Origin of the sequence: Actinomyces wuliandei, from assembly GCF_004010955.1 — a bacterium.
Taxonomy (GTDB): Bacteria; Actinomycetota; Actinomycetes; order Actinomycetales; family Actinomycetaceae; genus Actinomyces; species Actinomyces wuliandei.
In genome coordinates this window covers 1,153,008-1,266,957 of the sequence record NZ_CP025227.1, presented here as the reverse complement: position 1 = coordinate 1,266,957, position 113,950 = coordinate 1,153,008, and the positions used below count along the sequence as shown (strand labels likewise).

At 68.4% G+C, this 113,950-nt stretch carries 106 protein-coding genes; 35 read left to right on the top strand and 71 right to left on the bottom strand.

Annotation, left to right across the window (positions count from 1 at the left end):
- Nucleotides 1–41 precede the first annotated feature (41 nt).
- A complete protein-coding gene (locus CWS50_RS05250; RefSeq protein ID WP_243118473.1) occupies nt 42–971 on the bottom strand; it encodes a lysophospholipid acyltransferase family protein in 930 nt (309 codons plus the stop codon).
- A gap of 181 nt (nt 972–1,152) precedes the next feature.
- Between CWS50_RS05250 and CWS50_RS05245 the strand changes: the two genes are divergently transcribed.
- The gene (locus CWS50_RS05245) at nt 1,153–2,880 is read left to right on the top strand and encodes a DEDD exonuclease domain-containing protein (RefSeq protein ID WP_127843268.1); all 1,728 of its coding nucleotides are present in this window, start codon (nt 1,153–1,155) and stop codon (nt 2,878–2,880) included.
- A gap of 18 nt (nt 2,881–2,898) precedes the next feature.
- Here the strand turns inward: CWS50_RS05245 and CWS50_RS05240 are convergent, their stop codons facing one another.
- Complete coding sequence (locus tag CWS50_RS05240; protein ID WP_127841936.1) at nt 2,899–3,339, bottom strand: hypothetical protein; 441 nt, start codon at nt 3,337–3,339, stop codon at nt 2,899–2,901.
- A gap of 357 nt (nt 3,340–3,696) precedes the next feature.
- On the opposite strand from CWS50_RS05240, the gene CWS50_RS05235 reads away from it, so the two are divergent.
- The gene (locus CWS50_RS05235) at nt 3,697–4,320 is read left to right on the top strand and encodes a superoxide dismutase (RefSeq protein WP_127841935.1); all 624 of its coding nucleotides are present in this window, start codon (nt 3,697–3,699) and stop codon (nt 4,318–4,320) included.
- Nucleotides 4,321–4,452: 132 nt separating this feature from the next.
- On the opposite strand, the gene CWS50_RS05230 is transcribed toward CWS50_RS05235, so the two are convergent.
- The 4 genes from CWS50_RS05230 to CWS50_RS05215 form a co-directional block, all read right to left on the bottom strand.
- Nucleotides 4,453–5,604, bottom strand: coding sequence for an FKBP-type peptidyl-prolyl cis-trans isomerase (locus CWS50_RS05230; RefSeq protein WP_127841934.1), 1,152 nt, complete (start codon nt 5,602–5,604; stop codon nt 4,453–4,455).
- Nucleotides 5,605–5,689: 85 nt separating this feature from the next.
- Nucleotides 5,690–6,088, bottom strand: a complete 399-nt coding sequence (locus tag CWS50_RS05225) for a HesB/IscA family protein (RefSeq protein ID WP_127841933.1) — start codon at nt 6,086–6,088, stop codon at nt 5,690–5,692.
- 238 nt (nt 6,089–6,326) lie between these two features.
- On the bottom strand, nt 6,327–7,994 hold the full coding sequence (locus tag CWS50_RS05220) for an ABC-F family ATP-binding cassette domain-containing protein (RefSeq protein ID WP_127841932.1): 1,668 nt from the start codon (nt 7,992–7,994) through the stop codon (nt 6,327–6,329).
- A 16-nt stretch (nt 7,995–8,010) separates the two neighbouring features.
- The gene (locus CWS50_RS05215; protein WP_127841931.1) at nt 8,011–8,427 is read right to left on the bottom strand and encodes a hypothetical protein; all 417 of its coding nucleotides are present in this window, start codon (nt 8,425–8,427) and stop codon (nt 8,011–8,013) included.
- A gap of 783 nt (nt 8,428–9,210) precedes the next feature.
- Between CWS50_RS05215 and CWS50_RS05210 the strand changes: the two genes are divergently transcribed.
- The gene (locus CWS50_RS05210) at nt 9,211–11,313 is read left to right on the top strand and encodes a glucose PTS transporter subunit IIA (protein ID WP_127841930.1); all 2,103 of its coding nucleotides are present in this window, start codon (nt 9,211–9,213) and stop codon (nt 11,311–11,313) included.
- Nucleotides 11,314–11,555: 242 nt separating this feature from the next.
- Here the strand turns inward: CWS50_RS05210 and CWS50_RS05205 are convergent, their stop codons facing one another.
- The 4 genes from CWS50_RS05205 to CWS50_RS05190 all read right to left on the bottom strand — a co-directional run bounded on the left by CWS50_RS05205 (nt 11,556) and on the right by CWS50_RS05190 (nt 15,135).
- Nucleotides 11,556–12,413, bottom strand: coding sequence for a TrmH family RNA methyltransferase (locus tag CWS50_RS05205; protein ID WP_127841929.1), 858 nt, complete (start codon nt 12,411–12,413; stop codon nt 11,556–11,558).
- Entirely contained in the window at nt 12,410–13,543 is a 1,134-nt protein-coding gene (locus CWS50_RS05200) for an SPFH domain-containing protein (protein WP_127841928.1), read from the bottom strand. Before CWS50_RS05200 ends, CWS50_RS05205 begins: the two co-directional genes overlap by 4 nt.
- A 54-nt stretch (nt 13,544–13,597) precedes the next feature.
- A complete protein-coding gene (locus tag CWS50_RS05195; protein WP_127841927.1) occupies nt 13,598–14,080 on the bottom strand; it encodes an NfeD family protein in 483 nt (160 codons plus the stop codon).
- 236 nt (nt 14,081–14,316) lie between these two features.
- Nucleotides 14,317–15,135 (bottom strand): ABC transporter ATP-binding protein, encoded by an 819-nt coding sequence (locus CWS50_RS05190; RefSeq protein WP_127841926.1) that lies wholly within the window; start codon nt 15,133–15,135, stop codon nt 14,317–14,319.
- 88 nt (nt 15,136–15,223) lie between these two features.
- Between CWS50_RS05190 and CWS50_RS05185 the strand changes: the two genes are divergently transcribed.
- Complete coding sequence (locus CWS50_RS05185) at nt 15,224–16,009, top strand: hypothetical protein (protein WP_127841925.1); 786 nt, start codon at nt 15,224–15,226, stop codon at nt 16,007–16,009.
- On the opposite strand, the gene glgA is transcribed toward CWS50_RS05185, so the two are convergent.
- Nucleotides 15,997–17,226 carry a glycogen synthase gene (gene glgA, locus CWS50_RS05180; RefSeq protein WP_127841924.1) on the bottom strand — a complete coding sequence of 410 codons (1,230 nt, stop codon included), beginning with the start codon at nt 17,224–17,226 and terminating at the stop codon, nt 15,997–15,999. The two genes, CWS50_RS05185 and glgA, sit on opposite strands and share 13 nt — an antisense overlap.
- Before the next feature lie 297 nt (nt 17,227–17,523).
- Between glgA and CWS50_RS05175 the strand changes: the two genes are divergently transcribed.
- The gene (locus tag CWS50_RS05175; RefSeq protein WP_127841923.1) at nt 17,524–18,768 is read left to right on the top strand and encodes a glucose-1-phosphate adenylyltransferase; all 1,245 of its coding nucleotides are present in this window, start codon (nt 17,524–17,526) and stop codon (nt 18,766–18,768) included.
- Nucleotides 18,769–18,843: 75 nt separating this feature from the next.
- Nucleotides 18,844–19,545, top strand: a complete 702-nt coding sequence (serB, locus tag CWS50_RS05170) for a phosphoserine phosphatase SerB (RefSeq protein ID WP_127841922.1) — start codon at nt 18,844–18,846, stop codon at nt 19,543–19,545.
- Nucleotides 19,546–19,614: 69 nt separating this feature from the next.
- Here serB and sixA read toward each other — a convergent pair whose 3' ends face one another.
- Both sixA and CWS50_RS05160 read right to left on the bottom strand, forming a co-directional pair.
- Nucleotides 19,615–20,127, bottom strand: coding sequence for a phosphohistidine phosphatase SixA (gene sixA, locus CWS50_RS05165; protein ID WP_127841921.1), 513 nt, complete (start codon nt 20,125–20,127; stop codon nt 19,615–19,617).
- Nucleotides 20,128–20,236: 109 nt separating this feature from the next.
- The gene (locus tag CWS50_RS05160; RefSeq protein WP_243118472.1) at nt 20,237–21,211 is read right to left on the bottom strand and encodes an SDR family oxidoreductase; all 975 of its coding nucleotides are present in this window, start codon (nt 21,209–21,211) and stop codon (nt 20,237–20,239) included.
- Between the two features lie 96 nt (nt 21,212–21,307).
- Between CWS50_RS05160 and dusB the strand changes: the two genes are divergently transcribed.
- Complete coding sequence (gene dusB / locus CWS50_RS05155) at nt 21,308–22,615, top strand: tRNA dihydrouridine synthase DusB (protein WP_127841920.1); 1,308 nt, start codon at nt 21,308–21,310, stop codon at nt 22,613–22,615.
- A gap of 58 nt (nt 22,616–22,673) precedes the next feature.
- Here dusB and CWS50_RS05150 read toward each other — a convergent pair whose 3' ends face one another.
- Complete coding sequence (locus CWS50_RS05150; RefSeq protein WP_164860159.1) at nt 22,674–23,987, bottom strand: YibE/F family protein; 1,314 nt, start codon at nt 23,985–23,987, stop codon at nt 22,674–22,676.
- A gap of 402 nt (nt 23,988–24,389) precedes the next feature.
- Here CWS50_RS05150 and CWS50_RS13785 point away from each other — a divergent pair, with 402 nt between their 5' ends.
- The gene (locus tag CWS50_RS13785; protein ID WP_257493300.1) at nt 24,390–24,512 is read left to right on the top strand and encodes a hypothetical protein; all 123 of its coding nucleotides are present in this window, start codon (nt 24,390–24,392) and stop codon (nt 24,510–24,512) included.
- Between the two features lie 350 nt (nt 24,513–24,862).
- Here the strand turns inward: CWS50_RS13785 and CWS50_RS05145 are convergent, their stop codons facing one another.
- On the bottom strand, nt 24,863–26,257 hold the full coding sequence (locus CWS50_RS05145) for a glycine--tRNA ligase (protein WP_127841919.1): 1,395 nt from the start codon (nt 26,255–26,257) through the stop codon (nt 24,863–24,865).
- Between the two features lie 174 nt (nt 26,258–26,431).
- On the opposite strand from CWS50_RS05145, the gene CWS50_RS05140 reads away from it, so the two are divergent.
- The 4 genes from CWS50_RS05140 to CWS50_RS05125 all read left to right on the top strand — a co-directional run bounded on the left by CWS50_RS05140 (nt 26,432) and on the right by CWS50_RS05125 (nt 29,954).
- Nucleotides 26,432–27,613, top strand: coding sequence for a metal ABC transporter substrate-binding protein (locus CWS50_RS05140; RefSeq protein ID WP_243118471.1), 1,182 nt, complete (start codon nt 26,432–26,434; stop codon nt 27,611–27,613).
- A gap of 15 nt (nt 27,614–27,628) precedes the next feature.
- Entirely contained in the window at nt 27,629–28,570 is a 942-nt protein-coding gene (locus tag CWS50_RS05135) for a metal ABC transporter ATP-binding protein (RefSeq protein WP_127841918.1), read from the top strand.
- Between the two features lie 80 nt (nt 28,571–28,650).
- Nucleotides 28,651–29,517, top strand: coding sequence for a metal ABC transporter permease (locus CWS50_RS05130; protein ID WP_243118519.1), 867 nt, complete (start codon nt 28,651–28,653; stop codon nt 29,515–29,517).
- Nucleotides 29,517–29,954 carry a Fur family transcriptional regulator gene (locus CWS50_RS05125; protein WP_127841917.1) on the top strand — a complete coding sequence of 146 codons (438 nt, stop codon included), beginning with the start codon at nt 29,517–29,519 and terminating at the stop codon, nt 29,952–29,954. Before CWS50_RS05130 ends, CWS50_RS05125 begins: the two co-directional genes overlap by 1 nt.
- Here the strand turns inward: CWS50_RS05125 and CWS50_RS05120 are convergent.
- The 3 genes from CWS50_RS05120 to leuA form a co-directional block, all read right to left on the bottom strand.
- Entirely contained in the window at nt 29,951–30,802 is an 852-nt protein-coding gene (locus tag CWS50_RS05120; RefSeq protein ID WP_127843263.1) for an isoprenyl transferase, read from the bottom strand. The genes CWS50_RS05125 and CWS50_RS05120 overlap by 4 nt on opposite strands.
- A 182-nt stretch (nt 30,803–30,984) precedes the next feature.
- Nucleotides 30,985–31,734, bottom strand: coding sequence for a DNA repair protein RecO (gene recO / locus CWS50_RS05115; protein ID WP_127841916.1), 750 nt, complete (start codon nt 31,732–31,734; stop codon nt 30,985–30,987).
- Nucleotides 31,735–31,819: 85 nt separating this feature from the next.
- A complete protein-coding gene (gene leuA, locus CWS50_RS05110; RefSeq protein WP_127841915.1) occupies nt 31,820–33,613 on the bottom strand; it encodes a 2-isopropylmalate synthase in 1,794 nt (597 codons plus the stop codon).
- Between the two features lie 218 nt (nt 33,614–33,831).
- Here leuA and CWS50_RS12920 point away from each other — a divergent pair, with 218 nt between their 5' ends.
- From CWS50_RS12920 to CWS50_RS05085, 6 genes are all read left to right on the top strand, one after another.
- Nucleotides 33,832–33,996, top strand: coding sequence for a hypothetical protein (locus CWS50_RS12920; protein WP_164860025.1), 165 nt, complete (start codon nt 33,832–33,834; stop codon nt 33,994–33,996).
- A gap of 86 nt (nt 33,997–34,082) precedes the next feature.
- Nucleotides 34,083–34,769 (top strand): DUF8175 domain-containg protein, encoded by a 687-nt coding sequence (locus CWS50_RS05105; protein WP_206610477.1) that lies wholly within the window; start codon nt 34,083–34,085, stop codon nt 34,767–34,769.
- Nucleotides 34,770–35,001: 232 nt separating this feature from the next.
- Nucleotides 35,002–35,400, top strand: coding sequence for a GAD-like domain-containing protein (locus tag CWS50_RS05100; RefSeq protein WP_164860083.1), 399 nt, complete (start codon nt 35,002–35,004; stop codon nt 35,398–35,400).
- Entirely contained in the window at nt 35,397–35,861 is a 465-nt protein-coding gene (locus tag CWS50_RS05095) for a hypothetical protein (RefSeq protein WP_127841913.1), read from the top strand. The genes CWS50_RS05100 and CWS50_RS05095 overlap by 4 nt, the downstream gene beginning before the upstream one ends.
- Before the next feature lie 77 nt (nt 35,862–35,938).
- A complete protein-coding gene (locus CWS50_RS05090) occupies nt 35,939–36,214 on the top strand; it encodes a hypothetical protein (RefSeq protein WP_206610476.1) in 276 nt (91 codons plus the stop codon).
- On the top strand, nt 36,211–36,666 hold the full coding sequence (locus tag CWS50_RS05085) for a DUF4913 domain-containing protein (protein WP_127841912.1): 456 nt from the start codon (nt 36,211–36,213) through the stop codon (nt 36,664–36,666). The genes CWS50_RS05090 and CWS50_RS05085 overlap by 4 nt, the downstream gene beginning before the upstream one ends.
- 63 nt (nt 36,667–36,729) lie before the next feature.
- Here CWS50_RS05085 and CWS50_RS05080 read toward each other — a convergent pair whose 3' ends face one another.
- The 15 genes from CWS50_RS05080 to CWS50_RS05010 form a co-directional block, all read right to left on the bottom strand.
- Nucleotides 36,730–37,806, bottom strand: coding sequence for a zeta toxin family protein (locus tag CWS50_RS05080; RefSeq protein WP_127841911.1), 1,077 nt, complete (start codon nt 37,804–37,806; stop codon nt 36,730–36,732).
- A complete protein-coding gene (locus CWS50_RS05075; RefSeq protein WP_127841910.1) occupies nt 37,799–38,764 on the bottom strand; it encodes a Fic/DOC family protein in 966 nt (321 codons plus the stop codon). The genes CWS50_RS05080 and CWS50_RS05075 overlap by 8 nt, the downstream gene beginning before the upstream one ends.
- Complete coding sequence (locus CWS50_RS05070) at nt 38,761–38,955, bottom strand: hypothetical protein (protein WP_127841909.1); 195 nt, start codon at nt 38,953–38,955, stop codon at nt 38,761–38,763. The genes CWS50_RS05075 and CWS50_RS05070 overlap by 4 nt, the downstream gene beginning before the upstream one ends.
- Before the next feature lie 253 nt (nt 38,956–39,208).
- Nucleotides 39,209–39,715, bottom strand: coding sequence for a recombinase family protein (locus CWS50_RS05065; protein WP_243118470.1), 507 nt, complete (start codon nt 39,713–39,715; stop codon nt 39,209–39,211).
- Between the two features lie 97 nt (nt 39,716–39,812).
- Nucleotides 39,813–40,721: a zeta toxin family protein gene (locus tag CWS50_RS05060; protein ID WP_243118518.1), complete on the bottom strand. Its 909-nt coding sequence runs from the start codon at nt 40,719–40,721 to the stop codon at nt 39,813–39,815.
- Nucleotides 40,722–40,834: 113 nt separating this feature from the next.
- Nucleotides 40,835–41,095: a hypothetical protein gene (locus CWS50_RS05055; RefSeq protein WP_127841907.1), complete on the bottom strand. Its 261-nt coding sequence runs from the start codon at nt 41,093–41,095 to the stop codon at nt 40,835–40,837.
- Nucleotides 41,096–41,512: 417 nt separating this feature from the next.
- On the bottom strand, nt 41,513–42,349 hold the full coding sequence (locus tag CWS50_RS05050; protein ID WP_206610475.1) for a Fic/DOC family protein: 837 nt from the start codon (nt 42,347–42,349) through the stop codon (nt 41,513–41,515).
- The gene (locus tag CWS50_RS05045; RefSeq protein WP_127841906.1) at nt 42,297–42,494 is read right to left on the bottom strand and encodes an antitoxin VbhA family protein; all 198 of its coding nucleotides are present in this window, start codon (nt 42,492–42,494) and stop codon (nt 42,297–42,299) included. The genes CWS50_RS05050 and CWS50_RS05045 overlap by 53 nt, the downstream gene beginning before the upstream one ends.
- 212 nt (nt 42,495–42,706) lie before the next feature.
- Nucleotides 42,707–43,291 (bottom strand): hypothetical protein, encoded by a 585-nt coding sequence (locus CWS50_RS12915; protein ID WP_164860082.1) that lies wholly within the window; start codon nt 43,289–43,291, stop codon nt 42,707–42,709.
- Nucleotides 43,292–43,479: 188 nt separating this feature from the next.
- A complete protein-coding gene (locus CWS50_RS05035; protein ID WP_127843260.1) occupies nt 43,480–47,103 on the bottom strand; it encodes a proline dehydrogenase family protein in 3,624 nt (1,207 codons plus the stop codon).
- 103 nt (nt 47,104–47,206) lie between these two features.
- A complete protein-coding gene (locus CWS50_RS05030; RefSeq protein WP_243118516.1) occupies nt 47,207–49,027 on the bottom strand; it encodes an alpha/beta hydrolase family protein in 1,821 nt (606 codons plus the stop codon).
- A gap of 17 nt (nt 49,028–49,044) precedes the next feature.
- Nucleotides 49,045–50,151 carry a GTPase Era gene (gene era, locus CWS50_RS05025; RefSeq protein ID WP_127841904.1) on the bottom strand — a complete coding sequence of 369 codons (1,107 nt, stop codon included), beginning with the start codon at nt 50,149–50,151 and terminating at the stop codon, nt 49,045–49,047.
- On the bottom strand, nt 50,135–51,445 hold the full coding sequence (locus tag CWS50_RS05020; protein ID WP_127841903.1) for a hemolysin family protein: 1,311 nt from the start codon (nt 51,443–51,445) through the stop codon (nt 50,135–50,137). Before CWS50_RS05020 ends, era begins: the two co-directional genes overlap by 17 nt.
- Entirely contained in the window at nt 51,442–51,900 is a 459-nt protein-coding gene (gene ybeY / locus CWS50_RS05015; RefSeq protein WP_127841902.1) for an rRNA maturation RNase YbeY, read from the bottom strand. Before ybeY ends, CWS50_RS05020 begins: the two co-directional genes overlap by 4 nt.
- Complete coding sequence (locus CWS50_RS05010; protein ID WP_127841901.1) at nt 51,897–53,123, bottom strand: PhoH family protein; 1,227 nt, start codon at nt 53,121–53,123, stop codon at nt 51,897–51,899. Before CWS50_RS05010 ends, ybeY begins: the two co-directional genes overlap by 4 nt.
- Before the next feature lie 81 nt (nt 53,124–53,204).
- Between CWS50_RS05010 and CWS50_RS05005 the strand changes: the two genes are divergently transcribed.
- On the top strand, nt 53,205–54,047 hold the full coding sequence (locus tag CWS50_RS05005) for a methyltransferase domain-containing protein (RefSeq protein ID WP_127841900.1): 843 nt from the start codon (nt 53,205–53,207) through the stop codon (nt 54,045–54,047).
- 65 nt (nt 54,048–54,112) lie between these two features.
- Here the strand turns inward: CWS50_RS05005 and CWS50_RS05000 are convergent, their stop codons facing one another.
- From CWS50_RS05000 to CWS50_RS04985, 4 genes are all read right to left on the bottom strand, one after another.
- Nucleotides 54,113–54,859 carry an ABC transporter permease gene (locus CWS50_RS05000; protein WP_127841899.1) on the bottom strand — a complete coding sequence of 249 codons (747 nt, stop codon included), beginning with the start codon at nt 54,857–54,859 and terminating at the stop codon, nt 54,113–54,115.
- A complete protein-coding gene (locus tag CWS50_RS04995; RefSeq protein ID WP_127841898.1) occupies nt 54,856–55,779 on the bottom strand; it encodes an ABC transporter ATP-binding protein in 924 nt (307 codons plus the stop codon). The genes CWS50_RS05000 and CWS50_RS04995 overlap by 4 nt, the downstream gene beginning before the upstream one ends.
- Nucleotides 55,780–56,137: 358 nt before the next feature.
- Nucleotides 56,138–56,755 carry a TetR/AcrR family transcriptional regulator gene (locus tag CWS50_RS04990; protein ID WP_127841897.1) on the bottom strand — a complete coding sequence of 206 codons (618 nt, stop codon included), beginning with the start codon at nt 56,753–56,755 and terminating at the stop codon, nt 56,138–56,140.
- On the bottom strand, nt 56,752–57,651 hold the full coding sequence (locus CWS50_RS04985; protein WP_127841896.1) for a 16S rRNA (uracil(1498)-N(3))-methyltransferase: 900 nt from the start codon (nt 57,649–57,651) through the stop codon (nt 56,752–56,754). Before CWS50_RS04985 ends, CWS50_RS04990 begins: the two co-directional genes overlap by 4 nt.
- A gap of 87 nt (nt 57,652–57,738) precedes the next feature.
- Between CWS50_RS04985 and CWS50_RS04980 the strand changes: the two genes are divergently transcribed.
- Nucleotides 57,739–58,602, top strand: coding sequence for a YggS family pyridoxal phosphate-dependent enzyme (locus CWS50_RS04980; RefSeq protein ID WP_127841895.1), 864 nt, complete (start codon nt 57,739–57,741; stop codon nt 58,600–58,602).
- A 68-nt stretch (nt 58,603–58,670) separates the two neighbouring features.
- On the opposite strand, the gene dnaJ is transcribed toward CWS50_RS04980, so the two are convergent.
- On the bottom strand, nt 58,671–59,795 hold the full coding sequence (dnaJ, locus tag CWS50_RS04975) for a molecular chaperone DnaJ (RefSeq protein WP_127841894.1): 1,125 nt from the start codon (nt 59,793–59,795) through the stop codon (nt 58,671–58,673).
- Between the two features lie 65 nt (nt 59,796–59,860).
- A complete protein-coding gene (gene hrcA, locus CWS50_RS04970) occupies nt 59,861–60,973 on the bottom strand; it encodes a heat-inducible transcriptional repressor HrcA (protein ID WP_127841893.1) in 1,113 nt (370 codons plus the stop codon).
- Between the two features lie 241 nt (nt 60,974–61,214).
- On the opposite strand from hrcA, the gene CWS50_RS04965 reads away from it, so the two are divergent.
- A complete protein-coding gene (locus tag CWS50_RS04965; protein WP_206610474.1) occupies nt 61,215–62,360 on the top strand; it encodes a DUF3097 domain-containing protein in 1,146 nt (381 codons plus the stop codon).
- Between the two features lie 72 nt (nt 62,361–62,432).
- On the opposite strand, the gene CWS50_RS04960 is transcribed toward CWS50_RS04965, so the two are convergent.
- The gene (locus CWS50_RS04960; RefSeq protein ID WP_127841892.1) at nt 62,433–63,887 is read right to left on the bottom strand and encodes a sodium:proton antiporter; all 1,455 of its coding nucleotides are present in this window, start codon (nt 63,885–63,887) and stop codon (nt 62,433–62,435) included.
- Between the two features lie 526 nt (nt 63,888–64,413).
- On the bottom strand, nt 64,414–65,241 hold the full coding sequence (locus CWS50_RS04955; protein WP_243118469.1) for a hypothetical protein: 828 nt from the start codon (nt 65,239–65,241) through the stop codon (nt 64,414–64,416).
- Nucleotides 65,242–65,416: 175 nt separating this feature from the next.
- On the opposite strand from CWS50_RS04955, the gene CWS50_RS04950 reads away from it, so the two are divergent.
- The 5 genes from CWS50_RS04950 to CWS50_RS04930 all read left to right on the top strand — a co-directional run bounded on the left by CWS50_RS04950 (nt 65,417) and on the right by CWS50_RS04930 (nt 70,546).
- A complete protein-coding gene (locus CWS50_RS04950) occupies nt 65,417–66,445 on the top strand; it encodes a sugar-binding transcriptional regulator (RefSeq protein WP_127841891.1) in 1,029 nt (342 codons plus the stop codon).
- Nucleotides 66,446–67,410: 965 nt separating this feature from the next.
- Complete coding sequence (locus tag CWS50_RS04945; RefSeq protein WP_164860081.1) at nt 67,411–68,241, top strand: GHMP family kinase ATP-binding protein; 831 nt, start codon at nt 67,411–67,413, stop codon at nt 68,239–68,241.
- Nucleotides 68,242–68,549: 308 nt separating this feature from the next.
- Nucleotides 68,550–69,197: a DMT family transporter gene (locus CWS50_RS13450; RefSeq protein WP_341472738.1), complete on the top strand. Its 648-nt coding sequence runs from the start codon at nt 68,550–68,552 to the stop codon at nt 69,195–69,197.
- A 5-nt stretch (nt 69,198–69,202) separates the two neighbouring features.
- Nucleotides 69,203–70,048 carry a pyridoxal-phosphate dependent enzyme gene (locus tag CWS50_RS14055; RefSeq protein ID WP_218973402.1) on the top strand — a complete coding sequence of 282 codons (846 nt, stop codon included), beginning with the start codon at nt 69,203–69,205 and terminating at the stop codon, nt 70,046–70,048.
- 96 nt (nt 70,049–70,144) lie between these two features.
- Nucleotides 70,145–70,546 carry an alanine--tRNA ligase-related protein gene (locus CWS50_RS04930; RefSeq protein ID WP_127841889.1) on the top strand — a complete coding sequence of 134 codons (402 nt, stop codon included), beginning with the start codon at nt 70,145–70,147 and terminating at the stop codon, nt 70,544–70,546.
- Between the two features lie 37 nt (nt 70,547–70,583).
- On the opposite strand, the gene CWS50_RS04925 is transcribed toward CWS50_RS04930, so the two are convergent.
- The 6 genes from CWS50_RS04925 to CWS50_RS04900 form a co-directional block, all read right to left on the bottom strand.
- Nucleotides 70,584–71,303 carry a dihydroxyacetone kinase subunit L gene (locus CWS50_RS04925; protein ID WP_206610472.1) on the bottom strand — a complete coding sequence of 240 codons (720 nt, stop codon included), beginning with the start codon at nt 71,301–71,303 and terminating at the stop codon, nt 70,584–70,586.
- Between the two features lie 11 nt (nt 71,304–71,314).
- Entirely contained in the window at nt 71,315–72,331 is a 1,017-nt protein-coding gene (locus CWS50_RS04920) for a dihydroxyacetone kinase subunit DhaK (RefSeq protein ID WP_127841888.1), read from the bottom strand.
- Nucleotides 72,332–72,391: 60 nt separating this feature from the next.
- Nucleotides 72,392–73,072 carry a class II aldolase/adducin family protein gene (locus tag CWS50_RS04915; RefSeq protein WP_127841887.1) on the bottom strand — a complete coding sequence of 227 codons (681 nt, stop codon included), beginning with the start codon at nt 73,070–73,072 and terminating at the stop codon, nt 72,392–72,394.
- A 146-nt stretch (nt 73,073–73,218) separates the two neighbouring features.
- A complete protein-coding gene (locus CWS50_RS04910; protein WP_127841886.1) occupies nt 73,219–74,604 on the bottom strand; it encodes a PTS galactitol transporter subunit IIC in 1,386 nt (461 codons plus the stop codon).
- A gap of 37 nt (nt 74,605–74,641) precedes the next feature.
- Entirely contained in the window at nt 74,642–74,944 is a 303-nt protein-coding gene (locus CWS50_RS04905; protein WP_127841885.1) for a PTS sugar transporter subunit IIB, read from the bottom strand.
- A 33-nt stretch (nt 74,945–74,977) separates the two neighbouring features.
- Nucleotides 74,978–75,457: a PTS sugar transporter subunit IIA gene (locus tag CWS50_RS04900; RefSeq protein WP_164860080.1), complete on the bottom strand. Its 480-nt coding sequence runs from the start codon at nt 75,455–75,457 to the stop codon at nt 74,978–74,980.
- Nucleotides 75,458–75,999: 542 nt separating this feature from the next.
- Between CWS50_RS04900 and CWS50_RS04895 the strand changes: the two genes are divergently transcribed.
- Nucleotides 76,000–77,268, top strand: coding sequence for an ATP-binding protein (locus CWS50_RS04895; RefSeq protein WP_127841883.1), 1,269 nt, complete (start codon nt 76,000–76,002; stop codon nt 77,266–77,268).
- Between the two features lie 135 nt (nt 77,269–77,403).
- On the opposite strand, the gene hemW is transcribed toward CWS50_RS04895, so the two are convergent.
- The 7 genes from hemW to glf form a co-directional block, all read right to left on the bottom strand.
- Nucleotides 77,404–78,681, bottom strand: coding sequence for a radical SAM family heme chaperone HemW (hemW, locus tag CWS50_RS04890; protein ID WP_127841882.1), 1,278 nt, complete (start codon nt 78,679–78,681; stop codon nt 77,404–77,406).
- Nucleotides 78,678–79,703: a tRNA (guanosine(46)-N7)-methyltransferase TrmB gene (gene trmB / locus CWS50_RS04885; protein ID WP_127841881.1), complete on the bottom strand. Its 1,026-nt coding sequence runs from the start codon at nt 79,701–79,703 to the stop codon at nt 78,678–78,680. The genes hemW and trmB overlap by 4 nt, the downstream gene beginning before the upstream one ends.
- Before the next feature lie 5 nt (nt 79,704–79,708).
- Nucleotides 79,709–81,586, bottom strand: a complete 1,878-nt coding sequence (lepA, locus tag CWS50_RS04880; RefSeq protein ID WP_127841880.1) for a translation elongation factor 4 — start codon at nt 81,584–81,586, stop codon at nt 79,709–79,711.
- Nucleotides 81,587–81,779: 193 nt separating this feature from the next.
- The gene (locus tag CWS50_RS04875) at nt 81,780–82,337 is read right to left on the bottom strand and encodes a hypothetical protein (RefSeq protein WP_243118468.1); all 558 of its coding nucleotides are present in this window, start codon (nt 82,335–82,337) and stop codon (nt 81,780–81,782) included.
- Nucleotides 82,334–83,713 carry a hypothetical protein gene (locus tag CWS50_RS04870; RefSeq protein WP_127841879.1) on the bottom strand — a complete coding sequence of 460 codons (1,380 nt, stop codon included), beginning with the start codon at nt 83,711–83,713 and terminating at the stop codon, nt 82,334–82,336. The genes CWS50_RS04875 and CWS50_RS04870 overlap by 4 nt, the downstream gene beginning before the upstream one ends.
- A complete protein-coding gene (locus CWS50_RS04865) occupies nt 83,647–84,063 on the bottom strand; it encodes a hypothetical protein (protein ID WP_127841878.1) in 417 nt (138 codons plus the stop codon). The genes CWS50_RS04870 and CWS50_RS04865 overlap by 67 nt, the downstream gene beginning before the upstream one ends.
- A gap of 185 nt (nt 84,064–84,248) precedes the next feature.
- A complete protein-coding gene (gene glf / locus CWS50_RS04860; RefSeq protein WP_127841877.1) occupies nt 84,249–85,418 on the bottom strand; it encodes a UDP-galactopyranose mutase in 1,170 nt (389 codons plus the stop codon).
- Nucleotides 85,419–85,612: 194 nt separating this feature from the next.
- Between glf and CWS50_RS04855 the strand changes: the two genes are divergently transcribed.
- Both CWS50_RS04855 and CWS50_RS04850 read left to right on the top strand, forming a co-directional pair.
- Nucleotides 85,613–86,398 carry a LytR/AlgR family response regulator transcription factor gene (locus tag CWS50_RS04855; protein WP_127841876.1) on the top strand — a complete coding sequence of 262 codons (786 nt, stop codon included), beginning with the start codon at nt 85,613–85,615 and terminating at the stop codon, nt 86,396–86,398.
- Complete coding sequence (locus tag CWS50_RS04850; protein WP_127841875.1) at nt 86,395–87,819, top strand: ATP-binding protein; 1,425 nt, start codon at nt 86,395–86,397, stop codon at nt 87,817–87,819. The genes CWS50_RS04855 and CWS50_RS04850 overlap by 4 nt, the downstream gene beginning before the upstream one ends.
- 6 nt (nt 87,820–87,825) lie before the next feature.
- Here the strand turns inward: CWS50_RS04850 and CWS50_RS04845 are convergent, their stop codons facing one another.
- The 4 genes from CWS50_RS04845 to CWS50_RS04830 all read right to left on the bottom strand — a co-directional run bounded on the left by CWS50_RS04845 (nt 87,826) and on the right by CWS50_RS04830 (nt 95,341).
- The gene (locus CWS50_RS04845; RefSeq protein WP_127841874.1) at nt 87,826–88,860 is read right to left on the bottom strand and encodes a glycosyltransferase family 2 protein; all 1,035 of its coding nucleotides are present in this window, start codon (nt 88,858–88,860) and stop codon (nt 87,826–87,828) included.
- A 163-nt stretch (nt 88,861–89,023) separates the two neighbouring features.
- Nucleotides 89,024–89,725 carry a GtrA family protein gene (locus CWS50_RS04840; protein ID WP_243118467.1) on the bottom strand — a complete coding sequence of 234 codons (702 nt, stop codon included), beginning with the start codon at nt 89,723–89,725 and terminating at the stop codon, nt 89,024–89,026.
- A 111-nt stretch (nt 89,726–89,836) separates the two neighbouring features.
- The gene (locus tag CWS50_RS04835) at nt 89,837–92,239 is read right to left on the bottom strand and encodes a glycoside hydrolase family 3 protein (RefSeq protein WP_127841873.1); all 2,403 of its coding nucleotides are present in this window, start codon (nt 92,237–92,239) and stop codon (nt 89,837–89,839) included.
- 156 nt (nt 92,240–92,395) lie between these two features.
- The gene (locus CWS50_RS04830; protein WP_127841872.1) at nt 92,396–95,341 is read right to left on the bottom strand and encodes a glycoside hydrolase family 3 protein; all 2,946 of its coding nucleotides are present in this window, start codon (nt 95,339–95,341) and stop codon (nt 92,396–92,398) included.
- A gap of 376 nt (nt 95,342–95,717) precedes the next feature.
- On the opposite strand from CWS50_RS04830, the gene CWS50_RS04825 reads away from it, so the two are divergent.
- Nucleotides 95,718–96,248, top strand: a complete 531-nt coding sequence (locus tag CWS50_RS04825; protein ID WP_127841871.1) for a DedA family protein — start codon at nt 95,718–95,720, stop codon at nt 96,246–96,248.
- Nucleotides 96,249–96,290: 42 nt separating this feature from the next.
- Here CWS50_RS04825 and CWS50_RS14050 read toward each other — a convergent pair whose 3' ends face one another.
- The 8 genes from CWS50_RS14050 to CWS50_RS04785 all read right to left on the bottom strand — a co-directional run bounded on the left by CWS50_RS14050 (nt 96,291) and on the right by CWS50_RS04785 (nt 103,236).
- Entirely contained in the window at nt 96,291–96,515 is a 225-nt protein-coding gene (locus tag CWS50_RS14050; protein ID WP_423243490.1) for a DUF2000 family protein, read from the bottom strand.
- 192 nt (nt 96,516–96,707) lie between these two features.
- A complete protein-coding gene (locus CWS50_RS04815) occupies nt 96,708–98,273 on the bottom strand; it encodes a hypothetical protein (RefSeq protein WP_127841869.1) in 1,566 nt (521 codons plus the stop codon).
- Nucleotides 98,270–99,007, bottom strand: coding sequence for an ABC transporter ATP-binding protein (locus tag CWS50_RS04810; RefSeq protein ID WP_243118514.1), 738 nt, complete (start codon nt 99,005–99,007; stop codon nt 98,270–98,272). Before CWS50_RS04810 ends, CWS50_RS04815 begins: the two co-directional genes overlap by 4 nt.
- A gap of 76 nt (nt 99,008–99,083) precedes the next feature.
- Nucleotides 99,084–99,683, bottom strand: coding sequence for a flavoprotein (locus CWS50_RS04805; protein WP_257493438.1), 600 nt, complete (start codon nt 99,681–99,683; stop codon nt 99,084–99,086).
- Between the two features lie 47 nt (nt 99,684–99,730).
- Entirely contained in the window at nt 99,731–100,204 is a 474-nt protein-coding gene (locus CWS50_RS04800) for a hypothetical protein (protein ID WP_127841866.1), read from the bottom strand.
- 94 nt (nt 100,205–100,298) lie between these two features.
- Nucleotides 100,299–101,195, bottom strand: coding sequence for an alpha/beta hydrolase (locus tag CWS50_RS04795; RefSeq protein ID WP_127841865.1), 897 nt, complete (start codon nt 101,193–101,195; stop codon nt 100,299–100,301).
- Between the two features lie 876 nt (nt 101,196–102,071).
- Nucleotides 102,072–102,260 (bottom strand): cypemycin family RiPP, encoded by a 189-nt coding sequence (locus CWS50_RS14045; protein WP_139738604.1) that lies wholly within the window; start codon nt 102,258–102,260, stop codon nt 102,072–102,074.
- Nucleotides 102,261–102,855: 595 nt separating this feature from the next.
- Nucleotides 102,856–103,236 carry a DUF2000 domain-containing protein gene (locus tag CWS50_RS04785; protein WP_127841864.1) on the bottom strand — a complete coding sequence of 127 codons (381 nt, stop codon included), beginning with the start codon at nt 103,234–103,236 and terminating at the stop codon, nt 102,856–102,858.
- Nucleotides 103,237–103,795: 559 nt separating this feature from the next.
- Between CWS50_RS04785 and CWS50_RS04780 the strand changes: the two genes are divergently transcribed.
- The 5 genes from CWS50_RS04780 (at nt 103,796) to CWS50_RS12905 (ending at nt 107,637) form a co-directional block, all read left to right on the top strand.
- On the top strand, nt 103,796–104,641 hold the full coding sequence (locus CWS50_RS04780) for a hypothetical protein (RefSeq protein ID WP_127841863.1): 846 nt from the start codon (nt 103,796–103,798) through the stop codon (nt 104,639–104,641).
- Nucleotides 104,638–105,621 (top strand): alpha/beta hydrolase, encoded by a 984-nt coding sequence (locus CWS50_RS04775; RefSeq protein ID WP_127841862.1) that lies wholly within the window; start codon nt 104,638–104,640, stop codon nt 105,619–105,621. The genes CWS50_RS04780 and CWS50_RS04775 overlap by 4 nt, the downstream gene beginning before the upstream one ends.
- Nucleotides 105,618–106,157 carry a DUF5819 family protein gene (locus CWS50_RS04770; protein WP_127841861.1) on the top strand — a complete coding sequence of 180 codons (540 nt, stop codon included), beginning with the start codon at nt 105,618–105,620 and terminating at the stop codon, nt 106,155–106,157. The genes CWS50_RS04775 and CWS50_RS04770 overlap by 4 nt, the downstream gene beginning before the upstream one ends.
- Nucleotides 106,154–106,876 carry a class I SAM-dependent DNA methyltransferase gene (locus CWS50_RS04765; RefSeq protein ID WP_127841860.1) on the top strand — a complete coding sequence of 241 codons (723 nt, stop codon included), beginning with the start codon at nt 106,154–106,156 and terminating at the stop codon, nt 106,874–106,876. The genes CWS50_RS04770 and CWS50_RS04765 overlap by 4 nt, the downstream gene beginning before the upstream one ends.
- Before the next feature lie 581 nt (nt 106,877–107,457).
- Entirely contained in the window at nt 107,458–107,637 is a 180-nt protein-coding gene (locus CWS50_RS12905; RefSeq protein ID WP_164860076.1) for a hypothetical protein, read from the top strand.
- 242 nt (nt 107,638–107,879) lie between these two features.
- Here the strand turns inward: CWS50_RS12905 and CWS50_RS04755 are convergent, their stop codons facing one another.
- From CWS50_RS04755 to CWS50_RS04735, 5 genes are all read right to left on the bottom strand, one after another.
- A complete protein-coding gene (locus CWS50_RS04755) occupies nt 107,880–109,187 on the bottom strand; it encodes an ABC transporter permease (protein WP_127841859.1) in 1,308 nt (435 codons plus the stop codon).
- Nucleotides 109,162–110,064, bottom strand: coding sequence for an ABC transporter ATP-binding protein (locus tag CWS50_RS04750; RefSeq protein ID WP_127841858.1), 903 nt, complete (start codon nt 110,062–110,064; stop codon nt 109,162–109,164). The genes CWS50_RS04755 and CWS50_RS04750 overlap by 26 nt, the downstream gene beginning before the upstream one ends.
- Before the next feature lie 266 nt (nt 110,065–110,330).
- Nucleotides 110,331–111,002, bottom strand: coding sequence for a response regulator (locus CWS50_RS04745; RefSeq protein ID WP_127841857.1), 672 nt, complete (start codon nt 111,000–111,002; stop codon nt 110,331–110,333).
- Complete coding sequence (locus CWS50_RS04740; RefSeq protein ID WP_127841856.1) at nt 110,999–112,414, bottom strand: sensor histidine kinase; 1,416 nt, start codon at nt 112,412–112,414, stop codon at nt 110,999–111,001. The genes CWS50_RS04745 and CWS50_RS04740 overlap by 4 nt, the downstream gene beginning before the upstream one ends.
- A complete protein-coding gene (locus tag CWS50_RS04735; protein ID WP_127841855.1) occupies nt 112,411–113,838 on the bottom strand; it encodes a phytoene desaturase family protein in 1,428 nt (475 codons plus the stop codon). The genes CWS50_RS04740 and CWS50_RS04735 overlap by 4 nt, the downstream gene beginning before the upstream one ends.
- Nucleotides 113,839–113,950: the final 112 nt, after the last annotated feature.

Genomic DNA, 113,950 nt, shown 5'->3' with positions numbered 1-113,950 from the left:
CTCGCAGCAGCACGGGGCGGCCGGGCAGGGAGCCAGAGGCCTCACTCCGGCGCAGGAGGTTCCTCTGCGGAAGAGGAGCCTCCCCCAGGAGCAGAAGAGGCGTCCTGCTGCCCTGAGCGGCCGACCTCGTCCTGGCTCTCCTCGGTCTCCCCCTGGTCCTCTTGCGGGGGCAGGGGCACCTCGACGTCGGGGGCGGGACGCCCACCGGGAGCCGCCACCGGGGCGGCCGAGGGGCGGGCCTGCGCCTGAGCAGCCAGCATCTGGGTGACCACCTCCTCGGCGGTCTTCTTCTCCGCGTCCATGGCGTTCTTGACGTCCGCCGCGTAGAGGTCCACGTACTCCTGGCCTGACAGTGCCATGAGGGCGTACATGATCTCGTCAGTGATCGAGCGCAGGACGAACCGGTCGTTCTCCAGGCCCTGGTAGCGGGAGAAGTCCAGGGGCTCGCCGATGACGATGCCCACCCGGTGGCGGGTGGAGGGGATGGCCTGGCCGATGGGCTGGGCCAGGTTGGAGCCGATCATAGCCACAGGCACCACCGGCGCACCGGTGGCCAGGGCGACGCGCGCCACCCCCGTCTTGCCCCGGTAGAGCCGACCGTCAGGGCTGCGCGTGCCCTCGGGGTAGATGCCGAACAGCTCCCCGGAGCGCAGCCGGTCGATGCCCGCCTGGAGCGCAGCCTGTGAGGCCTTGCCACCGCTGCGGTCCACCGGGATCGTCCCCACCGTCGTCATGAAGCGCCTCACGGCCCAGCCCCTGAGCCCTTTCCCGGTGAAGTAGTCAGCCTTGCCGATGAAGGCGACCTCACGGTCCACCAGCAGCGGCAGGAAGAAGGAGTCGATGACCGCCAGGTGGTTGGAGGCCAGGATGGCGGCACCCTCGGCAGGGATGTTCTCCTCCCCCCGGATCCACGGCTGGTAGAGCATCTCCAGGGCAGGGCCGACTGCAACCTTGATGGGTCCGTATCCCACGGGGCCTCCTGAGATCTGCTGACGGGCGTACCCGTGGTGGACGTCGGGACGATGCCAACGGATGGCGAAGATCGTAACGGAAGTCTAACCTCGCCGCGTGAGCACAGCCGTCCCCGAAGAGCCTGACCACGGGGCAGGCCCGCCCTGGCGGGGGCGCGGTGAGCAGGCAAGCCTCACGGACATGGGCACACCCCTGCGGGAGGTGACCTTCGTCGTCGTCGACCTTGAGACTACCGGCGCGCCCCCGGGCGCGCACGCCCTGACGGAGATCGGCGCCCTCAAGGTGCGCGGCGGCAAGGTGCTGTCCCGCTTCTCCACGCTGGTCAACCCCGGAGCCGCCGTGCCGCCGCAGATCACCGCGCTCACCGGCATCACCAACGCCATGCTTGTCGACGCCCCAGGGGTGGGTCCCTGCCTGGAGGGCTTCCTGTCGTGGGCCGGGCTGGGCCCCGACGACGCAGGCCGCACCTGTCCCGACGCCCCCCGCAGCGTCGGCACGGGACGCAGCACAGGCACAGTACTGGTCGCCCACAACGCCCGCTTCGACATCGGCCACCTACGCGGTGCCGCCAGGGCGCTGGGTATCGGGTGGACCGAGCCCCGTGTCCTGGACACCCTTGCCCTGGCACGCAAGGCGTGGCCGCGCGGCGAGGTTGCCAACCACAGGCTGTCCACCCTGGCCGCCCTCGTCGGCTCCCCGACCCGCCCCACCCACAGGGCGTTGGACGACGCGAGCGCTACTGCTGACGTCCTCCACGCCGCCCTGGAGGTCCTGGCTCCCCTCGGGGTGACGCACCTGGAGGACCTCGCCACCGCTACCGACCCGGTGCCCGCCCGCCGACGGGCCAGGTCGCGGCTCGCCAAGGGCCTGCCCACCACCCCCGGGGTCTACCAGCTCTGCTCTGCCACCGGAGAGGTGCTCTACGTGGGCAGTACCGTCAACCTGCACCGGCGGGTCCGCTCCTACTTCACAGCGGCAGAGAGGCGCCCCCGGGTCACCCGGGTCCTGGACACGACCGCTGAGGTGCGTCACGTCCCCACACCGACTCTCCTGGAGGCGCGGGCACGTGAGCTGAGGCTCATCGCCGAGCTCGACCCTGTGGCCAACCGTCGCTCACGAGCACCACGCAGGCAGCCCTGGCTGCACCTGGTGTCAGGCCCTGAGCCCCACCTGGCGCTGACAACCGTGCTGCCCCTCCACGAGGTCGGCTACGCCGTCGGCCCCTTCTGGTCACGCAGAAGCGCGCAGGAGGCCCTGCGGGCCGCAGAGTCGGTGCTGCGGCTGCGACACTGGGACGACCGTGCCCAGGGAAACGGCGCAGGGCGGTCCACGGCGAGTGAGCCCCTGACGGGCCAGGCATCGGACAGAGCCGTCAGGGCCGCCTCCTTCCTGTCCGGCCAGGCCGACCTGGTCGCCACCGAGGTGCTGGAGCGCGTGAGGCACCTGGCACAGGCTCAGCGGTACGAGGAGGCGGGAACCTGGACACGCCGCCTGCGCAGCCTGCTGCAGGCTGCGCTGCGGGCTGAACGTGCCCGCCCGCTGCTGACCTGCCCCCACCTCGTTGCCGCCCGGCCCCGCGAGCACGGCGGCTGGGAGCTGGTAGCGGTGCGGTGGGGCATGCTCGCGGGCTCCCTGGTCACGCCCCGGGGCGCTGACCCTCGTCCGGGCGTGGCCGCGCTGCGCAGCAGCGCCAGGGTCGTCAGCCAGCCCACCCTGGTGGGGCAGCAGGCCAGCGTGGAGGAGACCCTGCTGCTGGCCGACTGGGTGCTGGAGGCCGGGGCACGACTGGTCGAGGTTGACGGGGATCCGCAGGCCCTGTCCTGGCCAGCCGCCTCCGCCGCCCGCTACAGCAAGGTCCTCCACGCCGACCTCCACCCCGCCGACGACAGGCCCCGCCACCGCAGGTAGTAGCGGGCCGACAAGACCCTACCCGGCAGGAACCACGGTGCCACGGCGCGCCGTCAGCGCCCTGGCCACCCCCTCCTGCAGGCTCAGCGGGTCCAGGGGGCGGGGGACCACGACCTCGGCCTTGGCCCAGGCAGCCAGCCAGCTGTCCTGCGGCCTGGCCGTCAGCAGCACCACCGGGGGACGCTGGTCGCTCTCGATGAACAGCTCGTGAGCCAGCCCCATGCCGCCCAGCTTCCTGGCCTCCGCGTCAAGGACCAGGGCGTCAAAGGGTGCGAGCCCCTCCTCCTCCCGGTCACGGAGCGCCAGCCTGACCCCCTCGGCGGTGGCGGCCTCCTTCCAGGTCACCAGGGGCAGCCCCCGGGCGGGGCGGCGCCCGACACCTTCAATAACCTCGCGGCGCACCGTGGCGTCGTCGGAGAACACGAGGAGCTCGAGGCGGGCGTCTGCCTGGTCAGTCATGAGGTCCTCCCTCTCAGTTGCTTCTCTGCGGCTGCCTGGCACCAGGGTCAGTCAAGTCACCCTGGTCAGTGATCAACAGGTTGATCAGCGGCACGACCAGCGACCTGACTTTCCGCGCTGAGTGTAATCCTACTGGGTCCTCCTGTCCGCCCACGGCACGGACGCCTACCATGGCCACTGTCCGGGACCTCAGTCCTAAGGCTGTTCCGAGGCAGTCCTAGAACCAGGCCGATCCGGTCCAGAGCCCCTGCTGCGGGCCTGCGCACCAGCCGCCTCCAGCCCTGTCGCGGACTCGGGGGCCTGAGGCGGACCCTGGCAGGCCCGTAAGCCGCACCGTCCCACGAAAGGCACTCCACGATGACCGTCTACACCCTCCCTGAGCTCCCCTACGACTACGCCGCCCTGGAGCCCCACATCTCCGGCAGGATCATGGAGCTCCACCACGACAGGCACCACGCCGCCTATGTCGCTGGCGCCAACGCTGCCCTGGAGGCCCTGGCTGCTGCCCGGGAGGCCGGTGACCTGGGCGCAGTCAACCTGTGGGAGAAGAACCTGGCCTTCAACCTCGGCGGCCACGTCAACCACTCGGTGTTCTGGCAGAACCTCTCCCCCCACGGCGGAGGCGAGCCCGAGGGCGAGCTGGCAGCAGCCATCAACGACTCCTTCGGCTCCTTTGCCGCCTTCCAGGCCCACTTCACCGCGACCGCGCTGGGCATCCAGGGCAGCGGCTGGGCAGTCCTGGCCTACGACTCCGTCTCCGGCGGCCTGGTAGTCTTCCAGCTCTTCGATCAGCAGGGCAACATCCCCGTCGGCACCATCCCCCTGTTCATGGTCGACATGTGGGAGCACGCCTTCTACCTGGACTACCTCAACGTCAAGGCCGACTACGTCAAGGCCATCTGGAGCATCGCCAGCTGGGAGGACGTCTCGCAGCGCCTGTCTGACGCGGTCGCCAGGTCCCAGGGCCTCATCGTGCGCTGACAGCATGCCTGTAACACCTGTGACAGTGGTCCCCGGGCAGCCAGCCCGGGGACCACGTGCTTTTTTGTGCTACTTCGTGCAGCAGTCAGCCCGCACCGCCACCTGTCCCTGCGGCCGCACCCCGCAGGCTGGTCAGAGGACCGCCTCAATGTCCATGACGAAGGCGACCGCCTCCCGCCCCAGAGACTCGTCCCCTGGCCTGAGGACCACAACCCGGGAGCCCTGGGGAATCCCGACCAGCCCGCCCAGGTCGGAGGTAGCGATCGAGACAGGCCTCGGTGCCCCGTCCTCCCAGGTGGAGCTCCCCGTGTCCTCCCCACCGGACCAGGCGGCCGCAGCAATATTGACGACGATCGTCGAGGTCCCGGCCACAGGCTGCCCGGCTCCCCTGGCCAGGACGAGGTATTCCGGCTCCGTCGGCTCAGGCGCGTCCGGACTGACCGACACGGTCACCGGGGAACCCAGGTCACCCTCGACGGCGACGCCCCGCTGGGCCAGCTCGTCCTCACCTTCCATGACGGCGTCCTCGGTCGAGCCCACGACGGACTGAGGGTCCAGCGTGTCCACGACCTCCACCACGAACACGAGCGGGCCCGTGGGGCCTCCGCCGGAGGACGCCTCCTCCTCGCCGTAGGCAAGGTCTGCGGGGACCGACATCAGGACGCGGTCACCCACGTGGTGGCCCGCCAGGCCGCAGCGCCACCCGACGATCACCTGCTGGAGGGACAGGACCAAGGGCTGCCCCTGCCCCGGAACCTCCGAGGCCTCTGCGGTCTCCTGACCAGCAGCCTCGCCAGGGGCAGTGTCCTCCCCGCCGTCCTCAGTGCCGCCGGAGGCAGAGTCCTGGGTGTCCTGGGCGTCCTGCGTCCCGGTCCCGTAGGAGGAGTCAAAGGTGGCGTCGGAGTCCCACTGCCACCCTGCGTAGCCGACCGTCACCAGGTCCGTCTCAGTGACCTCGGCCCCGTCGCCCTCCTCCAGAGTCGCCACCGTGAGGTTCTCCGGAGCCGCCTCCCCGCTCCACGTCACCGTGGGAAGCGTGCCTACCTCGCCCTCCACGGTGGGCAGGGCCGGGGAGTCGGAGTCGATCGTCAGGGCGGAGCAGTCAGCCGGCTCCCCCTGGCCTCCGGTCGCCGAGGCGGTACCAGGGTCGGTACTGGTGGCGCTGGCGCTGTTGAGAACAGGGTCGGCACTGTCCGCCGAGCCCTGGCACCCGGCCAGGGCCAGCCAGCCCACCAGGACCAGGGCGGCCAGCGCCCGTGGGAGGGTCAGGGATGTGCGGCGCACACAGGCTCCTTGGTTGTGAGGACAGCGGCAGCCCCGACGGCCGCTCCGCTACCGGGAGCACCCGGGGACGAGCCCGCCAGACGGGTCAGTGGAAGGACTCCCCGCAGGCGCAGGTACCAGCGGCGTTAGGGTTGTCGATGGTGAAGCCCTGCTTCTCGATGGAGTCAGCGAAGTCTATCGTGGCCCCGGACAGGTAGGGCGCGCTCATACGGTCCACGACAACGTCAACCGAAGCCAAGGACGCGCTACCGGTGTCAAAGGAGCGCACGGCGTCGCCGTCAAGAAGACGCTCGTCAAAGTAGAGCTGGTACACCAGACCGGAGCAGCCGCCGGGCTGGACCGCCACACGCAGCCGCAGGTCATCGCGCCCCTCCTGGGTCAGGAGGCTGGCAACCTTGGCAGCAGCACCCTCAGTCAGGAGGACCTCGTGCTGCGCAGCCTCAGCACCCTCGGTCGGCGCCTCAGCCACCGTGGTCTCAGCCATGTCATTCCCCTTCCTCGCTGTATGGCACATCAGCCCGGCCCCTCCAGGACCGTGCTTGACAGGCCTGCCAGGGCGAACACCACGCGCGCCCGCGTTGTTCCCCATCCAGCCTACGCGACCGCAGGAGACCTCTTTGTGTGAGTGACCTCACCACTGGCTTGCCACGTGTGGCTGCGACGGCCTGTGCCCCGCCCTGGAAGGCCCACAGGGCCCTGGTCGCCTGAGTCCCTGAGTCACGTCAGGCCAGGGCCACAAGCTCCATGTACTCTTCGCCCCACAGGTCCTCGTCCCCCTCTGGCAGCAGGAGGACCCGCTGCGGCTCCAGGGCATGGACAGCCCCCTCGTCGTGCGTCACCAGGACCACGGCGCCCTCGAAGCCCCGCAGGGCGCGCAGCACCTCCTCACGGCTGGCCGGGTCCAGGTTGTTGGTGGGCTCGTCCAGCAGCAGCACGTTGGCGGAGGAGACCACGAGCATGGCCAGGGCGAGGCGGGTCTTCTCCCCTCCGGAGAGCACGCGGGAGGGCTTGTCGGCGTCAGCCCCGGAGAACAGGAAGGAGCCCAGGACGCTGCGCACCTGGGTGTCGTCCATTCCTGGTGCCGCACGCCTGAGGTTGCCCACCACGGTGTCCTGGGTGTCGATGGTCTCGTGCTCCTGGGCGTAGTAGCCGATCCTGAGCCCGTGGCCAGCCACCACCTGGCCTGCGTCGGCCTGCTCGACCCCGGCCAGGACACGCAGCAGGGTGGTCTTGCCGGCGCCGTTGAGCCCCAGGACCACCACCCGGCTGCTGCGGTCCACAGCCAGATCGACTCCGGCGAAGACCTCCAGGGAGCCGTAGGCCTTGGACAGCCCTGACGCGCGCAACGGCGTCCTGCCGCAGGGTGCTGGGTCCGGGAACCGCAGGTGGGCCACCTTCTCCACCTGGTGCTCCTCCTCCAGCCCGGCCAGGAGACGGTCAGCCCGCCTGAGCATCTGCTGGGCAGCAACGGCCTTGGTGGCCTTGGCCCGCATCTTCTCCCCCTGCGCCCGCAGGGCCGCAGCCTTCTTCTCCACGTTGGCACGCTCCCGACGGCGCCGGTGCTCGTCGTCAGAGCGCTGAGTGAGGTAGGCGTCCCATCCCAGGTTGTAGACGTCGAGCACACCACGCCCCGCGTCCAGGTGCATCACCTGGTTGACGGTGTCCCGCAAAAGCGCGACGTCGTGGCTGATGACCACGAAGCCTCCGGAGTAGGAGCGCAGGTGGTCACGCAGCCACAGCACGGAGTCGTGGTCGAGGTGGTTGGTGGGCTCGTCCAGCAGGAGGGTGTCCGGGCGCTGGAACAGGACGCGCGCCAACTCGACACGTCGACGCTGACCACCGGAGAGCACACCCACCGGCTGGTCCAGGACCCGGTCGGGCAGGCCCAGTGCCGCAGCAATACGAGCCGCCTCCGAGGCGGCGGCATACCCCCCGGCCACGGTGAACTCGTGGTCCAGCCTGGAGTAGCGCTCCAGTGCCCGGGCCTGAGCCTGGCCCTCGGTGGAGGCGATGCGCTCCTCGGCCCTGCGGATACGCCTCAGCAACGCGTCGATACCTCGGGCGGAGAGGATGCGCTCACGCGCCTTCTGGTCCAGGTCCCCGACCTTGGTGTCCTGAGGCAGGTAGCCCACAGAGCCGTGGCAGGTGATCGTCCCCTCGTGCTCGACAGCCTCCAGCCCGTGGCGCTCGTCGGCGTCGGCCGCTGCCTGGCCAGCCCCTTGGGCGACGGCGGCGGCGGCCAGCAGCTTGGTCATGGTGGTCTTGCCTGCCCCGTTACGCCCCACCAGGCCCGCGCGCGTCCCCGCACCGACCCGGAAGCTGGCTGAGCCGACGAGCTGTCTGGCACCGATACGCATGGTGAGGTCCTGGACGTTGATCACGGCCGTCATGCTACGGCCCACCGCGTCAGTCCCACCACAGCCACCACCCCTGCGCCCCGCCTGCCCACTCTGGACGCGTGGGCAGGACCTCGTCCGGCCCGCACCGCGCGTCGAGTCGGCAGCGCCGGGCGACAGCCCGCCACAGGGACTCACACTGGCAGCCCGGGCCGTGACGCTCGTCCACCTCGTAGCCCGCAAGATCGGTGTCCCCGACCCACACAGCCTCCACGGAGAGCCGCTCGTCCTGGCGCTGGGGACCGATACCGTAGCCGCTGAGGCGCACGGTGCCGTCGGCGCGGGCACAGGCTGCCAGCAGGGCTCCCAGGCACGGAGCCCGGTTCTGACGGTCCGACAGCGCTCTGCCTGGCAGGACCGACAGCAGCTCGCGCGCCGTGGCGGCATCCAGGCCCCTGAAAGGGACGTAGTCCTCAGCAGGGACCACAGCAGCGACGCCGCACCTATTGCCCCGCCCTGGCACTCTTCGGGCTCCATCCCCAGCCTGCCAGGCCCCTCCCACAGTCCCAGGCCCGCACCAGCCAGGCCCGGCAGACGCAAAGTGCTCCACCGTTCCCGCAGGCGCGCGGAGCAGGGCAGGCGGGACCCACGGGGACAGCAGCGCCCACACCCCGGTCTCGACGCTCCAGCCCCGCGGGCCGTAGAGGCCCTGGGCACCGCCGGGCGGTGCCGGAGCGGGGGACACCGAACCCGGCGGCGTCGAACCAGGCGACGTCAGGCCGGGCGGCACTTGTCTGCGGGTCATTGGTTCTCCTCGTCACGTCCTCATCTTGTCTCGCCGATGTGGCCCGCCGCCCCAGACCCGTCCACGCAGCAGGAGCCGGGCACGCACGGCACCGGGGTACCACCGGGGCGCCACGCAGACACGGCAGTACCACCACAGCGGCTGCAGGCACCGGCCTCACGATGTGGCAGACGTCCCCTCCTCCGCCACCGGTGCCGCCACGACATGTGGATACAGCGGAGCGAGCCGGGAACGAGAAGCGCCGGTGGACAGCTGTTGAAACGTGCACAATCCAGCTGCTCCAGCTGCTCCAGCCCCTGCAACCTCATTAAGAAACAACATGGGAAGTGGCATCCGTGCCACCAGCGGCGTTAACCTCGTGCCACCGTCACTGTCGGCGGTCCCAGCAGATCGGCGGGCACCGTCGGCCTCGTGGACCCCTGTCCCGGGCGTCAGGTTGTACCCGTTCACTTCGAAAGGCCACGCATGGCAACTACCACGTCCACACCGGAGATGATTCTTGACGCCGTGGGCGGCGCCGAGAACATCACCCACCTCACCCACTGCGCCACGCGCCTGCGCTTCGAGCTCGTCGACGCCTCAGTGGTCGACAAGGCCGCCGTGGAGGCTATCCCCGGCGTCATGGGCGCTGTTCCGCAGTCCGGCGACCGCTACCAGATCGTCATTGGCGGGGCCGTCCAGGGCGTCTACGACGAGATCATGAACCTGCCCGCCATGACGTCGGGCGGCGCCTCCTCCGGGAAGTCGGACGCTGACGTCAAGGCAGCGGCCCGCGCCAAGGCCCGCGGCAAGAACGCCCTCGTGGACGCGTTCTTCGAGTACCTCTCCGACTCCTTCCGCCCCCTGCTGCCAGTGCTACTGGGCACCTCCCTCATCATCGCGGGCGAGGCAGTGCTGGAGGCCCTCGGCTACATCGACACCCGGGCTGAGGTCAAGCCCGCCTCGCTCGCCTTCGTGGACGCGATGTTCCGGTCGGTGTTCTACTTCCTGCCGATCATGGTGGCCTACAACGCCTCCAAGAAGCTCAATATCGACCCCTGGGTGGGAACCGCAGTCATGGCGGCTCTGCTCACGCCCAACTTCATCGCCATGGGCGACCCGGAGCTGACGCGCAACGTCACCTGCACTGTCAACCAGACGCTGAACACCAAGATGTGCACCGCCAACGTCTTCGGGCTGCCCATGCAGCTCCAGGACTACGGCGGGCAGGTCTTCGTCCCGCTCATGATGGTGGCGGTCCTGGCCGTTGTCTACAAGCAGCTGGTCAAGATCGTCCCGAGCAACGTCCAGATGGTCTTTGTCCCCTTCCTCTCCTTCATCATCATGATGCCGGTGACGGCCTTCCTCATCGGCCCGCTGGGCGTGTGGGTCGGCACGGCCCTGGGGACGGGGCTGGCGTGGCTCAACGGCACCGCCCCTATTGTCTTCGCCATCGTCATCCCGCTGCTCTACCCGTTCCTGGTCCCGCTGGGCCTGCACTGGCCGCTCAACGCGATCATGATCGCCAACATCAACACCCTGGGCTACGACTTCATCCAGGGCCCCATGGGTACCTGGAACTTCGCCTGCTTCGGCGCCACGGCCGCCGTGCTCCTGTGGGCTGTGCGTGACAAGGACAAGGAGATGCGCCAGACTGCCACCGGCGCACTGGCGGCCGGACTGTTCGGCGGTATCTCCGAGCCCAGCCTCTACGGTATCCACCTGCGCTTCAAGCGCATCTACCCGCTCATGCTCGTGGGCTGTGCTGTAGGCGGCCTCATCGTGGGTCTGGGCGGCGGCGTGGACGCCAGCACCTTCGCCTTCACCTCGCTGCTGACCATCCCGATCTTCAGCCCCATGGCCCTGTACGCCATTGCCATCGCCGCGGCCTTCGGGACGTCCTTCGCCCTCATCGCCGTCTTCGGCTACCGCACCAAGGAGGAGCGCGCCGAGGCCCTGGCCGCCGCTGGCGTGGTCGAGGCCGACCCTGCGGAGACCGCCGCCGACCTGGCCCTGGAGAAGCAGGCCGCTGCCGCCTCCGCCCAGCCCGGCGACCCGCAGGAGAAGACTGATCAGGGCCAGCCCAAGTCGGCACTGGTACCTGGCACGGTCACCGAGATCGTCTCCCCGCTGAGCGGCACCGTCATCCCCCTGGACCAGGTGGCTGACCCTGTGTTCTCCACCGGCGCCGTGGGTCCGGGCGCGGGCATCGAGCCGGGAGGGGACCCGGGCGAGCAGATTGTGGTGACCGCTCCCGCCGCAGGCACGATCCTCGTGGCACCAGAGTCCGGCCACGCCTACGGCATCGCCCTGGACAGCGGCGTGGAGATCCTCATCCACGTGGGCCTGGACACGGTGAACCTGGAGGGCAAGGGCTTTGACGTCAAGGTCTCCCAGGGAGACCGGGTCGAGGCCGGCACCGAGCTGGTACGGGTGGACCGCGCCGTCGTGGAAGAGGCGGGCTATCCGCTCACGACCCCGGTGCTGGTCACCAACGCTGCCTCCTTCGCCTCCGTCGAGGTCGCGGCCACGGGCGAGGTGGCCACAGGCGCGGTACTGCTGCGGGTCACTGCCCCTGACGAGGGCTGACACCTCCCAGCCCTGACCTGGCACTGCCCAGAGACCCCGGACCTCGTGCTCCCCTACCACGGCAACACCGCTGGTCGGGGAGCACGAGGTCATGCGGCGGTCCTACGAGACCCTGTGAGGCCTTAGGAGACCTGGTGCCGGGCGGAGCCGCTGCGCTGCTGACGCCCCGGATGACAACTCTGCGGGATGACACCTCCTGCGGGCTGCGATCCTCCCGGGGCCTCGATCGAGAGGGCACCCTCTCACACCCGCAGCGCCCAGAAAGCCACGGCGGCAGCGGCAGCGACGTTGAGGGAGTCCACTCCCCCAGCCATGGGGATCCGCACCACCACGTCAGCAGCCTGGGTGGAGCGCCGTGACAGCCCGTCCCCCTCCGTCCCCAGGACCAGCGCTACCTTCCCCTCCGGACTGGTGCACACCGGCGAGGCGGCAAACTTCTCCAGGGACACCGAGTCCTCGGTCAGGGCCAAGGCGGCTACAGTAAAGCCCGCCTCGTGGAGCTCGTCCACCACGGGCCAGCGCTGCACCCGGGTCCACGGAACCTGGAAGACCGTCCCCATTGAGACACGGACGCTGCGCCGGTAGAGGGGGTCCGCGCAGCGTGGCGTCGCCAGGACCGCATCCACCCCCAGGGCGGCGGCCGACCGAAAGGCAGCACCCACGTTGGTGTGGTCCACCAGGTCCTCCAGGACGGCCACCCGGCGCGCACCGCTGCCTGCACGAGCCGCGGCCAGGAGCTCCCCGACGCCACGCAGCACCGGGCGGTTCATGGCAGCCAGCGCCCCCCGGTGCAGGTGGAAGCCGGTGACCGACTCCAGCAGCCCCTCGTCGGCCAGGAACACCGGCACCGGACCGCCGTCCTCACGGCCCTGGCAGCCGACCGCCGCCGCGATCGTCGGGCGCATCTGGTCATAGTGGTGCGCGGCCATGAGGAAGGAGCGCGGCCGGTGGCCTGCCGCCACGGCTCGCCCGATCACCTTGGTGGACTCGGCCATGTACAGGCCGCGCTCCGTCTCCAGGCGGCGTCGCAGCGCGCTGTCGGTCAGGCGCGTGTAGTCGGCCAGGCGGTCATCGTCACGGCTGGTCAGCCGGACAATCATCCCTCGCCCGCGCCGGGCGCCCGGGAGGGGGACCCCGGTGCCCCGGCTCCAGGCACCCGGTCCTCCGAGGCCTCCTGGAGGGCCGTCTGCGCCTCACCCCGGGCCTGTGCCAGGGCCTCCTCAGGGGTGGGCAGGCTCGTCGCCGCCAGGTCCGAGGCGATCCCCAGGTCCACCTCCGTGTCGGACAGGTCAACCCCGGCTCCCTGGTCGCCATCCTGCCCACCAGGCTGGTCTGAGGACGGCCCGGAGGTGTCCCTGCCCAGCGCCCCGGCGATACCGTCCAGGGCCGCAGTGAACTCGGTGGGAACGATCCACATCTTGGAGGAGGAGCCGTTGGCGATCTTCGGCAGGGTCTGCAGGTACTGGTAGGCAAGCAGCTTGGGGTCGGCGTTGCCACGGTGGATGGCGTCAAAGACCTGAAGGATGGCACGCGACTCACCCTGTGCCCTGAGGATTGCTGACTGCGCCTGCCCCTCGGCGCGCAGGATAGCCGACTGCTTGTCACCCTCCGCAGTGAGGATCTGGGACTGCTTGACGCCCTCAGCCGTGAGGATCGCGGCACGCCGGTCACGCTCGGCACGCATCTGCTGCTCCATCGCGCCCTGGATGGAGGCAGGAGGGTCGATGGACTTCAGCTCGACGTTGCTGACCCGGATGCCCCAGCGCCCCGTGGCCTGGTCGAGCACGCCGCGCAGCTGTCCGTTGATCTGGTCACGGCTGGTCAGGGTCTGCTCCAGGTCCATGGCACCAATGACGTTACGCAGCGTGGTGATCGTCAGCTGCTCGATCGCCTGGAGAAAGCTGGCGATCTCATAGGTGGCGCGCTTGGGGTCCGTCACCTGGTAGTAGATGACCGAGTCGATGCTCACCACCAGGTTGTCCGAGGTGATAACCGGCTGGGGCGGGAAGGAGACCACCTGCTCACGCAGGTCCACCGTGTTACGCACGCTGTCGACAAAAGGGATCAGGAAGTGGAGGCCAGCCCCGTACTCCGCCTGGAACTTCCCCAGCCGCTCCACGATGATCGCATAGCTCTGCGGCACCCTGCGCACGGCGCGGAAGATCGCGACAATGACCAGTAGCGCCAGAAGCAGCAGGACAATAAGAGGGACAACGGCCAGTTCGTTCATGTCAGGAGACTCCTGTGTACGTGTCGTGCTTGTTCTGGGTAGTGCCGCAGGTGGTCAGCGCCCGTGGGGCACCGGCTCCTGGGAGGACTGCTCAGGGAGGGCGGGGACGACGATGGCGACAGCCCCGTCGATCTGGGTCACCGTCACTGCGGCACCGGGGTCGACAGGACCATCCTGCCCCGCAGCAGCCGGTGCCAGCCGGGCGCTCCACTCGCCGCCGCTGAGCCGCACCCGGCCCCCCTGGTCGTCCACCACGGTGATCGCCGTGGCCGGGCTTCCCACCAGGGCCTCAGCATTGGTCCGCATCTGCGGGGCCGTCGAGGCCATACGCCTTCTGGCCCAGGGGCGCACCGCCAGCAGAAGCAGTGTCGAGACAACCGCGAAGACGATGACCTGGACCGGCAGCGAGGCCCCCAGCGCCGCCGCGACGCCCCCGCCCAGGGCTCCTCCGGCAATCATGAGGAAGGTCAGGTCGGCCGTCAAGGTCTCGATGACGGCGAAGACCAGGGACCCGCCGATCCAGAACAGCCAGGCCATAAGTAGGAACCTCCTCAGTAACGTCTCAGTGCTGTCTCTGACGTCTCGGTGACGTTGGCCGTGTGGGCGGCCAGCACGGGACAGTATTTCAGAGTTCCGGCTCGACGGCATGGCCAGGTACCCGAGTCAGGGGCGGCGGGCCGCCGGAGAGGAGCGGACCACCCAGGTAGCGGTGGCACCCACCTGCGGCAGTGCGGCTCAGGCACGATCCCAGCGGCGTCGGAGGCTACCAGCTCTCAGGCGCTGCCGACGGCTGGCGCGGTCCCGCGCCCGGCTCCTCCCCGTGCCCAGTAGCGGTCCCGGTCCTGAACCACCTCCAGGGGGAGGCCGAAGGTGGCAGTCATGACCTCGTCGTTGAGGACCTCCTCCGCAGGTCCCGCCTGCTGGACACGTCCCTGCCGCAGGGCCACTGCGTGGGTGATACCAGGGGGAATCTCCTCCAGGTGGTGGGTCACCATGAGGAGCGAGGGCGAGCCGGGAGCCTGGACGATGTCGGCCAGGGCGGCCAGAAGCTGCTCGCGGCCGGCTACGTCCAGCCCAGCAGTCGGCTCGTCAAGGACAAGCAGCTCGGGGTCGGGCATGAGGGCACGGGCGATCTCGACGCGCTTGCGCTCCCCCGAGGACAGCGTGGCCCACCTCCGGTCGCTCAGGTACCCCGCTCCCAGCGCCTGGAGCAGCCCCTCGGCGCGCTTGGTGTCCAGGTCGTCGTACCTCTCCCGCCAGCGGCCGGTGTACCCGTAGGCGGCTGACAGCACCACGTCAACGACTCTCTCGCCGCCCAGCACGCTGGAGGACAGCGCCGAGGAGCACAGGCCGATCCTGGGACGCAGCTCGGAGACGTCGACACGTCCCATGCGCTCGGACAGGATGTCCACCGTCCCGGAGGAGGGGAAGAGTCGGGCCGCAGCCACGCGGGCGAGCGTGGTCTTGCCCGCGCCGTTGGGTCCCAGGACCACCCAGTGCTCCGCCTCGTCCACAGTCAGGCTGACGTGGTCAAGGATCACAGAGGCCCCACGAGTGAGCGTGACGTCGTCAAGGTGGAGGACGCTGGTCATGCACCCAACCTTACCGTCCCCACCCTGAGCGGCCCAGGACCTGTCTCAGCACCGAGGAAGCACTGGGGAGCGGCGGTACGGTGGGGGCATGCCTCTTGTTCCACCGCTCAGTGTCCTCCTCGCCCTGTGGGCCCCGGTGCCCTCCTCCCACGGCCTGTCACTGGTCCAGGGAGCCGACGGCGTGCACAGCGTCACCGGGGTCACGGAGAGTGTCGTCGAGGTGGGCATTGAGGAGAGCACCGGGGACGCGCCGCAGGAGGCGGGCTACGACCTGGGCCTGGAGGAGTGGTTGGCGGCCGCCCGCCCCCTGAGCCGGGTCGCCGCCCTGCTCCCCTCCCCGGCCGATGGCCTGTCGGCGCAGCCCGAGGCCCTGGAGGCAGGCCAGGCCGTCATCGTGGAGACCGGCGGGACCGAGCAGCGCCACACCGGAGCCAGCCTGCTGGTCCCACAGGACGCAGGCACGAGCGTGGTGTGGCACCGCCTGCCGGTAACGACGCCCGTGCCCGCGCTGGACCCGGGGCAGGCACGACGCGACGTGCACACCGCCACGCAGGCGGCCATCGACGCCCTGACGGACCTGGACCTGGCCCGAGGGCGCCCCGACCTGGCTGACACCCTCAACGACCTTGTCCTCGCCGGGCTGGACCCCCGCCTTCTCCCTCCGTCCCTGGACTCCCGCAGGGTCCAGCTCCTGGAGCGCTCCCTGCGCCTGGCCGCTATCTGCGAGCTGGCCCTGGAGGACGACGGCGGCTCGGCGACGGCACGTCAGGCCCGGCAGCGCTCAGAGGTCCTGCGGCCGCTGCTGGCGGTGGCTCGTCGAGGGGCGGCCGCAGCCACCGACTGGTGGGCCTGCCACAGCCGTCAGCCCTGCTGAAGCACCCAGTGGTAGACCTCCATGGTGCGCTGGGCGACAGCCTCCCAGGAGAAGTGCTTCTCCACCCGCCTGCGCGAGGCGGCCCCCATCTGGGCGGCCCGCTCGGTGTCGGTAACTACCTCTGTCAGGCGCTCCGCCAGGTCCGCCTCGAAGCGGGCGGGGTCGGTGGGGGTGCCGGTACCGTCCTGGACCTGGTCAATCGGCACCAGGAGCCCTGTCTCGCCGTCGACGATGACGTCGGGGATGCCACCGGTGGCGGAGCCAACGACAGGAAGCCCCACGGCCATGGCCTCGAGGTTGACGATGCCCAGCGGCTCGTAGACGGAGGGGCACACGAACACGTCCGAAGAGGACAGCACGGTGATCAGCTCGGGGCGCGGCAGCATCTCCTCGACCCACACCACGCCGGTACGGGTCTGGCGCAGCCGGTCCACCAGGGCGTCAACCTCTGCCTTGATCTCAGGGGTGTCAGGGGCCCCGGCGCACAGGACGACCTGGACGTCACCAGGCAGCTGCTCGCAGGCTCTCAGCAGGTGCGGCAGGCCCTTCTGACGGGTAATACGGCCGACGAACACCACGGTGGGACGGTCCGGGTCGATACCCAGGCGCTCCAAGGTCGCCGAGGCCGCGGCGTCGGCCTCCTCACCCTCAGGCCGCTGCCAGGCCTGCAGGTCGATCCCGTTGTGGACCACCTTGACCCGGTCGGGGTCCACTGCGGGGTAGGCGCGCAGGATGTCGTCCCGCATGCCGTTGGACACCGCGATAATGCCTGCGGCAGCCTCGTAGGCGGTCCTCTCCGCCCAGGAGGACAGGGCGTAGCCACCGCCGAGCTGCTCGGCCTTCCACGGGCGCAGCGGCTCCAGGGAGTGCGCGGAGACCACGTGGGGCACGCCGTGCAGAAGAGATGCCAGGTGGCCGGCGAGGTTGGCGTACCAGGTGTGGGAGTGCACCAGGTCGGTGCCCTGGGTCCCCTGGGCGATCTCCAGGTCCACCCCGAAGGTGCGCAGCGCGGCGTTGGCCTCCTCCAGCTCGGCGACCTCAGGGTAGCCGGTGACCCCCGGGTCGGCTCCCGGGGTCCCTGGCTGGCGCACCCCCCCGAAGGCGTGCACCCTCACGTCAGCCAGCGGCCGCAGCACCTTGGCCAGCTCGTCGACGTGGACGCCTGCGCCGCCGTAGATGAAGGGTGGGTACTCCTTGGTCAGCAGGTCAACCCTCATAGGTGCTTCTCCTCGTGTGTGTTCCGTCGGTGGGCTGCCTGGGCAGACCACTCAGACGTGTCAGACGTGCTCACGCGGGCACGGAGACGCCCGGGACGGCTCCGGCCCACAGGGACGACGGTAGCCGGTCCCGGCGCCCTGCGGGTCGTTTCCGGCCCTCGTCCCCACAGAGCACGCGCGAGCCGCACCAGGAGCGGGCCGGGACACGTGCTGTCGGCGCCACTGCGTAGGACACCGGTCCGTATTGCCCCTCACAACTACTCCCCACAACGGGCTCGGAGCAGTAAGGTAGGCCACATGGCTCAACCCCGTGTTCTCGCAATCATCCTTGCAGGTGGTGAGGGCAAGCGCCTCATGCCCCTGACTGTCGACCGTGCCAAGCCCGCCGTGCCCTTCGGCGGGATCTACCGGCTCATTGACTTCTCACTGTCCAACATGATCAACTCCGGCTTCCTCAAGGTCGTGGTGCTCACCCAGTACAAGTCCCACTCCCTGGACCGCCACATCTCAATGACCTGGCGCATGTCGGACATGCTGGGCAACTACATCGCCCCCGTCCCTGCCCAGCAGCGCGTGGGCAAGCACTGGTTCCTGGGATCGGCGGACGCGATCTTCCAGTCCCTCAACCTGCTGGACGACGAGCGTCCCGACTACGTGGTCATCACCGGCGCGGACAATATCTACCGCATGGACTTCTCCCAGATGCTGGACCACCACATCGCCTCCGGGCTTCCCTGCACGGTGGCGGGCATCCGCCAGCCCCGCTCGCTGGCCGACCAGTTCGGCGTCATCGAGACCGACCCGCACGACCGCCACAAGATCCAGGCCTTTGTGGAGAAGCCGTCGCAGACCCCGGGCCTGCCTGACTCCCCCGACGAGGTCCTGGCCTCAATGGGCAACTACATCATGACCGCCGACGCCCTGTCGGAGGCCGTGACGGTCGACGCCGAGGACGAGGGCTCCAAGCACGACATGGGCGGCAACATCGTCCCCTGGTTCGTGAGCCAGGGCGCTGCGGGCGTCTACGACTTCAAGGACAACGACGTCCCAGGGTCCTCGGAGAGGGACCGTGACTACTGGCGCGACGTGGGTACCGTCGACGCCTTCTACGACGCCCACCAGGACCTCATCTCCGTGACTCCTGTGTTCAACCTCTACAACGACCGCTGGCCGCTGTTCGCCGGCTACCAGGCAGCCATGCCCCCGGCAAAGTTCGTCTACGGCCACCACGAGCGCCTGGGCCACGCCGTGGACTCCATCGTCTCCCCCGGCGTCATCGTCTCCGGTGGGGAGGTCATCTCCTCGGTCCTGTCCCCCGGGGTCCGGGTCAACTCCTGGTCCTCGGTACGCGAGTCGGTCCTCATGGACGGCGCGGAGGTGGGACGCAACACCGTGGTCAACCGTGCCATCCTGGACAAGCACGTCCACGTCGAGGAGGGGGCCATGGTGGGCATCGACCCCGAGCACGACCGCGAGCGAGGCTTCACCGTCACCGAGTCTGGGATCACCGTGGTGGCCAAGGGGCAGACCGTCACCCGCTGACACCGGCCGCTGACCGGGCGGTACCGGCTGTCACTGCCGGTGCCGCCCGGTGCCCAGGCACTAGCATGGGTCCCCATGAGCAGCACCCCACGCACGACGGGCTCCCCTGCTGACGGCCCCCTTGCTGACCACGGCCCGGGCCTGCTGGTCATGGACGTCGACTCCACGCTTATCGAGCAGGAGGTCATCGACCTGCTGGCCGCCCACGCCGGCACCCAGCAGCATGTCGCTTGGATCACGGCCCGGGCGATGAGGGGCGAGCTGGACTTTACCGAGTCGTTGCGGGAACGTGTCACCACCCTGGCCGGGCTGCCACTGAGGGTGGTTGACGAGGTGCTGGCGGAGGTCACCCTGACCACGGGCGCCGAAGAGCTTGTCACCCGGCTCCACGCTCTGGGGTGCCGGGTGGGAGTCGTGTCCGGAGGCTTCGAGGAGGTGGCCGCGCCGCTGGCCCGTCGCCTGGGGATCGACCACGTGGCGGCAAACAGCCTTGAGGCCAGCGACGGGGTGCTCACGGGCCGCCTGCGCGGCCGCGTCATCGACCCGCAGGAGAAGATACGGTGCCTGCGTGCCTGGGCCGAGGCTGACGGCGTGCCGATGGAGCGCACGGTCGCCGTCGGCGACGGAGCCAACGACCTGGGCATGCTTGCTGCGGCAGGCCTGGGTGTGGCCTTCTGTGCCAAGCCCGTCGTGGCCCAGCAGGCACGGGCCGCAGTCCACGTCCGCGACCTGCGCGCGGTCCTGGAGCTTCTCCCCGGGGCAGGAGCCCGCCGCTGACAGGCTGGCCTGCCAGCATCCCGGTCATCCCGGTCCGTGTCGGCGGACTGCCGACGGACAGCCAGCGGGTCAGTGTCGGCGGACGGTGAGGATCTCGCGGATACGTCCCCCACCGGGAGCCAGGTCCTCCCACCGGGACGGCACGTCGATGAGGACAGCCGTCGCCGTGGGCACCCCGAAGGACACCTGGGTGCCCAGGTCGTCGTCAGTGTCGTGCAGGGTGTGGGCCAGGACCGAGACGGTGGGCTCGTGGCCCACGACGACCACGCTTCGGGCACTGCGGGCGTGCTCGGCAACCAGGTCAAGGACGCCGCTGGCCCCGTGGCTGTAGATCTCCTCGTGGACCTGGACCTCGGTGGGATCCAGACGCTGGCGCAGCGGCTGCGCCGTCTGACGGGCACGCGCCGCAGGGGAGACCAGGAGCAGGTCGGTACGGTCCAGGCGCTGCCGCAGCTGGCGGGCGAGCTGGTCCGCCAGAGTGACTCCCTTGGGCGTCAGGGGTCGTTCCAGGTCAGTGTCGGCGTCATGGGAAGCCTTGGAGTGGCGTACAAGCACGAGCCGTCGTACAAGGTCTGTGGTCACACACCTACCTTAGGGCACCTTGCCTCCCACCGGGGCAGGTACAGGCCTGACCGCACCTGATCACGCCAGGTCGCATCTAACCGCCTCCCGCGCGCTCTCCGCACGGCCCTCAGGCTCCCACGAGCCACGCTCCCCCGTCCGCGTAGACGACCTGGCCGGTGGTGGCAGGCAGCCACCCGGACAGGAGGGCGACGGCTGTGCGAGCCACCGGGTCGGCGTCGTCGGGGTCCCAGCCCAGCGGGGCCATCCGCACCCAGCGGGAGGCGAGCCCCTCAAAACCGGGCACGGCCGAGGCCGCCGGGGTGTGCAGGGGGCCAGCGCTCAGGGCGTTGACACGCACACCAGCGTCCCCGAGCTCGGCGGCCAGCGTGCGCACGCTGGCCTCCAGCGCCGCCTTGAGCGGCCCCATCCAGCCGTAGCCCGGGTGGACCCGGCCCGAGTCGAAGGTCAGGGCGACAACGGCGCTGCCCACGCCCAGCAGCGGGCTGAGCGCCTCCACCAGCGCGGGCAGGGAGGCGGTGGTGACTGTAAACGCAGCCTCCAGCGCAGCCGCCCGCCACCCGGGCAGGTCGGCACCTGGCGCTGCCGAGGCATGCCCCGGTACCTCCACCCCGGTTGGCTGCCCCGGACCCTCGCCCCCGGAAGCAGAGTCGTCTCGCGCTCCTCGCCCCAGGAGGGTGCCCAGCAGGGTTGCCTCGGCGTGGGCGAGGCAGTGGACCAGACCGTCCAGGCGGCCCACCCCCAGCTCCCCCAGCAGGGAGCCCAGCCGTGTCACGGAACCTGTCTCGGCCACGTCCAGAGGCAGCACGGGGTCGGACAGCCCCAGCCTCCGGGCGAGGGCCTGCGTAGCCCCCATGGTGCGCGGCACCCCGGTGAGGAGGACCCGCGCCCCCTGGTCGGCCGCCACCGCCGCGACCGCCGTCGCGATAGAGGAGGGACGCAGGACCCCGGTAACCAGGACCGTGCGCTCCCTGAGCAGCCCCACGGTCTTCTGGGACCGGGGGGCAGGGCCACACTGCCGGGGCGGCTCGGCTTCCGTGTCCCCCCGGGGCGGGTTCCCCTGGGGCTCGGGAGTCTCAGGCACACAGTGATGCTAGCGTACCGGGCGTCTTGCCCGGTGCGCAGCCTGTCGTGCCGACCGTGCCCCGTCCCTGCGCCAGCCGTGTGCCAGCATGGTGTCATGAGTGTTGTCGAGCGTGCTGAGGCTGAGCGCTCCGCCGTGCCACCGGGGTCGCCTCGTAGGGTTGCCCCCCTGACCATCGGGCCGCTGACTGTGACCACGCCGGTGGAGCTGGCTCCGATGGCAGGAGTCACGAACACCTCCTTCCGGAGGCTGTGCCGCCAGTGGGCGGAGAGCGCCCTGCCGACCAGCCTGAGGCCGCTCGGCCCGGGACCCCTGCCCGACGGCAGCGGACTGAGCGCCCCCGCAGGCCTCTACGTCACCGAGATGGTGACCTCACGGGCGCTGGTGGAGCGCAGTGAGCGGACCCTGGCGATGCTGCGCACCGACCCTGCCGAGCGGGTCCGTTCCGTCCAGCTCTACGGTGTCGACCCGGCGACGGTCGGGGCCGCGATGCGCATCCTGGTCGAGGAGGACCTGGCCGACCACATCGACTTGAACTTCGGCTGCCCGGTACCGAAGGTGACACGCAAGGGCGGAGGAGCGGCCCTGCCGTGGAAGCGCGACCTCCTGGCCGCGATCCTCACCGAGGCGGTCCGCTCCTGCGAGGCAGCCGTGGCGGCGTCGCGGCGGCAGCGGGAGGTGCCGGTGACGATCAAGATACGCCTGGGGATCGACGACTCCCACGAGACGTTCCTGGACGCGGCCCGCCTGGCGCGTGACGCGGGCGTAGCCGCGATCGCGCTGCACGCCCGCACCGCTCGCCAGCACTACTCCGGGCAGGCGCGCTGGGAGCAGGTTGCCCGGCTCAAGGACAGCACCACCCTGCCTGTCCTGGGCAACGGTGACGTCTGGAGCGGGGACGACGCCCTGCGCATGATGGATGAGACGGGGTGCGACGGCGTCGTCGTGGGGCGGGGGTGCCAGGGGCGCCCGTGGCTCCTGGCCGACATCGTGGCAGCCATGCACGGTCTCCAGGAGCGGACCCGCCCCGACCTGGACGAGGTCGTGGCAGTCATCCGCCAGCACGCCCGCCTGCTCGCCCAGGAGATGGGCGAGAACCGCGGAGTGCGCGACCTGCGCAAGCACCTGGGCTGGTACCTCCGGGGCTACCCCGTGGGCGGGGCGGCGCGCGCCGACCTCACTCAGGTACGAAGCCTGGAGGGGCTTGACTCGGCGCTGGAGGGCATGCGCTCCCGCCTTCCGGCCTCGGTCCCCTACCCCGGTGCCGCCGCAGAGGGCCCCCGGGGCCGGGCCGGCAGCCCCAGGACTCCGCACCTGCCCCAGGGGTGGCTGGACTCCCCTACCCTGGACAAGGCCCAGCAGCGCGTGCTCGCCGAGGCCGAGTCCGACGCCTCCGGCGGCTGAGGCAGCGGCTGGCCCCGAGGACCTGGGACCGGCCCCGGGCAGGAGGTCAGGAAGGAGCTCAGGCCAGCCCCTGGGAAGAGCCTGAGGAAGGCTGACGCACCGGAGTAGTACGGCACAAGAAGGCGGCGATCGCCGTGGTCGCCGGGATGGCTAGGACCAGGCCGATGGAGGACACCAGGGTGCGCACCACCTCCTCGGCAATCTCCCCAGACAGGACAGTGCTAGCGACGGACCGGTCGATGAGCGCGGCGGTCAGGATGAGGGGCAGGGCGGTGCCGGCGTAGGCGAAGGCCAGGGTGTAGACCGTCGAGGCGATGTGGTCCCTCCCGATGCTCATCCCGCCCGTGAACAGGCGGGTCCGGGACAGGGACGGGTTGGCGGCGTGAAGCTCCCAGACCGCTGAGGCCTGAGTGATGGTGACGTCGTTGAGGACTCCCAGGGCAGCCACCACCATGCCGCAGGTCAGCAGCGCCTGCAGGTTGACGCCCTCCACCAGGGAGGTCAGCACTGCGGCAGTCTCGTCCACGCTCCCGGTGAGGTTGGCCGCCCGGGTCCCCCACAGGGACAGCAGCACCGTCAGGAGCACTCCCGCCACGGTGCCCAGCAGAGCCGTCGTGGTGCGCACGCTCACCCCGTGAGCCACGTACACCGCAGCGAGCATCATCGCCATAGAGCCCACCAGCGTGACCGCCAGGGGGGAGGACCCCGCCAGGAGGGCGGGGATCATGAAGAAGACGAGCACCACCGTGGCGACAACCAGGCCCAGAACGCTCAACGCGCCCTTGCGCCCCGCCACCGCCACCACCAGCACCAGGTAGACGACGGCCAGGGCCGCCACCGGGACCCCGCGCCCATAGTCCACGAACACGTAGGGCGTCCCCATGGACACCGCCTCAGGCGCGTACATGACCTGGAGCTCGTCGCCGACATCGGCCACACCAAGGGACTCGGCGGGGATGTGGACCGGCATCGTCAGCCCCTCACCGTCGCCGGAGGTGATCTCCGCGCAGACGGCGTTGTCCAGGAAGGAGCCGTCGCTGACGCCCTCCAGGGCCTCCGTGGCGTCCTGGCAGTCCTCGACGTCCAGAGAGGTGACGGTGGCGGTCTCCATCGAGCTCCCCTCCACCGCGAAGGGCTGGGAGCCGACCAGGGAGCTGTCACCCGGCCACAGCACCACCAGCCCGACGAGGGTCGCCACGACCAGCGGGACCACGAGTGCGGCCAGGATGGCACGCACCGTCCTGGCCTCGGAGCCGCTCAGGGCCAGGGCTGCCGCGTGCGTGTGGGTGTGCCCCTTTTCTCCCGGGTGGCCTGGGAGAGGCGTGTCGGGAGCGCGTGAGGGGGAGGCAGGACTGGGAGCATCAGGTGCCAGGCAGTCCGGGAGCGGGCTCGCGCCGACGTGGTGACCGGGGTCCGGACTGTCAGGGGCGTGGGAAGGGGTCTCGGTACTCACTGGCCCATCATGCACACGGGCACCATCCGCTGTGCGAGTGCGGGGCACGTCTTACGACCGCCCCGTACTCTGAGGGCGTACCCCCCACTCGCACATCGACGACGTGACGGACGGCTCCGGCACGACGGCGCCCCCGACCACGACGACCCCGCCGCCCCTCTCCCGGAAAGGACCAGGTCGTGCTGTCCGCCTGGCCAGGCGAGTCCCGCACGCCCTCGACGTGAGGCGACGACCTTTGGCGGGAAGGCGGCGAGAAGCCGTCCCGCCAGCGGGAACGGGGCGCAGAGCTCCTTGTAGGTCACCCGCAGGAACCTCCAGCCCATGGCCTGGATCGTGTCCTGGCGACGCTTCTCCCGCCAGACGTCGTCACGACTGGCATACTTCACCCGCCCATCGACCTCGACAACGACTCCCACCTCCGGCCAGCACAAGCCCACCCAGTAGCTACCAGCAGGAGTATCGATCCGGTACTGCGCCTGTGGTGTCGGCAGGCCCAGGGACAGAGCCATCCACCGCGCGACGCTCTCTCCCGCCGACTCAGCCAGCGGTGTGGCGGCAGCCAGGACAGCACTCGCCTGAGCAACCCCACACCGGTTCGGGGTGCGGTCGAGGAGGTCCTGCTATGTCCGGCGGGCCGCCTGCTCTGCCGCGCTGCAGGCGGCTGGTCGGCCACGCTGCGGAGAGCACAGCAGGCGCAGGGCGGCGTCCGCAATCGCCAGAGCGTTGTGAGCGGACTCGTCACAGGCACAGTCAAAGGCTGTGCGCAGGGCGTGGGTGTCAAAGGCCCGGTCGGCCTAGCAGCCCACGAGCCGCTCAGCGAGGTAGCGCTCAACACCTTCCACCGGGACGCGCTCCTGGACCATGGTGTCGCGCTGACGCACGGTGACAGCACCGTCCTGGGGGGAGTCGAAGTCGTAGGTGAGGCAGAAGGGTGTGCCCACCTCGTCCTGGCGCCGGTAGCGGCGGCCGACCGCCCCGGCCTCGTCGTACTCGACGTTCCAGGAGCCGCGCAGGCGCGCGGCCAGCTCGCGCGCGGGCCCGGTGAGCTCCTCCTTGCGCGACAGCGGCAGCACAGCAGCCTTGACCGGCGCGATACGGGGGTCGAGCCGCAGCACGACCCGCCTGTCCACACCTCCCTTGGTGTTGGGTGCCTCGTCCTCGGTGTAGGCCTCGACCAGGAAGGCCATGAGAGAGCGGGTCAGCCCGGCGGCGGGCTCAATGACGTAGGGGGTCCAGCGCTCGCCCCGGGTCTGGTCGTAGTAGGACAGGTCCTTGCCGGAGTGCTCGGCGTGGGTGGACAGGTCGAAGTCGGTACGGTTGGCCACCCCCTCCAGCTCACCCCACTCGCTCCCGGCGAAGCCGAAGCGGTACTCCAGGTCCACGGTGCGCTTGGAGTAGTGGGACAGCTTCTCCTGAGGGTGCTCGTAGAGCCGGATGTTGTCCGGGTCGATCCCCAGGTCCACGTACCAGGCCTTGCGGTGGTCGATCCAGTACTGGTGCCACTCCTCGTCGGTTCCCGGCTCGCAGAAGAACTCCATCTCCATCTGCTCGAACTCCCGGGTGCGGAAGATGAAGTTGCCGGGAGTGATCTCGTTGCGGAAGGACTTGCCGACCTGGGCGATGCCGAAGGGAGGCTTCCTGCGCGCCGCCCCCATGACGTTGGTGAAGTTGACGAAGATGCCCTGAGCCGTCTCCGGACGCAGGTAGTGCAGGCCTGACTCGTCGTCCACAGGTCCCAGGTAGGTCTTGAGCAGCCCGGAGAAGGCCTTGGGCTCGGTGAACCGGCCCCGTGTCCCGCAGCTGGGGCAGGTCAGCCGCTCCATCGCGACGTCGGCGGCGTCCTCCACGCCGTGCCTGGAGGCGTAGGCCTCCTGGAGCTCGTCCTGGCGCAGGCGCTTGTGGCAGCTGGTACACTCGATGAGCGGGTCGGTGAAGGCCTGGACGTGTCCGGAGGCGACCCACACCTCGCGCGGCAGGATGACGGAGGAGTCCAGGCCCACGACGTCGTCGCGGGAGCGGACCATGTACTGCCACCACTGGCGCTTGATGTTCTCCTTGAGCTCCACGCCCAGCGGCCCGTAGTCCCAGGCAGAGCGGGTACCGCCGTAGATCTCGCCGCAGGGGAAGACGAAGCCGCGACGCTTGGCGAGGTTGATGACGGCGTCAAGCCGTGAGGGGGTCTGTGCCACCGGTACTCTCCTAGGGAGTTGTCATCTGTCGTGGTCCCACCTGGTTGGCGGGAGCGAGTGGGGACAGTCTAGAGGCCCCGGTCCCATGGGCCGACTACCTGCCTCACTAACCGGTTCACCGATCAGCTCACCGACCGGCTGCCTGGTTTGACGCACCTACCTAGCATGATGAAAATGATTCCCATGACCCTAAGGACCAGTCCCGTCGTCGCCGACCCACGTCCCCCGCGTGAGGGCACGCCCACGTCTAGCGGCGCACAGACCTCGCGCCCGCTCGCAGCACGCCACTCACGCTCTGCCGCCCACCGCCTGGGTGCCGGCACCGCCGCGCTCGCCCTGGCCGCGAGCCTGACGTCCTGCTCCGCCCTCAGCGGCGAGGACACCAGCACCTCCCAGGCCTCCGGAGGCGGCGGAGGCACCGACGCCGCCCTGGCCGTGTCCACCTCCTTCTACCCCGTCGCCTACCTGGTGGGGGCTGTGGGCGGGGAGCGCGTGACAGTCACGTCGGTGACTCCCACCAGTGTCGAGCCGCACGACTACGAGATCTCCCCCAAGGACGTCACCGCTCTGGAGGCCGCCGACGTCATCGCCTACGTCCCCGGCTTCCAGCCCTCACTGGACGAGGCTGTCTCCCAGGTCTCCGGCCCGACCGTCCTGGACCTGGGCGAGGCCGCGAACCTGGTTCATCACGAGGGGGCCGGGCACGACCACGAGGCCGAGGACTCAGAGGGAGACTCCGAGGAGGACTCGCAGGAGGCCAGCCCTGGCGACCACGATCATGAGTCCGGCGAGCGCAGCGACCACGGCACCGACGAGCACGACCACAGCACTGGTGAGGACGGGCAGACCGACCCCCACTTCTGGCTCGACCCGCAGCGCATGGTCGCCACCGCAGGAGCCATCCAGGAGGCGCTGGCAGCCGCCGACCCGGACCACGCCAGCGACTACGAGAACAACCTGGAGACCCTCACGACCACGCTGACGGACCTGGACACCAGCTACACCGAGGGCCTCGCCCAGTGCGAACGCACCACCTTCGTGACCTCCCACGCCGCCTTCGGCTACCTGGCTGACCGCTACGGCCTCACCCAGGCCTCCGTGGCCGGCCTGGACCCCGAGGCGGAGCCCAGTCCCGCCGAGCTGGCGGAGATCAAGGAGGTCGTCGAGGAGACCGGGACCACGACCATCTTCACCGAGGAGCTGGTCTCCACCAGGACAGCCGAGGCACTGGCCGAGGAGACCGGGACCACGACCGCCGTCCTCAGTCCTGTTGAGTCCGCTCCCGCCGACGGCGACTATGTTGACGCCATGAGCACCAACCTGGAGGCGCTGCGCTCCGGACTGTCCTGTCAGTAGGCACGTGGTACCAGCATGAGAACCGCCATACCGGCCAGGACTGATGCGGGCAGCGGGGCCGACGCCAGGACCAGCGCCAGGACCGCCGACGGCTCTGGCGCCAGCACCGGTCAGGAAGCCCGAACGGCATCGCGCCGACGACATGCGCGTCCCGCCCTGCCAGAGGCGTCATCGGACCCGGTGCGCCTCACCCGGGTCACCGTGGTGCTGGGCTCGGCTGTCGTCCTGGACGACGTCAGTCTTACCGTGTCTCCCGGGGAGTCGGTGGCCCTGCTGGGGTCCAACGGCTCGGGCAAGTCGACCCTGGTCAGGACGGTCCTGGGCCTGGTGCCCGTGGCCAGCGGGACCGTGCACCTCATGGGGGCCGACGTCTCCCGGCGCAGCCGGGTGCCGTGGGACCGCGTGGGCTACGTTCCCCAGCGGGTCACGGCCTCCGCCGGGGTGCCCGCCACCGCGCTGGAGGTGGTGGGCTCGGGCCTGCTGGGACCACGCCACCTCTGGCGCGACCGGGGCAGACGCGCACGGCGACGTGCCATGGACGCCCTGGAGGCCGTCGGCCTGGCCGACCGCGCCAGGGACCCTGTCCAGGTCCTCTCCGGAGGCCAGGCCCAGCGAGTCCTCATCGCCCGCGCCCTGGTGCGCGACCCCGACCTGCTCCTCCTCGACGAGCCCCTGGCTGGGATCGACCGGGCCAGCCGTGAGTCCCTGGCGCGCGCCCTTACCTCCCTGCACCAAGACGGCCTGACCCTGGTCACCGTCCTGCACGAGACGGGGGAGCTCACCGACGTCATCGGGCGCAGGGTGCACCTGTCCGACGGCCGGGTCATCCCCGGCGACGACCCGGACGGCTCCTCCGGCCCTCCTGCGGGCAGCACCCCTGCAGACCGTCCTGGGCGCAGGCTCCCCGAGAACGACTCGGACGCCCCCGGAGCACGTCGGTACGAGGAGAGACCGTGATGCCCTTGATGACCTCCGCAGGGCTCTCCGCAGAGGTCCTGCCCTCACTGCCCCAGGCACTACTCCAGTCACTGAGCCAGATGCTGGCCAGCCCGCTCATGCAGAGGGCGCTTGTCGTCGCGGTGCTGGTGGGCCTGGCCGCTCCGGTGGTGGGAACCTACCTGGTCCAGCGGGGCCTGGCCCTCCTGGGTGACGGCATCGGCCACATCGCCCTGACCGGGATCGCCCTGGGCTGGCTGGCTGGTACCGCAGCCAACGTCTCCCCCCACGACGCCCTGGCCGTGCCCGGGGCGATCCTGGCCAGCGTAGCGGGAGCCGTCCTCATCGAGGTCATACGGGCACGGGGCCGCACCCGGGGCGACGTCGCCCTGGCCATCCTCTTCTACGGCGGTATCGCTGGCGGCGTCGTCCTCATCGCGCTCGCCGGAGGGACCACGACCAACCTCAGCTCCTACCTGTTCGGTTCCATCTCCACGGTCTCAGTGACGGACGCCTGGTTCACCATCGTGCTAGCCGTCGGAGTCCTGCTCGTGGGCCTGGGGCTGCGCGGCCCGCTGTTCGCCCTGTGCCACGACGAGGAGCTGGCCAGGGCGTGCGGGCTGCCCACTGGCGCGCTCAGCATCGTCATCGCCGTGGTCGCCGCCCTGACGGTGTCGGTGTCGATGCGGGTCGTCGGCGCCCTCATGGTCTCTGCCGTCATGATCGTGCCCGTCGCTGTCGCCCAGCTGGTGTGCACCTCCTTCACCCGCACGATGCACCTGGCCATGGCGCTGGGAGTCGCAGCCTGCGTCAGCGGCCTGACCATCACCTACCTCCTCCCCCTGTCCCCCGGGGCCGTGATCGTCGTCCTTCTCGTGGGTGCCTACGGCGCCGTCGCGCTCCTGGCAGGAGCAGTACGGTTCACTCGTCGGGTGCACCGCGCCCGACGCCGCCAGGAGGTCCTGTGATGAGCCAGAAGAGCGCTTCCCGCCCCCGTGCCACCCGCCAGCGCGCGGCAGTGGCGGACATCTTGGAGCGCACCAGCGAGTTCCGCTCCGCCCAGCAGATCCACTCCGCCCTGGAGGCTGAGGGCACCAAGGTGGGGCTGGCGACCGTCTACCGCAACCTTCAGGCCCTGGCCGACTCCGGCCAGGTGGACCAGCTGCGCGGCACAGAGGGCGAGGTGCTCTACCGCGCCTGCGAGAGGGTCGAGCACCACCACCACATCGTGTGCCGAGGATGCGGCTTTACCGTGGAGGTGGCCGGTGGCGAGCTGGAGACCTGGATCAGGCGGGTCTCAGCCCAGCATGGCTTCACCGCTATGGAGCACACTGCGGAGTTCTTCGGCCTGTGCGCGGACTGCTCTGCCGCCGACGGCGGGGGCGAGGCCCGGGAGAAGGCCTAGGCGTCAGCCCCTCCTGCCTCTGCTGGCGCTGCCGCCTCCTCCACCGTGCCCTCCTTGTCCCCGGCCGTGTCTCCCGCTGTGTCCCCCACCTTGTCAACGGCGCCGCCATAGCGTCGCTCACGGCTGCCGTAGGACTCGCAGGCCCGCCACAGCTCGCGCCGGTCGAAGTCCGGCCAGGCCAGGTCCGTGAAGTACAGCTCGGCGTAGGCTGAGGACCACATGAGGAAATTGGAGGTCCGCTGCTCCCCGCTGGTGCGGATGAACAGGTCCACGTCCCGCATGGTGGGGGCGTACAGGTGACGCTGAATTGTCTTCTCGGTGATCGCGGAGGCCTTGAGGCGGCCCGCCGCCACCTCCTGGCTGATGGCGCGGGCCGCGTCGGCGATCTCGGCCCGCCCTCCGTAGTTGATGCACAGGTTGAGGGTCAGTGTCGTGTTGCCTGCGGTCAGCCGCTCAGCGGCCCGCAGCTCGGAGAGCACCGACTTCCACAGGCGTGGGGTCCGCCCCACCCAGCGCACGCGCACTCCCCAGGAGTTGAGCAGGTCGCGCTGGCCACGCAGCACGGTCCGGGCGAACCCCATGAGGAAGCGTACCTCGGCCGGGGAGCGCCTCCAGTTCTCGGTGGAGAAGGCGTAGGCGCTGAGCTCGTTGACCCCCAGTTCGACGGCGCCGGCGACAACCTCCAGGAGGTTGGCCTCCCCCACCTTGTGGCCCTCAATACGGGGCAGGCCACGGGCGTTGGCCCAGCGCCCGTTGCCGTCCATGACGATCGCCACGTGCCCGGGCAGCCTGTCAGGAGCCAGGGAGGGGGGCTCCAGACCGGGTCGGTGCAGCGGAGCCGCCTGCATGATGTCTGATGTCAGCAGCGGCTCACCGCGCGACGCAGCGGCCTTGAGCCGGTCAAGACCTGACTGGGACACGGTACCGCCCTCAGGGCCGACGCCGCCGCCCGGTCTGGTCTCTGTACCTCCGGTCCCTGCGTAGCCTGCCCCCGCGTCAGCAGTGTGCCCAGGTGCCTCAGGTGCCATGGTCATCCTCTTTCTACCAGTGCCAAGGAACGCAGGCGACGTTCCAGGTGCCATGTGGTGTAGGCCGAGACCAGGCCGGAGGCCTGGGAGCGCTGCCTGGGTGCCGAGGCGTCCGCGACTGGCCAGTCCCCCGACAGCAGTGCGCCCAGCAGCACCATCGTACCCGGCTCGACCTCCGCTGCTCCCGCGCTGCGGCAGGACTCGCACACGGCGCCCCCTGTCTGGACGTGGAAGAACCGGTGGGGGCCGGGCGCCGCGCACACGGCGCAGTCGTAGCAGGACGGCGCCCAGCCCCCCAGGGCCAGGCAGCGCAGCAGGTAGGAGTCCAGGACCAGGCCGGGAGCGTGCCTGCGCCGGGACATGGCCGCCAGGGCACCAGCCAGCAGCAGGTACTGCTGGGGGCTGGCCTCCGTCCCCAGGTCGCCGTCGTCGGTGCTGAGACGCTCAGCAGCCTCCACCATGGTGGTGGCGCAGGTGAACATCATGTAGTCAGCGGCGATGGCACGGCTGAAGGGGTCGATAGTCTCCACCTGGGTGACGACGTCGAGGCTGCGCCCGGGGTGGAGCTGGACGTCAACCATGGAGAAGGGCTCCAGGCGCGCCCCGAAGCGCGAGGAGGAGCGGCGCACCCCCTTGGCCACAGCGCGGACCTGCCCGTGGTGGCGGGTGAGCAGGACGACGATGCGGTCGGCCTCCCCCAGCTTGTGGGTGCGCAGCACCACGGCCTCGTCCCGGTAGAGCCTGCGTGTCACCGCCCTAGTGTGCCACGGCGCTCCGCACCGCCACGCACCCCGGCTCCGGGTCCCGGCGCAGCACCTCCGGGACCCGGGGCACACCTCAGCGCAGCGCCCGGTTGAGGGCGGAGATGACGGCCTTGAAGGAGGAGGTCGTGATGGAGGGGTCGATCCCCACCCCCCACAGGACCTGGCCCTCCACCTCGCACTCCACGTAGGAGGCTGCCTGGGCGTCGCGACCTCCTGACAGGGCGTGCTCGACGTAGTCGAGGATACGCACCTGGATGCCCGTACTCTCCAGGGCTGCCACGAACGCGTCCAGGGGGCCGTTGCCCTCGGCCGACAGCAGCCGGCGCTGGCCGTTGTCGGTGACTGTCACGGTCAGCACCGAGCGCTCCCCCTCCCCGGCGGAGGTCAGGGTGGCACCGTCCAGGGCGTAGCGCCCCCAGGGCTCCAGGTCCTCCAGGCCGTCCCTGCTGGGCACGGTCGCGGCGGGCAGGTACTCGTCAGCGAAGATCCGCCACAGGCTGGTGGCGTCGACCTCCCCGCCGTAGGTGTCCGTGTGGCGCTGGACGATACGGGAGAACTCGATCTGGAGACGGCGGGGCAGGTCCAGCCTCTGGGTCGCCCCCAGCAGGTAGGCCACCCCGCCCTTGCCGGACTGGGAGTTGACCCGCACCACCGCCTCGTAGGAGCGACCCACGTCGTGGGGGTCGATCGGGAGGTAGGGCATCTGCCAGGGCACAGCCGCCTCGGCCTCGTCCTGGCCTATACCCTCCTCAACCCTGGCCTGGACCTGGGCGGCCCTCGCGGCGAAGCCCTTCTTGATAGCGTCCTGGTGGGAGCCAGAGAAGGAGGTGTAGACCAGCTCGCCGACATAGGGGGTGCGCGGAGGCACGTTCATCTGCGTCGCCTTCTCCACGGTGCGGCGGATCTCATCAATGCGCGAGACGTCGAGCATAGGGTCCACGCCCTGGCTGAACAGGTTGAGGGCCAGGGTCACCAGGTCCACGTTACCGGTGCGCTCACCGTGGCCGAACAGGCAGCCCTCCACCCGGTCCGCCCCGGCCAGCACCCCGAGTTCGGCTGCGGCCACGCCCGAGCCCCGGTCGTTGTGGTTGTGGACGGACAGGCACACGTGCTCACGGTGGCTGAGGTTCCTGCTGACCCACTCGATCTGGTCGGCGTAGACGTTGGGCGTGGCCCGCTCCACGGTGGCGGGCAGGTTGAGGATGATCTCTCGGTCCTCGGCGGGCTCCCACACGCCCATGACGGCCTCACAGACCTCCAGGGCGAACTCCCGCTCGGCGTCCATGAAGATCTCCGGGGAGTACTCGTAGCCGAATATGGTGTCCTCACCGAGGACCTTCTCCGCCCGGGCCATGACCTGGCGGGTGCCGTCCACGGCCAGGTCACGGACCTCCTCGCGCCCCATGCGGAAGACCACGTCGCGGAACAGCGGGGAGATCGCGTTGTAGAGGTGGACAGTGGCCCGGGGCATGCCCACGCAGGCGTCCAGGGTCCGGTCGATGAGGTCGCCGCGGGACTGGGTGAGCACGGAGATGGTGACGTCGTCGGGGATGGCGTCGTCGGCCACCAGAGAGCGCACGAAGTCGTAGTCGGTCTGGGAGGCGGCGGGGAAGCCCACCTCGATCTCCTTGAAGCCCATCCGGACCAGCAGGTCGAAGACAGCCCGCTTGGCCTCGGGACCCATGGGCTCGATGAGGGACTGGTTGCCGTCGCGCAGGTCGGTGGACAGCCAGCGGGGGGCAGAGGTGATACGCCGGGAGGGCCAGGTGCGGTCCGGCAGGTCGGTGGCGACCGTGTCGAGGAAGGGGCGGTACTTGAGGTAGGGCATGCCGGAGGGCTGCTGGGGTGCGGGACGCGCGGTGCGCATAGTCATCTCCTGGAGTGGTCCTGGGGTCCTGAGGGCTGACGACGCCGGTTCGTGGTGACCGTGGCGGTCGCGGCCGGGCGCACGGTGTCAGCCGCGGTCGGGGTGCCGGCCTGGTCAGGCCCCGCCGCGGCGACTAAGCAGCAGGCTCACTCGGAGCCACGAGGTCGCACGCACGGGAGACAACCTACCGCGAATCGGACTGCGTGTCAGGCAGGGACGTGACGGGCAGGTGGGCCGGGCCGCGCAGTCAGCCAGGTAGTGCTGCTGCGGGAGAGCAGTGTGCGGCACCATCGACCTTGTTGGCGCTCCGCGTCGGCATGGCCCTGGGCGGGGTCATCGTCATCTCTGCCGGCGCTTCCCTGGTCGGCTTCCTCGTCTCCTAGGAGAGGGTCATGAGCACCTCAGACAGCACTGGCGCCGAGGGGCGCGCCCGTTCACGCGGCCGGGGTTCATCGCCGCCACCGCGCTCGTGGTCGTGATCGCCGTGGTGGCCGCCGCCCTCGCGCTGGCCAACACCATGAGCAGCAGAGACGGCAGGGAGGACACGGCCGCAGCCTCCAGCTCGCCCCCGTCAGCGCCGTCGACCCCCGCGTCGGCACAGTCCCCAGGTGGCGGGTCAAGCGTGTGCGGCCTGGACGGCGAGGTTCTTGAGGGGACGGTGTCGATCGCCCCGGAGGCACAGTGGCAGTACCAGGGGACCACCGCGTACCCCACCTCCACCGAGTACGGGCCGGGAGCCACCGCCGACGCCGGCTACCGCTACTGCTTCCAGCACTCCCCCGAAGGAGCCCTCTTCGCCGCAGCAAACGCCGTCGTTCAGGGCTCCGACGCCACCATCTCACCCGCGTGGATCAAGTACTTCCTGTCGACGGAGACTCCGAACCGGTCAGCGCTTCTTGACCAGGTGCCAGCGGGCTCGTCGTCGTCCAACCGCATGACGGTTGCCGACTTTCGGCTGCTCGCTTACGACGGCACGAACGCCCGCGTCGACGTAGCAGTACAGGCGACCGGCTCCGGAAACACCGTGCTCGCGTCCACGGTCTACGACCTGGTGTGGGAGGAGGGGGACTGGAAGATCCTCCCACAGGACTTCTCCAACCCGCTCCGCCTGGCCGAGATTCCCGACACGAGTGGGTACATCGTCTGGGGAGAATGAATCTGAATGGCTGAATGCTCGTGGTATGAGGCTGGCTGTCACCTCGGTAACTGGGTCGAGTCGACCGTTGGTGACACGATTGAGAACCTGGCGACTGCTGTGGTGGAGACCTACGGCAGGGCAGTCGCATCGGAACCTGTCACGGCGGCACGATAGCCAGGGAAGTGGGATGCCAATCGGGTGAAACGCCTCCGTCGTCGTGGCGGTTCGGGTTAGGGCTGGGGTTATGCGGATGAGCGAGGAGGAGTGGTACCAGGGGTGGCTGCACGCGTCCCCGGAGTGGGTGGGCGCCAGGATCGACGGTGTCCTGGAGCTGCGGGGGTGGTCGCCGATGGGTGTGGGTGCCCCGGTCACTGCTGAGCACGTGGGCTACTTTGGTGGGGTGCTGCCTGCCTCGGTGCTGCACCTGTGGGAGAGGTTCGGCTTCGAGGGTTTCGGGGCGGGGCGGTGGTGGTTCACCGACCCTCTCCGGTGGGCGCCGGTGGTCGACGCCTGGGTGGAGGGCACGGAGGTGCCCTTCCCCCACCAGCGGTGGTGGTGCCTGGCCCGCAACGCGACAGGGACCATGCGCTCGACCCGCTTCGCCTCCCTTGTCGGATCTGCCTGGCCCGCAACGCGACAGGGACCATGAGGCTGTGGGGGGAGGTCTCCGGACCCGCCCTGGACGTCTGCCCCGCCCTGGGGCGGGTCTACCCCCACGCGGGCAAGGCCGCCAGGATGTCGGACCCGGTGATGCGTGAGCGCATGGGCGCCACCACCCTGGTCTCGGCGTCGGAGGACATCTTTGATGACGACGACACCGGGGTCCTGGTGGCCGACTGGGCCATAGGCAACCTGGGGGTGCTGGCCGCTGACCAGGTCTACGGGCTGACCCCAGCCTACTGCCTCACCGGGTGGGCCAGCACCAGCCAGGTGGGCATCGAGGACGCGGTAGCCCACCTGGTCTTTCTGGCCCAGGCCCAGGAGCACACCCTGGAGCAGGACTTCTCCGCCGCCGCGGCCCAGGTCGCCGCCACCATCGCCACAGAAGGCACCCAGGACGACGGGCCGGACGGTGCTGGTGGCACCGGCGGGCCGGGGGTGGGGTCGTGACACCCGGGCGCTGGTGGGGCCGGCCCCGCTGGCTCGGGCGCGGGCGCCCACCCGCCCCCGCCGCCGCTGGTCCTGCCGTGCCTGCTGGTCCCGCAGGCCGCGGCGGTGTGCCCGGTGGTGGCGCTTCCGACCTCGCCGCCCTGCCCAAGGGCCGCGCCCTCGTCCTGTCCTCAGGCTCACGCCCCACCCTCGTACGCACCCTCCCGTGGATGACCGGCCCCCACGCCACCGCAGTCAAGGCATCCATCACCGCCCACGACCCACAGGCTGAGCGGACGATCAACGAGGCAGCCACACAGCTGGCAGCAGTAGAGGCAACCCTGCAAGCCCATGAGACGGAGGCACACCCATGACCGACTGGGGAACAGCTGAGGCGCAGCCAAGCAGCAACGACCCTGCTGATGCTGTTGACGAGCCTGACGAACAGCTGTGGTTCGGCTCGGTCGACGAGTTCGTGCGCGACTACCTGCGCAACGTCTACCGCCGACGCATCGACGGGCGCCACCGGTGCTGGGTCGGCCGGTGGTGGCAGCACGAGGAGGCCGTGGTCCGCCTGGAGGCGCTGTGGCGCGCCTGGGAGCACCTACGCCGCGACGCGGCCACAGGCATGAGCATATGGTGGCGCGACCACGCCGACCACCACATGGCCGTCCTCATGAGCCCCGACGGCCCGTTCGCCACCGCCACACAAGGCACAGAGAACACCTGCAGGCTAGGCGAGCCCCTCCCCTACGTCCCACCACCAGAAGGCCTGTTCCCCGACGTACGAGAACAGCCGACAGAACCACCAGGCAGCACCGGCTGAGCACAGGCTCCCACGCTGCGACTCCGCCGTGACAGGAGTAGAAGTGCGTCTACCCGGCGACGTTCACCTGCCGATCCCGTGGGGTCCTGACTCGCGACCACGCCCGGGTCGGCTGCTGGTCCGCTGCTGCGCAGCGCGAACCGGCTGCCTCACTGCCTCAGTCGCGGCCCGCGGATAGGACGCCTGGACCGCTGACCTCACCGAGCTCCCCGTGCTCGCCGGTGACGGGGCTGGCGCACACAGCTGGCTGCCCCTGTCGTCGCGTCGCAGGTCATCAGTCAGCCGGGGCGTGGCCACGGCCTGGCGGGCCTCCTCAACGGTAGTGAAGAAGCGCCGGTAGCGCGACACCTCAGGCACCTGCTCAGCCACAGCGCGCGCCGCCCGGTCGCACCGGGAGCCCGCTACGTCCTGGGTGTCAAACACCAGCTCGCGGAACTCGCTGGGCACCCACCGCCCACCCAGCTCGCTGCTGTAGGTCTGCTCCACCCACCGCTGGGCGATCCGGTACCTGGACACCTCAGCGGGAACCTCGACGTCAACCACCTGGATGTCGTAACCAGCCCCAGCCAGCTGGGAGGCCAGGCGCACGGCCTTGACCTCGTCCGCCATCACACCATCGACCACGACGTTCTCACCACGCGCGAGAGCATCCTCTCGCACCTGGAGCGCGAGGTAGGAGGACTCCTCGTGCACCAGCGCGGCCAGCTCCATCGGCGCCAGCCGCACCCCACGACCCACCGCCTCAGCCGGCATCATGGCCTCGATACTGCCGTCCTCGACAGCCGCACGGACTAGCAGCACCTTGAACTCATCAGGATCCACAACAGTGAACCGCTGCCCCGCCTCCTCCAAGACCCGGCTGCGGACCACCCCCTTGCCCGCACCAGGCGGCCCGGCCAGCACGACGGCCTGACGCCCCGTGTCACCCCGACCGTGCTCCTCGTAGAACTGAGCCAGCAGACGCCGGTGCAGCTCACGACGCCCCGGCCGCGGCACGAAGTCCCCACCAGGCACCTGCCGGAACCACTCCGGGTTGCGGACAGTGGCTCCTGGCGCGTCCGGCGACAGCGGCCCGCCCTCACGAGACAGCTCACGCAGCAGCCCGGCCCGCGCGGCCAGCTCAGCGGGAACCTCAGGCATCACCGTACAGCGCGTCGAGCACCGCCTCGCACATGCCCACGTCGATCAGACCAGCCCGCTCAGCCCGGAAGAGGTCCTGGACAGTGCCCTCCGGGACAACCATGAGATCATCACCGGGACTCGTGCGCATCTCGCCAGCCGGCACCCAGGGCCAGGCAACCAGCTGCGCCACCGCCTCCTCACGGTCCAGCTCCCCCGCCGCGTACCGCTGGCACACCTCGTACGGGCTCGCGCTCCGCTGCCCCTCCCTAGGCACCGGCACACGACGGGCCGCCCTCAACGCCTCAGTCGCGGCCTGCGGATACGACGCACGAAGTGCGAAGGAACTGATCCGGCTCTCAAGCGAGGGAGTCTGCTGTGACGGCTCGCAGGACAGCAGCCGCGACACGAGGTAATCGGCCAGCGGACGCGGATTGCCGACGACGGCTCGCAGGCGCAGCGCGCGTAACGTGTCCACGTCAACACGCCGCCAGTTGACGGGGTGACCAGCCCGCTCTGCGAGAGCAGTCATGTAGAAACTCTGACTGCGCGTGTTCCCGTCCCTGTAGGGATGGATGGCTGTCAGGTCCCCCCAGCGCTCTGCGAGTCGCGTGGCGAACGTCGCTGCGTCCAGCCCGGTCAGGTAGTCCTCACGGCCGAGCCGGTCAAAGAGCTGTGACAGGCTGTCCTGGATGTACTCGGGACGAGCGTAGACGACACCCGTCCCGACGGCCTGCACGTTCACGTCGCGCAGCCGCCCAGCGATACCGGGAACGATCCGCTCGAACATCCGCGTATGGATATAGCGCAGGTACTCGTAGCCAGGCTGAGGCGGCACCGGCTCGATGCGCAACTCCGCCATCGCGGCCGAGGCGTAGTCGTTCATCGCGGCGTCGAGCCGCACCGAATCACGTATCCCCTTCGAGTTAACGAGGACACCCCCGCTGCCGGGATACGTATACTTGTCGTCCTCGCTCACCCGCGCGCGTACTTTTCGTCCAACTCGGCATACGCCTCAGCCGGAGTGATGTGCCCGTCAAGGATACGACGGGCACGGTCAAGGGCCTCGGCGTCCGGGAAGTGCCCAGCAAGCTGCTGAGCTTTCTCAATCAGCGCAAGCTCGCCCTCAACGTCAACGGCTGGTCGGACAACTACGGCGCTGTGGGTCATGTCAAGCCCCCTTCGTCTCAGTCACTTCTTACTATATCAAGGCAACCGAAAACGGTCTAGGGGCAAGTTAGGTTTCGGGCAGGCAGGCGCTGGTCACTCCGACGACGACTACACAGGCACTCATGTGGGCTGGACTAGCTGTCCTGATGACCGGAGCAGCGGCAAGCGCCCTCTCCACAGGACTACCTCGGAGACACTGATACCGAGGTATCATGACACCATAGTTGCATGGGACTATGGTCGGGGTTTGGCGTCAGCCTGCCTGCTGCGCGGGGCCGGGGTGAGTGGGGCCCGGGCTGGTCGGCACGTCGTGCTGGGCTGCCTTTGCCAGGGCTCTGGACACTGATGAGCTGCCGACTGCCAACACCCTTGCGATGTGTGAGATGCTCCGCCCCTCGGCACGCTCTGGGGTCATTACAGTGGGTCGGCCGCCCACGCGCCCCTGCGCCCGGGCGTGAGCCAGTCCGCGCCTCGTGCTCTCACGGATCGTGTCGACACGGAGTTGAGCGAACACAGCCACAATGCCGAACAGAGCCCGCCCCATCGGCGTTGTCGTGTCGATGTCCGGCTCAGTCAGGCTCCGGATGTTCACGCCGCGCTCGGCCAGGTCGTTGATGGTCTCAATGGCCATCTTCTCGCTACCCGCGATCCGGTCCAGTCGGCGCACGACGAGCGTGTCGCCCTCACGCAGGTAGTCCAGGCACGCGTCCCACTGCGGCCGGTCCCTGAGGCGGCTTGACTCACCACGATCCACGAACACGCGTATTGCTCCTGCGGCGCGCAACCGGCCTCCTGCGCCTGCGGGTTCTGCTCACGCGTCGACACACGGGCGCACCCGACCACGCTGCCTGCCGTAGTCACCGGTCCAACTCGTTTCCTTTACCCCGGCCCCTCAGGGGCGGGAGCCCGCAATAAGCGCGCGTGTCGGCCTCGCGGCCCGGCGTCGAGGCAACCGCCGCTCGCGCGCTCTGGGGGAAGCTCACGCTCAGCAATGACCGTACGTGGTGGACTGTGCGCGGGACCATGTCAGCGAGGGCGTCTGCGGCGGCACGAGCGCGCACACCGTCGTGGGGCCAGGCGCGCACAGCCACCTCACGGGAGTCGACTGTAGCGACGGTCCTGATGGTGTCCAGCAGGTCTGGAGTACTTCCCGACAGGGCGTGCACGCGCTCAACAGCACCGGCGGCCTGCCGACCCACTGTGGACAGCTCCCGGTCCCGAAGGCCGAAGTAGCTCCGGTCAAGCAGTACCGATCCGCCCCTGTCCTCAATGACAAGGCGGTCCACCCTGCCCGAGGCGATCAGCTCCTCAACCGTCCCGGCAGCCTTGGCGTAGGCCTCGTCGTGCGCGGCCGCCGGGGTCCACCGCCCCGCGCCCGTGTCCTCCACCTGCCTGGTGTACCGCTCCACTGTCGAGAGCCGGGACACCTCTTGGGGCACCGCGACCACACGCAGCTCGACGACGTAACCGGCCTGCCGGAAGGCCGAGATGGTCTGCGCCATCGCCTCAGGCGAGCGCAGCGTCGTCTCGATCAGCACGTCCGAGCGCTGCGCACGCAGGTAGTCGGCCGCCATGCCGATCCACTGCCCGGACGCCTGCGCCGTCGCTGCCGGCATCGACAGGGGCTCCTCACGCATCAGACGCGCGTAGTCCGGGTGGAACTGGCGAAGATCATCACCGATCACCGGCACCAGCGAAGGCCTCGCCTTCGCTGCGCGTTCGTTCGCACGGCTCTTACCAGCCCCCGGCTGACCACCCGTGTACACCAGGACCGGCGGCCACGACCCATCACCCCGCGCCCGCAAACGCAGGTCCTCCAGGTACGGGAGCACGTCATGATCGAAAAATAAGCGCAGCTGCTGCCCGCTTAGCTGGTCGCTCACGACAGGACCGGAGCGTACCGCGGCATCAAGGCCAGCTCGGCACGCAGCCCCATCGTGTGCTCCTCAATCGCCTGACGGTCGTCCGGGTCGACCGCACGGACCTCGCGCATCACCCGCAGCTGCTCAGCCCTCCAGTGATCCCTGGCACCGGCACTCTCCGCCTCACGCACCCACTCCACGTACCTGCCCCCGAGCTGGGTCGCCAGCTCACGCATCACGTCATAGAGCACCGGACTGAAGTCCTCACCACCACTCATCCTGCACACCCTTTCTGGCCCTCAGCACATACTACCAAGACGCCCAAAAAGGTTCTAGCGGCACTTTCGGGCGACTTAGGCTTCGGTCGACTGCTTCGGGTCAGCACCCGCCCGACCAGCAGACACAAGCCACCCAGACAGCACCGGCCATAACAGTTCCCCCGTCTAAGTCACGCCTTGTTGTATTAGGATAACCGGAAACAGTCCACCATGCGTTTCGGTACATCCTGGTTTCGGTGGCTGCTTCCGGGTGGCGAACCCTCGGTATATCTCACCTCACAGGACTCGCCCATCAGCGTTGTCGTGTCGATGCCCAGCCCGGTCAGGCTCCGGATGCTCACGCCTTGCCGACCCAGGTCGCTGATCGTCCCGATGACCATCTTCTTGCCGCCAGCAACACGATCCAGCCGACACTGGTCATCGGCTCGCTCCTGGTCCGTCGTTGCCAGGCCCTTGGTGGCTCTGTCCTGGCACGTGCATGGTGGGCGAACGTGCCTGCGGTGCGCTTGGCGGGCTGCTCTGGGGTTGTCGCACAGCCTGGGAGGCACTCGTGGGGAACGACAGCCGGGCGCGCTCCGCGACGCGCCAGGCGGCGTCCCGCGCACCCTGCGGGGTCGCCTTGCTGAGGATCTGATCGAGCATCTCGCACAGCGGCCCGAAGTCCCGCTGCTCGGCTGCCGCACGGCTGGCCTGGTCATTGGCCGCGCCGTGCACGGTGCGCCAGCCGAGCTGCCACCCGGCGTCGCGGGCGACACGGCTCCAGAACACTCGTTGCGTCCGACCGTTTCCCTCCCGGAACGGGTGCACGTAGTTGAACTGGTCGTAGTGGTACGCCAGGCGGTCGATAAACTGCTCGCGGCTCATGCCGCGCAACTCGTTGTCGGCCCGCAACTCCTCCGCGCAGTATGCGGCGGCACGACCAATCATCGACACGGGAAGAAAGAACTGGGCTCCCTCCACGTTCTTGCGAATGTCGACGGTGCGCAACTCCCCCGCCCAGTCGTAGACGTCCTGGAACAGATGGCGGTGGATCGCGCGCAGCTCGTCGAGGTCACCGGTCGGCCTCACTGGCCGATCCATGAGTTGCACCAGGCGGGTGAACACCAGAGCGCCCTCGGCCTTGTCGAGGGCGCTCTGTGTCGTCGCGCCGACCTTGTTGCTCAGCAGACCCGTCTCAGGATCAAGATACGGGTCGACGAGCTCAGCCGAGGCCATACCGCGCGCGAGCGCGGGCCACCAGCTCGTCAGAGTCAATGCGCCCGGCGACATACTCGTCGGCGTCCGCACGCGTCGCAGCATCGACGCGCATACCTTCCATCTCGCCGCTGTGAATCGCCTCGGCCACCCGCAGCTCGCGCTCGGCCGCAGTCGTCGCGGTGCCTGCTGTACCAGTGGCCACGGCGGTGCCCCTCTCGTTCGACGCCAATCGACTCTAGCCGATTTCCCGAAAACGATCTAGGGGCAGTCTTGGGTCGCGAGGGTTTCGGTCCGGCGTGCCGACTTCCGTCGCCCCTCGGCCACCGTCGGCCCGTAAAAGGTCGTGAGGGGAGGCTGTAACCTTGCTGCCGAGCCCTTCTCCTCCCACGTCTGCCCCACACGTTTTGGGAGTCCTCACCGACTGTGTCCAGGTCGCGGCACCCGCTGCTGGCCGACACGCGCCCCACGCACCCTTGGCACCTGTCGGGAAGTCCTCGCTCTGACCGCCTCGGTGGCGGGCCTGGCCTGGCTGACATCGGCACGCATCCTCATGGCCACCAGGTCCCGGTCTATCCCCCTGGCCTCCATGTCACGTGCCATACTGGCACGGCGCTCGGCACTGTCATAAAGGGTGCGCCCGTCCTCACGAACCCTGCCGGCTGTCACCTCACGCTGCTCGGCCTCGGCCACCGCCCGGGCACGCTCCCCAGGGTCCAGCTCGTGCTCAGCCGCCACCCCTGTCTCCCCAGCCCGCAGGTCCTCCCGGTCCGCCTGAGCCAGGAGCCGCTGCGCCTCAGCACGGTCCCAGGCCGCCCTGACCCCTTCCGCCCCAGCACCGGCGTACTCGTACCTGGCGCGGTCCCGCATGAGGCGGGCGCCCAGGCTCCCCGCCTCCTGGGCAGCACCAGTACTGTCAGCCTCAACACCGTAGCCGTAGCGGGAACGCAGCTCTCCCGGCTCCTGCTCACTACGTGCGCCTGCCCGGCGCACACGACGCATATTCTCCTCGCGATCACTCGAACAGCTCAGGCCAGCCCTCCTCAACATCGCGTCTCTCCATGACGATCCTCTCGCAGTAGGCGGTACATCTACTCTGCCCAAGTCATCCCACTGGCCGAGAGCAACCCAGGACCCCACCACACGCCAGACCGGACGCCCCGTCAGCTCAGTGGCCATAGGTCCTCAGCTCACAGCAGCCCGGCGGCCAGGTCGAGGGGCGTGCCGAAGCGGTGCGCGGTGACAGACACTGACTGCTCGCGCAGGAAGGGCAGCAGCTCGGTGTGTGGGCAGGCGGTCACATCCCCGGTGTACAGCGCGACGTCCGGGCTGCCGCCGGTGGCGTGGCAGCCCTCCTGCCAGCGCTCCTGGGCGGCTTGCTCCCGCGGTCCCAGCAGCCGCACACGCACCCCCAGCGCCCCGGAGTCGGCAAGGTCGCCCAACCGCCGGGCCCACGCCCGGGAGTCCTCCTGGACCACCGTGGCACCACGGTCCCACAGCACCGCCCCCAGCGCCTCGGGCAGCGCCTCGGCCACCGACAGGCTCAGCCCGGCACCAGCCAGGCAGCCCGCCGCCATGACTCGCACCAGGTCCGCCAGCGCCGTCCCTGCCTCAGCCCGCACAAGGACCTCTGCGGGGCGGTAGCGAAGCACATTGCGCTCACACGCCAGTCCGGTGACGTCCACCGCCTGCCCGTAGGCGCTGCGCCACGCCTGGGCATCCTGGGCCAGAGCCGTGCGCAGGAGCAGGAGGTCCTGGCCAGCGAGCTCGGAACGCACCGAGTCGTACAGGTCGTCCAGGTCGTCCAGGTCACCCAGGGGCTCAGCCTCACCGTCCCCGCCGAGGACGTCCACCTGCTGCGGGATGTCCTCCACGGCACCGTCTGAGCGCACGACCTCCCCCAGGCCCAGCAGGTAGCTGGGGCCGCCCGCCTTCGTGGTGGAGCCGATGGCCGAGCGCTTCCACCCGCCAAAGGGCTGGCGCCTCACGATGGCGCCAGTGATCCCCCGGTTGACGTAGAGGTTGCCCGCCTGGACCGTCTCCAGCCACTGGGCCAACTCCTGAGAGTCCAGGGTCTGCAGGCCTGAGGTGAGGCCGTAGTCGACGGCGTTGACCACCTCAATGGCCTCCTCCAGGGTGTCCACCCGCATGACGCCGAGCACCGGGGCGAAGTACTCCGTGAGGTGGAACTCGCTGCCGGGCCTCACTCCGGCGCGGATACCCGGGTGCCACAGGCCGGAGCCCAGGTGCCGGGGCCGCAGCACCCAGTGCTCCCCCTCCCCCAGGACCGTCAGTCCCCGCAGGGCCTTGGCGTCGTCAGGCACCACCACCGGCCCCACCTGGGAGTCCAGGTGCTCGGGTGAGGCCACCACCAGGGAGGCGGTAGCGTCCACCAGCTGGCGGGCGATCCTCTCCGAGCGCCCGGCCGAGCCGACCAGGACCAGCAGGGAGGCTGCCGAGCACTTCTGGCCCGCGTGGGCGAAGGCCGAGGCGACGGTGTCACGCACCGCCAGGTCCGGGTCGGCAGAGGGCGTGACAATGATGGCGTTCTTGCCGCTGGTCTCCCCCAGCAGGCGCATGTCCGGCTTCCAGGAGCGGAACATGCGGGCGGTGTCATAGGAGCCGGTGAGGATGACCCGGTCCACGCCGTCGTGGGTGACCAGGTGCCGGGAGACCTCACCGTCCTCCACCGGAGCCAGCATGAGGACGTCAGTGGGGACCCCGGCGTCATGGAAGACGCTGACCAGCTCGGCCGCGCAGCGCCTGGCTGGCGGGGCCGGCTTGAGGACGACGGTGCTGCCCGTGGCCAGGGCCGCCGCCACGCCACCGGTGGGGATGGCCAGGGGGAAGTTCCACGGCGAGGCGACCACGGTCAGGCTGCTGGGCACGAACCGGCCTCCGCCCAGGTAGCCGGGGTCCTCCAGCGCCAGGGCGTTGCGGGCGTAGAGGTTGCAGAAGTCAACCGCCTCGCTGACCTCGGGGTCGGACTGGTCGATCGTCTTGCCGGTCTCACTGGCGGCGACCTCGATCAGCGCGCCCCGCCGCTGCTCAAGGAGCTGTCCGGCCCGCCGGATGATCTCCGCGCGGGCGCTGACCCCCAGTCCCGCCCAGCCGGGTGCGGCCGCCCGGAGGACCTCCACGACGGCGTCCACGTCCTCCCTGATGGCAAACCGGGCGGCACCAGCCGTCACGGCCTCGACTCCCAGCCGGGAGGCGGGCACAGCCCGGGCGATCTGACGAGCCCACTGCCGGTTGCCGCCCAGGGAGGGGTCGGAGTCCGGGGTGGAGACGAAGGCCCCGTCCTGCGCCGGGGCCGGTGCCAGAGCACCAGCGGGCCGCCCCTCCAGGCGGTCCTGGGTCCGCCGGGGCCCGGGAACAGGCGCCTGGGGGTCAAGGTCGGCCAGGGACGCCAGGAAGCGGTCACGCTCCCGGGTGAGCACGCGGCTGTCGGAGGCGATGTCGAACACCCCGGACATAAAGTTCTGCGGCGCGGCGTTCTCCTCCAGGCGGCGCACCAGGTAGGCGATGGCGACGTCGAACTCCTGGGGGGCCACCACCGGGACGTACAGCAGCAGGTGGCCCACGTCGCGCCGTACGACCTCCGCCAGGGTGGTGGCCATCCCCGACAGCATCTCGAACTCGACGGCGTCAGTACCCTCCAGCCCACGGGCCGCCCGCAACTCGTAGGCCAGGGCGATGTCAAAGATGTTCTGACCTGCCACACCCAGGCGCACGGCCCGGGTGCGCTGCGGGGTCATGGCCCAGTGGAGGACACGCTTGTAGCAGGTGTCGGTCTCCTGCTTGGTGGGCCAGGTGGTCATCTCCCACCCGTGGACACCGGCGTCAACAGCCTCCATGGCGAGGTTGGCCCCCTTGACCACCCGCACCTTGACCGGGGCGCCTCCCCGGGCCACCCGCGCCGCCGCCCAGTCCTGGAGGCGCTGCATCGCCCCCAGGGAGTCGGGCAGGTAGGCCTGCAGGACGACCCCGGCCTCGTAGCTGCCCAGCTCCTCCTGGTCCAGGAGGGCGGTGAACACGGCCAGGGTCAGGTCCAGGTCCTTGTAGTCCTCCATGTCCAGGTTGAGGAAGGTGCCGTGGTCACGCGCCAGCCGGTACAGAGGGGTCAGCACCTCCACCCCGTGGGCGACCACCTCGTCAAAGCCCCAGGGGTTGTGCGGACCGGTCACGGCAGACACCTTCACCGAGACGTAGTCCACGTCCTGCCTGGTGACCAGCCGGGAGACCTCTGCCAGGCGCCGGGCGGCCTCCTGGTCCCCCAGGACCGCCTCACCCAGGAGGTTGATGTTGAGCCGGTTGCCGTCACGGCGCAGACGCCGCAGCGCCGGGCCCAGGCCCTGGTCGGTGGCATCGACGACCAGGTCACCCACGATCTGGCGGAAGGTGTGCCGGGCGGCGGCAGCCACCACGGTCGGCGCCAGCCTTGAGGCGGCCCCGCCCAGGCCGGTGGCTGCGGCCAGGGCCGGCGGGAGGAAATCCGTGCGCCCGTCGGCCAGGCGGCGCAGGGCGCGCCCCGCCACCTCCAGGTCAGCCGGGCGCACGACGTCGTCGACGAAGCGGGTGGTGAAGGCCAGCCCGTCGGGGTCGGCCAGGATCCGGGAGAGCAGGGCCGCCGCCCTGGGAACGGGGAGCCGGGCCGAGGCCTCCACCCAGCCTCGCGCACGCTCCACGGCCCGCAGCCCCAGCTCCCACATCTCCTGTGGGCAGGGGCTGTTCGTGGGCCTGGCCGGGGCCGGGTCGGTCAAGGAGGGCGAGGAGCTGTCTGCGGTGCCCAGGGGCTCGGAGGGTGTGGACATCATCATCCTGGTGGTCTCCTGTTCCGGTACGCACTGGTCTAGTCGGCCGGTAGCGGGCAGGGCGCCCACCTCCCAGTGTGCGCCATCAGGAGGCTGCGCGCAGTCACAGCAGCAGAGGGAACAGTCCCCAGTAGGCCAGGAACATCAGCTGGACAAGGGTGCCGCCCAGGGCACTGACCAGGACGGTCCCCGTCCAGGGGGTCAGCCACCGCCCTCCCCCGTCCTGGCGGACGTGCCCACGCATGAGCCAGGCCCTGCCGACCAGCTTGACCAGAAGCACGACCGTCATCAGCGCCGCCCCCTGTGCCAGCGCCCACCCCCCGTAGGAGATCCACAGGTTGGAGGTCCGGTTCAAGGCGAGCTGGGCCACGGTCAGGACGTAGGCCAGGTACAGGACCCAGGAGGACGTCACGGACAGGCCCAGCGACACCGCCCACCGCCCAAGCGGTGCTGGCAGGTGCAGGCCACGCCCGCCTCTCAGCCGCGGAAGCTGGCCAGCCCCCCACAGCACCGCCGACAGGCCCAGCAGCCCCAGGCCCAGGACGGCGGTCACCAGCATGAGGTCACCGCTGGCGTACCACCGGGTCCTCTCAGGTACCTGCGCCCAGTAGACCTGCGTGGGCGCCGCCCCGGCCACACGGGGCCCAGCACCGCCAGTCTCCGGCAGCCCAGTCACCCAGCGGGCCAGGTCCCGAGCCACCCCGGGCACCAGCAGCCCCTCAGTGCTGGTCCCCGACTTGAGACCATGGTTGGCCCCGGCGTAGTAGCGCACCGTGAGCTGGTCGTTACCCGCCTCCTGCATCGAGTCCCAGACCGTCCTGGGCCCCTGGAGCACAGGCATGGAGGAGTCCTCCGTCCCATACAGCATGAGGACCGGCACCGTCAGGCGCCGCTCGTAGACGGAGGCGTCGAAGTCAGCGTACTTGAACCCTCCACCCGGTAGCTCCCTGGACCCCAGGATCCTGGGGATGATGTCCAGCAGCGGCTCGGGCACCCCCACCTCACGCAGGTAGGAGTCCATGGCGAAGGCAGCCTGCTGGCGTATGGGCACCACCGGCGCGGAAGCCAGCACCAGGAAGGCGATACGGGAGTCCTGGGCAGCCAGCACCACGCCGGGGTAGCCGCCCTCGGACTCGGCGTACAGCCCCACCCGCAGCGCGTCAACCTCCTCCAGGGAGCGCAGGAGCTCCACGGAGTCGGCGTAGTCCGCCGCCATGGACACGTAGTCACGCTCGGTGAGGGTGTAGCCCTCCATCGGCTTGTCCGGCACGATGGTGGTGGCCCCAGCCGAGGCCAGCGCCTCGGCCTGCTCGGCAAAGCCCTCGATCGTGTGGGTCCCGGCGCCGTGGAGGAAGACGACACCCGCGGTGGGGGTGGGCGCCCCCACCGGCTGGCGCAGGAGAGCGGGCACCTCCTGGCCGTCGGCCTGGGGCACGCTCACCTGGATGGTCCTGACCTCGTAGGTGCCTACCGGGACAGTCTCGACCTGTCCGCCGATACCGGTGTCACGGGTGGTCGGGGCCAGCGGCGCGGTGAAGACCGCAGGCGACCAGCGCGGACCCGCCAGGGTCCCCACGAGGCTGAGTCCCAGCACCAGGACGATGCTGCCCCCCATGACGCGGTGGTCGTAGGAGACCGCCAGGACCAGCGCTCCCAGCGCGAGGGTGAGGACGATCTGCCAGATCTCGGTCAGTCCCGCCCCGAGGAGCAGCAGGAGAAGGACCAGGGCGAGGACCCCCAGGAGCAGCCTGGCCAGGCGACGGCACCCAGCACGGCACACTGTGACGACCATCCTGGCAGCCCGCCGGGGGAAGGCACGGACCCAGACCCAGCCGGAGGTGATCTCAGCCTGGGTGGGCCTCAGAGGCTCTCCCCGGGAACGGGTCCGCCGGGGCAGGAGCCGGACAGGGCGGTGGGGACACATCACGGGACAGGTCCTGCTCAGAAGCCGAGGCGGGCCAGGGCCTTCGGGTCGGACTGCCAGTCCCGGGCGGTACGCACGTGCAGGTCAAGGTAGACCTTGCGCCCCAGCAGCTCCTCAACGCTCTTCCGTGCCCTGACGCCGACCTCCTTCAGCCGGGCCCCGTTGCGCCCGATGACGATCCCCTTCTGGGAGTCGCGCTCCACCACCAGGCTCACCCGTACCTGGAGGCGTCGCCCTGCCCCCTTGAGGTGACCCGGGTCGCGCTCCTCCTGACGTGCCCGCTCAGGGTCCACGACCTCGTCGACGACGACGGCCAGAGAGTGCGGCAGCTCCTCGCGCACCCCTTCCAGGGCGGCCTCGCGGACCAGCTCGGCGATCATGGTGGTCTCAGGCTCGTCAGTGACCTCGCTGGCGGGGTAGAGGGGCGGGCTGGCAGGCAGGTAAGAGACCAGGACCTCCTCCAGGACGTCAACCTGCTCCCCGCGCCTGGCCGAGACCGGGACGATCTCGGCCCAGTCCCCCAGGGCGTCCACGGCCAGGAGCCGGGCAGCCAGGTCTGGGCGCGAGACGGCGTCCGTCTTGGTGACCGCTGCCACCACGGGGGTGCGCAGGTCGGCCAGCTCGCGGGCGATGAAGCGGTCGCCGGGGCCGGTCCTCTCGTTGGCAGGCAGGCAGAAGACGATGACGTCTACCTCAGCCAGAGTGGTGCGCACCAGGTCGTTGAGCCGTCGGCCCAGCAGCGTCCTGGGCCGGTGGAGGCCAGGGGTGTCCACCAGCACCAGCTGGGCGTTGGCACGGTGGACCACGGCCCTCACGTTGTGCCTGGTCGTCTGCGGCTTCCCGGAGGTGATGGCGACCTTGGTGCCGACCATCGCGTTGGTCAGGGTGGACTTACCCGCGTTGGGACGCCCCACCATGCAGGCGAACCCGGCGCGGAAACCCTCGGGGAGCTGCGGCACTGCGACCTCGACACGCACGCCGTCCGGCCCGCCCCGCCCCGGATCGGAGTCCTCCAGGGCGGGGGGCAGGACAGGGAAGCCGTCGGCGTCACGCAGAGGCTCAGCCTGGCCCTCACGCGAGCCGCTGGAGCCTCTGGAGCCGCTGAAGTCACGGGAGTGGGGCATCAGAGTCCTTCCGGTCAGGCTGGTCCGGGACCTCGGGCACCCTGGTGGCAGTCAGGGTCGCCAGCTGGCGACGGCGCCCGGCCACGTCCTGCGCCACCAGACGCAGCCCCTGGACGTCCCCGCTCGCCCCGGGAAGGGGGACGCGTCCGACAGCCTTGGTGAGCAGCCCCCCGGCGGTGTCCACGTCGTCGTCGTCAATCTCCAGGCCGAAGAGGGCGCCCAGCTCGTCCAGCCCGAGCCGGGCGGGGACACGGTAGGTGCCAGGAGCGACCTCCTGGGGCTCGGGCAGCCGGGGGTCGTGCTCGTCAATGAGCTCACCAACCACCTCCTCCAGCAGGTCCTCCATGGTGACCAGCCCTGCGGTGCCCCCGTACTCGTCCACCGCCAGGGCCATGTGGAAGTGGCCGGTCTGCATCTCCCGCAGCAGGTCGTCAGCCAGCTTGGTCTCCGGGACGTACTCGGCCACGCGCACGAACTCCGACACGGGCAGGCCCTCCTGGTCGGGGCTGGCCGACAGCCGTCGCAGGAGGTCCTTGAGGTAGAGCACGCCGCGCACGTCGTCAGCGTCCTCCCCGATGACGGGGACCCGGGAGAACCCGGAGCGCACGAACAGGCGCATGGCGCTGGCGGCGCTCCTGTCCGCCTCGATCGTCACCATGTCGGTACGAGGCACCATGACCTCGCGCACCAGGGTCTGGCCCAGCTCGACGACGCTGCGCAGCATCTGGCGGTCCTCGTCCTCAATGGTGTCTGCCTCACCGATCTCGTCGATCATCTCCCGCAGGTCCTCGTTGACGGCCTCCCGGGCCTGGGCGTGGGTCGGCTCAGCGCGGCGGCGGGGGCGGCGGGCTGCCAGCGCGCGCCAGGGCGCCCCCAGCGCGGTGACCCACCCCAGGAGCCCTCCCAGCGCCAGGAGGGTCCCTCCCGGGTTGCGCTGGCCCGCCGACCGTGGGGAGACGCCCACCAGCACCCCCAGGAGCACAATGTTGCCCAGGACGGCCAGGACCAGCACCAGCCACCACTCGTCGACCAGGCCGGCGACCGCCAGGGTCACCAGGACCGCAGCGAGCATGTCCACCGCCACGCGCGCAGGCGCCACGGCGGCCAGCACCTGGTCACGCCGCTGCGCCAGGTCACGCACCTGCACGGCCCCGCGTCGCCCGGCCTCGACCAGGTCCTCAGCGGCAGCGCGGGTGAAGCGGGTCAGGGCCGCCTCCCCCGCCGACAGCGCCGCCCCCAGACCCAGGGCAAGGAGGGCACCCACGACAAGAAGGAGGACAGGTATCCCGCTCACGCGCCCCGCTCCGCCAGGAAGGTCAGCAGGAGCCTGCGCTGGAGCGCAAACATCTCCTTGCGCTCACGCGGCTCGGCATGGTCGTAGCCCAAGAGGTGCAGGATGCCGTGGGTCGTCAGCAGGAGCATCTCCTCCACCGCGGAGTGGCCGGCCTCCAGCGCCTGCTCGGCAGCCACCTGCGGGCACAGCACGATGTCACCCAGGGTCCCCGGCGGGGTCGGTGTCCCGGCCGTCCCCGGCCGCAGCTCGTCCATGGGAAAGCTCATGACGTCGGTTGGGCCGGGCAGGCCTAGCCAGCGCTCGTGGAGCTCGGCCATCGGCTCGGGGTCGACGAACAGGATGGCAAGCTCAGCAGCGGGCGAGACGTGCATGGCCTGGAGCACGTGGTCAGCCAGGGCGGCGAACTCGGCCCCGTCAATCGGCACGGAGGTCTCGTTGCTGACTTCTGTCGTCACGTCTGCCTCCCCTCACCGGCCCTGCCGCCCCGACCAACCCTACCGGCTCCGACGGGGCGTCCACGGCTGCGGGTACCGCCGGGCGCGGCACGCCGACGCGGCGAACGACGGGGCACAGGACCGTGCCCGGTGGGGTCAGCGCCCGCCTGGAGGGCCGCAGCCTGGGCCTCATAACTGGCGTAGGCGTCAATGATACGGCCCACGAGACGGTGGCGGACGACGTCGGCGCTGCCCAGGTCGCAGAAGGAGATCCCCTCCACCCCCTCCAGGATGCTACGCACCACAACCAGGCCCGAGGGGCGCCCCCCAGGCAGGTCCACCTGGGAGACGTCCCCGGTCACCACCATCGTGGAGCCGAAGCCCAGGCGGGTGAGGAACATCTTCATCTGCTCCGGGGTGGTGTTCTGGGCCTCGTCGAGGATGACGAAGGCGTCGTTGAGGGTGCGTCCACGCATGTAGGCCAGAGGGGCGACCTCAATGGTTCCCGCCGCCATGAGCCGGGGCAGGGCCTCGGGCTCCAGCATGTCGTGGAGGGCGTCGTAGAGGGGACGCAGGTAGGGGTCGATCTTGTCGGTCAGGCTGCCGGGCAGGAAGCCGAGGCTCTCTCCCGCCTCCACGGCGGGACGGGTCAGGACGATCCGGGACACCTGCCTGCGGGCCAGGGCGTCCACGGCCTTGGCCATAGCCAGGTAGGTCTTGCCGGTCCCAGCCGGGCCGATCCCGAAGGTGATGGTCGACTCCTCAATGGCGTCGGTGTAGGCCTTCTGCCCCAGGGACCGGGGGGTGATAGTGCGCCCGCGCGCGCTCAGCACGCTGTCGGTGAGCACCTCGGTTGGCCGGGTGGCGGCGTCCAGCAGACCGACGGCGCGCTCCACGGCGTCAGGAGTCAGCGGCGTGCCAGTGCGGGCGACGTCGATCAGCTCGGCGACCAGCACGAGGGCCGTGTCGAGGCGGTCCTGGTTCTCCTGGGCAGCGGTGACGGTCACGGTGGTGCCGCGCACGTGGACGTCTACCTCCGGAAACCCTTTCTCCACCGCACGCAGCACCTCGTCATGGGCGCCCAGGAGGGTCACAGGGTCCAGGTCGGCGGGCAAGGTCATGGTGCGGGTGACGGTAGAGGCAGTGGCGGCCCGGGCCGGGTGCCTGTCACCACTGACGGCTCCGCCACGGCCGGTGCCGACCAGCTCGGGCACCGTGTCAGGTTCACGGAAGGCTTGAGTCATCGTGGCCCGATCCTACCTACCGGTGCCGCATCCTGGACGTGCGCCTCCCACCGTGTGCACGCCCCAGTAGCCTCGCTCTCCATGCGCTACACCCACGGTCACGGCACAGCGGTGCTGGTCAGCCACTCACAGCGCTCGGCAGCAGACTGTGCCGCCTACCTCCTCCCCCACCTCCAGGCGGGGCAGGACCTGCTGGACGTCGACTGCGGGCCGGCCACGATCACCGCTGACCTCGCCCAGGCTGTTGCCCCCGGGCGCACCGTCGGGCTGGACCCCGCGCCAGCGGCGCTGGAGGCCGCGCGCGCCACGCTGGCCGCACGCACGGCGCTCCCCGGCAGACGACCCCGGCCCGGCAGCGCCGTAGACGGCGCGGCACCGGCCGTGGAGCTCGTGGCCGGGGACGTGGCCAGCCTCCCCTTTGAGGACGGCTCCTTCGACGTCGTCCACGCCCACCAGGTGCTCCAGCACGTATCGGACCCGGTGGCGGCCCTGCGGGAGATGGCCCGTGTGGCCCGCCCCGGCGGGCTCGTCGCGGCCCGTGACACCGTCTACCCGGCCATGGCCTGGTTCCCCCAGCCAGTGCCCCTGGAGGAGTGGCGGCGGGTGTACACCGCGACAGCGCGGCACAACGGCGGGCACCCGGACGCAGGCGCCCGGCTCCTGTCGTGGTGCCGGGAGGCTGGGCTGACCCAGGTCGAGTGCTCCGCCTCCACCTGGTGCTACGCCACCGCGCCGCAGCGTCGGCAGTGGGGGCGCACCTGGGCGCAGCGGTGCCTGTCCTCCTTCGGGCCACAGGCCGTCGAGCTGGGTCTGACCACGCCGGAGGGACTGCAGGAGATGGCCGAGGCCTGGCATGCCTGGGCCGAGGCGGGCGACGGCTGGTTCGCCGTCGTCCACGGCGAGGTGCTCGCCCGTCCCGCCTGAGGACCAGAAGGCGTCGTCCGCACCTCACCTCGCAGCCGCCGGGCCGCCGAGCCCGTCCTAGCGTCCTAGCGGGTCCGCCGGGGGACCGTCAGAGCGGCCAGGACCAGTGCCACCAGGCCGAAGCACAGCAGGTAGACGAGGTTGCGGGTGAGGTCCCCAGAGGGGCCGGCCACGGTCTGCAGCTCGTCGACGAAGTCCACCGCCCAGCTCAGGGGCAGAGCGTCGGAGACAACCTCCAGGGCACGGGGCATCTGGTCGCGGGGCACGAGCAACCCGCACAGGAAGAGCTGGGGGAAGATGACCACCGGCATGAACTGCACGGCCTGGAACTCGCTGCGGGCAAAGGCGGAGACGAGCAGCCCCAGGGACACCCCGACGAAGGCGTCAAGCAGTCCCACCAGCACCACCCACCCCCAGGCGGCCTCGACCTCCACGCCCAGGCCCCAGGCACCCACCGCGCACAGGACGAGGATCTGCACCACGGCGGTGGCGGAGAAGGCGGTGGCGTAGCCGAACAGGAGGTCGGCCCGGTGGGTGGGTGTGGTCCACAGCCTCTCCAGGGTGCCGCTGGTGCGCTCGCGCAGCATGGCCACGCTGGTGACCAGGAACATCATCGTCATGGGCAGGATGGCCATCATGGACACGGCGACACGGTTGAACAGGACGTCACCGCCAGGAGAGTCAACGTAGACGAAGTACAGCAGAGTCAACAGCACCGACGGGACCACGGAGATGAGCGCCAGCGTGCGGCGGTCGGCGCGCAGCTGGGCCAGGATCCGTGCCGTGGCAGCCAGGTAGGTGCGTGGGCTCATCGTGAACCTCCCTTCTGTCCGGTCTTCTGAGTGACGCCCTGGCTGGCTTCCCGGCTGGTCTGGTCAGCACCGACAGCACTGTCAGCACAGTCATCACCGACAGCACCGACAGCACTGTCTGACCAGCCCGAGTCGCGGGCGATGACGGCCAGGAAGGCCTCGTCGACTGTCGTGGCCCCGGTGTCCTCCAGGAGCCCGGGCGCAGTGGTGCAGGCCAGCAGGTGTCCCTCACGCATGAGGAGCACCTGGTCGCAGCGGAAGGCCTCGTCCATGACATGGCTGGACACCAGCAGGGTGGTCCCCTCCTGCGCCATGGCCCGGAACCTCTCCCACAGGTCCTCCCGGGTCAGCGGGTCCAGGCCCACGGTCGGCTCGTCCATGACGAGCAGGTCAGGACGGGCCACCAGCGCGCAGGCCAGGCTCACCCGGCCCGCCTCCCCGCCGGAGTAGCTCGACACCGGCCTGTCAGCGATATCCGCCAGACCCACCAGGTCCAGGACCTCCTGCGGGTCACGGGCGCGAGCGCCCGCGAGCCTGGCGAAGTAGGTGAGGTTCTGCCGTGCGGTGAGGTCCTTGTAGACGGCCAGCCCCTGGGTGACATAGCCGACGCGCCCGCGCACCGCAGGGTCACCGGGGGTATGGCCCAGTACCGAGACTCTGCCCCTGTAGCGCTGGACGCCCACCAGAGTGCGCATGAGCGTGGTCTTGCCGCAGCCCGAGGGGCCCAGCAGCCCGGTCACGGTGCCGGGCGCGAGGCTGAGCCCCAGCCCGTGGAGGATCTCCTTGCCTCCGCGCGACACGTGCAGGTCGGTCACCTCGACGACGGGCACGCCCTCATGTGCCCCGCTAGTGGGCTCCGCACCTGGGGCACCTGCTCCAGCTGCTGTTGCTGGTGTACCACCAGCCCCGTTTTTCATCATATGATGAATATAGAGGGCGGCGGAGACCCTGTCAAGGCAGAACAGAGGAGACACAGGAGGGCTGGGGAGCTGGGGGATGGGGGCTGCACATCTTCAACCTTGGCCTGCGCCCGCTTCGACAGCACAGACGTGCGGGATCCCCGCAGGTGCAGGCGTTCACCTCGCTCCATCCAGCCAGAGCAGACCCGAAGATGTGCAGCGCGACCTTTGCTGCACATCTTCAGGTTGAACAGAGAGGGCCGCGATCCCCAGAACGCCGCAGTCCTGGGCTAGCGGCCTCTCAGCAGGCCGACCCAGGGCGGTGATGATGTGCAACTGCGGTCTGTAGCACCCCCAGGTGCCGCGTTTGAACGCCCGCCTACTGGCCGGTCTCCTCAGCCCTTAGCGGGCCGACGGCGTAGCGGTGCAGGGTCGGCCCCACCAGGGCGACCAGCTCCTCCACGTCAAGGGCGGCGAGCGGCTCCGCACCCACCACCCAGCGGACCAGCCCCAGGCCGATGAGCTGGCTGGCGACGAGCTGAGTGCGCAGCTGGGGCCTGTCCGGGGAGATTCGCTCCATCAGAGGGCCGAGGATCCCACCGAAGATGAACCCGGCCACCGGGGCAAGGCTGTCCTGGCTGCTCGTGGCGGCCCGGAAAACGGCGGCGAACCGGTCCGCCCCGACCTCGTCCCACAGGGAGACAAAGTACCGCACCAGGTTGGCACCGATGTCCTGTGCAGGCAGCCGGGCCACCTCGGCCGCCCTGGCGCCCAGGTCCGCCTCGACCCCCGCGCTCGGTGAGATGACTGCGGCAGAGAACAGGGAGGCCCGGTCAGGGAAGTAGTGGTGGACGAGGGCTGGGTCCACGCCTGCCTGGCGGGCGATCCCCCGCAGCGACGTCTGGTAGCCGTCACGGGCGAAGGCAGCACGTGCGGCGGCCAGGATCGCCTCCCTGGCGTCGGGGGAGCCGGCCGGGCGCCGCCCCCGGGGGCTCACCCGGCCACCTCCGTGCCAGGCGCACCCGCAGGCTCCCACAGGCCCGCACGCTGGGCCAGGACCGCCAGGGCGACCGGCCCCGCTGAGGCCGTACGCATGACGTGCGGTCCCAGGCGGACCGTCATCGCCCCCGCTTCCTCAAGGACGGCGACCTCCTCCCGCTCGATACCACCTTCAGGTCCGACGATGACCGCCAACACCGGCCGACCGTCCTGCCCCGGCCCCGCAAGGGCGGACAGCGGTGCTCTCGCCTCCTCGTGGAGCAGCGCCACCACTCCCCCGGCCTGCGTGGTCGCACGTGCCCACTGGGCCAGCTCACCGGTGGACCGCACCTCCTCAACCTGGGGCACGACGGCGCGACGGGCCTGCTTGGCCGCCTCCCGGGCAGTGGTCTGCCAGCGCTGCCGCCCCCTGGACCGCCTGGCCCCCTGCCACACGGACACGCACCGCCTGGCCTGCCAGGGCAGCACCGTCTCAGCCCCCACCTCGGTGGCGGTCTCCACCGCCTGCTCATCACGCCCTCCCTTGGCCAGGGCCTGGACCAGGACCAGGCGCACCAGGGGCGCGGGCTCCACCACCCGCTCCAGCACCCGCACCCCGAGCCGGTCCCTGGCGCCGTCCCCGGCAGACGTCACCGTGCACACCAGCCGCAGCCCCGAGCCGTCAACCAGGTCCACCCGCTCGGGCTCGCGAAGCCGCCGCACGGTCACCGCGTGGCGCGCCTCAGTACCAGTCAGGACGAGCTCGTCGCCGCTGCCAAGGAGGGTGAGCACGAGACCAGCCCCTGGACCGGGTCGAGAACCAGACGGGGAAGGGACGGCAGGGGGCTCCTTCCGGGCAGAGGAGCCAGCGGGCTCAACCGTGCCAGGAGTGACGACAAAGACGGGCGCGCTCACACGTCCCAGGCTACGACCAGCGCAAGCCGCTTCGCAGTACCGTGTGCCGCACGGTACCGGTGTCGCATGGGTGTAGCGTCGTTGCTCATGACATCTTCTCCCGTACCCACCGGTGTCCCCGACGAGGCCGGTGACGGGACCGGCTCGGTACCTATCGGTGACAGCACCCTGGTAAGCGGTACCGGCTCCGCCGGTACCGATACCGCCGCGTCGGTGGAGGAGCTCCGCCGCAGGCTGGCCGCCGTACGTGCCCGTATCGACGCCGCTGCCTGGCGGGCTGGGCGTGACCCCGCGGAAATCCGCCTGCTACCCGTGTCCAAGACTGTCCCGGAGGAGCGGCTGAGGGCAGCCTACGCGGCAGGCGCCACCCAGATGGGCGAGAACAAGGTCCAGGAGACACGGCGCAAAGCGGGCAACCTGGCTGACCTGGGGATCGCGTGGGTCCTTATCGGCCACGTCCAGACCAACAAGGCCCGGGACGCGGCAGCCGTCGCCGACGAGCTCCAGTCACTGGACTCCCTGCGCCTGGCCCAGGCCCTGGACCGTCGCCTCCAGGCCTCCGGGCGCAGCCTGGACGTCTACGTCCAGGTCAACTCCTCCGGCGAGGCCTCGAAGTCCGGCCTGGAGCCCACCGAGGTCCCGGGCTTCCTGGCGCAGCTCCAGGCGTACCCGACGCTGAGGGTCCAAGGCCTCATGACCCTGGCGGCCCACACCACGGACCAGGCGCGTGTGCGTGAGTGCTTCCGCCTGGTCCGTCAGCTGCGGGACGAGGCGGCACAGGCGGGCACGGTGGGGCCGGGACTGCTGTCCATGGGCATGAGCGGGGACCTTGAGACGGCCGTCGAGGAGGGCTCGACCTGCGTGCGCGTGGGGCAGGCGATCTTCGGCGCCCGTCCTACCCCGATGTCCGCCACGCGGACAGGTACTCGCACCAGCACCCCAGAGGCCTGAGCCCCTCGCACGAGACTGGTCAGAACCTGCCCGCCCTGGGTGGCGCGCAGGGGCCCGGCCTCACCGTCTCACCGCCCGGTGAAGCGCTCCTTGAGCTTGCCCATGACGGACTCCTCCCTGGGCGGGGCGACGTCGTCCTCGCCCCGCAGGCTGGCCAGCTCGGCAAGCAGCTGACGCTGACGGTCGTCAAGACCGGTCGGGGTCTCCACCACCACCGTCACGTGCAGGTCCCCCCGGCCCTTGCGGCGCAGCCTGCCCACGCCCAGGCCATCGAGCACGATCTCGTCACCGGGCTGGCTTCCCGCCTTGACAGTGACCTGGCGCTCGCCGTCCAGGGTCTGGAGGGGGAACCGCGCACCCAGGGCCGCCGCTGTCATAGGCACGCGCAGCTCGGTGTAGAGGTCGTCACCGTCGCGCTCCAGGAAGTCGTGGCGCTTCTCGTGGATCTCCAGGTAGAGGTCACCGTTGGGTCCGCCCGCGGGGCCAGCCTCCCCGCGGCCCGACATGCGGATACGGGTCCCGGTGGACACTCCTGCCGGGATCGCCACCTCCAGGTCCTGGTGGGCGTGCTTGCGGCCCTCCCCCGAGCAGTCCTTGCAGGGGGTGACGATAACCGTCCCGTACCCCTGGCAGCCCGGGCATGGCGAGGAGGTCATGACCTGGCCCAGCAGCGTGCGCGTCATGCGCTGGATGCTGCCCGTCCCGTTGCACTGGGAGCACGTCACCGGGTCTGTGCCCGGCGCGCAGCAGGAGCCCCCGCAGGTGGTGCACATGACGTAGGTGTCGATGGGGACGCTACGGGTGGCCCCGAAGGCGACGTCGAAGAGCTCGACCTCCACGGCCACCAGGGAGTCCTGACCACGCCGAGCGCGTGAGGCGGGGCCGCGAGAGCCCGCACCTCCCCCGAAGAATGACTGGAAGATCCCTCCCAGGTCACCGAAGTCGGCACCGGCGAACCCGCCCGGACCGAACCCGCCCCCGTGCAGCGCCTCCTCGCCACCGAGGTCGTACACCTGACGCTTCTCAGGGTCGGAGAGGACCTCGTAGGCGGTCGAGACCGCCTTGAACTCCTCCTCATGGCCTGGTCCCGCGACGTCAGGGTGGAGCTGACGAGCCTTCCTGCGGTAGGCCTTCTTGATCTCCTCAGCGTCCGCCTCGCGGCTGACACCCAGGACCTCGTAGTAGTTGCTCACGTCGTGCGCTTCCTTCGTGTCCGTCGTGGGATGGGTCCGTGGTCTTGGGTCTTGTCCCGGTGGGGCTACCAGCCCTCCTGGTCCTTGTCAGAGTCCTCCTCAGAGCGTTCCTCCCGGGGCGGTGAGAGGAAGCGGGAGAGGTAGTGGGCTACCGCCCGCACCGCAGCCATGGTGGCCGGATAGTCCATGCGGGTGGGACCGATCACCCCCAGGTGCGCGACCGCGTCACCCTGTGCCGGCCCGTAGCCGGCGGTGACCACCGAGGCCTCAGCCAGGGCGTCGTCGTCGTTCTCCGAGCCGATCGACACCCTCATCCCGCCCTGCTCACGGCGGATCGAGGACTCGGTGAACAGGCGCAGCAGGACCACCTGCTCCTCGACGGCGTCCAGGAGCGGGCCCAGGGAGGAGAAGTCGGGGACGGCACGAGCCAGGTTCGCGGTCCCGGCCACCGCCAGGCGCTCCTCGGCGTCCGGCCGCAGCGCCGAGACGAGCTCGTCAGTCACGGCCGTCAGGAGGAGCCGCTCCTCAACGGACACCTGCCGGGCCAGGGAGGCCAGCACCGGAGCCACCTCGGCCGCCCGGCGTCCCACCAGGGCGGAGTTGAGCCGGGCACGCACCCGTTCCAGGACCGCCGGAGGCAGCGGCTGGGACCGGTGCCGGTCCGTGTGCTCCTCATGTGCAGGGGCCAGGGTGACGGTGCGCTGCTCCACACGGCCGGTGTCGGTGATGATGACCAGCAGGACGCGGCCGGGGGCCAGCGCCACGAGCTCCAGGTGCTGGAGGGCGGTCAGCCTCAGGCTGGGGTACTCCACCACCGCCAGCTGTCCTGTCAGCTGGGCCAGCGCACGCACGGTGCGGGCCACCACCTCCTCCAGATCCACCCCGCCCGTCAGGAGCGCGGCGATGGCGGCCCGCTCCGGCGCCGACAGCGGCTTGACGCGTGCGACCTGGTCCACGAAGAGGCGGTAGCCCTTCTCTGTCGGCACCCGGCCGGCGGAGGTGTGGGGCTGGAGGATGTAGCCCTCGTCCTCCAGGCTGGCCATGTCGTTGCGGATGGTGGCCGGGGAGACCCCCAGGTGGTAGCGCTCCGTCAGCGCCTTGGACCCCACAGGCTCACGGGTACGCACATAGTCGGTGACGATGGCAGACAGCACCTTGAGGCGGCGGTCGTCTGCCATGCGCCCGTCTCCTTCCCGTGGCTACTTCCCGTGGCAACACAGCCCTACGGGCCTACGGCGTGCCACCGAGCGGCGTGCGCCCTAGGCTCCGCCCGGCCCCGACTGGCTCCGTCTGCCCGGCGCCGGCTTCGCGCTGGACGCGCCGCTGCCTGCGGCGCATCTGGCACTCACCGGGTGTGAGTGCCATCCTACGCCGCCCGACGGCGGGTCCGCCGCCTGCAGGCCGTGAGGTTCCCCTACCGTGCCGAGGGTGAACACTCCCGCTCCCTACCACCAGCCGGTCCCTGGCTCGACTGCGGCCCGCCGTGCCGCCCTGCGCGCACGTGCCCAGGCGGGCACCGCCCAGGCGCGGGGGACGGGGACGAGCCGGACGGCGGTACCGGGCCAAGCTCCCCCGGTTCCGGCCGCACCACCTCGGCCCGTCCCGGCTCCGCCCTCCTCTGCTCCGGCCTCAACGGCGCGGGGTCCGCTGCGGCGGCCCTCCTCCGCCGACCGTTACGGCAGCGACGTGCTGTCAGCCGACCCGCACCGGGTGGGTCCGGCAGCCGTCCGTCCGCAGTCAGTCCCCCTGCGGGTCTCACGCGGCCTGGTGGTCGAGGACCGTCAGACTGGTTTCGTGGGTGCGGCGGTCGCGGTGGAGAAATCGGGCGGCCAGCACCTGGTGGTCCTGGAGGACCGCCACGGCACCCGCCGCGCCTTTCCCCTGGGACCGGGGTTCTGGGTCGAGGGGCGTCCTGTGGTCCTGGAGCCTCCCGCACCTGCTAGGCGCAAGCCCACTGGTCCGCTCAGCGCCTCGGGGCGCAGGCTGACCGCCTCGGGCTCCTACGCCGTGGAGGGAGAGGAGGCCAGGACAGCCAAGGTGGCACGAGCCTCACGGATCTGGGTGGAGGGCCGCCACGACGCCGAGCTGGTGGAGAAGGTCTGGGGGGACGACCTGCGCCACGAGGGGGTCGTGGTCCTCCTGCTGGAAGGGGTGGACAACCTGGCGCGGGTCATGGCTGAGTTCTCCCCCTCCCCTTCCAGGCGCGCCGGGGTGCTCGTGGACCACCTGGTACCCGGCTCCAAGGAGTCACGTATCGCCCAGGAGGTCGCCGCCATGCCTGGGGGCGACAACGTCCTCGTCCTGGGGCACCCCTACGTCGACGTGTGGCAGGCAGTCAGGCCCGAGCGCCTCGGCCTGAGCGCCTGGCCGCAGGTGCCACGAGGCACCGACATCAAGCACGGGACGCTGGAGGCCCTGGGGTGGCCGCACGACTCCCAGGCGGACGTCGCTCACGCCTGGAAGCGGATCCTGGGGCGGGTCCGCTCCTACAAGGACCTGGAGCCCAGCCTCCTGGGACGCATGGAGGAGCTGATCGACTTCGTCACGGCTCCCGGGACGCGCTAGCCCGGCAGCAGGCGGGCGCGCACTCACCCCGGTCAACAGAAACGTCATAGGACAACGCGGCACCATGTTGTCCTATGACGTTTCTGTTGACTGGGCGCGCCGACCCGGCCGAGACGCCTGCTCCTCCGGAGAGGCCAGCGCCAGGCGCCGCGAACGGGTCAGCAGCCTGGCGTCACGGGCCAGGAGGGCCACGACCACCACGACCCCCAGCACCCGCCACCAGGCCCCCGGGGCGAGGAACAGCAGGACCATGGCGGCGATGACAGGGACCAGGTGCTGGAAGGAGCGCAGCACGTAGCCGCCGAAGGAGGGCATGTCCACGCCGTCGGCGTCAGCGACGGACTTGACCATGAAGTTGGGGCCGTTGCCGATGTAGGTGATGGCGCCGCACAGCACCGCGCCCAGGGAGATGGGGACCAGGTAGGCCTCGGGCACGCCTGCCACCGTGGCCCCGCCGGGGTGGGCGACCTGCCCGGCCATCTCGAAGAAGGTCGCGTAGGTGGGGGCGTTGTCCAGCATGGAGGACAGCCCCCCGGTGAACACGAAGAAGGTCACCTCGTTGAGAGGCAGCCGCCCGGCAACCTCGTCCAGGTAGTGCAGGGCCGGGATCATGGTGAGGAAGATGCCGATGAACAGGGCCGCGACCTCGGCGATGGGTGCCCAGGTGAACTGGTTGTCCCCGAAGCGGGTCTCCCGGTCACCCAGGAGGTAGGAGGCCGCTGCGGCGGCGAGCATGACCGCCTCGCGCACAGGCAACCAGGAGGCCAGGGTGGCGTGGCCGGCCTCAATGGCCTCGGTGTCCACCGAGGGGGCGAAGGCCACTGCGGCAATGATGACGGCGAAGAACACAAAGTTGACGGACCCCTTCAGCCCCAGGGGCTCGATGTCGGTCTCGTCGGCAGCGACGGCAGCGACAGGCTCGCGCGCGTAGTAGTAGGAGTCCAGGGCGTAGTAGCTGATGAGCAGCATGCCGTTGACGAAGAGGTACTCCGGCAGGAGGCTGAAGGTCCAGGTAAAAGGCACGCCGCGCAGGAACCCTAGGAACAGGGGCGGGTCGCCCAGCGGGGTCAGCAGCCCCCCACAGTTGGCCACGACGAAGATCGTGTACAACACGGTGTGGACCCGGTAGCGGCGCTCCTTGTTGGTGGCCAGCAGGGGACGGATGAGCAGCATGGCGGCGCCGGTGGTCCCCACGAAGGAGGCGATGACCCCACCCACAGCCAGGAAGATGACGTTGTTGCGCGGGGTGGCCCGGATGTCGCCCTTGAGGAAGATCCCTCCGGAGACCACGAAGAGGGACAGGAGCAGGGCGATGAACTGGGCGTACTCCACCACGGAGGCGAAGACGACCTGCCACCCCCCGGCCACCCACATCCAGGCGGCTACCGGCAGCCCCAGCCCCAGCGCCACGCACAGCTGGCTGGAGCGTCTCTCCCACCAGTGCGAGGTGGCGGGGACCAGGGGCAGGACGGCGATGCTGGCCAGCATGGCCGCAAAGGGCAGGACAGACCACCACTCCAGGTGCACGGATCGCTCCTTCGTCAACAAGCCGTCAGCAGCTGCCAGCCAGCGTCGGCAGCGCGCCGGATCCGCCACGTGACACCTCACGCAGCACCCGGGGCTCAGCCAGAGGCGAGACCCGAGCATGCTGCGACACGTGGACAGACACGTGGACAAACGCGTGCGACTTTACTCCTGCCTGAGCCAAGCTGTCACGTAGGGGCCACGGCACCAGGGCGTCCTCAGGGCTGCGGGCAGCGCGCCCCGGACGCAGCCGCACGATCGGCAGCGGCTGCTGCGCCTCGTGCTGGTGCTGCGGCTGTTCCACCGCACGGCTGGCACGGCACTGCGCGGCAGGGTCGCGGCAGGGTCATTGTCTACGCCGCCAGCGGGGCGGTCCTGCTCGCCTGGGTCGGGTCGCTGGCCGTCCTGGAGGCGGAGCGCCCGGCGGACGGGGCGACGATCACCAGCCTCGGCGACACCCGGACCCGCCCTGGGCCTCCTGCCCTCACGCATCCTGGGCCACGCCACCCCATGGTCCCGACGAACCGGGTCAGCGTGCGACGTCGTGGCCCTGGACCCGCACGTAGGCGTAGGCGGTCATGAGCTCGACGAGCGGGACGGTGACGACCCAGCCGACGACCGTGACGACGCCGAGGGCCAGCAGGCCGAACCCGGCCAGCGCGAAGGGGATGAGCTGGCCCGCGTTGCCAGCGAGGAGGCTCGTGGACGTGGTTATGCCCTCAATGCCGTTCACCCCCTTGTCCGTGGTGACGTAGACGGCGAAGTGCAGCAGGTAGGCGACGATGATCCCACCAGCGCCAAGGAGGAAGAAGGTCAGGACGCCAGCCAGGATAGCAGCCAGAGCGCTGAGGAGGCCCGCGAGGAGCCCTCCGCCCAGGTTCGGGAAGGACACGAAGTCGCTCCAGGTCACCCGCTGCCCGGCGGCGGTCCGGAGCGCGACACTGGCCAGGGCGATGGTGCCGAGCAGACTGAGCACAAAGCTGAGCAGGCTGCCCAGGAAACCTAGTCCAAGACCGTAGCTGTAGGTCTCACCGTTGACGGTCGTCTCCGCGTTGAAGCCGATACTTGACAGGACCGTCCAGACGATGAAGCCGACAACGAGCACGAGCGGGTTGGCCTTGAGCCTTGACCAGGCCCAGGACAGGCCGTCACCCACCCCCATGGCAGGACCTGTCGGCGCGCCATAGCCGGGCACGCCGTAGCCGGACTGGGCGTAGCCCGGCTGGCCGTAGCCGGGTGCAGCACCAGGCTGGCCTCCTGGCTGGCCGTAGCCGGGCTGGGGCTGCTGCGCACCGGGGTACTGGCCGGAGGCACCGGGGTACTGGCTGGGCTGCTGAGGGTTCGGCGGTGTTGTCATGGACCTATCATGACGCACTTCTGCGGCGTCTCCTGCCACCTGTGCTGCCGCCCTCTGCCCCCGCCCGAAAAGACGTGCACCCGAGCACCTCTCTGTAACGCCTTTTCTCGCACCTTGATTCGGCTGTCGACACCGGAGCCTGCTGCACCCCGGAGCCAGGCTCTACGATGGTGCCGTGGCCGACGCTGGCAGACGAGACGACATCGAGCTGCTGCTGCGAGTCTCCCGCATGTACTACGAGGAGCAGCTCACTCAGGCTGAGATCGCCCGCCGAGTGGGGTACTCGCGTGCCACTGTCTCTCGCATGCTGACCCGGGCCCGGGAGACGGGAATCGTGACGATCTCCATCTCGCACCCGCTGGAGAGGATCCTGTCTGTCGAGCGGGGACTGCGCCAGGCGCTGCCCCTTCAGGTCGTCCGGGTCACGCCGGTGCACGACGACAACATCCTCGACGCCATCGGACGCGGCGCCGCCGAGCTCCTCACCGACACCATCACGGACGGCCAGGTGGTGGCCGTGGGCAACGGGCGCTCGGTGGCTGCCACGGCGCGGCACCTGCGCCCGGTCCCCCGCCCCGGGTGCACGATCGTCCAGCTGCTGGGCTCGGTCCCGGGAGGCCTGCCCGCCTGGGGCCGGGACGCTCCCACGGTGTGCAGCCGTATCGCCCAGAGGCTGGGCGCCAAGACCGCCCGGATGGCGGTCCCCCTCATGGTGGACGATCCGGCCCTGCTGCAGCCGCTCATGCGTGAGGAGAAGGTGGCCACCGTCCTCGCCCTGGCCGCGAGGGCCGATGTGGCGCTGGTGGGGGTTGCCGGGATCGAGGCCCACGGGGCAGGAAACATCCTGGCGGAGTACCTCACGGCGGAAGTGAGGGAGGCGATCCGAGCAGGCGGGGCCACCGGCCACATTCTTGACCACCACTTCGACGCCCGCGGGCGTCACGTGCCCACGCCGCTGACGGCGCGCACCCTCGCCCTGCCGCTGCGCGACCTCAAGAAGATCCCCCTGGTCATCGGGGTGGCGGCCGGCAGCGACAAGGTAGAGGCTGTCGTCAGCGCGGTACGCGGCGGCATCCTCAGCGGCCTGGTCACCGACGACGAGACTGCCTCCTCGATCCTCCAGCACGTCCACGATGTCAGGGCCAGGGGCCAGGAGGTCAGGGCCAGGACACCTCCCGGCCGAGGCGCGACGGCCAGGGGCTAGCGTCCCGCGTCGCTTGCCAGCCGGGGAGTCGGCCTAATGACGTGAGGTTGACCCGGGTTGTTCCTGTCCAAATGAAGAACCTGGCAGGTCCCGTCCCCACCGTACGATCCGGGTATGCAAGCCCGGCCTCTAGGGCCTAGGGTGAACTGCGCCCCTCTAAAACTGCACTTCTCTGTGAGGGTCATGGCGGTGGCGGCCCAGGCGGGGCGCGCAGACGCCGGGATACACTGGTGGCGTAAGGCCAGTGAGGGTATGTGCCTGGCGAGGAAAGAGGTCCGGCTGGCTACTTTGTCGGTGACCACAACCATCAGGCGGGCGGAGTCTGCGCGGGCCGTCTGGTGGGTGCAGTGGAGCGATCCTGGAGAGCCGCCAGTCGGCGCCACAGTAGCGCCTCACCCACTTTGGCAGGACCTAGCGGGCGATATTGGCCTCGGCTGCCACAGAAGCGATGAGGCACCCATCCAGCCCCGGGGCAACAACCGCAGACGGCCCTGCGGCCTCACGTCGTTCCTTGGTGGAATATCGTCGGCACAACCCTTCTGTCAAGCGGGACGCTCTGGCACCGCCTGCCCCATACAGACCCCGGCTCCGCCCCTAGCTCTCACCCTACAGCGCCACCATCACAACTCACAACAGCCAGCGTCTTATAGACGAACGACAAACACTATTGTTTATAGACAAAATTTTCCCAGTATCTTGCACGAAATCACGAGCCAAACTGGCACACACCCCAGCATACCGAGCACAAACGCACCTATTTTGAATCGCTTCCCGCCTGTCCACGCTCCGGACGTCTATTGACGTCATTTCAGGCACCATGTAATATTGACTACATGGCTGGAACGTCCAGAAACAAAAGAATCTTCAATACTTATAAGCCGAGACACCTTCGTCGCAATCAGAACCATACAAACTGCAGAAACTGCGTCCATGGAACATTTGGAGAACTTCTTCAAGGGTACACCATGAACGATAATGAGTTTCAGCACTTTCTGTATACGCTGCCGGTCGAAGAACTTCAAACTACAGCATCACTGAGAACAGTCTCAAACCAACGAAAAGGAACCTCCACTCACAAGCAGAAATCTATGACTGCTCTCCAAAAACTAGCAGATGAAACAGGAGTTGATATAACCTCCATGGAACTGAACTTAAGTTCCAACATCCCCGTCGGAAAGGGCTGTTCTAGTTCTACCGCCGATATTATTGCTACAACTAACGCATTTCTTCGGCGCTTCTTTCCGGGGACGCCAACCCCTATTGCTTCAGCACTAACCACACATATTGCGTCTACTATAGAGCGAGGCGAGCACCTCACTTGTCCTGGCATAGTCTCCTGCGCCCAGCGTCAACATAAGGTACTTCAACGCTACAAAACAAGAATGGGAATAACCATAGTAGGTGTTGACGAAGGAGGATTTATAGATACGGAGAAGTTTCACAAAGAAATCACCCCAAATGAGTCTCTGGCTTGCACATACTCTGATCTATATAAGAGAATGCACGTAGCGTTAATGCAAAACGACCGCCAGGCAGTTGGGTCAATCGCCACTGAAAGTGCTGAAATACATCAAAAAGTCCTCCCTAAGGAGTCTTTCGACAAAGCGCTATCGCTGTTATTTGAGACTGATGCACTTGGAGTATGCGTAGCACACAGCGGGACTGCCATAGGGATGATGCTTCCTTCCGAAGACGAAACTATTGATGAAAAAGTGTCTTACATTCAGCAATGCCTGTTAGAAAATGAGAATAGCGCACCAATGCCCGTCTTGACGCTGTTGGAATATGGAGTATAAAACACGTGTTGTTAGACAGAAACCGTAACGCTCATTCCCCAATGCGCATCGCCAAGTTGACCCAGAATAGCATACTACCGATATCTGGTGTTGTGCTAGCAGTTTGCTGCTTAGCATTAGGAGGCGTATTTGTCCGTTACAGCGAAATCGGACCCATGGCAACCGGTGGGTACCGATCACTAATTGCCGCACCCATTCTCGGCACACTTCATCTTGCTACAAGTAACCGAAGGAACATAAAAGAAGATTAGCCGAAAAGCACCCGAAGACTAAATGCCAGAGATAATATTCTGGTATTTGATGGTGGAATGTTCTTATGCGCAGATCTCTGCCTTTGGAATATTTCTTTCTTTTATACCACTCTCGCAGAATCCAATTTGTTGGCAAATCTCGTGCCCTTTGTAGTCGCACTTTATATGTGGCTACTATTTAGGGAAAGGCCCGACAGGCGCCTTCTGCTTCCTTCTCTTGTTGCGATATCCGGCCTTCTTATGCTCACTATGGCAAATGGCGCCCTACACATTAACCATCTCATTGGAAATGTGTTGGCTCTTGCTACAGCTTTTTTCTATGCCGCATTCCTTCTGGTAACCAAAAGTTTACGCGAACGACATTCTGCCTTAAAAGTAATGACTATATTAGGCGTGTGGTGCGGTGTCGGTTGCCTATTTGTTTCTGCCATTGCTAGAGAGAACGCCACTCCGGAGACTCTACGGGGCTGGTCGATACTGCTTGGACTCGCAGTATCATCGCAACTGTTGGGCCAAACATTGATGGCCCACTGTGTTAAGTACATTAGTATACAACTTGCATCACTCTTCATTTTATTACAGCCGGTTGCTGCAGCCCTATACTCTTACATTCTGTTCGACGAAATTTTGACAGCGACCCAAGTTCTGGGAGTATGCGCTCTTCTTGCCGCAATATATCGATCTAGAGAAATAATGGAATCGTAGACACTATGTGTACACCAATTTCATTGGACGAGGCAGAAGCCAGGATTCATGAGTTTTGCGATCTTAGAATACTTACCCTACCGAAACAGAATGGTCAGATTCGCGCAATATTTGGCTCCCCTGCAACGGAATCAAGTTTTAAGTCCATCCTTGGCCTTGGCTTGCTTCTGCTGGCAAGAAGGGAGGGACTACTGGCACCTGGGCAACCAGTTATAGAGTCCACTTCCGGCTCTCTGGGTGTGGGGCTCGCTTACGCAGGTAAACTTCTTGGCCACAGAGTCCACCTCATTTCTGATATCGGAATTCCCAAAATAACGCTACGAAAACTTGACCACCTTCAAGCCGTGATCCATCTCGTAAGTATCCCTCATCCTAGTTTAGGGATGCAGCAAAGCCGAGACGACCTGCTAACTGAAATTCTCTCGACTAACAGCGACTACTACTGGCCGAACCAAAACGACTCGCCTTTAAATCCGGAAGTTTATCGGCGCTGGTTAGTCCCGAGGCTACGGTTGAAACTGCATGGATCTGCACCCATAGACGCGGGCTGTTTTGCCGTAGGCAGCGGAGGCCACTTCACGGCTTTAGCGGAGATGCTGAGGAAGCACGGTGCCCCTTCTTACGCGGCAGACCGTGAGGGGTCAATCACTTTTGGGGGCTCCCCCGGTTCCTCAGTCATTCGGGGAGTCGGCGACCAGAACAGAGTTCCAGCGGTCATCCAGAACTCAATGAACTTAGTCCAGGAGGCTATTCGGGTGAAGGACTGTGAGGCTATTTCCTCGTGCAGAAGGCTAGCCAAGCATGTATATTTGTTGGTGGCTCCTCGGGAGTTGCGTACTGTGCATCCCTGAGACTGCTAGAGCGCCTGGGAGACAACAGCACTGTTCTTACCTTCTTCCCTGACCGGGGCGGACTGTACACAGACATCCTGTAAGGATGATCCACACATGACGACCAGCTCTGACGATCACACCGAGCTCCTGTACAACCACGATCCCTACATGGCCGAGACCACGGCAACCGTCACCGAGGTCAGCGGGGAGGACGTCATCCTCGACCGCACTCTGTTCTATCCCGAGGGCGGCGGGCAGGCCGCCGACACCGGCCGCGTCGGCGGCCACCAGGTGGCACGCCTGCGCCGCGAGAGGACCCGCCTGGAGCAGGTGGGCACAGGTGCCCCCGTCCCCGTTGCGGCAGTGGTCGTCCACACCCTGCCCGGCCACGACCTGGCCACCGGGGACGTGGTGGACCTGGAACTGGACTGGCAGCGCCGCTACGACAACATGAAGACCCACACCCTGGCCCACCTGCTCTACATCGCCGTCAGCGAGCACCTCCACCACCGCTGACACACCCCGAGCCACCCCCGCCGCGCCGAGCCACGCGTCACTCCTGCCCGGGGCAAGCCGTCCTCCAGGCGAGGATGCCGTCGAAGAGGAGCCTGCCGACCTCAGCCCCGCCGTCCAGGACACCCACGCTGCGGTCGGCGGAGTAGGCCGCGCGGCCGTGAACCGCGCGCATCTGCCGGGTTGCCGCCGATCCGGCAGCCGCCGCCTGGGCAGCCCGGCGAAGGGCAGCCGTGACCGGGTCAGCCAGGGTCCCCTCCTCGACCAGAGGCGCCTCCCCAGCCGAGGAGCCCTCCCGGCCCTGCGTCACTGCCTGCGGCGCTATACCGACCGCCTCCTCCAGGGCCTGCACCGCAGGCAGCAACGCGTCCAGGACCGTCTTCTCCCCCGGGGCGCACTCCGCCCGGGCCATGATGGTCTGTGTCCCAGCCCGCAGCGCCCTCGTGGTGGTGGACAGGTCCGCCTCACTCAGTCCCCGCAGGGACCTGGCCATCCCCATGAGACCGAAGCTGAGGATCGTCCCCAGGGAGGACGGCGCGGCCTCGTTGAGGACCCGCGCCCCCTGCCGGAAGGCCTGGCCCAGGTCCCTCGGCGCGCTGCTGCCAAGAAAGCTGGCTACCGCTGCGAACCCGTCGTCCATGGAGACGCCCAGGTCGCCGTCACCGCCTACCTGGTCCAGGCTGACAAGGTAGTCGCGGTTGCGCGTCATGACAGCACTGACGGAGGTGAAGACCTCGGAAAGAGTGTCCGTGGTGAGCACAGCACGTCCTCCTACCTGGCACCCACGCTGGCGGCGGCGTAGAACGGAGAGACCGCCGGAGCCTCAAGCAGGCTGCGCAGCTGCTCGTCCAGGCGCAGGACTGTCACCGACAGGCCCGCCATCTCCATGGAGGTGGCGTACTCCCCCACGTGGGGCATGACGATCCTGACCCCGCGGGCGCTCAGGAAGGAGTGCACGCTGCGGTAGACGATGAGCTGCTCCTCCAGCGGGGTAGCCCCCAGACCGTTGACCATGACGCAGACCTCCTCGCCCTCGGACAGGGGCATGTCCGCCTCAATGGTCTCCACCGCGAGCTGAGCCACCTCGTGGGCGCTCATCATGGGCCGGGTCTCGATACCCGCCTCGCCGTGGATACCCATGCCGACCTCGATGTCGTCCTCGCCAACGCTGAAGGTGGGCTCACCGACCCGGGGGACGACGCACGGGGACAGGGCGAAGCCGATGGTGCGGGTTCGGTCCAGCGTGCGCTGGGCCACCACAGCGACCTCCTCCAGGCCCATCCCCTCCTGCGCAGCCGCTCCCGCAGTCTTGAAGGCCAGGACCAGCCCGGCCACGCCGCGCCGCCTGGAGGCGGAGTCCGGGGGTGCGCTGGCGACGTCGTCGCGGGCCAGCACCTGGCGGGTCTTGATACCGTCAAGCTCGACGTCGTCACAAGCCATCCGGAAGTTGAACAGGTCCCCGTTGTAGTTGCCGTACAGGCACAGCACCCCGCGGCCACGGTCGCAGGCCCGGATCATGTCAGCCATCTTCTGCGCCGAGGGCGAGGCGAAGACCTCCCCGACGGCACAGCCGTCCAGCAGACCCTGGCCCACGTAGCCCAGGAACAGGGGAAGGTGCCCGCTGCCCCCTGCGGTGACGACGCCAACCTTGTCCTGGCGGGTCGGGTACCGCGAGACCAGGACCCGGTAGTCGCCGTCGAGCAGGCCCACCCGGTCTCCGTAGGCCGACTCAATGCCTTCCATGGTGTCACGGACAAAGGAGTCGGCGGTATTAAGCAGCTTCTTCATGGCAGTGTCCTTTCCAGTCGGTTCCAGTCGGTGTCCTTCTTGGTGTCTGTGGTGTCGTGCTCACCTGGGCGCCTGGCCCTCAGGCAGGGTGATCTCCTCCGGGTAGGACCAGGCACCGAGCTCGTCAGGGGTCAGACTGCCCGGCTCCTGCCCGCCGGAGGCGACCAGGCTGTGGTGGTAGAGCTGCGCCAGCTCCTCAATGTAGGCGGCCTTGAGGTAGGCCTCGTAGATGCTGCGCGAGTCCACGGCGACGGTCCCGTGCTTCTCCAGCAGCACGCAGTCCGCCTCCCGGACCGCCTGGGCCACGGAAGCAGCCAGCCCAGGGGTGCCGGGGCGCGCGTAGGGGGCTACCGGGACCCGTCCCCGGGACAGTCCGAGGCTGGCCACCTCGTAGACGATGGCCGGAATCGGCCTGCCCAGCACGGCAAAGCTCGTGGCGTACACCGAGTGCGTGTGCACCACGGCCACGACCTCGGGGCGGACCCGGTAGACCTCAAGGTGCATGAGGGCCTCGCTGGAGGGACGCAGCCCGGACTCGTTCTCCACGACCCGAGCCTGGCCGTCCACGACGACAACGTCGCGCGGGCTCATCTGGTCGCGGTCCAGCCCCGCCGGGGAGACGGCGACGAGACCGGTCTCCTGGTCACGCACGGAGAAGTTGCCCGACCTGTGCTTGCACAGGCCGTCGTGCTGGGCACGCCTGCCGATCTCGCACAGGTTCTTCTTCAACGGCTCCAGCATGGATGGTGCTCCTTTGCATAGTCAGGTATGGATGGGTGACGGAAGAAACCGGGTCCCAGGCGGGTCCCGGGGCGCCCGGGCAGATCGGCGGCGGGGGCGGCGCGGGCACGACGCCCTCGACGGGTTCCGGGGCGCCCGGGGGCGGCTCAGGCCTGGACGGTGGGCGCCCCGCCTGCCGCAGCCCCGGCACGGGCCTGGTCCCGCTCCCGCACGAGGCTGCGCGAGTAGAGGACAAAGCACAACAGCCATGCCAGGAATATCCCCAGGGGGAGCCAGTTGCCCTCTACTACCTGCATGAGGTGGGACAGGGCGTAGGTAAAGATCGGGGCGTCGATGGAGGAGCTGGAGATGGACTGCCCCGCCGCGAGGTCGACCGCCCTGGTGGTGTTGGCCAGCTCGGTCATGAAGGGGGCGAAGGCTGTCCCCGCCCACAGGAAGACCGGCGCGAAGATCGTGCACTGGATAATCATCCGGATGATGTTGCCGCGACTGGCGAAGAAGGCCCCCACGGCCACGCAGATGTTGATGATCCCGGCAAAGGGGAGAATGCCGTTCCCTGGAAGGAGGAAGGAGTAGAGGAGGGTGACCGGGACCGTCCAGATGACGGCGATCCAGATCTCGTTGGACCCGCCCAGGAAGGGCCAGTCCAGGCCCACGTAGAGCCGACGGTCCCTGAACCGTGCCCTCATGAACTCCGATATGGCCTCCGATACGGGCTCCAGCGCCTGCATGAAGTACCTGGAGATCACCGGGAAGAGCGTCAGAGCGGTGGCGGCCTGGACCGCCAGGGTGAGCGTGGCGGCCACGTCGAACCGGGCCAGCACGCCAAACAGCAGGCCGAGGACAAAGCCCAGCACGTGGTTCTCCGCGAGGATACCGACCTTGCTGCGCAGGTCGGCGGCGTTGAAGGAGCGGTCCAGCCCGGGGACCCGGCGCAGCAGGCAGTCCACGACGTACATGGGTGCCGCGATGAAGACCATGCGGTGGGTGATAGTCACCCCCGGTATCCCGGTCATCGACTCCACCCGGTGCTGGTGGAAGTCGCCGGCCTTGAGCTCGAGCACCGTCTGGACCGCGGCCAGGGCGAAGGCGAGCGCGACGTTGCCGGTGATGGAGTAGACCGCGACGGCGGTGAAGATCTTGCCCCACACGTTCCACAGGTCCGCGTTGAAGGTCTCGGTCTGCCTGGCCAGGATGAGCACGACGTTGATGCCCACGACCAGGGGGAACATAAGGAAGGCGTAGGGCCAGGACCAGGAGATGGTGGACATGGTGGTCCAGCCGCCGTCAGTGACGGGAAGGTCCACGCCCACCGTGGTGGACATGGCCTGGGCCGCGGGCGTGATGGCATCGGTCATGTAGCCGATCAGCATCGTCATGCCGGAGAAGGCCACGCCCAGGGTGACTCCCGCCGACAGCGCCTCCCTGGCCCGCATGCGGACCGCGAGGCCGGCGGCAATCATGATGATGGGGACGAACACGGCTGCTCCCAGAGAGAGCAGGAACTCCACTGATCCCTGAAGAAACTGCATGGTGTCACCTTGTGAGTAGTCCTGGAAGAGCCAGCGCTCAGGTGAGGACCGGGTCCTGGCTCGCCCGGATCGCGGCCACGAGCCTGGCCATCTCCTCGTCCTGTCCAACCCCGGTCAGGAAGGCGATCCCGTTGATCTCGGGCACACCTGAGCCTGTGGAGCCCTGGACGATGGAGATGTAGGCAGCCGCGTCCCTGAGGTGACGCTCCACGGACTTCAGGTCAACGGCCTGGACGTCGGCCTCGACCCCGGCCTCCTTGAGCAGGCGGCTGACCTTGCTGGCAACAGTCTGCGACGTGGCGACACCACTGCCGCAGGCAACAACAACTTTGGTCGTCATGGGAATGTGTACCTCCGTGAGTCTGGCTGGATGTCAGGGGCGCGACGAGCCACCTGCCACGGCCTCCCGCACGGCCACGAGGTAGTCCTCGGTGCTGCGGGCCGCCAGCATCGTCGTCGTCAGCCCCGGCTGCTGGAGGGCCTGGAGCAGCTGCTGCAGCGTCTCAAGGTGCCCGCCGTTGCCGGTGAGGCCGAGGACGAGCACGAGGCGGACGTCGTGGACGACCTGGTCGCGCCCCATCTCCCGCCAGGGCACCGGCGCACCCAGGCGCAGTAAGGCGATGAACGGGACCACAACGTGCTCGGGGTCGCAGTGCGGGATAGCGACAGCCTCGGGGGCCAGGGGCAGTGCCGTCGGGTAGGCCTCCTCGCGAGCCACCAGGGCCGCCCTGAAGGAGGGACGCACGTACCCCTTGTCCTCCAGTGCCACCGAGACACGGTTGAGGACGGCTTTCTGGTCGGGCTCGGACCAGTCCAGGAAGACGAGCTCCCTTCTCAGCAGGTCCCGGTGCACAGCGCCTCCTCGGCCACGGGCGGAACGCCGGGACCCGCCACGCGGCCCAGCCCGCTGGCAGCGCCACCGAGATCCACCTTGATCCAGCAACGTGCCTCCAGCTTAGACGGCCCACCCGCCCCTGACAATAGGCATCCTGAGCACCTGTTCATCCGATGTCTTATAAGGTGGTCAGCGAAGAATGGGAGCCACACTTGCCTATCCGCTTCATAGCAAGGAAAAAGAGCATCCCTACCGAGACGGGAGCCGTAGCTCGCACACCACCCGGAGACAACATCTGCACCGATGTCAACAGCCTTCTCCCTGGTCCCCCTGTCCTGACACCCTTCAGGACGTGCCTGCACCGACCTGGGGACGCCTCTCTACCGCCTGCACCCTGCCCCGTCCCCCTCAGCACACGCCCTGTCCGAGGCCGCAGCCGCCGGACAACTTGCCCGGTTTCTGCAAAGTCCCCACCAGGAGCCCTGCAAAGTCCCCACCAGGAGCCCTGCAAAGTCCCCACCAGGAGCCCTGCAAAGTCCCCACCAGGCTAGGATGTAGTTGTGGACACCAGCGCGGTCACCGGAATCACCTACCTACCACGAGCCGTGGACCCGCTCGTGCGCCGCGCTCTTGGCGCGGTCGGAGCGGTCATTCTGGAAGGCCCGCGCGGCTGCGGCAAGACCATGACGGGTCTCCACCACTCCTCTTCCTACACCCTGCTCGACACGCCGGAGGCGCAGGCGGCCTCCCAGATCGACCCACGGATGCTGCTGGCCGGGGACAGTCCCCGACTGCTCGACGAGTGGCAGATCATTCCCCAGGTATGGAACCTGGCGCGCCGGGAGGTCGACTTCTCCGCCGAGCCCGGCCGCTTCATCCTGACCGGCTCCGCAGTCCCCGCAACCGCCCCCACACGCCACACGGGTGCCGCCCGCTTCATCCGCGTCCGGCAGCGAACCATGACCTGGGCGGAGAAGAACGGAGACCTCGACTCCGACGGCGTCTGCCTGCACGGCCTCCTTGACGGAGCCGCTCCGCAAGCCTCCTTGGCCACCGTCCCGCTCACCGAGGTGGTCGCCAGGCTCCTCCGCCCTGGTTTTCCCGGGCTCGTGTCCCTGCCACGGGACATCGTGGCGCAGAGCCTGGACAGCTACATCAAGGACACCGCCACCACTGACCTCAACCGCCTGTCGAGTCTTCGCTCAGAGCCAGTCGTCATTGAGCAGCTGATCGCCGCCCTGGCCCGCTCCACCGCCACCGAGGTCTCGCAGGCGACCCTGCGCAAGGACATCGCGCGGGTCCTGCCCGCCCCCTCCGAGGGGACCATGGCCAAGCTCCTGGAGCTCCTGGAGCGGGTGTTCATGGTTGAGCGCGTCCACCCCTGGGCGACCGCCCTGCGGTCCAGGGCCCGGCTGCGTCGTTCTCCTGCGTACCACCTGGCGGACCCCTCCCTGGCGGCTGCGGCGCTGCGCGCTGACGCAGACGACCTGACTGCGGACCTGGAGACCCTGGGCCTCCTGTTTGAGTCGGCCGTCGTCCACGACCTGCTTGTCTACACCGAGGCCATGGGAGGCTCCGTCTTCCGCTACCGTGACTCCAACGGGTACGAGATCGACGCCGTCCTCTCGCTGCCAGACGGCCGCTGGGCCGCAGTCGAGGTGAAGCTCGGAGGCGGGCAGGTGCAGCAGGGCGCCGCCAGCCTCGCAGCAGCCGTCGCGCAGATCGACGCCCCGCCACCGGCGTTCCGGGCGGTCATCACCGGGACGGGCTTCACCGCCACCCTGCCCGACGGCACGCTCACCTTCCCGCTGCACCGGCTGCGCCCCTGACGACGGGCACCGGTACCAAAGCCAGGTGGCCCGGGTGCCAGCAGCCGCACCCTGGCAGTACGTCGGCAGTGCGTCTCGACCTCGGCGGTGCGTCTCGGCAGTGCGTCGGGAGCAGGTCACGGACCCCGCCACCTGTCAGGTACTTCCCTGGGCCAGCGCCCGTGTCACCGTGTCGGCCAGGAGACGGCCCCGCAGGGTGAGGACCGCACATCCCCTGGCTGCGGCGGCCTCGTCGAGCAGGCCGTCACCCACCAGGGTGTCCACGACCGTGACCAGGTGGTCCGGCACGCCCCCTGGACGCCCCGGGTCCCGGGCCTCCTGCGGCCGCAGGTCCAGGCCCTCGCGCAGGCGTACGGACAGCATCACCTGCTCCAGCCGACGCGCCTGCACGTCCAGGACCTCGTGCCCGGCCACCGGGAGCCTCCCGTCAGCCAGCTGCCCGGCCCAGGCCACCGGGTGCCTGGTGTTCCACAGGCGCACGTCCCCCAGGTGGGAGTGGGCTCCCGGTCCGGCACCCCACCAGTCCCAGTCACGCCAGTAGGCCTGGTTGTGCCGACAGGCCCGCCCCGGCCGCGCCCAGTTGGAGATCTCGTACCACTGGTAGCCGGCGGCGGCCAGGGCGGCGTCAGCCATCTCGTACTTGGTGGCCTCGTCGTCGTCGCTGGGCTCGACCAGCTCGCCGCGCCGCACCTGCGCCCACATCCTGGTCCCCTCCTCGATGACCAGGGCGTAGGCGCTGACGTGGTCCGGCTGCGTCTCCAGGGCCGCCTCCAGGGAGCGCTGCCAGTCCTCCAGGGACTCCCCCGGCGCCCCGTAGATGAGGTCCAGGGAGGTCTCCAGGCCGCAGCGGCGGGCCCACTCCACCACCAGCGGCACCCGGTGGGGCTGGTGGGTGCGGTCCAGGACCGCCAGCACGTGGGGCACCGCCGACTGCATGCCGAAGGACACCCGGGTGAACCCCGCCCCGGCCAGCGCCTCCAGGTAGGCCTGGTCCACCGAGTCCGGGTTGGCCTCCGTGGTGACCTCCGCGCCCGGGACCAGCCCGAAGCAGTCACGGACCAGGCCCAGCAGGGCCGCCAGGTCACCGGCAGGCAGCACCGTGGGTGTGCCCCCACCCAGGAACACCGTCTGGGCGGGCCTGGCGGGCAGCCCCGCCTCCTCCATGGCCGCCCGCGCCGCCTCCAGCTCCGTGGCCACGGTACCCACGTAGTCGGCGGCAGAGGCCCCCGCCCCCATGCTCAGGTTGGTGTAGGTGTTGAAGTCGCAGTACCCGCACCGCACCCGGCAGTAGGGCACGTGCAGGTAGACACTGAAGGGGCGCGGCCCGCCCCCCGCCGGTGGCGCCGACCGCACCTGCGACGGCAGCGCCCCGGGGTCAGTCAGGGGCTCGCCCTGCGGCTGGGAGGGGCTCACGGCTGCGGGCGGCAGCCGCTGGCACCCGCCAGGCTGCCCAGCGGGGCGGCGTCACGCAGGTGCCAGGGCTGGGACTCGTGCTGCCGCCAGGAGCGCGCCTGGTCCTGGAGGACTTGGAGCATGCTGGCCCCCCGGTCAGGCTCCCAAGGGACCTCGGTGCGTGTCACCGTCAGGTCGCGCACGGTGCGGCCCGCCTCCAGGCCCCGCTTCTCGAAGCGGGTCATGACCCGCCCGGCGTAGCGGGAGGACCACCCGCCCCGGGTCCCGGCCGGGGAGCCCGGGTCGGGCCCGTTGCCCAGGCTGCCCTCCTGGGCGTCCTGCGCCCCCAGGTCCACCCGGGCGCCCGCGTCGTCGTGACGGAAGTAGGGCAGGGTGTCGTCAGCGCGCACACCCTGGGGCAGGGCGGAGACCTCCTCCACCACGTCACGCATCTGCCAGGCGTAGTCCGCCCAGTCCGTGGCCATGCGCCACACGCCGCCAGGACGCAGCACGCGCGCCACCGAGTCCGCGAAGGCCGTGGTCACCAGGCGGCGCTTGCGGTGACGGGGCTTGCGCCACGGGTCGGGGAAGAACACCCAGACCTCGCTGGCGCACCCCACCGGCAGCGCCGTGGCCAGGAGCTGGGCGGCGTCGGCGGGAACCACCCTCACGTTGCGCAGCCCCTGGCGGCTGATGGCCGACACCAGGCGGGCCACCGCCGTCTCCCACACCTCCACGGCCAGGTAGTCACACCCCGGTCGGGCGGCGGCGTGGGCCAGGAGGGCCTCACCACTGCCGGGACCTACCTCCACCACCAGGGGACGCACCTGCCCCACATGGTCGAAGACCTGCTCCGGGTCCAGGCGGAAGTCCGGGCTGACCGTGCGCACAGCGTCCGCCCGGGGGACGGGGACCACGTAACGGGGAGCCAGGCGCGCCAGTGCCCGGGCCTGGCCGGGACGCAGCCGCCCCCCGGCGCGCGAGTAGGAGCGCACCCGGGAGCGGATGGCGTGGGAGCGGGGCGGGTGCTGCTGGTCTGGCACAGGGCTCACCTGTCCCTGCCGGTGGGGGTGTCCGCCCCCAGGGCAGCGACAAAGGCCTCCTGGGGGACGTCCACCCGGCCGATGGCCTTCATGCGCTTCTTGCCCTCCTTCTGCTTCTCCAGCAGCTTGCGCTTGCGGGTGACGTCGCCCCCGTAGCACTTGGCCAGCATGTCCTTGCGCAGCGCGCGGATGGTCTCGCGGGAGATGACGCGGCTGCCCACGGCCGCCTGGACCGGCACCTCGAACTGCTGGCGCGGGATGAGCTCCTTGAGCCGCTTGGTCATCATGACCCCGTAGGAGTAGGCGGCCTCCTTGTGGACGATGGCGCTGAAGGCGTCCACCCGCTCCCCGTTGAGGAGGATGTCCACCTTGACCAGGTCGGCCTCCTGGGAGCCGTCGGGCTCGTAGTCCAGGGAGGCGTAGCCACGGGTGCGCGACTTCAGGGCGTCGAAGAAGTCGAAGACGATCTCCGCCAGGGGCAGCGTGTAGTGCATCTCCACCCGGGTCTCGGAGAGGTAGTCCATCCCTGACATGGCCCCACGGCGGGCCTGACACAGCTCCATGACGGTGCCCACGTACTCCGAGGGAGTCAGGATGGTGGCACGCACCACCGGCTCACGCACGCCCGCGATCCTCCCCTCGGGGAACTCGCTGGGGTTGGTCACCGTGTGGGTGGTGCCGTCCTCCGTGGTGACCTCGTAGACCACGGAGGGGGCGGTGGAGATGATGTCCAGGCCGAACTCCCGCTCCAGGCGCTCGCGGATGATCTCCAGGTGCAGCAGGCCCAGGTAGCCGCAGCGGAACCCGAAGCCCAGGGCCACGGAGGTCTCCGGCTCATAGGTCAGGGCGGCGTCGTTGAGCTTGAGCTTGTCCAGGGCCTCGCGCAGAGCCGGGAAGTCGGAGCCGTCCACGGGGAACAGCCCGGAGAAGACCATCGGCTTGGGCTCCTGGTACCCGGCCAGGGGCTCGGTGGCGGGCCGCAGCGCGGAGGTCACCGTGTCACCGACCTTGGACTGGCGCACGTCCTTGACCCCGGTGATGAGGTAGCCGACCTCACCCGGCCCCAGCCCCCCCGAGGGGATGGGCTCGGGGCTGATGACCCCGATCTCCAGCAGGTCGTGGACGGCGCCGGTGGACAGCATCTCGATGCGCTCGCGGGGCCGCAGCGCCCCGTCGACGACGCGCACGTAGGTGACCACGCCCCGGTAGGTGTCGTAGACGGAGTCGAAGATCATGGCGCGCGCGGGGGCGTCAGGGACCCCGGAGGGCGGGGGGACGGCCTCCACGATGCGGTCGAGCAGCCCGGGCACGCCCTGGCCGGTCTTGCCGGATACCTGCAGGACGTCGTCGGTGTCGCAGCCGATGAGCGAGGCGATCTCCTCGGCGTGGCGCTGCGGCTCGGCAGCGGGCAGGTCGATCTTGTTGAGCACGGGGATGATGGCCAGGTCCCCCTCAATGGCCAGGTAGAGGTTGGCCAGGGTCTGGGCCTGGATCCCCTGGGCGGCGTCCACGAGGAGCACCGCGCCCTCGCAGGCGGCCAGGGAGCGGCTGACCTCGTAGGAGAAGTCCACGTGCCCGGGGGTGTCGATCATGTTGAGGGCGTAGGTGGTGGCGGTCCCGTCCGGCCCGGCCACGGCCCAAGGCATGCGGACCGCCTGGGACTTGATGGTGATGCCCCGCTCGCGCTCGATGTCCATGCGGTCCAGATACTGGGCGCGCATGTCGCGGGGCTGGACCACGCCGGTGGCCTGGAGCATGCGGTCGGCCAGGGTGGACTTGCCGTGGTCGATGTGCGCGATGATGCAAAAGCTGCGCAGCTGCTCCTGCGCGGTGGCGGCAGGCTGCACGCCGTTACGCTGGTCTGGCGCGGGGATCGGTGACACGGGTGCCTTCCGGGAGGGCGCCGTGGGGCGCGGGGTCAGGGTCTGTGCTCAGTGTCCCACGCACCGGGCCGCCCTCCCTCCTGGTACCGGTGTGAGACCCGACGGCACCGCAGGCTCCACCGACGACTCACCCCGCCAGGCCACGCTGCCCAGCCACCAGCACCAGGCACGCCCGGACAACCACCACAAAGCGTCACATCCCACCTCCACAGGTGACCAGCCACCCGCGCCCCAGCGGACGCTCCAGAACCAGCCAGGTGGTCGTCCCACCCACCCCCGTCTGCCAGGGCCGGGAGATACTAGCGAGGTCGAGGTCAGCCAGCTCCGCAGGCACCAGCGTCGGGTCCACCGCTGGGTGGTTTTCGATAATGTCGCCCGACAGGCCCGTCTCGGTGTCCACGTAGTCACGGATGGCCTGCTCCCCGGCGGTGAAGGCGATGACGTACCCCCACCCACCCGGGATTTCCTCCGCAAAGTTGACTGCGGGCTCCACCGAGACCACCTGCGCCCCCTCAGGCAGCCCACCCACCTCAGCCACAGCCAGGACCTCCTCCAGGTGGTCGGTGTCCGCCGGGTACGGGGCACCCACCTGCACACCCGCAGCACTGGCCGACGCCTCAGCCCTCTCAGCCCGGGCACCGCCCAGGAGCAGGTGCCCCGCAACATAGACCCCCAGGAGCGCCACCACGCACACCACCAAGGCAGCAACCGCCGCCACCACCTCACGAACCAACCCCCTCCCACCACTCACGGCCCACTCCTCACCGACGACTCACCAGACATGTCATACTCCTGGGCCATCCCCGCCTGGTGCAGTTCCTGGAGCTGCCTGTCACTGATCTCAAGGGGACCGATCTGGGTTGACTTGTTCCCGTCCCAGTTGTAGCGGTCCGCCACGTGGACACGGTAGTCGTAGGAGTAGGTCCACTCCGGGTTGTCCTGCGTGGGCGGGTAGACCGTGACCGTGCCCTCCGTGGCGTAGTTGCACCCACCCGTGGCATAGAACCAGTTCTGGTCCTCCCAGGAGTGAATGTAGTACCCCCGCCACTTGGTGGTGAAGGGATAGGTCACCGGCCCCTCCACCCCGCTAGCCCGCGCGTCCTTCACCGCCTCGCCACACATACTGGTGGCCGCGTTCTCCACCTCTGCGTCAAACTCAGGGACATCCTCCAGCATGCGGTCGGCGTCGAGCTCCAGGGGGTCCCCGCTGTTGCCCAGGAAGTGCTGCAGGTTCCTGGAGGCGTCCGGCCACCGCGACGCCATGAGCATCGCAGCGATCGTGGCCGCCTCGTGGTCGACGTAGTGCCCTGGCTCCGCCGGCCGGCTCCCGTAGACCCCGGACCCCTCATCCTCGGTGTCCCCGGGGTAGACCCAGGGGTCCACCCCGGGCATGTCCGCCTCCTCACCGGGAACCGGCTCACCCAGCTCGTCGCTGCCCTGCGTCCCCGGGGCACCGTGACCACCACCACTGTTCCTGCGGCTGTCCTCCGCCTCCCGGGGATCAGTCCACTGACGGCCCGCCCGGGAGCTGTCCACGTCCCGGCTCGGGTCAGCACCTGCCGATGCAGCCAGGGCGGTGGCGTAGTCCTCATCCACCTCGGTGGCCAGGGCCAGAGCCGAGGCCACCATCGCCTCCAGCTCAAGCGCCTCAGCCTGGGCCCGGGCCGCCTCCACCACGGCACCGCCCAGCCCCACGGCCACCGCCTGCCCAGAAGCCGCAGCCCCCGCAGCCAGCCCACCAGAACCACCGGAAGCACCAGCCGTAGCAGCAGACACCAGCGACACCGACACCGACCCGTCACCACCCAGCGCCAGGTAGGGCCGCGCCTCAGCAAAGTCCTGGCAGTCCAGCACCCTGCGCCGCACCTCCACCACGCCCTCACACGCCTCAGCCGTGGCACGCGCCAGCACACCCACCTCCTCCACCAGACCGTCGTGGAACACACCGCAGCGGTGCAGCGCCGCACGCGCCGCCTCCACACCAGCACCCAGTGAGACCACCCGCGAGCCCGCCACCCGCGCCTCATCCGCCAGGTCCGCCAACGAGCCCTCCAGGCCCCTCAGCCCGTCACCGGCCCCAGCCAGCGGATCCGGCCTCCAGGCACACACCTCACTCCACGCCACCATGTCACACCAGCCCCCCTGGAACGCGCCCACTGGTCCACCGAGGCAGCCGAGGCCCCCGCCGACTCCGCGCCCTGCGCCACGGACTCGTCGTTGGCCTGGTGGGCGGACACCAGGGCCCGGGTGCCCTCACCCACGGCCCCGTAACGGCCTCCCACCACCCGCCCCTGGCTCTCCAGGCGGCTCACCGCGCTCCCGGCTCTTCCTGAGCTCAGCGAACCGGGCATGGCCGTACCCACCGGCTCCAGGGGAGCGGACACGTCCAGGGAAGCGATCCTGCCACGCACACCGTCCAGAGACGCGGCCAGCGCCTCCAGGTCACCCGCGACAATATGAATATCCACCAGCCACAATGAGCCTCCAGAATGCCAGACAGCGGGCTCGCACGAGCCCCGGGCAGCACCCAGACAACATTGCTGCCGCTCCGCGCTGCTCGGACGCCACCCGTAGCTTAACCACCGTGACCTGTTCGTGTCAAGAAGTAGCTACGGCAGGAACCCACCACCGGCCAGGAAGCCCCTCAGGCCAGCCGGGCCCCTCAGGATCTGTACCAGGGCCGCACCACCTGCTCGAAGCAGTTCAGGGCCGCCGCCACGGTCTTGTCCATGTCCAGGTAGCGGTAGGCGCCTAGCCTGCCCCCCAGCACTACGCGGCTGCGCTCCCGCTCCCGGACGGCCAGCTCCTGGTAGCGGGCCAGGCGCTGCCGGTCGCGCGGCGTGCCCACGGGGTAGTAGGGCTCGTCCCCCGGGCCAGCGTCCCGGGAGTACTCCCGGGTGATGACCGTGGCGTCGTCAGGGTAGACGCGCTCGGGGTGGTAATGACGGAACTCGTGGACGCGGGTCCAGGGCACGCTGGCGTCCACCTGGTTGATGACGGCAGTGCCCTGGAAGTCCCCCGTGGGCACCACCTCGGTCTCCATGTCAAGGGTCCGCCAGGACAGGAAGCCGAAGCACCCGTCAAAGTAGCGGTCCAGGGCACCGGTGTAGACCACCGGCACCTGCCCCACGCAGGCCTCACGCGTGAGCGGCCCCGGCCCCGCCAGGAAGTCCTCCCCCAGCCGCACCTCGATACGCGGGGAGTCCAGCATCGCCTCCACCCACGCCGCGTAGCCCCCCAGGGGGATGCCCTCGTAGCGGTCGGAGAAGTAGCGGCTGTCATAGCTCAGGCGCACGGGCAGGCGGGTGATGATGGAGGCGGGCAGCTCGGCAGGGTCGGTCTGCCACTGCTTGGCCGTGTAGTCACGGATAAAGGCCTCGTAGAGCGGCCGCCCGATGAGGCTGACGGCCTTGTCCTCCAGGCTGGTGGGCTCACCGCCGGCACGGGCAGCCTCGGCGGCCTGCTCACGCAGGAGCGAGCGGGCCTGGTCCGGCCCCATAGCGGAACGGAAGAACTGGTTGATGGTGCCCAGGTTGATCGGCATGGGGTACACCTCGCCACGGTGCTGCGCCCACACCCGGTGCTGGTAGCCGTTGAACGCGGTGAACCGGTTGACATAGGTCCACACCCGCTCGTCAGAGGTGTGGAAGATGTGGGAGCCGTAGGTGTGGACCTCGATACCGGTGTCCGGGTCCGCCTGGGACCAGACGTTGCCACCGGGGTGGTCGCGCGCCTCCACCACCACGACGTCGATCCCCAGCTCCTCCGCCGCGCGCTGGGCCACCGTGGCCCCGAACAGGCCTGAGCCCACCACGACAAGATCCGCTCGCACACCAGTCTCCCTTCAGCCGACCGACTCCGGTCCGACAGTGGCACAGCACCGGACAGCAGGGCGCTAGACTAGCCTCTCACCCTGCCCCCACGCAGCCCGTCCCGGTACCGCGCAGCCTCAGGCTGGCTGGAGACAGCAGCAGAGCCGGGGGTCGGACAGAGCCGTCCGTCGCCATCCCGAGGAAGTGATGACCCATGGTCCGCGTGGGCGTCGTCGAGGACGACCCTCTCCACCTGCGCACCCTGACCGGCTACCTGGAGCGCTACGCGGCCGAGAGGCAGGTCAACCTGGAGGTCACCACCTACTCCAGCGCCTCGGCGCTCCTTGAGGACTACCGCCCCGTCTACGACATCCTCCTGCTGGACATCCGGATGGAGGGTGCGCAGAGCGGGGGCGTGGACGGGATGAGCGCGGCCCGCACGGTGCGCGACAGCGACCCGGCGGTCGTCATCATCTTCATCACCTCCGCGCACCAGTACGCGGTCGCAGGATACGAGGTGGGCGCGCTGGGCTACCTGCTCAAGCCCCTGCCCTACCCCGCGCTGGCCCAGGAGATGGGACGCGCCCTGGCAGCACTGCGCCGCCGGGGTGCGGGCCCCGTGCTCCTGCCGGAGGGCAGCGGGGTGCGGCGGGTGGACGCCCGCGACATCGTCTACCTGGAGTCGGTGCGCCACCGGGTGAGGATCCATCTCCTGGACCAGGAGCTCACAGTGGCCTCGAGCCTCAGGGCGATGGAGGACCTCCTCGGAGACCACAGCTTCTACCGCTCCAACTCCTGCTACCTGGTCAACCTGGATCACGTGGTTGGCGTGCACGACCAGGACTGCCTCATGAGCACAGGAGTGGCTCTGCGCGTCTCCCGTCCCCGCAGACGGGGCCTCATGTCCGCCCTAGCCGACCACGTCGGCGGCCTGCCCGTAGCCGGGAGGCCCTCCGGCCAGGCTGCCGGGACGTCCAGGGCCTCCGGGGCCTCGACGTGACCCCAGGCAGCCTGCCCATCCAGGAGGCCCTGCCCGACATCCCCCGCCTGTGGACCGCCCTGGCAGAGTGGGGCGCCTGCCTCCTCTACGTCCTGGTCGCCCGAGGACGGCAGCACCGGCCTGCACGCGCCGTCGTCGTCATGGCAGTCGTCATGGCAGCGGCCCTGCCCGCCTTGTGCGCCTACCACCTCGGCGCGGGGACGCTGCCGACCAGCCTGTGGCTGCCGGGCATGGTCGGTGCTGTCGCCCTCATGTGGCTGATCCTGCACCTGGCCCTGGGTGGCCCGCTACGGCGCTGCACCTACCTGGTAGTGCGTGCCTTCGTCCTGGCCGAGCTGGTGGCCTCCCTCCAGTGGCAGCTGTCGCTGTCCTTCTCAGGATCGCTCCTCCCGGAGCCGTTCCTCCCGGAGACCCCGCAAGCAGGCGCTGCCGCCCTGACCCTGCTGCTGGTCCTCGACACCCTCCTGCTGGCCCTCGTCTACCTCCTGGAGCGAGGTCGCGGCCACGGCACGGTGGTACCCACCTCTCGCTTCCTCGTGCTGTCCACAGCGATCGCGGCCATCACCTTCGCCATGAGCAACCTCAGCTTCATGACGACAGCCAGTCCCTTCTCCGCCCGTCTGGGGGCCGAGATCTTCTACGTCCGCACCTTGGTGGACCTGTGCGGCTTCGTCGTCCTCTACGCCCAGCTGGAGCAGGACCGCGAGGAGCAGGCGGCCCGCGAGGTGGCAACCGTACGCGCCCTGCTGCGCAGCCAGCACGACCAGTACCTGGCCTCCAAGCGCGTGACCGACGTCGTCAACCGCCGCTACCACGACCTGCGCAACCTCGTCACCGCCATCCGGGCCGAGACCGACCCCGGGCTGCGGCGCGACCAGCTTGACGAGCTGGAGGACTCGGTGCGCCCCTACGGTGCCCAGTACTGCACCGGCAACCCGGTGCTTGACGTCATCCTCACCGACAAGGGCCAGGCCTGCGTGGAGCACGGCGTCACCCTGACAGTCATGGCTGACGGGGCCGCAGTGGGGTTCGTCTCCGCCGTGGACCTGGCCACCATGGTGGGCAACGCGCTGGACAACGCCGTGGAGGCCTGCGCCCAGGTGGACGAGGCCGACCGGCGCCTGGTGCGCGTCGACCTGCGCACCCACCAGGGTCTGATCCTGCTGGAGGTGGAGAACACCTTCGCCACCCCTCCGGTCTTCTCAGCCGACGGCTCGGAGCTGGTCACCTCCAAGGAGGACCCGGCGGCCCACGGCTTCGGGGTCACGTCCATCCGCCACGCCGCAGCCGCCTACGGCGGCGAGGTGACAGCGAGCGTGACGCAGGAGGGCACTTTCGTGCTGCGCGTGCTGCTGCCCCTCCCAGCCTCCTCCCACCGCCACCGAGACGGCCGTGGCAGCCGTGGCGCCGACATCGGCTGAGCGGCCCTAGTTGAGGGCCAGGATCCTCCTGGCCACCCGGTATCCGGCGACGGGGACCCTGCTGCCGGCCCGGCCAGGCAGGTTCATGAGGCGTCCCATAAGGCTGCGTCGCACGCGGGCGCTGACGTCGGGGCGCCGGGTGTCCAGGCGCTGCCACAGCCCCTCCCGGATCGCCAGGTTCTCCGGCGTCCCCGAGCGCAACGCCATGGTGGTGATGACGACACAGCTCATGGTGTAGATGTGGACCAGGTAGCGCATCAGCTCTGGTGGCACCTCGTGGGCACGAGGCATCGACTCCAGCATGAGGGCGTTGACCCGGTCGTGCTGGTCCAGGCGGTGGATGATGACCTCGTCGGCCACCGACTGCCCCTGGCGCCCCACCGTGTACAGGTAGAGGTCGAGGTCCAGGTAGGTCAGGGAGCGCACGCTGGCCAGGGGCTGGAAGGAGTACAGGGTGTCCACGTAGAAGCAGTGCTCCGGCAAGCGCATTCCGGAGTCGCGCAGCACCTGGGTGCGGTAGGTCAGGGAGTGCATCATGAGGTACTGGTCGGGGCGGAAGCGCCCCACGTCGCTCCAGGTGCCCAGGCGCCCCTGGGGAAGGATCCCCCGGTAGCGCACCGAGTGCCGCCGCAGACGGCTGCCCTCGCGTACGTAGGTGAAGTTGGTGATCACCAGGTCCGGCTCCCGGCCTGCCTGCCGCCACCGCCGCAGGTGGGACAGCAGGCGCAGCAGGCTGGCCCGGTCCAGGGCGTCGTCGGAGTCCACCACCTTGACCCAGGTCCCGTGGGCACGGGCCAGGCCAGTGTTGACCGCTCCCCCGTGGCCCTTGTTCTCCTGGTGGACCACGACCAGGCGCGGCTCGCGCCTGGCGTAGTCGTCAAGCAGCCTCGGCGTGGAGTCGGTGGAGCCATCATCGACGACGACGACCTCCACCTCCGCGTGCCCCACCAGGGTGCTCAAGCACCGCGTCACGTAGTCCTGGGCGTTGTAGGCGGGAACTACCAGGGTCAGCAACGGTGCCGACGGGGGAAGGGGTGCCATGTACGTGTCCTCAGTCGGTTCGTCTCGGAGTGTCCTCGGGAGGTGCCCTGCGGGGCCGTCAGGCCCCGCAGCCAGGGCCTTGCGGCGTCCGCCGACCGGTGCTGTGCCCGGGACCTCGGGGAGTCTACAGGCCCGGGCAGGCTCCGTCCTCCCGGGCATCCTGTCAGCCTCTGACCACCCTCTGCCCAACGTCCTGGTCGGTCTTGCCGTCAGCCTCCTGGTCACCACCGCGGTCGCTGTCCTGGTCGGCGCCACGGCCCGCGTCCTGGTCGTCCTCCGGCTCGGGCTCGCGGCGGAAGATGACCTTGAAGATGGGGAAGAACACCCAGAAGGAGATCGCGGCGTTGATGACCATCGTGATGACGTCGGCTACTGCCTCACCGCTGCTGACGCCCAGCGTGCTCTGGCACCAGGAGTAGATCGGGCCCTTGTAGACCACCTGAGCGGCTGCGGCGAAGACCGTGATGATGATGTAGGCGATCGTGTACCACAGGGCCGCCCTCCACACCGAGGAGTTGGATCTGAAGGTGATGCTGCGCTGGGCGAAGAAGTTGATGACCTGGGCGATGAGCAGGGTGATCTCCACCGCCAGGAAGTAGGCCAGCCCCCCGCCGGAGCCGTCGGCCTGGATGGCCCCGGCCGCGTAGTCGAACAGGTAGACCGTCTGGCCCCCCGAGGAGCCCACAGGCAAGAAGTGGAGGGGGGTGCCCTCCAACGAGGTGAAGCTGAACGCCCAGCGGAACACCGGCATGAGGACCAGCTGGAGCACGGTGATGCCGTTGGACAGGATGAGGAAGACGATGAACTGGGCGAGGGTCTCGTTCCTCTCCTCGAAGCGCGACCACGCCTGCCTGATACCGGGCACAGGCTCTCCTTGCACTGTTTGCAGGGTCTACTTTGCAGTGTCTACGTTGTCTGTGTGGTGGTCTGCCTGCTGCTGCCTGGCGGCGCCCAGGAGGCTAGGTTCCCGGGCGGCCTAGCACCCGGACAGCTCACGCCGGGTGACCCGGTCCGCGCGCCGGTTGCGCAGGTAGCCCACGGCGGTGCGCCGCACCCCCCGCAGGGGGTGCCCGTTGGCGATGTCGACGACGCCCTCCACCATCTCCCCATCGACCATGCCCGAGGTCATCTTGGCCATGGCCCTCAACGGCATGTTGAGGAGGAAGAGGATGTTGAGGTCGGGTCTGCCCCTGGCCTCGGCCCTGGCCCTCCTCCAGGTGAGCACCCTGACGGCCGCGCGCGCCAGGAGGCTGCGCGCCTGGGCCAGGGACGACACCGGGTCGTTGACGCCCACCTCCCGGCCTGTGCGGGCCACAGGCAGCGGGCGCCCCAGGAGGGCCCGGAACTGGGCGTCGCTGACCTGGGTGACCTCGCCGGTGAGGTAGGGACCCAGCTCCTGGCATGCGGGCTGCGGGCGGGTCCCCTCCACCTCCAGCTCCGCCCGGAGAGGCAGGTCCTCGACGTTGCGTCCCACTTCCACGGTCCAGGTCCCTCCCTCCACGCACCAGGCCTGCTCCCCCACGTCGTAGTGGCGGAAGGTGTAGCGGTCGAAAGGAACGCGCACCTTGCACGACTGCCCGGCCTCCAGCCACACCTTGGCGAAGCCCTTGAGCTGGATGCTCGGCCCCCACAGGCCGCCGGGCGGGCGCACGTAGAGCTGGGCCACCTCAGCGCCGTCAACCTGGGAGGTGTTGGTCAGGGTGAACCGTGCCCCCTGCGCGTCAACCTCGAGGTCGGAGTAGTCGAAGGAGGAGTAGGACAGGCCGAAGCCGAAGGGGTGGGCCACCGGGGTCCCGGTGGTGGTGAAGTATCGGTAGCCGACGTAGGGTCCCTCCCGGTACAGCGCGTGCTCCCCGGTGGCGGGGAACCAGGCGGCGACTGGGTGGTCCTCGTAGCGCACCGGGTAGGTCTCGGCCAGGCGGCCGGAGGGGTTGACCGCCCCGGTGAGCACCCGCAGCGTCGCCGACGCCCCGGCCTGCCCGGACAGGTAGGTGTGGACGACGGCGCGGGCGTGGGCCTCCCAGTGCGTCTCCACGGCGGACCCGGCCGACACGACGGCGACCGTGCGCGGGTTGGCCCGGGCCACCTCGGCCAGCACACGGGTCTGCGCCTGGGGCAGGCGCATGTGGCTGCGGTCCAGGCCCTCGGACTCGCTGAGCTCGTCCAGGCCGAGGCACACCAGGGCCACCTCGGCCCTGGCGGCCAGGACGGCCGCCCGGCGGGACAGGACCGGGTCCGGGGTGCCGTCACGCTGGTACCCCTGGGCGTAGCCGACGAGCTCCAGCTCGGTCTCCCCGACGGCCTCCAGGAGGTTCTCCAGGCGGACGGGGTTGACCTGGGAGGAGCCAGCACCCTGGTAGCGCGGCGTGCGGGCCATGTCACCGATGACGGCCACCCTGGTCCCCGGGGCCAGGGGGAGGATCGCGTCCTCGTTGCGCAGCAGCACGATGGACTCCTCGGCCACGCGCCGAGCCAGGTGGTGGTGCTCCCGCGCCCCCAGGCCCGGGCGCTGCCCGTGGGAGGAGGCCGCCTCCGCCAGGGCCAGGACCTCGGCGGCGCGGGCCTGGACCTGCTCGTGGGAGAGCTCCCCGGACTCCACCGCGGCGACAACCTCCCGTGCCGAGTGCAGCCCGGGGGCGGGCATCTCCAGGGAGCTTCCTGCCCCCGCCGCAGCGGGTGCGCAGTTAGAGCCTCCCCAGTCGGAGACGACCATGCCGTCAAAGCCCCACTCCTGCCGCAGGATCTCGGTGAGCAGGTGGTGGTTCTCATTGGCGTAGACGCCGTTGACCTTGTTGTAGGCGCTCATGAGGGCGCGCGGCGCCGCCTCACGCACAACGATCTCGAAGGCGGTGAGGTAGAGCTCGCGCATGGTGCGCTCATCGACCACCGAGTCCGAGGCCATGCGGCGCAGCTCCTGGCTGTTGACAGCGAAGTGCTTGGGGGTGGCGGCAACCCCCTGGGACTGGATGCCGCGCACCACCCCGGCCGCCATGCGGCCCGACAGCAGCGGGTCCTCGGAGTAGTACTCGAAGCTGCGCCCGCACAGCGGTGAGCGCTTGATGTTGAGCCCCGGTCCCAAGAGGACGTCAACCCCCAGCGCACGGGCCTCCTGCCCCAGGGCCGCCCCCATCTCCTCAGCCAGCTCGGGGTCCCAGCTGTTGGCCACGGTGGCGGCTGTGGGAAAGCAGGTGGCGGGCTGTGAGGCGGCGATACCCAGGTGGTCGCCGCTGCCGAGCTGGCGGCGCACCCCGTGAGGGCCGTCGGACAGGACGAAGGAGCGCACGCCCCTGGCGGGCAGTGCCCGGGACTGCCACTCGGAGGCGCCCGAGAGCAGGGCGGCGGCCTCCAGCAGGGTGAGGTCGCGGGGGTCGGGGGTCACGAGGCGTCCTTTCTCAGGTCGTTCCAGTGGCAGTTTGCAACGGTAGAAGAAGGGGGGCACAGGACGGGTGCCAGCGGCCGGGACAGTCCGCCGGCCGGGAGTGTGGGCGGGCACGGGCGCGCCCGCCCACCTCCTGCTGCCTGGGGCGAGCAGCGCCTACTCAGCGGAGCCCGCAGACCCTGAGGAGCCGGAGGGCTGCGCGGCAGCGCCGTCGGCCGCCTGGGCCGCCGCCTGCCTCCTGCGGGCCAGGAAGCGCCGCACAGCCAGGGCCTCCAGGCCCAGGAGGACCACACCCAGCACCCCGAGCACGGCCCAGGTCACGTACTCCCAGGACGCACGCTGCGTCTCGGGCTGGCCGTCCTCATAGACCCACGAGCTGGCCACGGTGTAGAGGATGTTGTGCGAGGCGGTGCGCATCGCCTGGACGCCTGCGGCCGAGGTGTGCTGGACGAAGTTCACCCCGATGTCGGTGGTCGCCAGCATCATGTCACCACCGTTGCGCACCAGCTGGTCGGCGTTCTGGTAGCCGTAGCCCGCGAAGTAGTCGGTGAGCGTCATGCCGCGGAAGCCCCACTCATCCCGCAGGACGGCCTGCTGGAGGGCGGGAGAGGCGCCCGCGTAGGTGGTCCCGATGTAGTTGAACGCGGTCATGACCGCCCCGGCGCCACCCTCCTTGATGCCGATCTCGAAGGAGCGCAGGTAGATCTCACGCAGCGCCTGCTCCTGGGACCAGGTGACGAGCATGTTGGTGCGGTTGGTCTCCTGGTCGTTGAAGGCGAAGTGCTTGACGAAGGCGTAGACGCCCAGCTCCTTGGCCCCCTGGATCTCCTGGGCCACCTGGTTGCCTGCCAGGACCGGGTCCTCGGAGAAGTACTCGAAGTTGCGCCCGGCGTAGGCGTAGCGGTGGGTGTTGGTGGCCGGGGCGTACCAGCCTGCCACGTCCATGTCGTGCGCCATGGTGCCGATGGCGGTGCCGAAGTCGTGGGCGATCTCCTTGTTCCAGGTGGCCGCCACGGACACGGCGGTGGCCAGGCCGATGGAGCCCACCCCGGTGAAGTTGTTGTTGAGGGAGGCGGGGCCGTCCACGTCGGAGACGCGGACCTTGCCCACCGAGTCGACGGCCACCGACCCGTAGCCGCCGTGGGCGATGAGGTCGTTCATCTCCTCCACGCTCAGCTGGTCGAGCAGCCGGTCCCACTGCGGGTCGTCGTAGTCCAGGCCGTGCATGTCGCCCAGGACGAGCCCGTTGTCCGCCCCCGTGGTCGGCATCTCGGCGTCGGGGTCGTCCTCCTGGGAGGCGTCGTAGGTGTCGTTGGCCACGAAGGACTCCCGGTGCTCCTGCGACATCTCCAGCGAGGAGGGGGCGGCGGTAGCCTCCTCGTAGTTGGCGAAGGAGTCGGCACGAGACAGGTAGGTGACGTCACCTGCGGCGTCGTCGAACTGGTTGGTGGCCGCCACGGCGTCCCCGTCGTGGGTGGTCTCACCGGTGTAGGTGACGGTGCCGGGGACCGTGACCTCGGCCGAGTCGATGACCGTGTGGGAGTCGCTGCGGATGGACACGGTGTAGTCGCCGGCCTCCAGCACCCAGGCCTTGGCGTCCTGGGAGTCGTAGGAGGCCATGTCGTCGTCGTCAAAGCTGATGGTCACCGTCTCGGAGGCGCCGGGCTCCAGCAGGCCGGTCTTGGCGTAGTCGGCCAGGTCGACGGCCGACTTCTCAATGCCGCCGTCGGTGTAGGGGGCGGTGTAGTAGGCCTCCACGACGTCCTTGCCCGCCACGTCACCGGTGTTGGTGACCGTGACGTCGAAGGAGACGGTCCCGTCAGCGTAGGTCACCTCCCCCATCTCCTGGCGGAAGGTGGTGTAGGACAGCCCGTAGCCGAAGGGGTAGACGACCTCCTTGTCGTAGTCGATGACCCCCTCGGCCGCAGCGGTCTCGTACCAGCGGTAGCCGACGTAGATCCCCTCCACGTAGCTGACGAACCCCGGGTAGGTCGTGGTGTCGGTGAACGGGGAGGTCTGGCCGTAGCCCTCCATGTTGGTGTAGGTGAAGTCCCCGAAGTTGTTGGCTGCGGGAGAGGACGTGATGTCGGTGACGAAGGTGTCGGGGGTCCGGGCGGAGGGGTTGACCTCGCCGTCCAGGATGCGCCCCAGGGCGTTGAAGCCTACCTGGCCTCCGGGGACGGCCCAGATGATGGCGTCGATGTCGGGGTCGGCCTCCAGCTCGCCCAGCTCCATGGCGTTGGCCGAGTTGATGACCACGACGGTGGTCTGTGAGCTGGTCTTGGCCAGCTCGATGAGGTCGCGCTCGGGGGCGGTCAGCTCCAGGTAGCCCTGCCCGTCGGCGAAGTCGGGGGTGTCCTCGGCGTTGTCGGTGTAGCTGAAGGCAGGGTTGTCGGCGACCTCGGCGTTGACGTCCTGGGGCAGGTCAAAGCCCTCCCCGCCGGAGCGGGCGATAGTGACCACAGAGGTGTCGGAGAACTCCTCAAGGCCGGTGACGACGTCTGAGGTGTAGGCCTGCGAGGTGGGCTCTGGCAGGGTCCAGTCAGCCTCGAACATGCCAACCTCGGGGCGCTCGGCGCGGTAGCCGGTGTACAGGGAGGTGAGCTCCTCGTTGGTGGTGAACCCCGCGTTGTGCAGGCCGTCCAGGAGCGTGGTCGTGGGGTTGTCCGGGCTGAGCGAGCCCGAGCCGGTCCCGCCGTAGATCGGGTTGGTCGAGGCCCAGCCGAGCACGTTGAGCGCGGAGCCCTCCTCCAGCGGCAGGGCGCCGTCGGTGTTCTTCAGCAGCACCATGCCCTCCTCGGAGATGGTGTTCCCCAGCTCCTCGACGGTGGCACTGGTCTCCTCGCTGAGCGTGCCCGCACCGGAGGACAGGTCCAGGATGGTGCGCAGGCCGCCGTACATCATGGAGGTGACGGCCACCGCCACGGCGAGCGCGGCCGCGACCCACGTGGTAGAGCGCACCAGCTTGCGCACGGGCCTGTCCCTGCGTCTTACGGCAACCGTGACGACCACGGCCAGCAGGAGCACGACGCCAATGGCGATAAGCTGTGGTCGCAGGCTTGCCACGACGTTCCAGACGTCGTTCCAGTTGATCGACAGCATGGCCGAGTACCTCTCTGTACCTCTTCTGTACCTCTGTGTCTGTGGCTGTGTGCCCCGCTGACGCGTGGTCCGTGCACGAGGCTGAGTGGGCAGGAGCACGGAGCCGCCGCTGGTGGGACGGGAGCGCAGGCGGGCGCCTGGCACCGTTGGTCACCGTCAGGGAGGCCTGGGCACAGTCAAGCCGGTTCCCCTGCGGCAGAGCCAGCCCGCAGGACCAACCTGTCGATTCCAGGACCTGTTCTGCGCCCAGGCCCCGCTCACGGCACCGGGCCCGCCCCGCCCGGCTCACGGCACCAAATCGTCATAGGACAACACGGTGCCGTGTTGTCCTATGACGATTACGTTGCCCTGCCCCGCCTAAGTTAGGCTGGCCTACGTGATGGACCGGATCCACGAGCTGCCCTACCCGGGAGTCTTTCTGTTCTTCTGGTGCCTGGCCATGATGCGGTCCCACACCATGTACTGGATGGGGCGGGGCGTCACGGCGGGCACGGCCCGCACCCGTTGGGCCAGGGTGCTGGAGTCCCCGGTGTACGCACGCGCCCAGGCCTGGTCAGCACGGTGGGGTGTGCTGGCCGTCCCCCTGTCCTTCCTCACGGTGGGCCTCCAGAGCGCCATCCAACTGTCCGCAGGAGTGACCCGCATGCCACTGCACCGCTACGCCCTGGCCACGGCAGTAGGGGCACTGGCCTGGGCGGGGGTCTACACCACGATCGGCATGGCGGTCCTGGCCGCCTGGTACACCAGCCCTGCGGGCCGCGTGGTGGCGGTGGCAGCCGTGTGTGTGCTGGCCGCCATCATCGTGGCGCGCTACCGACGTGCCCGCCGGGGCTGCGTCCCAGCCACCCCCACTGCCAACAGTACCGCCCAGGAGCAGCGCAACCACTCGCCCGCCGCGCCTGCCTGAGCGCGCCTGCCTGAGACAGCCCCTCCTGCACCTGCCGCTATGTCACGCGTCCTTCGCGGGGTACAGCGGCAGGTCACCCGTCAGGGAGGTGACCTGCCTCCTGGGTCCTCGGAGCCCCAGCGCCGCCAGCTCCAGGTCACGTGTGAGGGCAGAACCGAGCCTGGAGACATACTCTTCATAAGTCCTGCACCCCTGCGCCAGGCGTGCATAGCAATCCGCCCAGGCCCACCGGACCGGATGTTCGAGTGTGATAGAAGTTCCCAGCACCCATCTTTCCGAAACGTAATGTGAAACGATCCAAGCACCCACACCAAGCGTCAACCAAAGCCCTAACAGATATAACCGATCATCGCACGGCGTCAGAAGCAATCACCATGCACGCCGCATACGTCTAGGTCGCAGCGAACAGAAATCCCGCAACCAACCAGGATCCACGATCCAACGACGAGAAGCTGTAACTCATCGCATATTGTCACGTCCGGTCAAAAATCCCAATATAACAACTAAGAAACTGAGGCCGAGCTGGGCAAGACACAGACTCATAGAGACCGACAGGGTGTCAGCAATAAGAACCGGTATAACCAGAACCACGGCAGCATCCGGACCCACGGTGACAGACTGTAATAACCCAATCGGAATCAAGCCAACAGGCGTAGGAACTGACATCGACCAGTCAGAGTCACGTCGAAAACCAGAACGCAGTGACACACCCGCCCAACCCGGCCCGGACAAAAAACCCGCTACCAGCAACTCTCCGGGGACATCGTCATTCATAATAGCACTTCCAAAAACGACTACCAAATCAACAGCACACCACCAGAAAATCATGAATAAAGCCGGAATAATAAAGTGTCCCAAACGGACCCATACAGGAGCCGCAGGCCATAGGCTATCCGGTGCGTCGTCACGCTGCGCACGCCGCGCCGCATCAGCGCAGATGAGACTAACTAACCACGCAAAAACAAGGAGCATCGCGAGCCCAAATCCATAGGCATCAAACAACAGAAGCAGGCCCGCAATGACCGCAAGACACAACGCCGTCACGGTTCTCCACGGTTGACGTCGCAGCAAAAGAAGATCTGCCTGCACCACGCCCAACACGCTACGAGAACGTGATCCAGTGAAAATCCAGCGAAACAGCCCCTCGCCAAGTAGAGCCCACCGAACAACAGCGAGGCTGTCAGGGCGTAACGGTCGCCGAACTGGCGGTGCAAGAACGAACCCCAGCCCGCGCGTGTCCAGAGCTAAGCCCACAGCCCGAAGACTAGCACCACGCTGCGCAGACTCGGAGAGGATAACGTCAGGCACGCTGCCCAAACTCGGAGCCGTCACCAACCAAGCCGCATACGTACCAGCCACCGTCGCCAGCACAGAGCAACCCACGATCCACATTCTGTATGGAGATGAATCAACAAAAATACCAGAGATGCAGATAGCTATAGTTGCTACCATTAAAAAAAATAGCCGCAAAACACCCGCGCCCCGGTTAATAACCTGGCTACGAACAGTAAGTACAAGGCCACATGCAATCATCGACGCAGCAGATCCCGCCGCGCCAGCCACTCCAAAAGCATCTCCGCCCAGCAGCCACACAAGCGCAGCAGCAGCAACTGCACCTACCAGCGCCCCACCCGCAACGATACGCCGTGCAAGCAGCCGCATAAGGTGGCCCCGATCTCCAGGACAGGACAACCACCATATCGTCTCTTCGACGCGAAGAAAAAGGGGGCCGAGCCTTCGTAGCGCCCCAACGCACGCAGCAGCACCTAGCAAAGCCGTACCGGTACCAAACCACATCGGACTAAACCGAGTAATACCCGTGAAAGTATCAACGTATACAGGGGAAAGCCGCACATCAGAACGTGCAAAAAAATGAAAAAGCATGGGTGCCCATACACCGACACCCAGCATCAACACGTAGATGTCAGAGAATCCATCAGTCTTCGTCAAACTACTTCGTCGACGTTCTGTAACGCGAACACGTGTCCACGCGCGCAACTGGTAAAGGTCCGGAACAGAACTCATGTGCCTTCCTTCAGAGCAAGCACACCGGCACCCACGTCATAAATCATCGTCTCCGAGCCCACCACAAGCACCGCGCTAGCGCTCGCCTCAACTAAAACAGGGTCATGTGACACGACAAGCAGTGCCCCCCCCGCCTCACGCTCAGCATTCAGATAACCGGCAAGCGCCTTACGAGTAGCCGCATCAAGACGTTGCTCAGGCTCGTCCAGGACCAGTATACTCCGCGGGCGAACAAGAACACTCGATAGGGAAAGCCGACGGCGCTGACCAGAAGATAGCCTGTCTGGGACGGAATCCGCCACAGCCAACAACCCCATTTCCTCCATCACCGACTCAACAATGCTTCTAGCATTCTTCACACCATGCCCATAACTGACTAATTCCAAGTGCTCACGTACACTCAACGATGGGAAAAACGCCTCATCGCCTAAATCGCGTGCGACACAGGAACGCTGAAGTGATGACCGTGGATCAGCGACTTCACCCATGACGAGCGAACTACCGGAGATGGCAGGCTGCAGACCGAGGCAGGTTCGCAGAAGAGTGGACTTGCCAGCACCATTGGCTCCAACGACAAATAGAGCTTCTCCGGGACCAACTTTCAAGTCGACTGACGAACATACTGGGTGACCCTCAAAGCCTACTGACAGCCCGGATGTATGAATATATTCCACTCCCGGCCTCAGTGCAACTGGACGAACTAGGCTAGTAACAACATGCTCAGCAGCAGACATCATAAACTACAAACCATACGGCAAATATAAACTATGCTGCGCTGGCCACGAAAGGCTACCGCACCGCACTGTGCCATCACTCCGATCTGCGCCCATCATACAACTCTTCCTCTAGAGTACCCAGTTCCGCCATAACGAGCGGAGCAAAAAGTCCGCTCAACTCCGACCACTTTCCGGATGAAACACCCTTAGCAAGGACAAGAGGAGAAAAAGCCACGTTAGCCCGCTCATTCAACTTTTCTAACCCACTTGACAAGACAGTATTCATGCATGGAAACGAGGCAGCAATCACCAGTGGTTTTTCACTAACCTGCAACGCCAGCATTGACGGCGTAGACGATAATCCGCAAGCCAGGGACATCACCGAATTAACGGTTCCAGGAAAGACCAGGAACGCTTCAGCGGCCATGGCGATATCAGCATGTGAGAGCCGCCCCGTAGGACCAGACTCATCCCAATCGTCTAGAGCAGCCCACCCTCCAGTATCACGTGCAATCTGATGTACTGCTTCAGGTGCTACGAAACGAGTAGCAGCATGAGAGACAGTTGCTGAAATGTGAATACCGTGATAGGTCTCGATGATCCAACGCATCCAGTATGGTACGAGACTAGCGGATATGGAACCAGTAATCCAAAGGTGTAGGGAACTTGCTCGCACAGAAGGCGCGTTCCCCATGTAGGAACTCAATGTCCCTACATCGGACACGACACGAAATTCAAACGTCATGAAATCTCGATCCATGGTGAGACTGCGATAGGCTTGAAACCATCCTCTCCGGCGGCCGGCAGGGACCCCATTATCATGAACTGGTAATGAGATGGCCCTTCACGGCCCGCTTCTTCGGGACGTTCGCTCTTCCTAATAGCCCCAATGTGCTTTTCTATTATTTTCTCCAGAATTATAAAGGCCTGGCTTCGCTTGGCCCACTCATAGGATCCTGAGTGTCCTGCGAGGATCCGTACCTGTTGGACCACATCAAATAAAGCCTTTCCCCGGCGGCTTCCAGAGTTCCACAAAAAACTGTACCATTTCGACTGACGCGTCATGGGAAATACCCGCCATGCGCCAGCACCTGCAGATTCGGCGTCTTCCTTGCTTCTAAAGCGATAGAAGACATAATAATTTTCAACCCCTGGGTTGGGGGCAAAGAACTTCCATTGAGGAGGTTGAGGGAGGAATGGCGTCTTGGATACCACAGAAAGAGTGGAGGAGGGCAAATTGTCCAACAGCGTAAGGACAATATGCCCATATAGTAACCATCGCACTAATGCGTAGTTACGCATACGATGCCTACCCCCATACAATTCTACAAACCTCTTCAACGCACTCTAACTTTCCTATAATAGAATGATGAGCAGATCCTGCAACAACGTCGAATCTGGCCCCCAAGTCATTCGCAACTCCTTTCTGTTCATCAACGTTGTCCTCGGCCGCCAGCACATGACATTCAGGGGCGGCAATAGTCCGAAGATCAGGAACAACTGTGGAACGATACTCTCGCCAGGAATTTCTTAACGTCGAAAGGCTGCGAGAAAAAAGAAAAACTGCGCGACGTATATCCGGCCGATAATCAAGTTCGCGGTCCACCTGGTTCGTGGACCATGCATGTGTTCCGGCAACGGTTGACACGCCTGTCTGCACTAAGGACTGAAGAAACCTTCCCGACCGGACCAGATCGTTGCGTTCAGTGAGAAAAGTGTCAAACTTAGTCGTGTCTATCAGCACAACCTTCTTCACTGCATGCGATACCTCACCCCCGTAGGCCATGTGCTGCGCGAAAAAAAATGCCCCGATAGAATGCGCTACAATCGTAACGGACTTCCCAGCACAATAATTACTGTACAGTTGCTCGAGAATTTTCGGCGCCGATATTGTCGCTGTTGTGCGACCGTATCCTGCACGGTGATAGCGCAATGTACCGTACTTGTCACCTAATACGTGACATACCCAGTCCCATGCTTCTAGACATTCACCAAGACCGTTTTCAAAAATAACCACATGATCACTATCCTGCGCATTCTCATAAATGAACTCGACTACACTGCCGTCATCCATACGAGCAAGTGAAGGCCCGTTGAGACCGTTACGCCGCGTACGCTCTAGCGAGTACTGTGACAGTTGCACAGCCTGGCTAGCCCCAATTACACTGCAAGCACTCGCAACTAGGCCACGCTCAAAGCCGCTCATGATAACAACCCACCTCCGATAGCGGGACGACTAACTCTAGAGTCAGTTATATACAGAACCGCTGAATGAGCCGCACTAAAGGACCAGAAGAACCTAGGTAGGTCCATAGTGAGCGCAACCCCTGCGTGAAACAACTTCACGGCTCCTAGGGCAGGGTTCACCAGGCGTGCAGGCAACAAATAAACCAATGGAAATGCCGTTTCCCATACAATAGTGATCCATGTTAGCGCCTTTGATAGGCCAGGGTAACGCCGTAGTTGCACCGCAATTGCACTTGATCCGTACTGACTTGTTTCAAGGACCCTCTGAAGAGCGGTGCCAGAAAGCCAGGAACTCGAAATTAACTTCGCTAAGCCAGGAGTCAAGTAGGCCAGAAATGTTTGCGCGTTAACAGCCCTGAGGTAGATGTCATCGGACAGGCTGTGATCTGGTATGAGGCCAGTAACAGCCCTGTAGCCGCATATTACGGCGGACATCTGGTCTGCCCCGTCGTTGCCATAGGGGCACCTGTAACTTTCGATCACGCTGGTTAATGCGAGTACGCCCGCCCCCACAACTTGACACTTCCGCGACCTACGGGAACTGAGGGCAAGCGCAGAACCAACCAGTGTTGCTAACTGAAGCGCAGCAGCCCCTGCCTTAGAGTCAATTGCTTTTCGTGCGCGGGTCGGCAGCCATCTGCTTCCCCGATGGAAGCTTATTCCTTCCAGTATCTCACCCCGGTCGTACGCTTTAATATCGGCCAAGGCCTCGGAGGCGGATATGACCTTCTCCGCTGCGACTATCGCGAGCGAGGAATGCACATAGTCGGACCTGCTTCCGCTAGGTCTAACTATGGCCCTAAGGCTATCCGCCCCCGAGGCTAGCCATCCATGTTTAGCAGCCAAGGCAGATGGTGCTCCCAGTCACAACCACCTCAAGTGCGCCGGGCGTTGCCGGTGTCACGGGAGTTGTCATCGTGGGGAGATTGTGCGAGTTGACGAACCCCTCACTGATTCCACTAAACTCCCGATTCGCCACCTTTTCCAACTGCTCGACAGTTGGAGCGATCCCTAGATCGGACATACACGTTCCTCCTTAGTTGTTGGGTCAGCATAGTTTAGGCTGCGCCTCCCCTGCTGCATTTATGTTAGCCTTATGTGGGAGTTCTTGTCAAGAGGTGGCTAGCATTGACCCTACTTTGTTGGCACAATAGGCGACCCTGAACAGCACCGCACTACCTCATCGCCGCAGGTCAGCCCCTTTACTGGACGTCTCCTGATAACAGGATCATAATTTGTTGGTACTTTTTTGTGTCAGCAAAGTCGACTCTGGTATGGAACCATAAATAGTTGTACTCTCAATGTCCACTGGTCGCCGATGCACCTACAACTAGAGGCATTTGGTTGGATTGCCCCGTCTATCGATTGAGCGAGGTATCAGAATGCAATGGGCATGGCTGTAACTGGTGCAGGTTAGTTCCTTGACACAGCCGCACGGCAGTCATAGGTCTGGCGTGCTATGCAGGTCATGTGATCGACAAGCCTGCTTCTGGGAAGAAGCAGCGTTGTCCTGCCCCCCTTGTCTCCTACGCGTCCTTCGTGGGGTGCAGCGGCAGGTCACCGGTCAGGGAGGTGACGGACCTCCTGGGGCCTGGAGACCGATCACAGCCAGCTCCAGGTCACGTGTGCCGCCAGCTCCAGGTCACGTGTGCCGCCAGCTCCAGGTCACGTGTGAGGGCAGAACCGAGCCTGGAGACATACTCTTCATAAGTCCTGCACCCCTGCGCCAGGCGGGTGAAGGGAAAGACATCAACGCCGGAGCCCTGCGCCTCGGCACGGCTCCACACCGAGGCGAGCAGCCCGCTGTCACCAGCAAGAACGGGCAGCGGGGTGAGGACGACGCCCGGCAGCTCGGAGTCAGCCGTCCTCACCGATGGCCCCATGATCTGCGGGCAGGCGCTGGCGACCATCGCGGAGACGATGGAGGCAGCGTTGACAGCCAGGCCCACCGGGAGGTGCCGGTCAACCACGATCACCGTCTTCTGCTGGTCGGTGGCCATGAGTACGTTCCTTTCAGTCAGGAGTTCGGCTCGCAGCCGTGGGATCCGGATCGCGCCCGTGCTTCTGTCCGTCCCCCGGAGCCCGGGCGATCCGTGCAGGCAAGACCCCAGCCAGGACAGGCGGGCAGGGCAGCGGCTTCACGGACCTGCGCGCAGACCGCTGAGTGATCATAACGCCCGCCGCCCTGTGCTCCTGTGGCGGTCGGAGCACACCGACCTCGCCCAGCCCGGCGGCGCACCACACCCCCTCTGCCCTCGTCCGCAACGGAGAGCACCCAGAGCTCGACCAGCCCCGGCAGCGCACGGTTCCAGGCTCTCCGCCAGAAGGAGGAAAGGCCCCACGAACCTCCTCCCACAGCAGGACAGCCTCCGGCCTCTGGTAGGAGCAGCCGACAACCTTCCTCATCTACATTTCTTATCGAAGAAAACGCTGGTTCAACGCCGAGCACGGCACACGCTACTCAGCAGGTCAGCAGGCTCTGCCGCTGGCTGCTGTGCCAAGTTTCTGCATGACTTTCGGAGGGGTTCAATGAAGAGTCTGAGGAGATCGCGAGAGCGTGTGCCTGCACCTCGCCCTGTTGTCGACAGCGTGCTGTCGAGGGCGTTGGGGGCGCCTCTGGGTACTGCTGAGCGGGTGTCGGCCGTGTGCCAGCTGCTGTCCAGCGCCGAGTACCTTGTCCGACGGGCTGACCGAGCCAAGGGCGGGCTCAACGACTGGAGTCTCGCCAGGGACCAGGTGCCCTCAAGGCTGCAGTTAACCCGTAGGATGCGCGACCTTGTTGCTACCGAGGCGGTGACCTCGGGCCTGCACGTGGCGCAGGTCGGCGCGGGGCTGGTGCTGCTGTCGCCTGTGAGGCACCAGGGGGTGCGTGCCGGAGCGGATCTGCTCCTTGCCGGGTCTCAGCTGCTGCTGTACCCCAGGCACCTGTATGGGACGGACGGGTCGGACCAGGTCTCCTTCCTGGTTGCGGCCGCAGCAGGGCTCGGACGGGCCGGTGGCACGGCTGGCACCAGGCGCGCCGCGATCGAGTTCATCGGGGCACAGACCATCCTGTCCTACAGCGCAGCGGGTATCACCAAGATGCCGGGTGCCCTGTGGAAGAGCGGGGACGCCCTGGTCAGCATCATGCGCACCCAGACCTATGGTGACGAGGGCTTCTACCGTCTGCTGACGCGGTTCCCGCGTTCGGCGCGGGCACTGTGCCGGGGTGTCGTGGCCTTTGAGGCCCTCTTCCCGCTGCTGGCTGTGGGCAGAGGCCGGTACATGGACTGGGGCCTGGCTGTCATGGCGGCCTTCCACGCGGCCAATGCCCGGTTCATGGGGCTGTCGAGGTTCTCCTGGGCGTTCGTGTCTACCTACCCTGCGGTACGAAGCCTGGTGCGCCGGGAGGAGGTGTCCGCATGAGCGTGATGCGTGACACAGTTACTGTGACGGCGGCGGCGCTGGGGATCGGCCTGGCACATCAGGCGTACGCGACTGCCCGTTCGCTGAGGCGTCACTCTGGCTACGAGCACCACGTGGTGAGCTGCCGCAGCGGCAACGAGCTGTCCTGCTACCGGGGTGACTCCGCCGGGGACAGCAGGGCCACAGTGCTGTTCGCCAGCGGGCTCATGAACACCTCAACCTCGTGGCTGCTGCTGGCCTCGCACCTGTCTGGCATGACACCTGTCCTCTACGACCGCGCGGGCTACGGGCGCTCGCTGTGGCGCTCAGAGGCCCCCTACCACCTCCAGGAGTCTGTTGCCGACGCAGCCGACGTGGTGAAGGAGGTGTGCTCCGGGGATGATCCCATCTGGCTGGCCGGGCACTCCATGGGCGGCTACCTGGTTCACCGGCTGGCTGGCCAGCTCGACAACATTGCCGGGGTCATCCTCATCGACCCTATGCACCCTCGCGAGATGGTGGTGAGCCAGCCGCAGAGAGAGGGGGCCAAGGCAACTGACCTCACCTTGCGCACCGCCCCGCTTCCTGTCGCGCTGGGCGCGGGCCTGCTGATGGACAAGGGCGGTGTCCTGAGCTCGGCGGCTGGCAGCCCCTCCCTGGGGCGCCTGCGCGCAGAAATATCGGCAGCCTCCACCTGGTACGCCGCAGCCCGGGAGTGGCGCTACCTCTACCCCTACCTGCTGGACGGCGGGGCGCCCCTGGAGCAGGTAGCCACCCCGGTCTATGTGATCGCTGCGGAGGCGACCGTGGCGGGCTCCTCGGAGCAGGGCGGGCTCTACGATGAGTACGTGGCCTCAGGCTCGGCGGGCGGCAGGCGCCTGGACCTGGAGGACTGCGACCACCTGAGCATCATCAACGCCCCGCAGGCTGCCCCGCGCCTGGCCGAGCAGGTCGTCTCACTGGTCCAGGAACGCCCCGAGCCCCGGGAGGTCACCTCATGAAAGCCTTGCTGCGCCGCTTACTACCGGCAGTGTTTGCCGTGTGGCTGGTGGTCACGGCCCTGTCCCAGCACCCTGACCGCAGCTTTGACCGGGTACGCCAGGTGGACCGCACCGGCACGGGGTTGCTCATCCCCAACTGGCGCTTCTTCGCCCCTAACCCGGCAGTCCACGACCAGCACTTCCTGTACCGCCTCGCTAACGAGGACCGATCGGACCACACCCCGTGGATGTCAGTCTACGAGGCTGAGCCCAGACGGTGGTGGCACGCGTTCTGGTTCCCGGCCCGGCGTATGGAGAAGAGCATCTTCGACGCCGCCTCCACCATCCTGAACAACCAGGCCGCCTCTGTCCCTACGGAGAAGGAGGCGGTGGAGTCGGCCAAGAGGCTGGTCACCAGCTTTGTGCGCGCCAGGGTCACACCACGCGAGGGATACCCCTACTTCCAGGTGCTCCTGGTGCGGTACTCAGGATACGACCACTCGGAGAATCCGCTGTACGACATGGTGTTCGACTACGAGCCGGTGGAGGCCTCATGACAGGAGCGCCCCAGTACGACCAGGTCATGGCTGACCTGTATGATCCGTTCATCAGCCGGGCCAGTGACCCGACAGAGCTTGTGTCCAGGTGCGCTCCCTACGTTCGCGGACGCAATACCCTGGAAATCGGTATAGGGACCGGGCGGGTAGCGCTGCCGCTGGCTGAGGTGGCGGCCTCCTACACCGGTATCGACAACTCTGAGCCAATGCTGGAGCACCTGCTGACCAAGCGGCTGCCGGAGAGCCTGTTGGCCCGGCTGGCTGACGTCAGGCTGCCGCTCCCCTTCTATTCTGGGGAGTTTGAGGTAGCAGTCTCTGCGATGGGGTCACTCTCCTACGTGGACAGCCTTGAGGAGTACGCGGACTGCCTGCGGCACGTCAGAGAGGTGCTGGTCCCCGGAGGAACCCTGATCGCAGAGAACTACTCGCTGTCCACCTATCGCGCCCTCTCCGAGGCCGGACCATCGCGCTTCCCGGTGCCAGACGGCCAGGGGTGGTGCGAGTTCCAGGCATCGTGGGACGGGGACCTCATGGAGACCGAAGCCAGGGTTCATTACCCGGACGGCACGGACTCTCTCTTCCGAGAGAGGGTGCTGGTGCTGGGCGAGGGAGAGTTCGAGTCACTCGCACGGCAGGCAGGGTTTGACCCCGTGCAGGCAGAGTACGCCACGCATGGCGCACCCTTCGACTGGTTCGCTCTGAAAAGGGGCACGCCATGAGAAATCAGCACCAATATCCACGCAATGACTCCCAGATCGGACAGATGCGCGTCACTCAATGTTTCCGGGCGTCTCAGCAGCCTCTGAAAGACGTGAGGACCAAGCACCTCGCCTGCTTGTTAGGAGGTGCAGATGTCTAGGTGGTACGCATTCTGGCTGACAACAATGTATGCAGGTCCTGTCGCCTATCTACTCATGTTCGATCATATGGCTAATCCAGGTAGAGCGGCGTCCTCGATTGTATTGGCCGTGACAGCGGGAGTAGTGGTAGCGCTGCTCTTCGTATCGTCACCTGACGACTAGACCTCCAGGAGAAAAGTTCTCACTGGACAGATTGTCCCCCTTGGGACAGAAAGGAGAGAGCGTATGCAGATACTGCTTGACAAGGTCAACTCGGATCCCACACTGAAGGGATCGCTTCGACTGCGGGCCAGCAGGGTAGGTACGCCGGTACTCGCCACACCCGCCGCCCTTGCGTGGGCGGCTGGAGCAGCCGTAGGAGCGGGCGCTGTGAGTGGGGCCGCATACGGTGCCTACCGGGTCGCGGCGCGCTGAGGATCAACAGAACAGAAGGAGGACTCATGAACGAGCTGCTTGACAAGGTCAACTCCGACACCGTGGTCATCGTGGACCGCACCCAGGTTCCTGTACTCGCCACCCCCGCAGCTTTCTTGGGGGGACTAGCTGCGGGCGCCAAGGCTGCAGGCGCCCTGGTGGGCGCCGCTGCTGGCGGTGCGGCCGTTGGCGCAGCGACCCGCTAGTCCAGTCCCATCTCGTGGCGTGTGGCGGAAACTCAGCACCGAACCCACGGCGACATACAGGCGCCTGGAGCACTGACACCGCAGGCAGTTGCTCCAGGCGCCTGTCCTGCTGCTACCTTTCTCGTTGGCGACAGAGTTGCGGCTCAACCTTACCTAGGACAACGATGACGGCGAAAACTACGTCTGGGCTGCCACGGAACGCGAAGAAGAAGCCGTGTGCTTTACCGTCAGAAAAGGCTTAGTCAGTCGGCAGGCAGACGCAGCGCCTGGCGCATGGTGAGGCGCCCCTGGGTCTGCATGAGCGAGCGGCGGTAGACAGCCGTGGCCAGCATGACCAGCAGCGGGGTGAAGACAGCGAGCGTGATCACCAGGGAGAGGACCGGCTCCCACCAGCCGACACTGCCTGCCAGCATCCTTGTGGGCATCGCGGCCACGTTGGCCAGCGGGACAAAGGAGAGCACCGTCGCGGCCGGACCCGTGGCAAGGAACCCGACCGGGAGCACCGCCATGAGCAGCAACGTGACCGGTGTAGCCGTCTGGGCAAGGTCCTCACTACGGGTGGACATCGACCCCGCCACCGCCCACAGGGCGTTGGTCCCCACCAGACCGGCCGCAAGCAGCACCACGAACCAGACCAGCACCGTACTGACCCGTGACAGGTCCACCCCGGAGCCTCGCAGCCAGAAGCCCGTCAGAGCAGCACAGGCGTAGGCGGCCATCTGGACCACGGAGACCACCCAGCTGCCCGCCAGCTTGCCGTAGAGCAGGGCGCGCACCGGGATCAGGGAGGCAATGATCTCCACCACCCGGTTCTGCTTCTCCTCCAGCACCACCTGTGCCAGCTGAGCACCAAACATCACCGCCAGCAGGTAGAACACCCCGGTCAGGACCCAGCCGGTGAGCCGGACAGTCCCTGGCGAGGGCTCTCCCGGTGCCAGGACCACCTCGCTGACCTGCGTGCCCTCCAGCAGCGCCTCTACCGGCACGCCCTGGGCGCTGGCGTTGTCCTCCAGCCGGAGCTGTGCCCACGCCTCTGCCACCAGGCTGGCCTGCGGCGACGACGGGTCACTGCGAACCATGAGTATGACCTCGCCGCCATCGCCAGTCACCACGGCTAGCTCGGCCTCGCCGGAGAGCACCTCCTGGCGCGCAGCAGCCTCGTCAGCCACCTCGCGGGGCTCCAGGCGGCTCGTGTCCCCTGCATCTGCCGCCTCAGCCAGCTGCTGGGCACGCTGGACCAGGCGGGTGCCCGCCTCGTCGGTGACGGCCACACGCGTGGGGCCACCGCCGGACCCGCTCATCAGACTCGCAATAAATCCGCTCACGGAGATGGTGATCATCAGCCCCAGGGCCGTCGTCACCACGGTGACAAGGAACGTCCTGCTGCGCAGCTGGACGGAGATCTCCCGCCCGGCCACCACCAGCCAGGCCCCGCGCGCAGCAGCCCCCGCTGGCTGCTCATGCGAGCCAGACTGGTTCGTTGTCCTCTTCGTCGTCCCCGGCTGCTCAGTCGTCTCAGCCGTCTCAGACGTCCTCGGTGCCGTTGGCATCGCTGACCACCTCCCTGAAGATCTCTGCCAGGCTGGGCTGCCACGGGCGCAGCTCGTGGACGCCACCACGTCTGAGGGCCGCCCTCAGCAAGTCCGTCGTGGTCCACGAGCCCAGGCGCACCACAGCCTTGCCTCCCTCAATGTCGCGGACCTCGAGACCAGGCTCGTCGCGCAGCCACCCGGCGTCGTCCCCAAGCCTGATGAGGACAACAGGGTCCTGCTCGCCGCGCAGCTGCCCGGGGGTCCCCTCAGCAACAACCCGCCCCTTGTCCACGACGACGACCCGGTCACACAGGCGCTCCACCAGGTCCAGCTGGTGGGAGGAGAACAGGACGGGGACCCCACGGTCGGCGTCCCTGCGGAGCATCTCCGCCATCTGGTCAACGGCCTGCGGGTCCAGCCCTGAGAACGGCTCGTCAAGCACGAGCGCCACGGGCCGGTTCATGGAGGCTGCCGCCACCTGGACCCGCTGCTGGTTGCCCAGGGAGAGGGACTCCAGGGCAGACCTGGCGTACTCCTCGATACCGAGCTCCTCCAGCAGCCGTGCGGCGGTCTGGCGGGCCTGGGACCGGCTGCTGCCCGCAAGCCTGCCCAGGTAGACCAGCTGGTCGGCCACCGCCTGCTTGGGGTAGAGGCCGCGCTCCTCGGGCAGGTAGCCCAGGCGGCGGCGCACGGCGGCGTCCACGGGGCGGGAGTCCCACAGGACCTCCCCTCCGTGCGGGGCCAGGACGCCCATAATCATGCGCATCGTCGTGGTCTTGCCCGACCCGTTGGCCCCCACGAAGCCGACGACCTCGCCACGACGCACACTGAGGCTCATGTCCTCCACCGCCGTCACGGCCCCGAAGCGCCGCACCAGGTGCCGAACCTCCAGCATCGCCACCTCCTTGCTGTCTCCCTGTCACCGCCTGTCAGTGTCTCCTTGCCAACCACCAGGCTAGGAGCAGCCACCCCAGACCTCATCCTGCCGGGAGCCGGAACCTCCCCCTGCCGAGGAAGGAGAGCTCACAGCCCACCGCCCCTCCCCACGAAGGAGCAGACCCAGCCGCACACCTGGCAGGTCTCGTGCCCACGTGAGACAGCTGCCTCGACCCGCGCAGCCTCCCGGCTGCACCCGGCAGGCTGCCGCCGCGCGAGCCAGGATCAGGACGGGGAACCGCCTTCGCCAGGCCGCACGAGCCCGAGCTCGTAGGCCAGGACCACCAGCTGGACGCGGTCGCGGGCGTGCAGCTTGGCCAGGCACGCCGACAGGTAGCTCTTGACCGTCGTGACACCCACGATCAGCTCCTCGGCGATCTCCTGGTTGGTGCGCCCCTGGGCCACCAGGCGCAGCACCTCCCGCTCCCGCGGGGTCAGGGAGTCGAGATCGGCGGACGGCGCCGCGCCCCGCCCCTGGTGCGGCAGGCGGGCCAGCACCCGCCTGGTCACCTCCGGCGCCAGCTGGCCGTGGCCCCGGTGGACCTGGCGGATGGCCTCGGCGATCTCGTCCGGGTCGGCGGTCTTGAGCAGGTAGCCCGCAGCCCCGGCCGACAGCCCGGAAAACAGGGCCTCGTCGTCGTCAAAGGCCGTGAGGATGATGACCTGGGCGAGTCCTGCCCCGGTCACCTGCTCGGTGGCCTTGATGCCGTCCACGCCGGGCATCTGCACGTCCATGAGGACGACGTCGGGGCTCAGCGCGCGGGCCTGGCGCACTGCGGCTGCACCGTCAGCGGCCTCTCCCACCACCACGATGTCGGGCTCGGCCTGGAGCATGAGCGCGAAGCCTCGGCGCATGGCGGTGTGGTCATCGGCCAGGAGCACCCGGATCTGGCTCATCCCAGCTCCTCCACCGGACGGAAGGGCAGTCTCACCCGCACACCGTACCCGCCAGCCAGGCGGGGGCCGATCTCAGCCGTGCCGCCGTGGGCGGCGAGACGCTCCGAGACACCGAGCAGGCCGCGCCGATCACCGGAGGCGGTCTCCCGCCTGCGTCCCCGGTCCACCACCTCGACCTCGGCGGCGTGGCCCGCGCCCTGGTGCAGCACCCGCAGCACCAGGGAGGCCTCATCCGCGGTAGAGGAGGCCAGCACGCTGGACAAGGACCCCTGCGCCACCCGGTACAGTGACAGGCCCACCGCTGCGGGGACCCTGCCGGTCATCCCGGAACAGCACTCCACCTGCGAGTAGCGCACTCTCAGGCCACGGCGGCCCAGCTCCTCAACCAGCCCCGGGAGGCTGTCCAGGCCCGGGGGCAGGCCGCCCCCGTCATCCTGGCGCAGCGACCCCACGACCAGGCGCAGGGCACGCACCGCCTCGCGCGACATCGCCTCCATGTCCTGCAGCCCCTGGGCCACCTCCGGGGGAGGGCTGGTGAGGTTGCGCCGCAGCGCCGCCGCCGACACACCAACGGCTGCCACGTCGCGTGACGCGACCTCGTGCAGGTCGCGGGCGATCCACAGCCGCTCGTCAGCGACCGCGTCGGCCCGGCGCTCCTCAGCCTGGGCGTCAATGAGAGCGGCCTGCTCCTCCACCAGCATCCGCTCCTGGACCAGATGCCACGCGATGGTGCCCGCCAGCACCGGCAGCCCGCACCACAGCGCGTTGAGCAGCAGGTTGTCGATAAGCAGGGCCAGGCCGGGGGGCAGCAGGTGGAGCGTCGGCTGCGACCACAGGCCGCTGGCCACCGCACCCCTCACCGTGAGCACCGCACCCAGAAGGAGGAGGCCTGCCACCAGGGCGGCCAGCACGGTCCTCGCCCGGCGACGCGGCCAGGCCCAGGCTGCGGTACTGAACAGCACCAGGGCGAGGACCGCCTTGTTGCCCAGCAGGTTGAGCACGTCGGGCTCAGTCAGGTTGACGACCAGGAACAGGAGGAACACGCAGGCGGCCACGCTCAGGGGGAACCGCCGCCGCCACACGCACAGCAGGGCCAGCCCGCCCGCGAAGCCGTAGGCCGCCACAACCGTGCCGCCGCGCTCAAGCACGCCGAGGCTGCGCACGGCCTCGGTCTCCACCCCGCACAGCACGAGGGCGAGGAGGGCGACCGCAAGGTCGCGCCGCCACCAGTCGTGGGGCAGTGCCCTTGGGCGGTCCCTGCGGGTCGGGGCGGCAGCGGTGCCCTGGCCGCCCGGACCAGCCAGCCCGACCCGGCCAGCCTGACCGCCCGGGCCGACGCGCCCTGCCCGGTGCACACCGCTCGCGTGACCGTCCTGGGCGCCCTGGCCGCCCGGACCAGCCAGCCAGGTCATCGCCTTTCCCCCATCCCCATCTCCGTGAGAGCGGCCCGCGCGGCCAGGTAGCCGCACATGCCGTGCGCGCCAGCACCCGGCGGGGTGGCAGCCGAGCACAGGTAGGCCCCGGGCACACCGGTGGCGTACGGGTTGGCGGCAGGGCGCGGCCGCGCCACCAGCTGGCGGGCCGTGCTGGCGCCCGCGATGACGTCCCCGTCGACGTAGTTGGCGTTGGCCGCCTGGAGGTCGAGGGCCGAGAGGGAGGCGGAGGCCAGGACACGCTCGCGGAAGCCCGGGGCGTAGCGCTCGATCTCGCCCATGACCAGCCGTGTGACGTCACCGGGCCAGCCTGCCGGGACGTGGGCGTAGGCGTAGAGGGGGTACACGCCCCCGCGGGCCCGGCCCGGGTCGGCCAGGTACTGCTGGCCCACCAGGATGAAGGGGCGCTGCGGCATCCGCCCGCGCCAGACCTCCCGCTCAGCGGCAGCAACCTGAGCCAGGGTCCCCCCGAGGTGGACCGTGCCCGCCTGCCGGGAAGGCAGGTGCCGCCAGGGCACCCCTTCGGCCACAGCCATGTCCACCTTGGCCACCCCCGGCCCGTGCCGGTAGGCCCGGTAGGCCCGCGCCACGTGCCCCGGCAGGGCGTCACCAAGGATCTGGGCGGCTGCGGCGGGGGTGGTGTCCAGCATGAGCAGGCTGCCCGGCCCCACCTCCCTGCGTGACCTGATACGCCGCCCGGTCTCGATCTCGACCCCCGCACGCCGCGCCCGGCGCAGCACCGCGTCCCTGATCGCGCCGGAACCTCCTTCGGCCACCGGCCACCCACTGCCATGGGCCGCCGCCAGCAACGCCAGCCCGATGGCCGAGGAGAAGGCCGCCCCCAGCGGGCGCAGGGCGTGCGCAGCGGCACCGGCGAACAAGGCGCGGGCCGCCTCGCCCCTCCACACCCGCGCCAGCACCACTGCGGGCAGCGCAGCAGAAGCACCGTACCGGGCCAGGACCAGCGGGTGGGCCGGGAGGTGTGCCACGGGCTGGAGGATCTCCGCCGACAGCGCGTCAAAGTGACCGGCCAGCGGACCGAGCAGCCTGGCCCAGGCCACCCCGTCCCTGCCCAGGCCAGCCGCCGTGCCCGCAACGCTGCGGTGCAGGACGGCCCCACGCCCGTCGGGCAGCGGGTGGGCCAGCTCGTAGGGTGCCCAGCGCCACCGCAGTCCCTCCGCCGCCAGGTTGAAGCGGCTCATGAAGGGAGAGACTGGGCCAAAGGGGTGGAACGCCGAGCACGTGTCATGGACCAGCCCGGGCAGCGTCAGCTCCTCTGAGCCGACACCGCCACCGATCCTGTCACCCGCCTCAACCACGCGCACGGACAGGCCAGCCTCGGCCAGCGTCACAGCGGCAGCCAGCCCGTTGGGGCCGCTGCCCACGACAACTGCCTGCCTCATAGGCTCCTCGCCAACTCCTCGCCAAGCACTGGCTCAGCAGCCCGCAGGCCACGTCTCCGTGTGACGCTACCCGTGACCTAGAAACCGTGTCAAGACCCCTGTCGCTGCGCCG

Excerpts from the sequence above, each read along its gene's own strand:
- CWS50_RS05245 (WP_127843268.1), top strand. The coding sequence starts at position 1,153 with ATGGGCACACCCCTGCGGGAGGTGACCTTCGTCGTCGTCGACCTTGAG.
- CWS50_RS05240 (WP_127841936.1), bottom strand. The coding sequence starts at position 3,339 with ATGACTGACCAGGCAGACGCCCGCCTCGAGCTCCTCGTGTTCTCCGAC.
- CWS50_RS05235 (WP_127841935.1), top strand. The coding sequence starts at position 3,697 with ATGACCGTCTACACCCTCCCTGAGCTCCCCTACGACTACGCCGCCCTG.
- CWS50_RS05225 (WP_127841933.1), bottom strand. The coding sequence starts at position 6,088 with ATGGCTGAGACCACGGTGGCTGAGGCGCCGACCGAGGGTGCTGAGGCT.
- CWS50_RS05220 (WP_127841932.1), bottom strand. The coding sequence starts at position 7,994 with ATGACGGCCGTGATCAACGTCCAGGACCTCACCATGCGTATCGGTGCC.
- CWS50_RS05210 (WP_127841930.1), top strand. The coding sequence starts at position 9,211 with ATGGCAACTACCACGTCCACACCGGAGATGATTCTTGACGCCGTGGGC.
- CWS50_RS05205 (WP_127841929.1), bottom strand. The coding sequence starts at position 12,413 with ATGATTGTCCGGCTGACCAGCCGTGACGATGACCGCCTGGCCGACTAC.
- CWS50_RS05200 (WP_127841928.1), bottom strand. The coding sequence starts at position 13,543 with ATGAACGAACTGGCCGTTGTCCCTCTTATTGTCCTGCTGCTTCTGGCG.
- CWS50_RS05195 (WP_127841927.1), bottom strand. The coding sequence starts at position 14,080 with ATGGCCTGGCTGTTCTGGATCGGCGGGTCCCTGGTCTTCGCCGTCATC.
- CWS50_RS05190 (WP_127841926.1), bottom strand. The coding sequence starts at position 15,135 with ATGACCAGCGTCCTCCACCTTGACGACGTCACGCTCACTCGTGGGGCC.
- CWS50_RS05185 (WP_127841925.1), top strand. The coding sequence starts at position 15,224 with ATGCCTCTTGTTCCACCGCTCAGTGTCCTCCTCGCCCTGTGGGCCCCG.
- glgA (WP_127841924.1), bottom strand. The coding sequence starts at position 17,226 with ATGAGGGTTGACCTGCTGACCAAGGAGTACCCACCCTTCATCTACGGC.
- CWS50_RS05175 (WP_127841923.1), top strand. The coding sequence starts at position 17,524 with ATGGCTCAACCCCGTGTTCTCGCAATCATCCTTGCAGGTGGTGAGGGC.
- serB (WP_127841922.1), top strand. The coding sequence starts at position 18,844 with ATGAGCAGCACCCCACGCACGACGGGCTCCCCTGCTGACGGCCCCCTT.
- dusB (WP_127841920.1), top strand. The coding sequence starts at position 21,308 with ATGAGTGTTGTCGAGCGTGCTGAGGCTGAGCGCTCCGCCGTGCCACCG.
- CWS50_RS13785 (WP_257493300.1), top strand. The coding sequence starts at position 24,390 with ATGGCCTGGATCGTGTCCTGGCGACGCTTCTCCCGCCAGACGTCGTCA.
- CWS50_RS05140 (WP_243118471.1), top strand. The coding sequence starts at position 26,432 with ATGATTCCCATGACCCTAAGGACCAGTCCCGTCGTCGCCGACCCACGT.
- CWS50_RS05135 (WP_127841918.1), top strand. The coding sequence starts at position 27,629 with ATGAGAACCGCCATACCGGCCAGGACTGATGCGGGCAGCGGGGCCGAC.
- CWS50_RS05130 (WP_243118519.1), top strand. The coding sequence starts at position 28,651 with ATGCTGGCCAGCCCGCTCATGCAGAGGGCGCTTGTCGTCGCGGTGCTG.
- CWS50_RS05125 (WP_127841917.1), top strand. The coding sequence starts at position 29,517 with ATGAGCCAGAAGAGCGCTTCCCGCCCCCGTGCCACCCGCCAGCGCGCG.
- CWS50_RS05120 (WP_127843263.1), bottom strand. The coding sequence starts at position 30,802 with ATGCAGGCGGCTCCGCTGCACCGACCCGGTCTGGAGCCCCCCTCCCTG.
- leuA (WP_127841915.1), bottom strand. The coding sequence starts at position 33,613 with ATGCGCACCGCGCGTCCCGCACCCCAGCAGCCCTCCGGCATGCCCTAC.
- CWS50_RS05100 (WP_164860083.1), top strand. The coding sequence starts at position 35,002 with ATGAGCGAGGAGGAGTGGTACCAGGGGTGGCTGCACGCGTCCCCGGAG.
- CWS50_RS05095 (WP_127841913.1), top strand. The coding sequence starts at position 35,397 with ATGAGGCTGTGGGGGGAGGTCTCCGGACCCGCCCTGGACGTCTGCCCC.
- CWS50_RS05085 (WP_127841912.1), top strand. The coding sequence starts at position 36,211 with ATGACCGACTGGGGAACAGCTGAGGCGCAGCCAAGCAGCAACGACCCT.
- CWS50_RS05080 (WP_127841911.1), bottom strand. The coding sequence starts at position 37,806 with ATGCCTGAGGTTCCCGCTGAGCTGGCCGCGCGGGCCGGGCTGCTGCGT.
- CWS50_RS05070 (WP_127841909.1), bottom strand. The coding sequence starts at position 38,955 with ATGACCCACAGCGCCGTAGTTGTCCGACCAGCCGTTGACGTTGAGGGC.
- CWS50_RS05055 (WP_127841907.1), bottom strand. The coding sequence starts at position 41,095 with ATGAGTGGTGGTGAGGACTTCAGTCCGGTGCTCTATGACGTGATGCGT.
- CWS50_RS12915 (WP_164860082.1), bottom strand. The coding sequence starts at position 43,291 with ATGCGTCGTGTGCGCCGGGCAGGCGCACGTAGTGAGCAGGAGCCGGGA.
- CWS50_RS05035 (WP_127843260.1), bottom strand. The coding sequence starts at position 47,103 with ATGTCCACACCCTCCGAGCCCCTGGGCACCGCAGACAGCTCCTCGCCC.
- CWS50_RS05030 (WP_243118516.1), bottom strand. The coding sequence starts at position 49,027 with ATGTGTCCCCACCGCCCTGTCCGGCTCCTGCCCCGGCGGACCCGTTCC.
- era (WP_127841904.1), bottom strand. The coding sequence starts at position 50,151 with ATGCCCCACTCCCGTGACTTCAGCGGCTCCAGAGGCTCCAGCGGCTCG.
- CWS50_RS05010 (WP_127841901.1), bottom strand. The coding sequence starts at position 53,123 with ATGACTCAAGCCTTCCGTGAACCTGACACGGTGCCCGAGCTGGTCGGC.
- CWS50_RS05005 (WP_127841900.1), top strand. The coding sequence starts at position 53,205 with ATGCGCTACACCCACGGTCACGGCACAGCGGTGCTGGTCAGCCACTCA.
- CWS50_RS05000 (WP_127841899.1), bottom strand. The coding sequence starts at position 54,859 with ATGAGCCCACGCACCTACCTGGCTGCCACGGCACGGATCCTGGCCCAG.
- CWS50_RS04995 (WP_127841898.1), bottom strand. The coding sequence starts at position 55,779 with ATGATGAAAAACGGGGCTGGTGGTACACCAGCAACAGCAGCTGGAGCA.
- CWS50_RS04980 (WP_127841895.1), top strand. The coding sequence starts at position 57,739 with ATGACATCTTCTCCCGTACCCACCGGTGTCCCCGACGAGGCCGGTGAC.
- hrcA (WP_127841893.1), bottom strand. The coding sequence starts at position 60,973 with ATGGCAGACGACCGCCGCCTCAAGGTGCTGTCTGCCATCGTCACCGAC.
- CWS50_RS04955 (WP_243118469.1), bottom strand. The coding sequence starts at position 65,241 with ATGACAACACCGCCGAACCCTCAGCAGCCCAGCCAGTACCCCGGTGCC.
- CWS50_RS04945 (WP_164860081.1), top strand. The coding sequence starts at position 67,411 with ATGAACGATAATGAGTTTCAGCACTTTCTGTATACGCTGCCGGTCGAA.
- CWS50_RS13450 (WP_341472738.1), top strand. The coding sequence starts at position 68,550 with ATGTTCTTATGCGCAGATCTCTGCCTTTGGAATATTTCTTTCTTTTAT.
- CWS50_RS14055 (WP_218973402.1), top strand. The coding sequence starts at position 69,203 with ATGTGTACACCAATTTCATTGGACGAGGCAGAAGCCAGGATTCATGAG.
- CWS50_RS04930 (WP_127841889.1), top strand. The coding sequence starts at position 70,145 with ATGACGACCAGCTCTGACGATCACACCGAGCTCCTGTACAACCACGAT.
- CWS50_RS04920 (WP_127841888.1), bottom strand. The coding sequence starts at position 72,331 with ATGAAGAAGCTGCTTAATACCGCCGACTCCTTTGTCCGTGACACCATG.
- CWS50_RS04915 (WP_127841887.1), bottom strand. The coding sequence starts at position 73,072 with ATGCTGGAGCCGTTGAAGAAGAACCTGTGCGAGATCGGCAGGCGTGCC.
- CWS50_RS04910 (WP_127841886.1), bottom strand. The coding sequence starts at position 74,604 with ATGCAGTTTCTTCAGGGATCAGTGGAGTTCCTGCTCTCTCTGGGAGCA.
- CWS50_RS04905 (WP_127841885.1), bottom strand. The coding sequence starts at position 74,944 with ATGACGACCAAAGTTGTTGTTGCCTGCGGCAGTGGTGTCGCCACGTCG.
- CWS50_RS04870 (WP_127841879.1), bottom strand. The coding sequence starts at position 83,713 with ATGGTGGCGTGGAGTGAGGTGTGTGCCTGGAGGCCGGATCCGCTGGCT.
- CWS50_RS04855 (WP_127841876.1), top strand. The coding sequence starts at position 85,613 with ATGGTCCGCGTGGGCGTCGTCGAGGACGACCCTCTCCACCTGCGCACC.
- CWS50_RS04845 (WP_127841874.1), bottom strand. The coding sequence starts at position 88,860 with ATGGCACCCCTTCCCCCGTCGGCACCGTTGCTGACCCTGGTAGTTCCC.
- CWS50_RS04830 (WP_127841872.1), bottom strand. The coding sequence starts at position 95,341 with ATGCTGTCGATCAACTGGAACGACGTCTGGAACGTCGTGGCAAGCCTG.
- CWS50_RS04815 (WP_127841869.1), bottom strand. The coding sequence starts at position 98,273 with ATGAGTTCTGTTCCGGACCTTTACCAGTTGCGCGCGTGGACACGTGTT.
- CWS50_RS04810 (WP_243118514.1), bottom strand. The coding sequence starts at position 99,007 with ATGTCTGCTGCTGAGCATGTTGTTACTAGCCTAGTTCGTCCAGTTGCA.
- CWS50_RS04805 (WP_257493438.1), bottom strand. The coding sequence starts at position 99,683 with ATGGGGAACGCGCCTTCTGTGCGAGCAAGTTCCCTACACCTTTGGATT.
- CWS50_RS04795 (WP_127841865.1), bottom strand. The coding sequence starts at position 101,195 with ATGAGCGGCTTTGAGCGTGGCCTAGTTGCGAGTGCTTGCAGTGTAATT.
- CWS50_RS14045 (WP_139738604.1), bottom strand. The coding sequence starts at position 102,260 with ATGTCCGATCTAGGGATCGCTCCAACTGTCGAGCAGTTGGAAAAGGTG.
- CWS50_RS04785 (WP_127841864.1), bottom strand. The coding sequence starts at position 103,236 with ATGGCCACCGACCAGCAGAAGACGGTGATCGTGGTTGACCGGCACCTC.
- CWS50_RS04775 (WP_127841862.1), top strand. The coding sequence starts at position 104,638 with ATGAGCGTGATGCGTGACACAGTTACTGTGACGGCGGCGGCGCTGGGG.
- CWS50_RS04770 (WP_127841861.1), top strand. The coding sequence starts at position 105,618 with ATGAAAGCCTTGCTGCGCCGCTTACTACCGGCAGTGTTTGCCGTGTGG.
- CWS50_RS04765 (WP_127841860.1), top strand. The coding sequence starts at position 106,154 with ATGACAGGAGCGCCCCAGTACGACCAGGTCATGGCTGACCTGTATGAT.
- CWS50_RS12905 (WP_164860076.1), top strand. The coding sequence starts at position 107,458 with ATGAACGAGCTGCTTGACAAGGTCAACTCCGACACCGTGGTCATCGTG.
- CWS50_RS04755 (WP_127841859.1), bottom strand. The coding sequence starts at position 109,187 with ATGCCAACGGCACCGAGGACGTCTGAGACGGCTGAGACGACTGAGCAG.
- CWS50_RS04750 (WP_127841858.1), bottom strand. The coding sequence starts at position 110,064 with ATGCTGGAGGTTCGGCACCTGGTGCGGCGCTTCGGGGCCGTGACGGCG.
- CWS50_RS04745 (WP_127841857.1), bottom strand. The coding sequence starts at position 111,002 with ATGAGCCAGATCCGGGTGCTCCTGGCCGATGACCACACCGCCATGCGC.
- CWS50_RS04740 (WP_127841856.1), bottom strand. The coding sequence starts at position 112,414 with ATGACCTGGCTGGCTGGTCCGGGCGGCCAGGGCGCCCAGGACGGTCAC.
- CWS50_RS04735 (WP_127841855.1), bottom strand. The coding sequence starts at position 113,838 with ATGAGGCAGGCAGTTGTCGTGGGCAGCGGCCCCAACGGGCTGGCTGCC.